The organism is Colwellia sp. Bg11-12, from assembly GCF_014076955.1.
In the GTDB taxonomy this organism is placed as follows: domain Bacteria; phylum Pseudomonadota; class Gammaproteobacteria; order Enterobacterales; family Alteromonadaceae; genus Colwellia_A.
On sequence record NZ_JACGUZ010000075.1, the window covers coordinates 1 to 115343 of the forward strand.

Below are 115343 nucleotides of genomic sequence, written 5' to 3' on the forward strand. Positions count from 1 at the left end.
ACTTACTTTTAAAACGTTAAGTTAACGACTTTGCCCTAAAGCGATGTAGATAACTTATCAAAACAGCTCTTTCGTGGTTCGTTTTAACTGAACCCCTTGGAACTGGAGCGCATTCTAGACATTTTTCGCTGGGCGTCAACCCTTTTTTGTCATATATTCGAAACAATCACTTTTTTGGTTAGTTAACGTACAATCATCGGTTGCGCTGCAGATTATTTGAGCAGCTAAAGTAAAGTTATCTCAAAAGTGCCTATATGTTCAAACAAGAATTGAGTGTTCTAAGCTATTTTTCTTTCGGATCTTTAAAGTCTTCATCTTTATCATCCCCGACGACATGTTCTAGTTTTAACTTATTAACAGAACGAATAGTAGTGAAAGGTCCGGAGCAAGCATAGAAACCAAAGATGATAAGTAGTACGTTCTCTGGGCTAGAAGCAACAATAACGAAGGCTAGTACGATCAATAGCACAACAAAGAAATTCACTTTCCCTTTCCAGTCAACATCTTTAAAGCTGTTATAACGAAAGTTACTTACCATCAACAACCCTGAAAGCATGGTAATAATACCAACAACAATGCCATAGTCTTGCCCGTTTATTTGATATTCTGCGCCAACCCAAACTAAACTCGCAATTACTGCAGCCGCTGCTGGGCTAGCTAACCCTTGAAAAAAGCGTGCATCGGCAATACCCACTTGTGTATTAAAACGCGCTAATCGAAGTGCTGCACAAGCAACAAAAACAAAAGCGGCTAACCAACCAAATTTCCCATAACTCGATAGTGCCCAGTTATATGCAACAAGCCCAGGTGCTATACCAAAAGATACCATATCAGCCATGCTGTCATATTCTGCACCAAAATCACTTTGTGTATTGGTCATTCTTGCAACACGCCCATCTAAGCCATCAAATATCATCGCAATGAATATTGCCACTGATGCACTAACAAAGTGGCCGTTCATTGATGAAACTATGGCATAAAATCCTGAAAACAGACCTGCTGTGGTTAATAGATTAGGTAGTAAGTAAATACCTTTAGAAGGAGTGCTAGTATTTGTTTTTTTATCATTCATTGTTGGTGCGCTTGTTTAAGAAGTTATTTAAAGTGATTTATTTAAATCTAACATAAATTTATATGATGGGTATATTAGAGAGTGATGGAACAATATTCTTTTGCTTATATTTGTAAAGTTTCAATTGTGTTGTTATATAAAGTATAAGGGACTTTTCTCTCAAAACTTATGGGTGACTCAATGAATTTTCGTATTATATCTTTTGGGCTTGTTATCTATGTTAGCTATTGTTCTGCGAGTGAGCTTGTGGTCTATCGCTGGCTTGACAAAAATAATGTCGTACACTTTAGTCAACATCAACCTATTAACGATGAATACACGCAGTTTCTAATTTCAAACCAATCAAAAGTCATTAGCCGTGCCGATGTTATGCCCCTTTTACCTGCCAATAAAGTTGGATTACCTAAGAGTGATAAAGAGAATATTCCATCTACAATAAATACATCTGAAAAATGTAAGGAGGCAAAAGAGAATCTGGCCATGTTGTTAGCGTTTAAAAAGTTGCAATATACGGATGAAAATGGTGTTAAACAGATATTAAATGAACAAGAAAAAAATCAGCAATTAGCAATAAACCAAAAGCGCACAGAGGTTTACTGTGCGCCAATAAAAAAAGAAGAGTAACCGCTTATTTTCAATGCCTAAAAACTAACTCTCCATTACTTACGTCTATATTTATTTCACCTTTATTTTTAAAGGATCCAGAAAGTATTTTCTGCGCTAAAGGATTTTCAATTTTCTGTCTGATCACTCTTTTTAAAGGCCGTGCACCAAATAATGGATCAAATCCAGCCAGAGAAATTAGCGCTAACGCTTCCTGTGTTATTGATAACTTAATATCTTGATCCGCTAAACGTTCTTGTAAACTATTAATTTGTATCGCCGCTATTTTTTCTATTTGTTGTGAAATTAAGGGATGGAAAACAACGGTTTCATCAATACGGTTAATGAACTCAGGTTTAAAGTGTAAACTCACCTCTGACATCACCTTTGTTTTCATTTCTTCATATTGACCATCATCTGCAAATGTTTGTATGTGATCGGAGCCAATATTAGAGGTCATAATGATAACCGTATTTTTAAAGTCAACGGTACGTCCTTGGCCATCAGTTAATCGTCCATCATCAAGCACTTGTAATAGAATATTAAAGACATCGCTGTGCGCTTTTTCAATTTCATCAAGGAGAATAACTGAATAGGGCTTGCGTCGAACAGCTTCTGTTAAATAGCCACCTTCTTCATATCCTACGTAACCTGGGGGAGCCCCCACTAAGCGAGAAACTGAATGTTTTTCCATAAATTCAGACATATCGACACGAATAAGAGCATCTTCACTGTCAAAAAGATAATGCGCTAAAGCTTTAGTTAATTCTGTTTTCCCAACACCGGTAGGACCTAAGAATAAAAATGAACCAATCGGCTGACTGGGATCTGCAAGCCCTGCTCTTGAACGCCTAATTGCATTTGACACACTAACAACCGCTTCAGTTTGTCCAATTACACGTTGATGTAAATTATCTTCCATTTGTAATAACTTATCGCACTCTTCTTCTAACATTTTTGAAACAGGAATACCCGTTGCTCTACTTAACACATCAGCAATTTCAACTTCTGTGACCTTATTTTTTAATAATGTCATTTCTTGCATTTCTGCTTGGCTTGCTAAATCGAGTTGTTTTTCTAACTCGGGTATTTTGCCATATTGTAATTCGGACATTTGGTTAAGATCGCCCACACGTCGCGCAGCCTCTAAATCAAGCCTTGCCTGTTCTAAATCAGCTTTTATAGCCTGTGTACCATGTAAAGCAGCCTTTTCTGTTTTCCAAATTTCGTCTAATTCGTCAAAGTTATTTTGGCAAACGCTGAGATCTAATGAAATCAACCCTAAACGTTTTTTAGAAGCATCATCTGAATCTTTTTCTAATGCTCGTTGCTCTAATTTTAGTTGAATGATACGACGTTCTAAGCGATCTAAGTCTTCTGGCTTAGAATCTATTTGCATGCGAATACTTGATGCAGCTTCATCGATAAGATCTATCGCTTTATCAGGTAATTGCCTATCACTTATATAACGATGTGACAAAGTAGCAGCAGCAACAATAGCAGGATCAGTAATATCAACACTATGATGGAGTTCGTAACGTTCTTTTAAACCACGCAATATAGCAATGGTGTCTTCAACACTGGGCTCTTCAATTAATATTTTTTGAAAACGACGCTCTAAAGCCGCATCTTTTTCAATGTACTTTCTATACTCATCTAGTGTTGTGGCACCTACACAATGTAAGTCGCCACGGGCGAGTGCTGGTTTTAACATATTTCCAGCATCCATTGCGCCATCAGATTTTCCTGCGCCAACCATTGTATGAAGCTCATCAATAAACAAAATGACTTGCCCTTCTTCTTTAGCTAGCTCGCTCAATACCGCCTTTAAGCGTTCTTCAAATTCACCACGGTATTTAGCGCCAGCGACTAGTGCCCCCATATCAAGTGACAATACTCGTTTTCCCTTTAAACCTTCAGGGACCTCATGATTAATAATCCGCTGTGCTAAGCCTTCGGCAATGGCAGTTTTACCCACCCCCGGTTGACCAATTAACACAGGATTGTTTTTTGTACGGCGCTGTAAAACTTGAATAGTACGGCGAATTTCATCATCTCGGCCAATAACAGGATCAAGCTTTCCTTGCTCTGCGAGTTCAGTTAGATTAATCGTATATTTATCGAGTGCTTGTCGAATATCTTCTGCATTGGGTTCATCAACCTTTTGCCCCCCGCGCACATGCAATATTGCATCTTGTACCCGTTGTTCACTGGCCCCTAATGATTTTAATATTTGCCCCAACTTTCCTTTGTCTTCGATGGCAGCAAGGATAAAAACGTCTGAAGAGATATATTTATCTCCCATTTTTTGGGCATATTTATCGCAGAGATTAAGTAAATTCCCCATGGCAGAAGAAAGTTGCACATCACCACCAGACCCTGAAACCTGAGCGAGCTTTTCGATAACCGTTTCTATTTGAGCGCGCAGTGATCTCACATCAATACCCGCACTTTTCAACAATGGGATAATGCTACTCGCGTTCTGATTTAATAGCGCGAGCATAATATGCACGGGTTCAATAAATTGATGATCCCGCCCTAATGCTATTGATTGGGCATCAGAAATAGCCACCTGAAATGCTTGAGTTAATCTATCTAAACGCATGGGACTCTCCTACTTAATAAATAAACATATTCTTTTATACCTTATAGATAAGGATAAAATTGAAATATTTCAAGGAAAGAAGTGAAAAGCTTTTGATTTGGAATAAGTTTTACTGACTTTATTATATGTTTACAGCTAATTTCGACAAATTATCGAAACCATTCTGCCCGTAATACTATCTCGTCGGTAAGAAAAATACTGTTGTTCGTCAGAGTAAGTGCAGTGATTTAAGTGATGAACCTTATTAATGCCAAGTACATTTAATTGAATTTTTGCGATCATCGCTAAGTTTGCTAAGTATTTATTGTTACCTTCAGTTTTTGTTGAAACAGATTGCTCAGCAGGAACAAAAGCCAATGAAAATTTTTCAGATTGACGTTCAAACACTATTTTTACTTCTTCACCTACCTCAAAAGCAGATTGACCAATACAAGGACCTAACCAAGCAATAACATTTTCATTCGCCGTTTTCATATTATCAAGAGTATGAGCAATAATATTTTTAGCTAAGGGTTTCCATCCGCCATGAATGGCCGCAATTTCATTACCGTCAATCGATGTTAGTAGTATGGGTAAACAATCTGCCGTCATCACGGCTAAAGCAATATTCTTTTGCCGAGTGATTGCTGCATCAGCCACTAAAGGCGTTATTGAATGAGACTCTATGGTAACAACTTTATTACCATGCACTTGTTCAAGCCATTGAATTTTGGTATTCGACGGTAAGTATGCGAGTAACGAAGCTCTATTTTTGTTGACATGCTCATGATCATCACCAACATGTTTGCCCAAATTAAATTGGTCGTATGCCGAAGAGTGTGAATGATTAAGGGATAACGTTTTTTGTTGAGGAGCGAGTCTTGTCGTAGTAAAAGCCAGTACATTTTGTACTGGCCACTCTACATTGTAGAGACTATTATAAATAGTCGTCTGTTGCGTTAAGTTTTGAATCCTCACGCAAAATATTTGTCAAATTCACCATATCGTCTGGAATAGGTGCATGCCAAGTCATTTCTTCACCGGTAATAGGGTGAAACAATGACAACATTGCCGCATGTAATGCTTGTCGTTTAAAACCACGAAGTACATCCCGCAAATCTTCTGTCGCATTCTTAGGTGGGCGTGGACGACCACCGTAATTAGGATCACCAATCAATGGGTGAGTAATATGCGCCATATGAACACGAATTTGGTGCGTACGACCTGTTTCAAGACGTAATCTTAAACGTGTGTGTAAACGGAATTTTTCCATTACACGATAATGCGTTACCGATGGACGACCAAAAGGACTAACAGCCATGTGAGTTCTTTTAGTTGAATGACGACCTATGGGTTCATCAACCACACCACCAGCGGTCATTAAACCATTAGCAATCGCTTCATACTCACGCGTGATTTCACGCTCTTGTATAGCATCAACTAAATTTGTTTGCGCAGCAATTGTTTTAGCAATAACCATCAAGCCCGTTGTGTCTTTATCAAGTCTGTGAACGATACCTGCGCGAGGTACAACATTAAGCTGTGGGCAATAATACAATAAAGCATTAAGCACGGTACCGTCAGGATTACCTGCTCCAGGGTGAACAACAAAACCAGCAGGTTTATTAATAACGATAATATCGTCATCTTCATAAACGATATTTAAAGGAAGGTTTTGTGGTTCAAATCGCACATCACCTTCAACTTCAGTTGATATTTTAACAACTTCCCCACCAAACATTTTCTCGCGAGGTATGATTAAAATAGCGCCGTTTAAAGTAACGTGACCTGCTAAGATCCATTCTTTTATGCGAGAACGAGAATATTCAGGGAACATCTCAGCTAATGTTTGGTCGAATCGTTTACCTAAACAAGTTTCAGGAACCGTATCTGTATGTTGAATTATTTCAGCCATTAAAATTTCTATTTAACTCTCTATAAATTTACTATGAATTAGCGCTGTGCAAGGCAAGTATGCTAGGTTAGAATGCCAGTGTTTATTTTACCTCTTTGCTAATTCAATTACATTAAGTAATTTGCAAAGGACGTATATTTATTTAACTAATACCTTTAACTAAAACAAAGTAGTGATACCGAAGTCTATGCAAAAATTGACAATAAAAATGATAATACTAGTGCTTTCATTAGGGCTAGCGGCGTGTTCGTCATCAGATAAAACCGATATTGAAAAGGTACCAGACAAGTCAGCGCAAGCATTATTCACTGATGCTAGAACTGCGCTTGATAGTGGCTTATACCAAAGAGCTATCCAAATTTTATCGGCAATTGACTCACGCTTTCCATTTGGACCTATTTCTCATCAGGTACAATTAGACTTAATTTACGCCTATTACAAGAGTGGTGACTCAGCTCAAGGCATTGCTTTAGCCGATCGATTCTTACGCTTAAATCCAGATCATGTAAACCTTGATTATGTTTATTACATGCGCGCATTAATCAATATCTCGACTGAAGATAATATGTTCCAAGAATTAGCCGGGATTGATCGCTCTGATAGAGACCCAACTGCGGCCCGTGAAGCCTTTAAAGATTTTAAAACAATTATTACTGACTTACCTCAAAGTAAATATGCCGCTGATTCACGCAAACGTATGATAGGTATAAAATCACGGTTAGCTAAATATGAATTGTCCGTCGCCCGTTTTTACATGAAACGTGATGCTTGGGCATCAGCAGCAAATCGTGGTAAATATATTGTTGAATACTTCTCACCAAGCCAACAAGTAGAACAAGCTCTAGAAATTATGATTGAGTGTTACGACAAGTTAGGTTTAATGGATTTAAAAACTAATGCTAAGCAAGTATTAGTCGCTAATTATCCAAATAATAAATTTTTGACTCGTTAAATTATGCTCAAAATAAAGCCCACTTAGTATAAAGACTAAGTGGGCTTTTTTTATGACTAATTTACCTAAAAAATTTATATAGCTGCTTCGTCTTCTTCGCCTGTACGAATGCGAATGACACGTTCAACATCAGTAATGAAAATTTTTCCATCACCAATTTTACCCGTTTGTGCAGTTTCAATAATTGCGTTAACACAGCGCTCTACTTGCTCTGTGGCAACAACAATTTCTAATTTTACTTTTGGCAAAAAATCTACCATGTACTCAGCACCACGATAGAGTTCGGTATGGCCTTTTTGTCGGCCAAAGCCTTTAACTTCTGAAACTGTCATGCCAGTTACCCCGATTTCACTCAGTGCTTCACGCACATCATCCATTTTAAAGGGTTTGATAATTGCTTCAATTTTTTTCATTTTTATTGTCCATTACCCGCAAAATATACTTTGAATTGTACACAATTATATGAATTAAACCCAAGCCCTATATTTATTCTACGCCATTTAAATTTTAGATCCCCCTGAAACTCCAAAATGCTAGTTTCCTTTATTTTGAAGTATCACGGGGATACGTTACAATGGGATTATTTCTCCTATCGAATAAATGGCAAAGGACATTCAATGGATCTGCAATTAATTATAAATGAAATGAAAGTTTTACCACAAATAGATGTCGATTTTGAAATAAAGCGCCGAATTGAATTTATAAAGAAGACACTTAAAACGTCAGGATTAAATAATTTGGTTTTAGGTATTAGTGGTGGTGTTGACTCTTCTACTTGCGGTCGTCTTGCTCAACTTGCCGTTTCAGAGCTCAATGCTGAAGAAAAAGTTTTAAATAAAAATTCAGCCATTGTTTATCAATTTATTGCTGTGCGACTACCTTACAGCATTCAAGCCGATGAAGACGATGCTCAGCTCGCTTTGAGCTTTATTCAACCGACACATTGCTTAACCACGAATATTGCTGATGCGGCAAATGGTATTCACACTGAAACTATTAACGCACTAGATCAAGCAAATATATTATCAGCCAATGAAGCAAAAATTGATTTTTCAAAAGGTAATGTAAAAGCCCGTAGCAGAATGGTCATGCAATATCATATAGCCGGTATTGTCGGTGCACTTGTTTTAGGTACAGATCATTCAGCAGAAAATATTACTGGATTTTTTACTAAATGGGGTGACGGTGCCTGTGATTTAGCTCCTTTATTTGGCCTATCAAAACGTCAAGTAAGATCATTGGCTGAAAAGTTAGGTGCTCCAGACTTGTTAATCAATAAAGCACCAACAGCTGATTTAGAAGACTTGGAACCGGGTAAAACAGACGAAGATGCTTTAGGGATGAGTTATGATGATTTAGATGACTTTCTTGAAGGAAAGCAGGTAACACCTGAAATACAGACACTTATTATGAATATTTATAAAAAAACACAACATAAGAGGTTAGCTATCCCAACAATCTACAGTTAATTAAATACACAAAACTTGTAAATCAAAAGTTAACAGCCATAATTAGTAGCACATTAATTTAGCCAACGGACGGCTTGCTACTATGTCATACAACACATTCAAAATCGTTGGTTTCACCCTCATTGAAACATTAATCACTCTCGCTATACTGATCTCTATCGCTACAGTAGCGCTGCCCAGCTTTGCAGATTTATTCATCAAAATACGAGTTAATAATGAAATTTCAGCTCTGCACCGGTTGCTCTTATTAACGAGGAATCATGCGGTTAATCAAGAACGTTTTGTTACGGTATGTCCATTAAATAAATCAGGACAGTGCTCTAACCAATGGCATGAAGAGCTAAGTGTATTTTATGATGACAATAAAAATAAAGCACTTGATCCCTCAAGCGCTGAAGTTATTATAAAAATAAAGTTAGCGATAAAGTCTGGCGATAAATTGCAATACGCCCAAGGAAGAACAGCATTAATTTATGCACCTAGCGGCCGGCTTGCGGTTTGGGGGGGAAATGGTACTTTTCGTTACTGCCCAAAGAATCATAGTAACAAGTCACGGGGAATTATTATTTCAGGTGCTGGTCGCTTTTATTTATCTACCGATCAAAATATGGACGGCACAGATGAAAATCGCAGTGGCAGAATGATTCATTGTAATTAATAAATTAAAATAAGTTACACCATTAAAACTCAATGTTCTGTAAATCCCAAAAAATCTAGTTTCTCATATCCACCTGAGCAACCTAGCGAAATATTAGCTTAAGTGATATAACTTAGTTATCTTGAAATATTCTCGACGCTGTTTTGAATATGATGTAATCAATAAGGCTGACTAAGTGCTCTCATTGATATAACAAGAAGTTAAGGCTGATATTATGAAGAGTTATTATTTGCAATCAAACAACACAAAGCATGGATTTACCTTAGTTGAGCTAATGGTCACTATTGCTATTGGGGCAACCTTAATGGCGATAGCGCTACCGAATTTCAACAGTTTCCTGGTTGAGACACGCGTCGACAATGAAATTTCTCACTTGCAACGTATGTTATTAACAGCGAGAAATACCGCCATAAATGCAGAACAAACGGTTACTCTATGTCCACTCAATGCGAGTAGCCGTTGCGATACTAATTGGCACAAGGAACTCAGCGTCTTTATTGATATTGATGGTGACAAAACTTATGAGCCAGCTAATGATGAAAGATTAATCACCGTAAAGGCTCAAATAAAGAACAATGATAAACTCCAATACGGCCAAGACAGCATTATATATACACCAACTGGCAGTATATTAGGAGGTGTTAGTGCAACCCCTTTTAGCTATTGTCCACAAGGTTATGCTGAAAAGTCACGCGGAATAACAGTGAGTTCATCTGGACGTTCTTATGTTACCTCTGATACAGATAACGACAATATAGATGAAGACCGTTCAGGTAATGAAATTAATTGTCTTTAGTTCAGCCACAGTTAACGCGCAGTATTTTCATCTAATTGTTTTGAAACAGCACTCGTGAAATCATCTTGAGATTTCACACATTCTTTTACCTTATGAATTTGCTGCTTTTTCTTTGAAATCCCTGTTGCCACTTTTTTACCCACTAGCCAATGAGTATATTTGGCAATGCCTTTAGCTTTAATAATGCCAAAATGAATAATGTCTGTCCCGCCCATTAATTCAACATGGCATTTAACCTTAACTTTTGATGCTTGTGCGCCTGTTTTTGCCATACTGTCGATACTTATAAAAAGTAAACTAGCTAAAAGTAAGCTTGGCGTGAGATAACGCTTAAATAATAGTTTCATCATATTACTCCCAGCAATTGGTTGATGTTGCAGCTTTCTTACCCGTATCAGTGATAGATAACATTAAACAAGATGAATCATTTGTTGCTTGCGTTCCTCTAGCCGATGCGGTCAATGTGTAAGTTACCCCTACAACTGAAGCATCTATACTATAAAACCCAGAATCCGTTATGTAAGGATCAGCAGGAACACCTAACTTTGTCATATCTGTTGTGTACTCTCTGTGATCAGTAAAATACTGTTCTTGCAAGCTTGCTAGTCTAAGTAACTCGCGTTGACCTTCACTACGGTTTGCTCTGGAAATATTGTCAATATAAGACGGATAAGCAACCGAAGCTATGATCCCAACCACCGCGACTGAGATCATGAGTTCAAGTAAAGTAAAACCTTTGACTATTGATATTTTTATCATTACTTCGACTCCGTCACATAAAGGTAAGTTCTTGAGGTTTCTAAGCTAATACCCAACGGTATAATTTTACCTGCTAATAGCTTTATTGTAGCAATCACCTCTCCTTCTTCAATCGGAGCACAATTTTCAGTGCATGGTACGGTAGGCTCTTGTGGATCTTTAGTAATAATAATTGATGGTGTATCTGGAATACCAGCAGCAATTTCCCAAGTCCTCCAATCATAAACAGTCGTACCTAACGCTAAATTAACCGCATATAAAATACCAGAACCATCACTTAATTCACAACTATCAGGGTCAGAAGATACGGCAGCGGGCGTAAAGGAGGTAAAATATACGACTCCATTTATAACAATAGCTGACGCCGTATTTTTTTCACCGTCACCGACGAAATCAATAAACCACCCTTTTTTGTTGCCTACTGCTATTTCCAGTGTCTGACGAGCAGCTGTAGTCAACGCCTGACCAAACGGATTATTTGTATAATTATAAAGATCCCCCGCTAATATAACTGAAGGTATTGCACGTTGAGGGTGTGTGGGTGAAGAAACGAATGAGGTAGTGATAATATTTGCATCTTTAATCATGAAAAATTTATCGTCAGTATCATTTGCCGCAGGTGTTGAACGGTCGCCACTTCCAATAAGTATCGCTTCGTAGGGTCTTTCCTGTTTTGTTACCACGGTTGAGCTAATACCATTAGCATCTACTGATGTAGTTTCTATCGTGTCTGAAATGTACGTTCTAGCAATTGAAGGTTCGCTAAAAAAACGGCGATCCGTCGCATGAGTTGTTCCACCAAACTCAGCTAATTTAAAGGCAGTCCACGGCGATGTTCCACTAAAGGGAGCATTGCCTGGCATATCAACCCGCCAAACATTTCCACCCGTATCGCCAAAATAAAGACGATCTGTTAAGCCATCAGAATCACTGTCTAAAATAGCAAGGCTAGAAGGCACACTATCAGTTATCTCAGTAAATTGAGTATTAGTCGCACTCGTTGCATCAGGGCTTAAACTCCATTTTAGTACGCCTGTTTCAGCATCGACCATATAAACAGCTCGACCTAAGGTATCATCTGCACCAACGGTTAAGTTATCTTTAGTTGTGTCATACCCGCCAGCAAAAAAGAGTACAGGTTTTGGTGTACCATTATCTATATTAAGCGCTGAAAACCCTATTTTAGGTTGCGACCATGATTGTCCTAAATGGCTAAATCCTGGAGAGCTTGCATCTATGTGCCACAATAACTTAGGAGTATCGGGATCACTAACATCCATCGCATAATATGAAGAGCCACCACGACGTAAACCAAAAAATATCCACGCTTTATCTCCACTTGCGCTATCAATAGACCCATCACCATTAACGTCCAGCAAGTATGAAACGGCTGGGCTGTCTATGCCGTATGATTTACCTGATGAAGTAAAGTTTTCACGTAAGCCTTTTATTTTTGAAAAAAATTCTTTAGGCATAAAAGCCCAGTTTTCATCAACTGTTGCTCCATTATCGTCAAACATATGTAAAACGCCTGCATTGGTACCAACAATAATTCGGATATCCTGATTTGTACTGACACCTCCATAGTTAACAACTAAAGGTTTAGAGTGTAATGGGTCACCAAAAACATCACCTCGAATATCAGTGATCAAACCATCGTTATCAGCATCATCAACATCAATTCCCTTCGCCCAATTAAGCATACTGTCAATTTCATTAACCGGGACATCCAACTCAACAGCGAGTGTGGCAGCATCACCGTAAGATGTTTCAGCATTCGTTCGGGTTAATGGCGCTAGAGCATCGTTCACCCCGAGGTCACTAATGATAACGCGACCTGATTTGGTGCGTAACATTTCAGCCACCCCGCCCTTTTTAACATCATTGCCATCAGGTGTAGTATCTGTTGTCCAAAAAGTTTTAGCGTCTTTTGAAATATTACCGTTATCATCAATCGCTGCAACGCCTACTCTGTCAACCTGCTTACCATTAGTCACTTTTAATTTTTTCAAATTACCTTGCCATCTTGCACCATGATCGGGAACAAACATTGCGTAATAAACAGAATCTAAGGTTTCGGTACGATCAAAGTTATTTGAGGCAACCGAAGGTGCGGTAAAACTGGTATTCACTTCTAAAATATTGGTTAATGCCGCCTGAAGTGAGGCGAGTAAAGCACTAGGATCTCTAGCGGGGTAATATTGCCCTCCACCTAAGCTTGCAGCCTCTCGTAATAACTCACCCGCATCATCAATAGCGTCTTGACCAAAACCGATAGTAAAAAGTGTTGCTGATTGTACATCGGGTAATGTGCTATGTAGATCATGAGTATGCATCCAACCGGCTAGCGCAGCTAAATAATTATCAGTGCCATTAACATCAAAAGGTAATCCAATGTCAGGCAAATTTCTAATATAACTGTCAGCGGCAAGATCTCGAGTTGGCTCCCCATCAGTAATAATGATCACATAAACCTCATTAGTACATGAATTATAAGGAGATTTATAGACACCTCTATCTTCTATTGCTGTATCTCTTGGCGGCGTATTGCCCCGATAATTACTTCCAGAATTTGAATCATTATCACCAAAGTCTACTGATTTGCCACTAAAGTATCGTGAGGCTTCGTAAAGAGATTCGCATAACGGTGTATTTGTTTCTGCATCAATGTCTAAATCAATAATATTTACTAATTCAGCGCGAGCTGCTGCAGTCATTTCTTGGATACCAAAAACAATTCTGCCACCGTCACGAACATATTCACCGGAATGATTATAATTGAAAACTTGTAAGCCAAAATCAACGGAAGGTGCTGATTCAATTAAATCAGTAACCGTATCTTGTGCTATTTCTAAACGGGTACGATTAACCTGGTCAAGTGACTCACTATTTGCCCAACGCAAATAGTTGTCGGTATAAAGCGTAACAACCTCACCCGACCAAATAACATTTGAATTATTGGCGTTTACCGTATAATAAACAGGACTTTGTTTAGACCCTTCACCATCGATGGGAAAGCCATCAGGTAAATCAACAACGGTACCGCCATTTGTTTCTATACCTGCATTATCTTCAGGGTTTGCAGGCACTAAATTAACATCATCTTCACAGTCAATTACATCAATATTAGCACCATTGTTATCGGGAATTTCTTGCCAGCTACCTGAATTTCCTTGAAAGGCATATTCACGAATGTGTCCAGTATAAAAGCCAACAGATGCCAAACGTTCACGGGCAGTTGCACAGCTATTTATTGCATCGAGAAAACGACGGCTTTCACTTGGACTGTCGGGGGTAATTGAAGAAGCGCCATCAATGCCACCTTTTGTGAAATAAATAAATCTATCAGATAACGAATTTAAACCTCCAACTGCGGGGTAAACTATATTAGGATCATATGGCTCATCGACTGACTCTAAACTATTCATGCTGCCAGAGTTATCAAAAATAATCAGTACTTGTGGTTTATTGCCAGTACGTTGCGCTGCATCACCAATATAAAGTTCAATATCTTCACTATAAGCAGTAAGTGATGTAAATATCAATGAGCCAAATAATAATAACTTTTTCATGATCAGTTCCCCACATTAAGTAGTTGTTGCGATACACCTGAATTAACTTCAATAGTGCTTTTATTGGTGCGACCATACAGTCGAGTAACCTGTACTTTAAGTACATTACACTTAAACACCTGTACAGAAGAAGCTGCTCGAGAGTGGGGGCAATCGGCTTCAATCTTATACGGATTAGCCAGCGTTATTTCTGCGCTGGTATTACTTGCACTTCTCACTGTTGGAGAGAGTGGAAACCTTGCAATTTCAGAAGCAAAAGCATTGGTCCCGCTTATTTGTGTTACTTCTTTATAAATAACTTCATCAATGGCACTTACCGCTTCCTGGGTAGCCACCACTTTTTCTTCACTTGCTCCTGACATTTTCATATCTATAGTGGTATTTTGCATTAATGCAGCAGCAACTGCGGTTAAAGCAATCAAAAAAACCAGTGAAACAATCAGTACAACACCACTTTGCTTAGAGTACTGCATATTTAAATCTCGATGATAGAGTGAATGATTCTGTTTCATTAATCTTATGGCCATGAGTCGACCCTCGCATTGTAAAGTGTAATGGTAGAACTAAATAATAAACGTCGGTAATTGTCACCTTTACCGTCCCCATCAATAAAATCAATATTGAGATCACCAAGCTGATAACTATTTAAATTTTCGTAATCTCGATCCGGTAAAATATTTCGTGCTAAGACAAAAATCTTAACCGCGAGTATCCGAACATCACTTTCATTATCCCAATAACTATTAGCCATATTATCAGCTGAAATAAAAGCATTCACTACACCATTATTAGTCGTATCGACACCATACATAAAACGAATATATTCGATGCCTTCGACCACCATATCAAGGTTCATCACTAACGCTTTATTTTGTAATCGGCCTTGAACTAAAACGGGAACGTTATTAGTGCCTTGGCTGTCTTCACGAATATAATAAATATGCTGTTGATACTCCCAAATTTGACCAAAATTCACACTGGGTACGGCAGCCCCACCGGCAAATATACCTGCGGTGTTTGAATTTGAAATAATATAATAATCATCACTAGAGATATCTGCTAAGGCTGTCGTCGATGAAACCGCTCGTTTGAGCTGCAACACATCAGAGCCTATTTTTGCATTGTTAATACAGCCCATTAACGTCGCATTATTGACTGTTTTGCCCCACAATGTTCTAAAATGACCAATAGCCGCAGGAAAACTGGCATTATTTACGCCTTCACCAATACAGTCACCCGCAACCGTCGTTGGTAATGGTGAACTTACCAAGCCACTTACATCAAGTGATCCCGATAAATCCCCCCAAAAACCTTGCCGTAATAAGTCATCACTCAGTAAGCTAATCGCATATCTGCCATTTTCTTGTAACTCTCCATAACTGGTCGTCTCAACAGTGGTCGTTTTCATACCAACAAAAATACTTAATATACCTAACAACAACATTAAACCTACCGCAAGCGATATAAATATTTCAATTAAACTAAAACCTCGTTGAGCATTAACCATCATCTTCTCTTATCTAAAATAAACTCAATACTTATTACCACTTCACACCAACTTACCGTTTACCGCCTTAATACACGAAGGCTTCAACGGTAACTTGTCGACGTTTATTATCACTTGTGCCGCAAGCGTTTGCTAATGTTGCCGCCGCTGAACTATTGTTATTGGCATCATAGCCGTCAGCCGTTTCTATTCTGCCTTGCCAGCTTATCACCACGGTGACTGCGTTTCTGTTATGATCAATACAGCCAAAAGCGCCCACTAATCCCCCTGAATTTTTACCTCCAGCGGTCACATCAGCCCCCATTAACTTTACTTCCCATTCATACAAGTCATTAGTCACCATTTGGGCACTCGTACACAAAGAGGCAGCTGAATTACACCTCACACCAGGTATTGCGTTTAAAGCAGCACCATAAACACCTTGATAGGTCTCTAAGACTAGAAAATCAGAGTCATTGCTACGCATTCGTTCAATAATATCTTGCGCTAACGCTGAGGCAACAGAACGTTGCATCGCATCGAAGCTACCTTTTTTAGCTGATGCCTGCATCGCTACGGCGCCAAAGATTCCTGTCACCAAAATCACCAAAGCGACTAAAACTTCAATAAGTGTCATCCCCTTATTCACTGAAAGGGGTTTTTTATTGGGGTAGCTGATCCTAAATAAGTTATTGCGCATAACATTCCTTAATACACTGCCAATCGTGGCTAACTAGACAGATAAATTGTGCTTTAAAATATAGAGTGAGAGGGAGAAAAATAAAAGAAAAAACACGGGCGAGTATACTTTTAAGTAATAAACGGTAAAAAAATAAAAATAAGATTTTACAGACAAAAATAAACGAAACTAAGCCTAGGGCGAAGAATTCGGTGGTAAACTTATATGTGTTAAAAATCACTAACGTGAACCGCATTAACCCATACCTTAAAATCTATTATTGAATAGCTAATTTACACAGCTACTATTCATGATAATAAGGTTAAGTAATGAATATTGTCATTAATGCACTTGAAATTTTACCGCTTGAAGAAGGATAAAATTATATTCAATCACTTAACCTAATATTTTAAGACTAGCGTAATTCTATGGGTACCGCAAATACAGTATTCTCTTCACGACCAGGATATTCGATAACCTCTTGACCACCAAAGTCTTTTAATGCATCAATAACTTGTTGGATAAGTATTGCAGGTGCTGAAGCCCCCGCAGTAACACCAATTTTTTTAATATTATCAAGCCACTGTGGTTGAATATCAGCAAAGGTATCGATCAAGTAAGAAGGTGTGCCCAACTTCTCAGAGAGTTCACGTAAACGATTAGAGTTAGAGCTATTCTTCGCCCCTACGACTAGAAGTAGATCAACTTCTGCAGAGATAGTACGCACAGCATCTTGACGATTTTGAGTCGCATAACAAATATCGTCTTTGCGTGGGCCCTTAATGAGCACAAACTTTTTTCTTAAGGCATCAATGACTTCAGAGGTATCATCAATTGATAATGTTGTTTGACTACAGTAATACAACTGAGATGGGTCTTTAACTTCAAGTGTTGCCACGTCAGCAACTGACTCAACTAAATAAATCCCACCTTGTTCACTTTCATACTGCCCCATAGTCCCTTCTACTTCAGGGTGTCCGGCGTGACCAATAAGAATACATTCAATATTTTTACGGCTCGTACGTGAAACTTCCATATGTACTTTAGTGACTAACGGACAAGTCGCGTCAAACACCTTCAGGCCACGATCTTTAGCTTGTTTACGTACAGCTTTAGAGACGCCATGAGCACTAAAAATAACGGTATTGTCATCAGGAACTTCAAAGAGTTCATCAACAAAGATTGCGCCTCGGTCTTTTAAGCCATCAACAACAAACTTGTTATGTACGACTTCATGGCGCACATAAATAGGTGCACCAAATAAGTCTAACGCTCTGTCTACAATACTAATTGCTCGGTCTACACCAGCACAAAAACCACGAGGGTTAGCTAAAATAATTTCCATGATTTTTTCCTGAAGGACTCAATACAAGTCCTAAGAGTTAACAACTATAAGACTTCAACAACGTCGATAACAAAAGTAACGGCTTGTCCAGCTAATGGATGATTGAAATCAATAGTTACGGATGTACCAACAATTTCTTTTACCATTCCTGGTAATTCTATATTCCCAGGTTGAGTAAACGTAATAATACTGCCCACTTCAGCAGGTACGTCACTACCAAATTTATCGGCGTCAACGTAATGGAAGTTGTCAGGGTTGGGCTCGCCAAAAGCATCTTTTGCTTCAAGGGTAAATTCTTTAGAATCTCCAGCAGCGAGTCCTAATAGTTGTGCTTCAAAAGCAGGTGAAATACTTGCATCGCCCATCACTATTTTAGCCGGTTTTTTATTAACTTTTGTACTGTCTGCAGCTGAGCCGTCAGATAGTTTCATGGTGATATGTGTGATAACTTGAGATTTTTCAGTAATTAACATAGTCATTATATTTCTCGTATACTCTTATCTATTAAGCGTTATTTGGTTTCAGATTTTTTTGCTGGTTCACCGTTCTTAAATGAATCAAAAATCATCACTGCTGCACCAATAAAAATAGCAGAATCAGCAATATTAAAAACGGGCCAATGGTTACCAGCAATATGAAAATCTAACATATCGATAACATAGCCAAATAATGCGCGGTCAATTAAATTACCCACTGCCCCACTTAGCATAAACGCTAAAGCAATACTCAATAATGGGTTTGATTTTGGCGTTTTAGCCAACCACACTAAAAATACCACACTAGCAACAGCAGCAATGATGGTAAAAAACCAACGTTGCCACCCGTCTTGATCCGCAAGAAAACTAAAAGCGGCTCCAGGGTTTTGAACATATCTTAAATCGAAAAAAGGTAAAATATTCATTGATTCGCCCAAGTCGAAAGCGTTAACAACTAAATACTTGGTTACTTGGTCAATGATCAAAAATAAAACAGTTAACCATAACCATTTAAAACCTGTTTCTGTAAAAAGTTTATTCATTTGCATATTTATGATTTTTCTATTTAATTTTTGATAGCGATAAAAAGATTATTGAAGCTTTTATTGGCATGTCAGTTGACAGCCTTTCCAGCAAAACTAATCAATAGAATATTGGCTTATTCAAAACTAGTTCATTCAAGAGTAAAGAGAAAGCACGGAGCCTAGTTCACTAGGTGAGTACTTTCGATGCAACTCTTGGATGAAATAGCAAAGAATACGCAAATATTTAGGCGAATTGGCGAATCTCGCCCTCACCCTCTACGTTAGTTATACAACGTCCGCAAAGTTCAGGATGCTTTTCATCTTGTCCTATGTCTTCAGTAACATGCCAGCAACGTTCACATTTAGTCCCCTCTGCTGGAGCAACAGTTAACCATAAACCTTCAATCTCAGTTGCTAAGACACCCTCTGGAGCGCTTTCAACCACTTCAACCGTCGCTTTAGAGGTGATCAGAACAAAACGAAGTTCTTCGCCTAACTGCTGTAATTTTTCAGCCAACTCAGCGGTAGTATATAAAGTAACTGACGCTTCAAGTCCTTTACCCACTTGCTTTTCTTTACGGGCATTCTCTAAGGCTTTGTTTACTTCAGTGCGCACCAGTAAAATTTCATTCCAGTAATCATTGTTTAATGCATTACTTGTTTCTGCTTTAGGCAAGCCATTAAACCAAACACCCGTAAAAACGAATTCATCACGTGTTTCACCAGATGGTGTCGGTAGCGCCTGCCAAATTTCTTGTGCAGTAAAAGATAAAATAGGTGCCATCCAACGAGTCATCGCTTCAGCAATTAAGTACATGGCTGTTTGACATGAACGACGAGCAGTACTGTCGTCTTTCGCGGTGTACTGGCGGTCTTTAATAATATCTAAATAGAATCCACCTAACTCGGTAGTACAGAAGTTCATCAGTTTATGAACAACTACATTGAATTCATATTCGTCATAAGCGCTAACAATTTCTTTTTGCAATTGTGCGGCTTTATCAATAGCCCAGCGATCAAGAGCAACCATATCGTCAAAAGCAACTGAATCTGTTTTTGGATCAAAACCATTAAGGTTTGATAATAAAAAGCGCGAAGTATTACGAATACGTCGGTAAGCATCAGCTTGGCGTTTAAAAATTTCGTCAGAGACGGTTATTTCTTGCGTATAGTTAACTGAAGCCACCCATAAACGTAAAATATCAGCCCCTAACTTACTGGTAATTTCTTTTGGAGTGATAACATTCCCTAAAGATTTAGACATTTTATGACCGTTAGTATCAACGGTAAAACCATGAGTCAGTACTTGTTTATAAGGTGCTTTACCATTCATCGCTACCGATGAAATCATTGACGACATAAACCAACCACGATGTTGATCTGAACCTTCAAGGTATAAATCTGCAACACCATCAAATTCTTCACGTGCATTAACAACAGAGTAATGTGTAGTACCTGAGTCAAACCATACATCTAAAGTATCAGGTACTTTGATATATTCTTTTGCGTCATCGCCAATAAGTTCAGCAGCGTCTAAATCAAACCACGCTTGAATGCCTTTTTCTTCAACACGTTTAGCAACTGTTTCAATTAACTCAATGCTACGTGGATGCAAAGCACCTGAATCTTGATGTATAAATAATGCCATTGGCACGCCCCACGTACGTTGGCGTGAAATACACCAATCAGGACGAGCTTCAACCATCAATTCAATACGGCGTTGCCCCCAATCAGGGATCCATTGGGTTTTTTCAATTTCGTTTAATGAATCTTGACGTAAGCCTTTTTTGTCCATGCTAATAAACCATTGTGGTGTAGCACGAAAAATTAATGGTGTTTTGTGGCGCCAGCAATGCGGGTAAGAATGCTCTATTGCATGGTGGTGTACTAAAGTGCCATGTTCTTTCAATGTTTCAACGACATTCACATTGGCTTTAAAAACATGTTGACCTGCAAATAATGGCGTATCTTCTAAATAAACACCATTCGCACCAACAGGATTTGCCACTTCAAGGTTGTATATTTTACCCACCACGAAATCTTCAACACCGTGACCAGGTGCTGTATGAACACAACCTGTACCAGAGTCGGTAGTAACGTGTTCACCTAAAATCATTGGCACAGTAAAATCATAAAAAGGATGTTTTAGTTGCACTAAGTCTAAATCGCTACCTTTACAAAAACCTAACGCATGGTATTTATCAATACCGAAACGGTCCATACAACTTGTGACTAAGTCAGACGCGATGATAAAACGTTCTTTACCTTGCTCGGTTTCACATTGTACTAGCGTATATTCAACATCAGCATTTACTGAAACCGCGCGGTTAGCCGGTAATGTCCAAGGTGTTGTTGTCCAGATAACAACTGAAACGTTGCCTTCACCTTGATGCCCCTCTGGATGATCAAACTTGTCAGCAACGCTTTGGTCAACAACAGTAAATTTCACATCAATCGCAGGAGACTGTTTATCTTTATACTCAACTTCAGCTTCGGCTAAAGAAGAACCACAATCTGTACACCAATGAACAGGTTTGAAACCTTGATGTAAATGACCATTTTCAGCAATTTTACCTAAAGCACGAATGATATTTGCTTCAGTGCCAAAATCCATAGTGAGATAAGGTTTTTCCCAATCAGCAAAGATACCTAAACGTTTGAAATCTTCACGCTGTCCAATAACTTGCTTGGCTGCATATTCACGACATTTTTCGCGAAAAACACTTGCTGAGACTTTATGCCCCGGTTTGCCAATTTTTTTCTCAACCATTAATTCAATCGGTAAACCATGACAATCCCAACCTGGAACGAATGGCGCATTGAAATCAGATAATGTTTTTGATTTAACAATAATATCTTTAAGAATTTTATTAACTGAGTGACCTAAATGAATATCACCATTTGCATACGGAGGACCGTCATGCAAAATAAATGACTTTTTACCTTTCTTAGCTTCACGAATTTGGCCATACAAGTCTTTCTCAGCCCACTCTTTTAGCATGTTTGGTTCACGGTTTGCCATGTTACCTTTCATCGCGAAAGAAGTAGCTGGCAAGTTTAGGGTTTGTTTATAATCACTCATTTAAATCATTATCCGTTGTTATATTCGCTAACTGGTGGTTAGCCTCTAATAAGTTAATAATAAAATCAACATCGGTTACATATTAATTTTATTATTAACTCACGTATCTGTTTATTTACAAGTTTTGAACAAAGGCCTTTGCCTGTTCGCTGTCTTGTGATATTTGCGTTGTTAATTCATCTAATGATGAAAATTTTATTTCATTTCTTAGTTTTTTCAGCATAACCACTTCAATGGTTTGACCGTATATATCTTTGTTAAAGTTAAAAATATGTACTTCCAATTGTTGTCTTATACCTGCAACCGTAGGCCTTGAACCTATGTTAGCCACACCATAAAAACAATCTTCAACCGTATTAACTTTTACAACAAACACACCTGAAATAGGCGAAACTCGTCTTTTTAATAGCACATTAGCTGTTGGAAATCCCAACTGCCGACCACGTTTATCGCCATGAAAAACACGACCTATAATGGAATAAGCACGACCCAGCATTTTTTCTACATCGGCTAACTCATTTTCTTCTAAGGCATTACGTATTTTGGTACTACTGATCCGACTGTCTTCAAGTTTAAAACTTGCGGTATCAGAAACAGTAAAATCAAATTTTTCACCTGCCTGTTTAAGTAAACTAAAATCACCAAGACGGTTCTCACCAAAACGAAAATCATCACCAATAATTAAATGTTTAATGCCTAATTGTTTTACTAATAATTGCTCTATAAATTCTGACGCGCTTTTACGGGCAAATTCTCGATGAAAGTTCACACAAATTAAGCGTTCTACACCCAGGTTTTTTAATAAAAAATATTTATCTCGCAAACGTGTCAATCTTGCAGGCGCCGTTTCAGGAGAAAATAATTCTTGTGGTTGTGGCTCAAAAATCATCACTGCAGGTGTACAGTTCAATGCTTTGGCTTTTTCAATTAAGGCTTTTATCACACGAGCATGCCCCAAATGAACACCATCAAAATTACCTATGGTTAACACACAGCCATGATCTTCAGCTTTAATATTGTGGATACCGCGTATTAACTGCATTTAATTAAAAAACCTAAATTTAACTTACATTGCTTTGCAAGTGTCGCCGTTGAAGAATAAAAACCGATAAATTATATATCACTCAAGCTTAAGAATCAGCACTTGAACGCAATTTCATCAATTTATTTTTACGTCTGCTTGAACTTTGAAATCTTTCACTCGTATTCCTAATGCAGCAATAGAAATAAAGTAACTGAGCATCCCCAAAGTAATACAAATAAGTAATTGTTGAATTTGCATAGCGGTACTCATGGCTAACCACCCTTTAAACGGTGGCGACAACCCATAAACCACTCCAGCCATTATGCCCGCGGAAAAAATAAGTCGAGCGAAAAACCACCAGGTGGTTTTCGACAGTACAAAAACATTGTTCTTTTTCAAGCCATGATAAAGCATCAACGCATTTAACGTTGCGGACATTGCCGTAGCTATCGCTAACCCTACATAACCAAAGAAAGGTGCCAGCATCAAATTGAAGACCATATTAGCAACCATTGCTTTAATACCTATTTTCACCGGCGTTTTTGTATCTTGTCGGGCATAATAGGCGGGCGCTAATATCTTAATAAACATAAAGCTTATTAATCCAGAAAGGTAAGCAAACAAGGCATAAGACACCTTTAATACCGTTTCTTCTAAAAACTCACCACGCATAAATAAAATCATAATAATAGGCTGAGCTAACACCATTAAGCCAGCAAGGGCAGGCCAACCAAATAGTGAAACAATCTTTAATCCCCAAGTAATCGTATCGCTAAACTCTTGGTTATTTTTCTTAGTATGAAGTTTTGCCAAACTTGGAAGAATAACTGTCGCAATACCAATACCAAATAATCCTAATGGAAATTCTAATAATCGGTCGGCATAATAAAGCCAACTGATAGACCCTGTCACTAAGATCGTCGCAATGACAGTATCAAGCAGTAAATTAATTTGTGTCACCGAGACACCGAATAAGGCAGGTACAATAAGCTTGCGTATTTTTGTTACGCCTGGCTCGTGCCATGCCCATTTGGGCTTAACAAAGACCCCTGCTTTAATCAAAAATGGAATTTGAAATAAAAACTGAGCTAAACCACCCAAAAACACACCCCAAGCTAATGCATAAGCCGGATTTTCAAAAAATGGTGATAGGTAGATTGCACAAGCAATAATACAAACATTAAGTAATACGGGAGTGAATGACGAAACAGCAAATTTGCCAAAGGTATTTAACACCGCGCCAGCAAGGGCAGTGAAACTAACAAACCATAAATAGGGAAAAGTAATTTTAAGTAAGGTGGATGCTAATTCAAACTGCTGTGCTTTAGGGCCGTCGTTAAGCCAGTCAACAAACCAGCCATAGCCAAACAATATAACAAAAAGTGGTGAAGCGACCATGCCAAATAGTGTCACTAAGGTGATTATGACCCCTAAAGTACCTGAAACTTGCCCAATGAGTTTTCGTGTTTCGCCTTCACTAACCCCTGTACCCGCTTGCTCATCTTTCGTATGATATTCACTCAGCACGGGGACAAAAGCTTGTGCAAATGCTCCTTCAGCAAACAATCGCCTGAAAAAACTGGGAATTTTGTTAGCAAAGAAAAAAACATCTGATGCTAAGCCCGCACCAATAATATTGGCGATAACAACATCTCGAACCAAACCGAGCACGCGGGAAACCAAAGTCATAAAACTCACTATCAGACCTGATTTTATTAACTTTTTACTCAACGAATAGCTCCAATAAATTGATGAAAACAGTAATTTTGCAAGATGTAATTTCTCATTAATATTATGCAGCTTTTTACTGGTTATAAACAAGTAAATGCAAAGAAGTTTTTAATCTATTTAAAATCCCGAAAATAACAGGTAAAATACCTGCATTATTTAGTAACCAATAATGATAATTATTATATAATGGTAAATTCATCGTTATTAAGTAAATTAAACCGGTAAAAGGTTTGACAATCGAGCTAAAAAAAGGCATATTTCCTCGCCTTAAATTTAGGCTATATATACAATCATATTTTAGGAGTTCACCTTGGCTAATTCAAAGCAGGCGAAGAAACGCGCGGTTCAATCAGAAAAACGCCGTCAACATAATGCAAGTCGTCGTTCGATGATGCGCACGTTATTTAAAAAAGTACTCGCTGCAATTGAAGCTGGTGACAAAGACACAGCATCTAAAGAATTTGCTGTTGCACAACCGATTTTAGATCGTTTTGCAAGCAAAGGTCTTATTCACAAAAATAAAGCCGCTCGTAGTAAGAGTCGTTTAAACGCTGCTATTAAAGCGCTTTAATTTTTGTTATTGAATTAAAAAACCAGCTTTTGCTGGTTTTTTTTTGCCTGTTTTTTACCTTCTTCTCATTCACCAATAAAACAACCTTGTTTTAGTCTTACTACGCTCCCTAACAGTAAGACCTTGCGCATCCTGCTATTTTTGGTAACCTCTTTGCGTTATATATAATAATTTCATCATGCATATACAAAAAAACGCGAGAGTAAAAATGAAACTAACAAAATTAGCTACGGGTCTTTTGCTCGCCACTAGTCTTTTAAGTGCTTGTAGTGAAAGTAATAATCAAAAAAATACCGCTCCCACTTTATTAGCTGAAGCAAAAAGTCGCTTAGACATTTATAAACCAGTCACGCTTACTGCTGATTTAAGCCATTTATCAGCAAACCAAAAAAAAATGATCGTATTACTTATTGAAGCTTCAGATATTATTGATGAACTTTTCTGGCAGCAAGCCTTTGGTGAAGACAAAGAAACCTTCCTTGCGAGTATTGAAGATGAGAAAGTACGTGAATTTGCTCGTATCAATTATGGTCCATGGGATAGATTAGACGGCGACAAACCTTTTTTAACTGGCGTAGAAGAAAAAGCACCTGGCGCAGAATTTTATCCAAGTGACTTAACTAAAGAAGAATTTGAGCAAGCCGATTTTACGGATAAAGATGGTCAGTATTCAGTGGTGCAGCGTAACAGTGACGGTCAGTTAACCTCTGTTGCATATTCTGAACTCTATAGCGACAGTATTAATCGCATTGCCGCTATTTTAGAGGAAGCATCAAGTTTTGCTGATGACAAAGAGTTTGCCAATTACTTAAATTTACGTGCCACTGCGATCCGACATGATGATTTCCAAGCTTCAGATTTTGCTTGGATGGACATGAAAAACAATCCAATCGATGTCGTTATTGGTCCTATTGAAACCTATGAAGATCAACTATACGGATACCGCACAGCTTTTGAATCTTATGTGTTAATTAAAGATTTAGCTTGGAGTAAAAAACTGGCTAAATACGCAGAGTATTTACCTGAATTACAAAAAGGTTTGCCTGTTAAGAAAGCATATAAGAAAGAAATTCCGGGCTCAGATGCAGACTTAAATGCCTACGACGTTATTTACTATGCAGGGCATTCGAATGCGGGTAGCAAAACAATTGCAATTAATCTTCCCAACGACGAAGTAGTGCAATTAGAGAAAGGCACGCGTCGTTTGCAACTAAAAAATGCTATGCAAGCTAAGTTCGATACCATCATGTTACCGATAGCCAGTACCCTTATTGTGCCTGAGCAGCGTAAAAATGTAACGTTTACCGCTTTTTTTGCAAACACCATGTTTCATGAAGTCGCTCACGGTTTAGGTATTAAAAATACCATTAATAATAAAGGTACGGTAAGAGAATCATTAAAGGAACTCGCCTCAGCATTAGAAGAAGGTAAAGCTGATATTCTTGGTCTTTATATGATCCGCCAGTTACTCACTAAAAACGCTATTGAAGAAGGCACTTTGCAAGATTATTACACAACCTTCTTAGCGGGTATTTTCCGTTCAGTACGCTTTGGCGCGTCGTCTGCTCATGGTAAAGCAAATATGGTACGCTTTAATTATTTCGCCGAACAAGAGGCATTTACCCGTAACGCAGAAGGTTTATATTCTGTCAATATAGATAAAATGACAGCAGCCATTGATTCGTTATCTGAATTAATTTTAACCTTACAAGGTAATGGCGATTATGACGGTGTTGCAGCACTTGTTGCAAAAAGTGGTGTTATAAAAGCTAATTTAACTGAAGACTTAGCCCGTATTGAAGCCGCTAATATTCCAGTTGATATTACGTTTAAGCAAGGTAAGCGAGTGCTAGGTTTATAGCACACTTAAGTTAATTGACGCCCTAAACTAACACCCTGTTAAGCCTATCTTTTGCGATAGGCTTTTTTTTGATAAAAATTGAAAAGTATTTCAACTTATAGCGGTCTAATAAGAACTCACTAAGATAACTCATCATTTAATACGAAAGGTTTATTCATGAAAACAGCTTTATCGATTTTTATTATACTGAGCAGCTTGTTTACTTTTAATGCTCAAGCAAATGACGACATCAGTGCCAAAGCCCCCAATTTTACTCTAGCAACTCAAGTGGGGAAAAGTATTTCTTTAGCTGACTATCAGGATAAACCAGTCATTTTACACTTTTGGGCGACATGGTGTCCCTATTGTAAAAAATTACAGCCAACTTTAGTGGCACTAAAAGAAAAATATGAAAACACGGGAATTGAGATTGTCGCCATTAGCTTTAATGAAGACGAAGGGGCTAAACCACAAGATTCAATAACTCAACGAGGTTATCAATTTATTACCGCTGTTGAAGGGGACAACGTTGCTGAGCTGTATAACGTAAAAGGCACACCAACAACATTTTTTATTAATAGAAGTGGTCAAATTGTTTTCAAATCAACCAGTTCAAATAGTACTGATCCACGTTTAGAATTAGCGATTAAAGAAATAATCAAAACAAAATAAGCAGAAAATAAAAAGTGGCGTCGCTTTACAAGTAAGCACTTACTTACACAAAAATCACTCACTGTCTCTGCTCGTTACCAACTTAGAGACAGTTGTTTTACCTCTTTCGCATCATGATGAGCAAAACCTAACGTTAAGCCAATTAAACGAATTCCCCTAGATTGGCTGCGTAAAAGCGCTTTAACGAGTAGTTGCTTAAATGTGCTTTCATCACACCCCTGGCTCTGCTGCTCTACCGTCGTTTGCGTAAAATCATTAAACTTAAGCTTTATGCCTTGTTTGCTTATCATCATGTGCTGATGCTTTTCTAACCGTAATAAAAGCTTCTGGTATAGAAGTTCAACGGCACTTTCACACTCTTTTTCACACGATAAGTCGTGGGCAAAAGTGGTTTCAATCGCTAACGATTTACGCACTCGGTCTGTTTCTAATCTACGGTGATCAATACCAAAGCTTCGCTGATATAGAGCGGGAGCAAACTTACCCACAATCGGTATTAATACCGCCACAGAGCTTGCACGAATATCCGCACATGAAGCAAAACCATAACCTAAAAGTTTTTGCGCGGTTTTAGGACCTATACCCGGAATTTTCTTTAAAGGTAAGTTTTCGACAAAACGACTGATGTCACTTGGTGTAACTACACATTGCCCATTAGGTTTATTTTCATCACTGGCAATTTTAGCAATAAACTTATTTGGCGCAACGCCTGCTGACGCAGTTAGCTGCAATTCATTAAAAATATCACGTCGTATTTGTTCAGCAATAAGTGTAGCACTGCCGTTAAACGCTTTATTATGAGTAACATCAAGAAAAGCTTCGTCGAGCGATAGAGGCTCAATCAACTGAGTATAACGTTGAAATATAGCTCTTATTTGCGCAGAAACTTCTTGATAAACAGACATTCTTCCTGAAACAATCACTAAATCTGGACACAGTTTCATTGCTTTTATTGCAGGCATTGCAGAACGTACGCCAAATTTTCTGGCTTGATAATTACAGGTGCACAATACGCTTCTTGGCCCATTTCCACCGACGGCAAGCGGTACATTACGCAACGTTTCATCGTCGCGCATCTCAACAGCAGCATAGAAGCAGTCCATATCTATATGTATTATTTTTCGGTTTTGAGTCATATTTTAATTATGCTAAATAGTGTTTATGAAAATGTGCTGCATTTTAAGTATTTACATCAATAGTGATGCACCGCTTAAAACCGTAAGACATTTTTATCAATAACCCATAGCGAAGCTGTACATAAAAACAGTATAACCTTTTGGTTTAATAATTCAATATAGAAATAATAGGTCGACACCTTTTAATTTCTCGTTAAATACGTTAATTTGTCGCATTATTTTTTTCCACAAATAGCCGGCATTACCTTTATGATAACGCGTCTTTTAAAAACTATTTTTACCCTGCTACTTTTATCACCTTGGATAGTTAATGCTCATAGCAATGAAGCCAATCAAGCAGAATTACAATTACTGGCAGATAATAAGTACCAACTAATAATGAGTATTGATCTTTTACATGTGATTAAGAGCCATCAAAACTCCTCGGCTGATGATGCTGAATTAGTGCATTATTTAAAGGGTTTATCTTTAATTGAAACGAAGCAGTTATTATCAAAAATAACATCAATAATAAACAAACAAAGCGCTTTTATTATTGATGAAAATAAATCGATTATTGCTCCATTTTCAGGATTAACTGTTGCTGAATTAAGGGATAGACTTCATCCTAATACGTCCAATAATCCTGTTAAGTTACTTTCACAAGGTGACTTACCTATTGCGGTAAACAATAAGATCGCACTCTCTTTCCCGCCACTATTAAGCGATATGTTGTTAACGGTGACCAGTCCCAAAAAGTCTTTAGTGTTATCAGGTAGCAACAGCCATTATTTTTCTATTGATGAAAACAAGACGGCTGTACGTGAGCTTTCAACAGCTGAAATGAAGTTACTGAACATTGTTGAGTATATCTATCAGGGCTTTGTCCACATTTTACCGCAAGGGCTTGATCATATTCTCTTTGTGTTAGCGTTGTTTTTATTAGCAACAAAAACATCAACTTTATTGTGGCAAGTAAGTGCCTTCACCCTTGCTCATACCATTACACTGGCGCTAGGTATTTTCGGCATCATTAACTTACCAAGTAGTATTGTAGAGCCGCTCATTGCTTTATCAATTGCTTATGTGGCTATCGAAAATATTTTTTATCATAAACTGACAAAATGGCGCTTACCGATTATTTTTGCTTTTGGTTTACTGCACGGCTTAGGCTTTGCTTCGGTATTAGTTACACTGGGTTTACCCGAAAGTGAGTATGTTAGCAGCTTAATATCATTCAATATCGGTGTAGAGTTAGGTCAAATAACGGTGATAATTTTAGCTTTATTGGCAACCCGATGGTGTGCTGATAAGCCTTGGTACCGAAAGTTCGTAGTTATTCCAGTAAGTGCACTTATTTCAGCTACAGCAATATACTGGGTTGTTGAACGGACCTTTTAACGAGAAAGGCAAGTAGTGTTCCCGATGTAGTCAAAGATAAATGTACTATAGGGAAAAACGACCTTAAGTCTGTTTAAAAAGACATAAGGCCGTTGGTGTTTTTAATATAATAGTTTGCACTACATCAATAAATAGTCAGCTAAAGTATCCTACTCAGGCTCATAATCTAAGTTAGCTGACAACCAACGCTCTGCTTGTGGCAGTGTCATGCCTTTGCGAGTAGCATAATTAATCACTTGGTCTTTGGCTACTTTAGCGACCGCAAAATATTTAGATTCTGGGTGAGCAAAGTACCAACCACTAACCGCGGCTCCTGGCCACATGGCAAAACTTGAGGTGAGCTCCATACCTATGTTTTCTTCAACATTAAGTAATTCCCACAATAAACCTTTTTCAGTATGCTCTGGGCAAGCCGGATAACCGGGGGCGGGTCTAATACCTTGATATTTTTCACGAATTAAATCGTCATTAGCAAGCGACTCTTGTGGCGCATATCCCCAGTATTCTTTGCGAATTTTTTCATGGAGATATTCAGCACTCGCTTCTGCTAACCGGTCGGCAACAGCTTTCACTAAAATACTATTGTAGTCATCATGTTGGGCGGCAAATTCTTTCACTAATTCATCACAACCATAACCAGCTGATACGGCGAATGCGCCAACGTAATCTTTGACGCCCGACGCTTTATCAGCAATATAATCAGCCAAACAACGGTTAAATTGCCCTGCTGGTTTTTTACTTTGTTGACGTAATTGATGTAATTTCATCAATTGCTTATCTCGGTTTTCATCTGCAAATAATATTAAATCATCTTGTTGACGATGAGCCGGGAACAGACCAAAAACCGCTTTTGCGGTTAACTTTTTACTGTTAATAATATCGTCTAATAAAGCATTGGCATCATTAAATAAATTAGTTGCTTCTTCGCCAACCACTTCGTGTCGTAAAATAAGTGGATATTTTCCTGATAACTGCCAAGTCATGAAAAATGGTGTCCAATCGATGTAATTTCGAATGACATTTAAATCAAGATCATCAAGTACCGTAACACCAAGTTTATTGGGTATTTTAGGGGTATAGTTTTCAAAACTTATCGGCGCAGCATTGGCGCGTGCATCTTCTAATGATATTAAGCTCGAACGTGGTCCTTTTTTATAATGACGCTCTCGCACCCGCGCATATTCATCATCTTGACGCGCTAAAAATGCCGCACGTTTCTCACTATCATCTGAAAGTAAGGTACTAACGACTGAAACTGAACGCGACGCATTAGGCACATATATAACCGGATGTTGATATTGTTGCTCGATTTTAACGGCAGTATGAGCTTTTGATGTTGTCGCGCCACCAATAAGTAACGGCAAGTCAAAATTAAGACGTTTCATTTCTTTAGCGACATGCACCATTTCATCAAGCGACGGTGTTATCAAACCTGATAATCCAATCACATCCACCTTTTCGGCTTTCGCCACACGCAAGATATCATCACAAGAAACCATGACACCTAAATCAATAATCTCGTAGTTGTTACATTGTAAAACAACACCGACTATATTTTTACCAATATCGTGGACATCACCTTTTACCGTTGCCAGTAATATTTTACCATTTGATTTTATTTCAGTTTTTTCAGCTTCAATAAATGGATTTAAATGAGCAACAGCTTGTTTCATCACTCGGGCTGATTTTACCACTTGTGGCAGAAACATTTCTCCCGCGCCGAATAAATCACCAACGGTATTCATACCATCCATTAATGGTCCTTCAATAACATCAAGAGGACGTTCAGCCACTAGCCTTGCTGCTTCAGTATCTTCGACAATAAATTCATTAATGCCTTTAACCAAAGAGTATTCTAAACGCTCTTTAATCGGTAGCTCACGCCAGGATAAATCAGCCTTATTGTTTTTGCTCCCCGCTTGCCCGCGATAAGACTCAGCCACATCAAGTAAGCGTTCTGTTGCATCGTCATCGCTATTTTGTATAACATCTTCAACAGCAAGGCGGAGATCGTCAGGAATATCTGAATAAATAGCTAACTGACCTGCATTTACAATGCCCATGTCCATACCATTTTTTATTGCGTGGTATAAAAACACCGCATGAATCGCTTCACGAACTGGGTTATTACCACGAAATGAAAATGATACGTTAGAAACACCGCCAGAAATCATCGCATGAGGCAGGTTTTCTTTTATATCGGCAACCGCTTCAATAAAATCTACCGCATAATTATTATGCTCTTCGATACCAGTTGCTACCGCAAAGATATTGGGATCAAAGATAATGTCTTCTGCAGGAAAGCCTATTTCATTGACTAAAATTTCATAAGCACGTTTACATATTTCATACTTACGTACCCGTGTGTCTGCTTGACCTTGTTCATCGAAGGCCATAACAATAACAGCCGCGCCATAACGGCGTAATAGTTCAGCTTGTTTACGGAAGTTTTCTTCGCCCTCTTTCAAGCTGATTGAGTTAACAACCCCTTTGCCCTGAATACACTTCAAGCCTTCTTCTAAAATATCCCATTTAGAAGAATCAAGCATAATAGGCACTTTCGCGATATCTGGCTCACCAGCAATTAAATTCAAATAACGGATCATCGCCGCTTTTGAATCAAGCATGCCTTCATCCATATTTATATCTATAATTTGCGCGCCATTGGCAACTTGTTGCAGGGCAACGGCGACGGCTTGTTCGTAATTTTCTTCGGTAATTAAGCGCTTAAAGACAGCAGAGCCAGTAACATTGGTACGTTCGCCAACGTTAACAAACAATGAACTTTCCTCTATGGTTAACGCTTCAAGCCCGGACAAACGACAAGCAATTTTCCTGGCGCTAATTTCCCTAGGTTTTACATTGGCAACCGCATCCGCCATACCTTTTATATGCGCTGGCGTTGTACCACAACAGCCACCAATAATGTTAAGGAATCCCGACTCAGCCCACTCATTGACATGAACATTCATATCTTCGACGCTGAAATCGTATTCACCAAAGGCATTAGGCAAGCCTGCATTAGGATGAGCTGAAACAGCAAAGTCTGATATTCGACTTAGTTCGGCCACATATTGTCTTAATTCAATGGGACCTAATGCACAGTTCAAACCAAATGAAATAGGTTTTGCGTGGCGCAATGAATTATAAAAAGCTTCGGTTGTTTGCCCAGACAATGTTCTGCCTGATGCATCAGTAATCGTGCCTGAGACCATTACAGGTAAACGTAATTGTAATTCATCAAAAACAGTTTCTACCGCAAAAACAGCGGCTTTAGCATTTAAGGTATCAAAGATAGTCTCAATAAGAATAATATCTGAGCCACCTTCAATAAGTGCTTTAGTTGATTCTATATAGGCATCTTTTAATTGATCAAAAGTCACATTACGATAAGCAGGATCGTTAACATCTGGTGAAATAGAACATGTTCTGTTGGTTGGCCCTAAAACACCGGCAACAAACCTAGGCTTATCAGGGTTTTTAGCGGTAAATTCATCCGCTGCTGCGCGTGCTATTTGTGCCGCAGCTAAATTTATTGCCGCACTGTACGACTGCATATCGTAATCTGCCATCGCAATCGTCGTGGCGTTAAAAGTATTCGTTTCAAGAATATCAGCACCCGCTTCAAGGTATTCATAATGAATTGCTTTAATTACCTCGGGTTGTGTAAGCACTAACATATCATTATTGCCTTTGACATCAAGATGCCAATCAGCAAATTGTTCACCACGATAATCTTGCTCTTCAAATTTATAGGCTTGGATCATTGTTCCCATAGCACCGTCTAAAATAAGAATTCTTTTTTGTATTTCTTGCTCAAGACGACTAAATGATGCTGATTTTTTCATGCTATTTCTCTACTTTTACTTACAAACTTTATGAATGGCTAAATATATTGGTCACTGTTTATATTTCTGTGTCTGGGTGTATTGCTTGAATATTTGTTGCGTCTAATTTGTACGGTGTGATCTGATAAACATAATAGTTTAACCAATTGGTAAATAATAAGCTGCCATGACTTCGCCATGAACTGTGTGGCACCTTTGTTATGTCATCATTAATATAGTAATTATTTGGCATAACTGCATCAATATCAGCCTTAAGGTCACGTTGAAATTCTTCATCTAGCGTAGTTGAATCATATTCTGGATGACCGGTTAAATAGACCTGTTGCTTATTTTTACTCGCGACGACATAAACGCCTGCTTGAGGAGATTCAGCAATAATTTTTAATTCAGGAATTGATAGGTAATCAGACTTATCTATATAACCGTATCGTGAGTGTGGGACATTAAAAAATTCTTCAAATCCGCGGGTAAGCTGTTCTTTTTGGTCAACAGGGCTATGCTGAAAAACACCTAATAATTTTTCTTTTCTTAGGTGTCGCTTCAAACCATAGTGATGATAAAGTGCGGCATGAGCGGCCCAACAAGAAAACATCGTTGAGGTGACATTTTTTTCAGCCCAATCAAATATTTCACATATTTTGTCCCAAAAGGTTACTTTCTCGTATTCCATTAAAGCCAGTGGTGCCCCCGTTATAATTAAACCATCGTATTGCGTATTTTTGATGTCATCAAAGAGACGGTAAAAATTATCTAAATGCTCTTTTGGCGTATGCTTGGATTCATTAGCGTTGATACGAACAAAATCGACGTTTATTTGTAAGGGTGTATTAGACAATACCCGTAGTATTTGAACTTCTGTTTCAATTTTATTAGGCATTAAATTGAGAATGGCGACTTTCATTGGGCGAATTTCTTGGCTTGCCGCCCTGCGCTCAGACATTACAAAGATATTTTCTTCACCTAAAATAGATAAAGCAGGTAATTGATCTGGAATTTTAATGGGCATAGCGTTTACCTAATCAAATAATGTCAAAAAAGCATGAAACACTTCGTTCTCTAATTTCACGTATTAACTTTTATATAAATATGAGTATTTTATGGTACGTGTATTTTTAGCTATGTCAACATCTAAACGTATAGACGTCTATAACGTTTTATTTTATAAAATAAGTAACTCATTGCTTTGGCATTAAAAGTAAGCACATTGTTAATGTTTAAGAACCTATCTGTATTTATTTATGGGTAACATCTTGAAGTGTTATTTTTTATTGGATTGCGGTAATATCGAAACTCTGAAGAAAACATGGCAGATTTTACCCTTGACTATAAAAGTACTATCCCCGGTAGAGCGACACAATAATGACGTCATTAAAACTTATGACAGTATCTTAAAAGATATACAAGATGAAGAAGCGCTTATTTTTATGAATCATGGCTTTGCTCCATGTGAAATTTTATTAGATGACACTGATCAAAAATGGAAACATCAAATATCGCTTTACAACAACATGTTAATTCAAGCATTTAAGCTTGGCTTAAGCGAAGATTTAACCGATAAATCGATCTTAGAAATAGGGAGTGGACGTGGCGGTGGCTTAGCTTTTGTTAAAAAATACTATAATCCAAAACAAGCAACAGGCGTCGATCTAAATAAAAATCAAGTAACTTTCTGTGCTAACACTCATAAAAAAGAAGGTCTGAACTATATAGAGGGCGACGCATGTGCCTTAGATATTGAAGACAACACCATTGATATTATCTTTAATGTAGAATCTTCGCATTGTTACTCAAACATCAATCAATTTTATCGCCAAGTTAGTGATAAACTTAAACCCGGAGGCTTCTTCCTCTATACAGATATATTTTTCCCAGATGAGAAGCTTTATGATGATTTCTTAGCTTTTGAACAGAACTTAATTCCAGGCATGGACATTTTGTATGCTAAAGATATGACCGAAAACGTCATTGATGCTTGTCGATTAGATAAAGTAGACTTTAAAACAACACTGCCTAAGACAATTGCTGCTTTAATGTCAGAAATTGCTGAAGTTAAATTAGATAAATACGAAAAAGGTCTCATTAAATATATTACGGTTGTGGCAATAAAGCGCTAGCGCTTCATTGTAAATGAATAGCGACTATTAATTGATTATAATGATCAAAGTTATATTCTTCAGATATAAAAAAGCCACCGCAAATGCGATGGCTTATTAGAATATTTTCTATTAATAGCAGCTTATTCGATAACTGCTTCTTCGTCTTCTTTAGCTGGTTTTTCACTTGCTCTTACGCTTTTAACTAACAGTAATTCACGTAAACGTTTATCAAGCTCTTTTGCCATTTCAGGTTTTTCTGCTAACGATTTAGAAGCGTTTGCTTTACCTTGGCCAATACGATCGCCATTGTAGCTATACCAAGAACCGGCTTTTTCAACCATATTATGCTGAACACCTAGGTCAATTAATTCACCTAAGCTGTTAATTCCTTCACCATATAAAATTTGAAATTCAGCTTGTTTAAATGGAGGTGCTATTTTATTTTTAACCACTTTTACACGTGTTTCATTACCAATAATTTCATCACCGGCCTTAACCGCGCCGATACGTCTGATATCTAAACGAACAGAAGCATAAAACTTAAGCGCATTACCACCTGTTGTTGTTTCTGGGCTACCAAACATCACACCAATTTTCATACGAATTTGGTTAATGAAAATGATCATGGTGTTAGATTTTTTCAAGTTACCTGTCAACTTACGCATTGCTTGTGAAAGCATACGGGCTTGTAGTCCCATATGAGAGTCACCCATGTCACCTTCAATTTCTGCTTTTGGTGTAAGCGCAGCAACAGAATCGACAACAATAACGTCTATAGCACCTGAGCGCGTTAGCATGTCACAAATTTCCAATGCTTGCTCACCCGTATCAGGTTGAGAAACAAGTAACTCATTAATATTAACACCTAGCTTTTCAGCATAAATAGGGTCAAGTGCATGCTCTGCATCAACGAATGCACACACTTTACCGTTACGCTGAGCTTCAGCAATAACTTCAAGTGTTAATGTTGTTTTACCACTTGATTCAGGACCATAAATTTCAACAACACGCCCTAGTGGTAAACCACCAGCACCTAATGCAACATCAAGCGCTAATGAACCTGTAGAAATGGTTTCAACATCCATTGTGTTGTTATCACCAAGCTTCATAATTGAGCCTTTACCAAATTGTCTTTCGATTTGGCTTAATGCTGCTGCTAATGCTTTTTCTTTATCATCTTTCATGTTTGTTCCGCCGATGTTGCTAAGATTTCGTTTTGATGGAGCAAGTATACTGTATGGTCGTACAGTATCAAGCTTTTTTACAATTATTTTCATTTTATTATTAAAAATAAAAAGATGTGACTTATATACTACTGATATAAGTGAATTTAATTAACAATAGTAACTTTTAACGTTACCTTGTAAAAAAGTTACTATTTGTAATTTTACAGGTAATGTACAGGATAAATCTTATAGGGTTCGGTAAAATTTTAGTTAAATAAATAGAGTCTAAATTTATGGGTTATGGCATAATTACCTTATTACTTTTTCATTAATCTTATGAGTTACCGCATAGAAATGACTACAGCAAACTTAGACCTTTCCTCACACACACCTATGATGCGCCAGTACTTAACAATTAAAGCCGAGTTTCCTCATATTTTAATTTTTTATCGCATGGGTGACTTTTACGAGTTGTTTTTTGATGATGCTAAAAAAGCATCTGACTTACTCGACATTTCATTAACCGCTCGTGGTAAAACAGGAGGCAATGCTATACCAATGGCAGGCGTTCCATACCATGCTGTTGAAAACTATTTAGCTAAGTTAGTACAGCTGGGAGAGTCTGTTGCGATTTGTGAACAAATTGGCGATCCAGCAACGAGCAAAGGTCCTGTTGAACGTAAAGTTGTTAGAGTTATCACTCCTGGCACAGTTAGCGACGAGGCTTTATTACTCGACAAGCACGACAATTTGATTGTTGCCGTCAGTGAAAGTAACAATAAGTCATCACAGCGGTTTGGACTGTCTTATCTTGATATGACCAGTGGCCGATTTGTACTCACCGAGCCAAGCACCATCGAGCAGTTACAAGCTGAATTACAGCGTTTATCTCCTGCAGAACTTCTCTACAGTGAATCGTTCTCAGCGCCAGAGTTACTAAAAGGCTATCAAGGATTAAGAAGAAGATCTGAATGGGAGTTTGATTTAGACACGGCCATTAATTTACTAAATACACAATTTGGCACTAAAGAACTTTCTGGCTTTGGTGTTGATGATAAATCATTAGGCTTAATGGCCGCTGGTTGCTTATTCCAATATGTAAAAGAATGTCAACGCAGTGCGCTTCCTCACATTCGAGCCATTATTTGTGAGTCTTCTGCTTCTGGTGTCATTTTAGATGCAGCAACTCGTCGTAACTTAGAACTCACTCAAAACTTACAAGGTGGCTTTGAAAATACCCTCGCATCGGTATTAGACAAGTCAGCGACACCAATGGGCTCTAGATTACTGAAACGTTGGTTACATTTTCCTTTACGTGATTTAAACATATTAACCGCACGTCAAAATGCAATTAGCGAACTATTGTCACAAGATTTAACGTCTGAATTATTTAGCCAACTTAAATCTTTTGGTGATATTGAGCGTATTGTTTCTCGCATTGCCTTACGCTCTGCGCGTCCAAGAGATTTTGCTCGTTTACGTAATGCTTTAAGTCAACTGCCTGAACTTCAGCAACATTTACAAGCTTGTCAGCAAGCACATATCACTGAGTTAGCGTCAAAAAGCTTTCCAATACCCAACTTACACGACTTATTGCAACATGCTTTAGTTGAAAACCCACCGGTTCTTATCCGTGATGGTGGCGTTATTGCCAAAGGCTATCATGAAGAACTTGATGTGTTACGTGACTTAAGTGATGGTGCAACTGAATTTCTTGCCCAACTCGAAGCGCGTGAAAAAGAACGCACGGGTATTAGTTCCTTAAAAGTAGGCTATAACAGGGTTCATGGGTTCTTTATTGAAATGAGTCGTACTGCCGCTAACGATGTACCTGATGACTATATTCGCCGACAAACCTTAAAAAATAACGAACGTTTTATCACCAATGAACTAAAACAACATGAAGAAAGAGTACTCAGTGCCCAAAGTAAATTTCTAGCATTGGAAAAACGTTTGTATGACGAACTGTTCGATTTAGTCTTACCCGATTTAGAAAAACTGCAGATGCTTGCACAAGCGATTGCAGAATTAGATGTCTTAAATACTTTTGCTGAACGTGCAGAGAGCTTAAATTACGTACAACCCAATTTAACAAAAAATAACGGTATTGAAATTAGCGCGGGTCGCCACCCTGTTGTCGAGTTAATGACAAGCGAACCCTTTATTGCCAATCCAGTAACGTTAAATAACGAACGTAAAATGCTGATAATTACTGGCCCTAACATGGGGGGTAAATCAACATATATGCGCCAAACGGCACTCATTGTTTTATTGGCTCATATTGGTTGTTATGTACCTGCAGATTCGGCAAGTATTAGTATGGTTGACCGTATATTTACCCGTATTGGTGCGTCTGACGACCTAGCGAGTGGTCGTTCAACCTTTATGGTTGAGATGACAGAAACCGCTAATATTTTGCATAATGCGACAGAAAAAAGTTTAGTGTTATTGGATGAAATAGGTCGAGGTACCAGCACTTATGATGGTTTATCTCTTGCTTGGGCGTGCGCTGAAATGCTTGCGATTAAAACCAAAGCTTTTACTTTGTTTGCCAGCCACTATTTTGAATTAACACTTTTAGCCGAGCAAATACCGACACTGGCTAATGTACATTTAGATGCGGTTGAACATGGTGATACTATTGTCTTTATGCATACGGTTCAAGAAGGTGCCGCAAGCAAAAGTTTTGGTTTACAAGTAGCACAATTAGCCGGTGTGCCTAAGCCTGTTATTCAACGAGCCAAACAACGCTTGGCTGAACTTGAAAAACAACAGGTACCTTCTATTATCAATATTGAACAGCAACCTTTTGAGCAACTTTCATTTATCGAAAATATTCACCCCGTACTTGAATCCTTATCATCAATTGATGTTAATGATTTAACCCCTAAACAGGCATTAGATTTATTGTTTGAGTTTAAGAGTAAAATTTAAATACTTATTCCCGGCATAAAAAAACCAGCAATTGCTGGTTTTTTTGTTTTATAGACTCAATCAATTCATTAAGCTTGGAACAAGGCTTCTATTGATAAATCTTGTTGGGTCAATATATCCCGCAAGCGCTTAAGCGCTTCAACCTGAATTTGGCGAACACGTTCACGTGTCAAACCAATTTCTACACCAACATCTTCTAATGTTGCTGCCTCATAGCCTAACAAACCAAAACGACGAGCAAGTACTTCACGTTGCTTAGAGTTCAGTTCATTTAGCCAATGAATAATGTTATTTTTAATATCAGAAGTTTGTAGGCTGCCTTCTGGACCGCCACTCTTATCATCAGGAATAACGTCTAATAATACTTTATCGTTTTCACCACCAAAAGGTGAATCAACCGACGTCATACGCTCATTCAAACGAAGCATTTTAGTAACACTAGCGACAGGGACATCAAGTTTTTCAGCAATATCTTCTGCAGTAGGTTCGTGGTCAAGTTTTTGGACTAATTCACGCGAAGTGCGTAAATAAATATTGAGTTCTTTTACGACATGGATAGGAAGACGGATAGTGCGTGTTTGATTCATAATGGCACGTTCAATCGTTTGACGTATCCACCATGTTGCATAAGTTGAAAAACGGAAACCACGTTCTGGGTCGAATTTTTCGACGGCGCGGATCAAGCCTAAATTACCTTCTTCAATTAAGTCGAGTAGTGGCAAACCACGATTGTTATAGCGACGGGAAATTTTAACAACTAAACGCAGGTTACTTTCAATCATGCGTTTTCTGGAGGGTTCGTCACCTTTAAGAGCAAGGCGAGAAAAATAGACTTCTTCTTCTGCGCTAAGTAGCGGAGAAAAACCAATTTCACTTAAATACAACTGAGTAGCATCTAAATTTGATGGGGCATCTTCTCTATCTTTAGATGATGCATTAGTTGACTCATTTTTATCTACAACAGTATTTACTAATTCTTTTTCTATACCCATGCTGTATCTCCCGATATGCTGCAAAGTCTACTACCATTGATTAAATATTCACGCGAACTCCAATTTATTATTGTTATTATTATTTGTTATTTCGACAGATACTTCATTGGGTTTACTGATTTTCCGCGAAAGCGAACTTCAAAATGAAGCATAATTCTTTCAGCGTCTGTATCACCCATTTTAGCGATAACTTGACCCGCTTTTACCAACTGCTGTTCTTTAACTAAGATACTCTCATTGTGAGCATAAGCACTAAGGTAATCATCATTATGTTTAACAATAATTAACCGTCCGTATCCTCGTAAAGCATCACCGGCATAAACGACTACGCCATTAGCTGTTGATTTAACCGAATCACCGCGTGTACCTGCGATATTTATTCCTTTATTACCTTGTTTTGCTGTGGAAAATCCTTCAATAATTTTTCCTTTAGCAGGCCACACCCAATTCCTTATTTTTTGAGAAAATGTTGTGCCATTTGCAGAGGGTTTATTGTTTACTTTTTGCCCTCTTACATTTTTACCATACGCCTGCTTTTTATTTGATGCAACAGGTTTTTTTACCCTTCTTGGTTTCTTATTTTTTTGCTTTTCAACGCGAGCTATATGATTACTGGCTTGAGCAGAATTTTTGACTAGAAATAATTTTTGTCCGGGAAATATTCTGTAAGGTGACGCTAGGTTATTAAACGTTGCCAAGCTGTTAATATCAACATTAGCGCGCCATGCAATAGAGTATAATGTTTCACCTTTTTTGACTATGTATTCACGTCCCTTCAAACTACTTTTAAGACGTTTGCTTAAAGGGATGGAGCCTTGAACATCTACAACAGGTGCTGGCTTATGGTTCGAAGAACAGCCCGCTAAGAATAAACTAAGCGCTAAAAAAGCGACATAGGTGAGCTTTTTATAGGGCAAAAAAACATAGTGTTCAATATGTAAAGTCAAAAAACATTCCTAATGTTGTCGATATTTATTTACCGCAATAAAAAATAAGCAACAATGATAAGTCCAACAATGATCCAACCCAGTAAGTCTACCCATTGTCTTATCTTTTGTTCCATTGCTGCACCGCCCCAACGTATGACGCCTGCAACCAAGAAAAATCTCATGCCACGACCAATCGCAGAAGCGATTAAAAAAGGTAAAAAGGCCATTTGTAAGAAACCGGCACTCACAGTAAATAATTTATAAGGGATCGGCGAGAAGCCCGCAATAAAAACCACCCAAACACCCCACTGCACAAACCATAACACGACCGCATCAAACGCCTCTTGTTTCCCCAAAGCGGTAATTGCCGGTTGTATCCAAGGTTCAAACATATAATAGCCGAGTAAGTAACCAACAGAGCCCCCCAAAATAGAAGCAACCGTCGTTAACGTTGCGTAGGACCATGCTTTATTAGGTTTAGCTAAAACCATTGGCGCAAGCAGCACGTCAGGAGGAATAGGAAAGAATATAGATTCAGCAAACGTTAATAGTGCCAGCATTCTTGGCGCAAATTTATGTTCAGCAAAACGAAGTGTCCATTCATACATTTTTGAAAAAATTTTCAATTAATCATACCTTTTGTACAATAATAAAGAGGATATAACCTTGCCTAGTTTTTTACGAAAGCGCAGTAAGGCTATGGATATCAGTCAGATTTCATCATTTAAAAACAGTTGAATTGTTGTCTACTTTACAGACAACAATTAAATTAACGCACCAGGAACAAGCGGCACAAATTTAACCATCTCAACTTGTTGTTCTTTATATTCGTCACCATAACGAGTAATGACTTTTAATATTTGTGTCTCTGATCCTACGGGAATAACTAAGCGTCCCCCTTCAGCTAATTGTTCTAATAATGCTTTAGGGACTTCTGTCGGTGCCGCAGTAACGATAATCGCTTGAAAAGGAGATTTACTACTCCAACCTTTCCAACCATCGCCATGCTTCATTGAAACGTTGTTTAAGTCTATTGACTGTAGGCGACGCTTTGCCTGCCACTGTAAAGATTTGATACGTTCTACCGAAAAAACTTTAGGCACCAACTGCGTAAGAATTGACGTTTGGTAACCTGACCCTGTACCTATTTCTAAAATACTTTCAGGCACACCGTCAGCTAATAATAATTCCGACATTTTCGCAACGATATAGGGCTGAGAAATAGTTTGCCCCTGTCCAATGGGCAGCGCAGTATTATCGTAAGCTTTATGTGCCAATATTTCTGGAACAAAAAGATGACGCGGTGATTGAGCAATGGCATGTAATACTCGCTGATCACGTATTCCTTCGGTATATAATTTCTGCGCCAATATTTCGCCACTACGACGTGATTTACCGATGAAACGGCTCCCTACCTTTACATTCATAACGTGCTCTTTTTATTTTTCTTATCTAAAATTAAAGTCGACTAAACGGTTAAGTCACCCACCCAACGAGTGATTGATTCCAAACTGCCATGCGCCGTCATGTCGACGGTTAATGGGGTTATTGACGCATAGCCATTAGCAACAGCATGAAAGTCAGTGCCTTCTCCACAATCTTGTTCTTGGCCTAAGCGGCCATACCAATAAATATCACGTTGCCATGGGTCTTGTGTTTTTTCCATCATCTCAGCTTTATGGCGATTACCCAAACGTGTTACTTTTATACCTTTTAATTCATCAAGAGGAATATCAGGCACATTAATATTGATAATTTGATCCGCCGCTAATGGATGTGATTGCAAACGCTGAATAAATTTTGCAGTGACTACCGCTGCCGTTTGGTAATGCTGCTCACTTTGTCCCACCAATGAAACAGCAATAGCCGGCATGCCCATATGACGTCCTTCCGTTGCTGCCGCTACCGTGCCTGAATATAAGGTATCATCACCTAAATTAGCGCCACAGTTGATACCTGCGACAACTAAATCTGGCGTAACAAGTTGGCTTATCCCCAGGTGAACTGAATCTGTGGGTGTGCCGTTAACTGAAATAAAGCCATTGTCTAAAGTCTGAATGCGCAACGGGTTCAATAATGTTAAAGAATTACTGGCGCCACTACAGTTTCTATCGGGTGCTACCACAGTTACATCAGCTATTTTCGCTAATTCGTCATGTAAAATTTTAATGCCTAAAGCATGCACGCCATCGTCGTTACTTAATAATATTTTCATCCGTTTAGTTTCCTACTCGTTCAGTCATATCTTGATAATTAATAAGTTCACGCAATATGGTTGTTGCATAACAACCCGAAGGGAGAAAAAAACTTAGCGTTATCGTATCATTTCCAGAGGTAATTTGACCTTCTGTTAATGATAATCTTATTCTGCGTCGCTCTTGTTTTAAGCCAAATTTGACTAAGCCCTGGCAAAAATCACTATATTCGTTAGCAATTTCTTGCTCTAATTGTTGCGATTCACCTTGCGACATTAATTCACCCGCCCCCCATAGGGCAGCCGTTAAATCGATATCTTTTTCTTGAAAGCGCTGCATGATGGTTTTGTCAATTGCTTCGGCTAAAAAAACCGATTGCGTACCACTCAACATAAAAACATCACCGATACTTAAAGATTCAAACTGATTATTTTCAATACGTTGGCTAATTGTTTGATTAAAGATCTCTGAACGAGCAGCAGATAAATACAAACCTCGTTTCTTTTTGTCTTTTACTTTCTTTCCTTGAAATAATTCTAAAGCCCTATCAAGGTTACCACCATTAATACCAAAGCGTTGTTCACCAAAATAGTTAGGCACGCCAAATTGGCTAACAGCAGCCCATCGTCGTAAGACGTCATCAATATTACTCACTTTTCGTAACACCAATTCAAAGCGATTACCTGATAAGGCCCCAATACGTAACTTTTTGTTATGGCGTTTTACCGAAAGCACTTCAACACCTTCAATGGCTAAATTACTTAGATCATAAACAGTCTTACCAGGAAGATGAATACCAAACCATTGCTCGGTAACGGCAAAGCGGTCTTTAAGACCAGCATAGGAGACAAGTCCTTCTTTTACTTTGAAATACTTAGCTAACTCCCGAGCGACAACGAGGGTATTAGCACCGGTTTTTCTAATATGAATAAAGAGATGTTCGCCTTCACCACAAGGCTCAAAGGGTAATCTTTCGAATACCTTAAAGTCTGACATTTCGCTACGTAACTGACCTGTTGACTGCGGTTGTGTATATAAATATTGTAATGACTTACTCATATTATTGATTTTTCTCTATTACGGCTGCAGAAGATTTTAGTAATAAGACAACAGCATGAACCGCTACGCCCTCTTTACGGCCTGCATATCCTAATTTTTCAGTGGTTGTTGCCTTAACATTCACTTGATCAAGTTCAGCGTGTAGGTCTTCGCTTAAGCAAGTACGCATCGCTAGTAGATGCGGTGCTATTTTAGGTGCTTGTGCAACAATGGTAATATCAGCATTACCCAGTTGATAGCCTTTTTCAATCATCAAGCTGACCACATGTTTTAATAAAATCCGACTAGAGATATTTTCATATTGGCCGTCAGTATCAGGAAAGTGATTACCAATGTCGGCTAAGCAAAGCGCGCCTAATATTGCGTCACATAACGCGTGGATAGCCACATCGCCATCAGAGTGAGCGATAAACCCCTGTGGATAATCTATTTCTACGCCCGCTAATATAAGGGGGCCTACACCACCAAATTTGTGTACATCAAAGCCGTGACCTATTCTCATGCATTTTCCTGTGATTTTTGTTTTTGTTGTTTTTGCTTAGCTAAGAAAAAAGCAGCGAGTGCGAGATCATCAGGATGCGTAATTTTGATATTTTCACTGCTTGCCCAAACCAACAGACTAGGTAAATTAGCGAATTCAATTGCTGATGATTCGTCAGTTATTTCAGCGTCTTGACTAAGACCATTAATGATCGCCTCTTTTAACGCCTTTACTTTAAACATTTGTGGTGTCAGCGCATGCCATAAATTTTCCCGAACAACCGTCTTTAATACTTGCTGTTTAGCTAAATCTCCACTGAATGAGCGTTTCATCGTATCGCGAACTGGCGAAGCTAGCAGACCACCGGTTTGTTTTTCTATACATGCTTTCATCAAGTTAGAAATATCGTCATGGCTGACACAAGGCCTAGCTGCATCATGCACTAACACCCAAGCGTAACGCTGAGTGTCAATAACCTTTAATCCGGCAAGTACCGAATCAACTCGCTCTTTACCGCCAATAACCGTTTGAATATTTTTGTTATTTACCAGAGACGTGCGCGGAAAGTACTCATCATTATCACTAAGAGCAATAATCACTTTGTTTACCAAAGGATGACTGAGTAATCGTTCAACGGTATGTTCTAATATGGTTTTATTATCAATGGTTAAATATTGCTTTGGGCAATTAGCCAACATACGCTTACCTGCGCCAGCAGCAGGAACAATGACAACGAATTGTTGAGGAAGCGCTATCGGCTTAGTTAACATAAAATTATTTTTCCGGATCTATTTGCATAGTATTTTTTTCTGAAGGAATTAAACGAAAAAATATTTCGCCTTCTTTTATCATGCCTAATTCATTTCGAGCACGCTCTTCAATAGCTTCAACGCCAGACTTTAAATCATCGGTATCGGCATAGAGTAATTTATTACGTTGTTTAAGTTTATCGTTATCAAGTATTTGACGTTGTACTTCATTCTCTAAGGCAAGATAATCAGGCACACTATTTTTACCGAACCAAAGCCGATGTTGTAATAACACAATAAAAATTAGTAGAAGTACGGTTATTGCACGCATAAAAACCTAAATTAAGCCTAAAATTGATCTATAGAAGTAGCAGTATGACGACCATTATAAATAGGTGTTTGCTGGTGTAAACATTATTAGCACATTTAACATTTTTTAAAATCAAATGGCTAAAGTTTGTTTGAAATTACGCCAATTGATTGCACATGATAACAACAATTCACGCAAACTAGGTGTCATTGGGTTGGATCTATGAGTATTTAGCCAACAATGACCACTACAAGCGGCTATCATTACTTTCTTATTAGGTTTGAGTAACTGCCCTGTCGTTTTATTTTGTGCTATTGCAGACAAATAAAACCAACCGTGTAGGTTTGTTCTAAAACGCTGCTGTTCAAGATCGATTCTATCAATGGAGTCTAAGAGTATTGTTGACTCTGTCGCAATAGGTACCACTAAACCATGATGTAAATTCGCAGAAACATACCACCTATTTACTGATTCACTGTCTTGACCGTTTAACGGCATTTGTACACTTTGTTTAGCTGACCAACTTGCATTTTGTACGTCAAGCTTAAGTGGCGTTTCTACCTGAAGCATAGAATGCGCTGTTCGCTTGATATAATGTGGCAAACTTTTAAGCCGTCCTTGAATTGATGGGGCTGACGAAAGCGCAAGTTCACTGAGTAAGCCAAGTTCCCTTTCGTACAATGCATTACAAAGCTCAGCAAAATCAGCTGATTGATAGTCTTCTTGCCATAATGAAGTTTGTTCATTCATGAATAATTGAGTGCTTTTTAATACGTTACTGGGTAGAATTCAACCTGAAGTTTAAGCATAACCTATTGTGTGAAAAAGATAAAATAAAGCTATATTCTTGTTTATGTTAGTAGGTAATAAAATTTCACTTTAATTAAAACTGACAATTCATGGATATTATATGTTTGAAAAAGTAGCAAGTACCCCCCCAGAAGTAGAAAAAGCGATCTCATTAGCACCAACAGACTTATTACGACAAGAAATAGATCAGGTGAGTTATATCTATAATATCATTGTTGATTTTTTTGCGAATTACACCTTTCAGTTAATTGGTGCTTTCATCATTTTTGCACTGGGCTATATCGTCGCAGGAAAAATTTCAAACGTTGTATTAAAACTTTGTACCAAGCATAAACTTGATATTACCTTAAGCCAGTTTTTAGCTAGCACCACTAAAATGCTTATTGTGATCATGATAACGGTTATCTCGCTGAGTAAATTAGGTATTAGTGTGACGCCATTTATTGCTGCCATTGGTGCCATTTCTTTAGGTGCGGGTTTAGCACTGCAAGGGTTATTAGCAAACTACGCGGCTGGCTTTAATATCATTATTATTCGCCCGTTCGTTGTTGGTGATACCATAACCGTTCAAGGTGTTACAGGTGTGGTACAAGAAGTTTTACTCGCTTACACCATTATTCATGACCAAGACGGTGTTTGTATTACTATTCCTAATAAGCATATTGTTGGCGAAATATTGCATAACTCAAAGCATGACTCATTACTTGAGTTAACGGTTGGCATTGCTTATAAAGAAGACCCTTTGCAAGTGATCGCCATTTTAGAAAAGATGATCGATGAATTAAACATTGTTGGTGAATCACGGTTACCTCAAATTGGTATTGACGAATTTGCTGACAGCTCTATTAATATTTCGATACGCTTATGGACACCCACCGCTAATTTTTATGACGCTAAATTTAAAGCATACAAAGCAATATACTTAGCCCTAAAAGAAAACAATATCGAGATCCCGTTCCCACAACGCGATGTTCATTTAATTTCTAAAGCGTAAAAATTGTAAAGGAAGTCCGACTTTCAACCACGAATTCAGAACATCGTCCTCTTTCACATCGACGTACAGGGATGTACTAATGCCGAGAAGGCATGGATGCCTAAGAACGGCCATGTAATCATGACATACCGTTGACGTGCATGGATGCACTAATGCCATGAAGGCATGGATGCCTAAGAATGGCCATCCTGAACATCGTCACTCTTTCACATCGACGTACAGGGATGTACTAATGCCAAGAAGGCATGGATGCCTAAGAACGGCCATGTGATCATGACATACCGTTCATCCTGAACATCGTCACTCTTTCACATCCATGTGATCATGACATACCGTTCATCCTGAACATAAAAAACCACTCAAATGAGTGGTTTTTTTATCGCTATATTTCATCGCTAAAATAACGAATGAACTTGCAGCTAGACAATTTAAGAACAAGGCGGATGCACGGAGCTAACGATAGTTAGTGAGTACATCCAACACAGTTATTAGATTATGTAGCAAAAAGATCGTCGTTATTGGCCTTTAACTTCTGAGAGGCCGTTGAATATAGCTTTATCACCTAAGTATTCTTCAATACGTAACAATTGGTTGTATTTAGAAACACGGTCGCTGCGACAAAGTGAACCAGTTTTAATTTGCCCTGCTGCAGTACCAACCGCTAAGTCAGCAATGGTTGCGTCTTCTGTTTCGCCGCTACGATGAGAAATTACCGCAGTAAAACCCGCGTCTTTCGCCATTTTAATTGCCGCTAACGTTTCTGTTAGTGTACCGATTTGGTTAAACTTAATTAAAATTGAGTTACCAATACCTTGCTCAATACCACGCGCTAAAATTTTAGTATTTGTCACGAACAAGTCATCACCAACGATTTGTATTTTATCGCCCAGTAACTTAGTTTGGTAAGCAAAACCATCCCAATCTGACTCATCTAAGCCATCTTCAATTGAAACGATTGGGTATTCTTCACAGAGTGTTGCTAAGAAATCAGAGAATTCGTTAGCGGTAAATTGCTTACCTTCGCCTTTAAGGTCGTAAATACCTTTCTCGCTATCGTAAAACTCTGAGGCAGCACAATCCATCGCTAATGTTATATCTTTACCTAATTCATAACCGGCAGCAGAAACCGCTTCTTTAATCACTGCTAGGGCATCAGCATTTGAGGCTAAATCGGGTGCGAAACCACCTTCATCACCCACAGCGGTATTGAGGCCTTTCGCTGATAATACTTTTTTCAAGGCATGAAATATTTCGGCGCCCATCCGTAATGCTTCACTAAAGTTTTTAGCGCTCACTGGTTGGATCATAAACTCTTGAATATCGACATTATTGTCTGCATGCTCACCGCCATTGATGATATTCATCATAGGTAAAGGTAATGAGTATTGACCCGGCGTGCCGTTTAAGTCAGCGATGTGTTCAAACAATTGCACTTTCTTTTCCATTGCAGCCGCTTTTGCATTCGCTAATGAAACAGCAAGAATGGCGTTAGCACCAAATTTTTCTTTATTTTCAGTACCATCTAGGTCGATCATAATTTGATCAATAGCCGCTTGATCTAAAGCACTTTGTCCAATCAATGCCGTTTGAATGTCATTGTTTATCGCCGCAACCGCTTTTAATACGCCTTTACCTAAATAACGAGACTTATCACCGTCACGTAACTCTAACGCTTCACGCGAACCTGTTGATGCGCCAGAAGGTGCAGCAGCACGTCCCCAAGCACCCGATGCTAAAAACACGTCAGCTTCAACGGTTGGGTTACCACGTGAGTCCATAATTTCACGCGCGATAATTTTACTGATATTCGACATTATAATTCCTTTGAATGGGGCTCACTACAGCGAATGAACCGCGATTAAGTTTTTAATAAATTTTAGTTTCAAATTTTAGGGATAAAACACTCTGCCATAAATAATTTTGCCAGAAAGCAAAACCGCAGCATAAGGCTACGGTTTTATTAATTTTCAGGTTTAATTTGATTGCTGTTTTTGATGCTCAAATGAAGCAGCAATAAAGCTTTCAAATAATGGGTGTCCATCACGCGGTGTTGAATTGAACTCCGGATGAAACTGCCCAGCAATAAACCAAGGATGATCAGGTATTTCAATCATCTCAACTAATGTTTTATCCGAAGATAATCCCGAGAACACTAAACCAGCTTTACTGATTTGGTCACGGTAGTTATTGTTTACCTCATAACGATGACGGTGTCTCTCATGAATTGTTTCACTGCCATATACGTTGCACGCCTTGGTACCTTTCACAAGGTGACACAATTGTGAGCCTAAACGCATAGTGCCGCCTAAGTCTGAGTCCTCATGACGATATTCAATTTGGCCTGCTTTATCTAACCATTCATTAATCAAACCAACCACTGGGTGTGGTGTTTCAGGGTCAAATTCAGTACTGTGCGCGCCAGTTAAGCCAGCCACATTTCGTGCATAATCAATAAGCGCTACTTGTAAACCTAAACAAATACCTAAATAAGGTACTTTGTTTTCACGAGCATATTTTGCCGCTAAAATTTTTCCTTCAACACCTCGAATACCAAAACCGCCTGGGACTAAAATCGCATCAACGGTTCCTAAGACATCAGTTCCTTTACTTTCAAGGTCTTGTGAGTCTATGTATTTAATGTTTACCGTAACCTGATTTTTCAAACCTGCATGTTTTAATGCTTCATTTACAGATTTATAAGCGTCAGGTAATTCAATATATTTACCGACCATACCAATAGTCACTTCACCAAAAGGATTCGCTTCTTGATAAAGTACTTTTTCCCACTCACTTAAATCAGCAGGAGGTACATCGAGACCAAAACGTTTAACGACTAGCTCATCAATTCCTTGCGCTTTAAGTAAAGCGGGAATTTTATAAATACTATCGACGTCGCGCATTGATAAAACGGCTTTTTCAGCAACATTGGTGAACAAAGATATTTTTGCTCGCTCGTTTGCTGGAACCGTACGCTCACTTCGACACACTAAAATGTCTGGCACAATACCAATCGAGCGAAGCTCTTTCACTGAGTGTTGAGTTGGTTTGGTTTTTATTTCGCCTGCTGTTGCAATATAAGGCACTAACGTTAAGTGCATAAACATTGCACGTTCACGTCCTAATTCGGTACCTAACTGACGAATAGCTTCTAAGAACGGTTGAGATTCAATATCACCCACCGTACCGCCAATTTCAACCATTGCTACATCGTAACCTTCAGCACCTTCAATAACTCGACGTTTAATATCGTTCGTTATATGAGGAATAACTTGAATGGTAGCACCTAAAAATTCGCCTTTACGCTCACGCGCTAGAATATCTTGATATATTCGACCAGTAGTGAAGTTATTGCGTTTAGTCATTTTGGTACGAATAAATCGTTCGTAATGCCCTAAATCTAAATCGGTTTCAGCGCCATCTTCAGTAACAAAAACTTCCCCATGTTGAATAGGGCTCATTGTGCCCGGATCAACGTTAATATAAGGGTCAAGTTTTAACATGGTTACTTTCAAGCCGCGCGCTTCAAGAATTGCGGCAAGCGATGCTGCTGCAATACCTTTACCAAGAGACGATACAACGCCGCCGGTTACAAAAATATATCTAGTTGTCATGTGATACCAAAAGTCAGAGTGAGCAGGAATTTTGTGTTTTTTGCTTAAGTTGTTTAGCTAGCTTATTTTGCGAATAAATTGCGAATAATAAGGTAAGTTTAGTCATGATTTTGAAAAACACACCAACCTAGCAGGACGGGAAAACATTATACTTAAAACTAGCTACCACGACAATATGATCAACAGATCAATTTCTCTTATTTTGACAAAAAATTTAATTGGAGTTTTTATTTTATCCATAAAAAGCTAACATATTGTTTTAATTCGCCCTAGGCATTGGATACCCTTTATGAATTCATCTCGTTTAACAGCCGTACATTCTGCGATTGACAAAATAAATAGTGAAGATCCCAACAAAACGCAGGTTAATGGGCTTTCTCAACCCAATGAGTTACTTTACGGTCAGTACATGACCGCTTGCCTAGAGCAGTATTTCCCCCAGTCGAATGAATTAGTAAAAATTGCGGTGCGTGCACAGCATATTAAACGTTGGGATTTAAAACGTAACGAGTTTGATGAAGGTAAAGCAGGGTATTATCAGTGGCGGATTGCGCAAGGAAAATTCCATGCACAGCTTACTAAGTCGTTAATGTTGGAAAATGGTTATGATGAAAATGAAGCTGAATTGACCGCTTGTATTTTAAGAAAAGAACAGCTTAAAACTAACGAGAATACCCAAACTTTAGAAGATGTGGCTTGCCTCGTATTTCTACAATATTACTTTGATGCTTTCGCCGCAAAATACACAGAAGCAAACAACGAAGCTAAAATTATTAGGATTGTACAAAAAACGTGGGGGAAAATGTCAGACCGTGGCCACGAAATAGCCCTTTCATTAACGTTACCTGATCACCTAGCAGCATTAGTGGGTAAAGCATTAGCTGAATAAGTATTTAAAGATAATAAAATATTTTTTATTTACATTTATTAAATAAAAAATAACGGCTGAAGTTTACCGCTAAGTTTGCTTATTTCCATCCGAAATAGGCAGTCGCCATAAAAAAAACAATGGCCCTGTCACCAAAGCGATGATCACAATCCGTAATATATTATTATCTAATAAATAGCACGACCAGCTAGACGCTAAGACAATAGAAGTTAACGCTATTATCTTAGCACTTCTTGGAAGACTGCGAGATGCTTGCCAATGGTAAATAAGTGGTCCAAAAATTTTATTTTCCAGTAACATTTTATACATTTTCGGCGAAGACTTAGCGAAACAAGCCGCCGAAACCAATAAAAAAGGCGTTGTAGGTAAAATAGGTAAAACAACACCTAATATAGCAAGAGCTACAAAAAATATGCCGACAATTTTTAGTAACATATAAACGCCTTAATGCACTAACGATCAAACAGTGATAACAAAGTTATCACTTTAATATTAACGTTCGGTGTTCCAACTGAATAAGTACGAACCTAATGCTAAGAAAATAGTACTCATTATTAATAGTGCCATTACGTGGTAACTTATATCGGCAAGCGTAGCCCCTTCTGTGATCACTTTTCTCGCGCCAGCCACTAAGTGAGTTAAAGGTAAAAAGTCAGCCAAGGCTTTCACCGCATTAGGTGCACCTTCTAAGCTGAACCATACGCCTGATAGCAACATCATTGGCCATGATGTTAAATTAAGTAAACCGCCAATAAGCTCTTCGCTTTTACTTCTGCTTGCAACAAGTAACCCTAACGAAATTAAGCTAACCGCGCCTAGAATAGCAATAATAAAGAGATCAAAATAACTGCCCAACATATAAAAATCAAAAAAGAAATTACAACCAATATACACAACGCTCGACATAAACATCACAATAAAGATACGTGAAACCAACTGTGCAGACACAAATTCAAAAGCTGAAAGTGGTGTCGCTTTTAAGCGTTTAAGTACAGCATTTTTACGATAACGTACAATGACATAGCCAACCCCAAATAAACAACTAAACATCATATTCATGCCTAAAATTCCAGGTAACACCCAATCAACATAACGGATTTTCTTACCATGGGTTTCTAAACGTTGAAAGTCACTATGTTGTCCTATAAATATTTTTTCAACAAGGTAACTATTGGGTGAACCTTGACTCACCCAGTAACTTTTTTCATTAAAATCAACTAAAAAATCAATAGCATGCTGTTCTAGCTTTCGTGTTGCTAACGCTTTATCCTGGTAATCAATAAAATCAATATAACGTGTTTCCATAAACGTTGATTGTACAGAACCAATGTTAACAACCCCTACTTTATAAACCGCTTTCCCATCGCCAGAAAAGACAAAAGACAAACCGGCTAGCATTAATATGGGGAAGAGCAAATTCCAACCTAAGGATGAACGATCACGAAAAAATTCAATATTACGGGCCTTTACTACCGCAAAAAAACGTTTTAAATTCATTAATATTACTCCCTTAACGAATGGCCAGTTAATTTTAGAAAAAGATCATCAAGGTTTGGAGACTTCACTTGTAATCCGTCTAGCGGAACTTGTGCAGCAATTAACAAACTGATGGTTTCTTCTACTTGTTGTGTGCTAATTTCGACACGGTCGTGTGCAATAATCCACTGATGCTTATCAATTAATACTTGAGGTACTTGCGCTTTAGGCAGGTAAATAAATACGTTTTGAAAATGTTTAGCAAGGAGTCTATTAGGTGTACCACTTTCAATAATTTTACCATTGTCCATAATAACCACGTCATCACAAAGTTGCTCTGCTTCATCCATGTAATGGGTGGTTAAAATAACCGTTTTATTTTGTGCTTTAATATTTTTAATTAACTGCCAAAAATTTCGTCGCGCTTGTGGATCAAGTCCTGTGGTTGGTTCATCAAGAAAAATTATTTCTGGGTCGTTAATTAACGCCAATGCTAATAATAACCGTTGACGCTGTCCACCCGACAATAGGCGATTATCTCTATCTAAAAAGTCTTTTAAACCACAAAGTTCGATCAATTGCTGATGAGGTAAGGTATGGTCATAAAACGCAGTGAATAAATTTAAGGTTTCTTGTACCGTTAAAAAATCTTGCAAGGCGGTACTCTGAAATTGAATACCAATTTGCTGACTTATATCTTTACTAATGGCTTTTCCTGAATACAGTACTTGCCCACTCGTGGCATTAATTATCCCTTCCATTATTTCAATCGTTGTCGTTTTACCCGCCCCATTTGGCCCTAAAAGACCAAAACAGTGCCCTTTAGTAATAGCAAAACTGATATCGTCAACGGCTTGAACACCTTTGTAGGTTTTCACTAAACGATTCACTTCAATAATATTATTTTTTGTATCGTTGAGTGAATTTTCAACTTCTGTCATAACTTTCCTATCAAGACCTGTTTCTTGGGCATTATTGTAATGCGATATTTATGAAGATTACATAATTAAACTAAATAAAACTCAAATGATAATAATTATCATTTGCATCATGTCTTTTTTTACATTAAATTAATTTCAAAGAAATCTCAATAAAAGGAGTTTTACCATGGGCGCACAACAATACTATATCAATAGAAAAAATATCCAAGACGGTTACGAGAGCTCAAAGAATGAAAAAGCACAAGTTGAATTACCCATCAAATTATTAGAGAGATTAATATTATCTGGCGCTTTAGCTGGTCATGAATGTAGGTGCTTAGACGATGCAGCACGTAAAACGTTATGGCAATCACTTTTACAGAGCAGCTTACAGGGAGAACAATCATTATGCCGCTAACTTACTCCGCCAATTCACATTCAAAAATTTTTCACTGTGCCATTGCCCATTCAAGCGAGCTTTGCCAAATTGAAGACTGGTTGAATCTATTAACAAAGACTTACGCTACGCACCCCAGTAACGGTTTAGCGAAAGTCATTACCTACTACTTAACGCGCATTATAAAGCATGACGACTTTACCGCTTTCGCTAGTCAACCTTGTCATTATTTTACCATGCTCAAGTTTTGGCGACAGCAAATAGCCTAAGTGTGTTGTTGTGAAATATAATCGACTAATGCGTTGTTAAGCATTTTTTTACCGGTTAGTTGATGATTTTTACACACCTCATTAAGTGTTTTTTTCTGTAAAACTCGTTCAATTAACAACAATATTTGTGGCTGATATTCTTTTTTACAATGAATAACACACCAATAATGTAGCGCTTTTACACAGTGACTAAATTGCCGCTTTTTTAAGATAAAGTCATTAATACTACCCACTTGATGAGCACTTAATTGCGGTAAACTTTTATCAGGACAGTGGTGTAATATTTGCCAAACAAGTTTAGGTGCCAGTCCTTTATATTCGTCAGTGAGCAAGTAATCGAATGAATGATAAAATTCATTGACAATTTTTCGTTCAAAAAACTGACCGCGTTCACTCATTGCAGAAAGCACTAAAGCAGAATGTTCACCACTGGCTTTATCTTGGGTAAAACCGATCCGAGCCACTTGGTAATCCGCATTTTGCCAAAACTTAAGCAAAGGAGCATTAGCGCCAAAACTTGCGCCAATAAAGTCAAAACGTTGCTTTTTAGCAAATTTTTCGAGCTGTTTAATAAAACACGTACCAAAACCGCACCCATGATATTGCGGATGAATAGCAATACGTAAAACGCGTAAATATTGATAATTAAAGCTTTCACTAAATCCACAATGTGTCAGTAATGACTGAGGAATAAATTGATTTTTTAATCGACGTTTATTCTCTGCAATGGCTTGAATGTCAAAGTCTTCATTGCAACCTTCTTCAAGGAGTACCGCAACCCCGACAATACGGTTATCGACAGTAGCGATAAAGAGATTTACCGCTTTATTATCAAGTAATAGCGTAATATCGTTTGGTGATGTTTGATAATGCGCCGTCACTAAAACAGCAAAAACCTGCTGTAATAAATCAGTATCTTCAATAAGCGACTCTGCCGATACTTGCTTAACACATAACTCGCTTTCCCTTGAGCGCTGCGCTGATGCCTGGGTTAACAATAAGGGATTCAAAGAAATATCCGCTAATGCAGGCAGCGTTGCTAACTTCGCATTGAGTAAGCAACTTTCGAAAACAAAGTTTTCTAACGGGTCTTCTTTACACCAACGAATAGGTTCATCAATATGAAATCTTCGCCACTGTGGTACCCGTTGTTGCAACGCCTGCTGAAATTTAACCGTAAAGCCACGCCCTGCTCCCTCATAACCATGTACGGTACTCGAAAAAACAACTCGTGAAAAACGAGACGTTAACGTTGTTAATAGCGGTACAGGAATGGCTGCAGCCTCATCAACGAGTAGTAACGAAATATTCAATGAATCGCTTGCTTGAATAAGTCGGTCAACCGCAATAAAGGTGATAGAACCAAAGGGGTGAGTTATTGATGTTTTACTAGCATTAACATAGTCAATTTTTGTGCCCCGTGCCGCAAATGAAAAAGCAATTTGGCGGTAAAAAACCGTTAAAGCGCGAATATGGGGAGCCGTGATGAAAATATCAATTTTCTCGCTACCAACAGCATTATTATTTTCAATTAACTGAACACAAGCAATAGCCAGTGCAGATGATTTACCCCGACCACGATCGGCTGTTAGCACTAAGGGCCGGTTTCTATGGCCCTGACTCACTTTCATAATATGTTCAACTGCAACTTGTTGTTCTTTTGTTTTACATTGATATAAAAAATCACCTGCCACAGAGGGTGGTACAGGTAATGCCTGTTTTAGCACAGGAAACGTTTGCTTAACGCTTTGCGAAAGAGTGATCAATTCATTGTTGTTGAGTAATTGTTGATAAAAGTATTTTAATGAAAGTAAATCAGTTTGTTCAATCGCTTGTGCTAACGGGGTTTCAAGCCACAAGAACATAACGCCCCCTGCGACCAAAGTGCCTGAAAGAGCTGCAAAAGCGTCTAAATTAATAGTATCAAGTGTTGAACTTTCATTACCTTCAACACAAGAGAATAATATCTTATTATTCTCGCTACCCAATTGCTGAGCATAATGTTTACTATCAATAGTCGCGGGTATTTCTTGATGATGACTAAAGACTAACCAAGCATCTTTAGGTGGGGTTTGTGCCGTTAATTGCAGTAATTGCTTTACCCAACAAGCATCACCGACAAGTAAAACCAATTGACGCTGAAAATTTGCTAATGCCTGACATTGACATTGTTCAAGCCATTCGGCGAAATTACGATTGGGCATAGTAGTCGCTAAATTATAGTAGGTCTGAAGATAAATCAGTTTATCAATGTGCTACCACAATGCAAAACTATTTATGCGTTAAGATTTATTGTTCTAACGCTATCGTAGTGAAATTAAGTAGATGATTAAGCAATTTTATTGAAATTTTCTCAGTTGTTGCCTATCTTCAAATTAATCCCTTAAATAAATATAATTAACCGTGAGAAAAACACGATAATGTCAGATGAATATAGAGCAAAAGACGAATCAGAGAACTACGACAAAGATCTCGCTACAGGGAAAAAAGCAGATAAAAACTCAAAAGTACGAAAACGTATTGATGATTTGTTAGAAAAAAAACGACTCCGAGAGGCATTAGACTTCTCTGATGATTGGGATATTTAATCCTATATAATTACTGATTAAAGTAAATTAAGCGCACAATCTCTTATTGTCAGATAAAACATTCATGCTACTATCTTAATACTCTTTATCCCTTACATCATTTTATTCTACCGTTATGACATTATTTGAAAAATTACGTTGTTTATTAACATTTGGTCAGGGGGTTGCCTTACCACTCCCCGAGTTTTCTTCACAAACAAATCCCATTGAGCTATTTGATCAATGGTTTAACGACGCAAAGAAATCAGGCATCTTATTACCTGAATCTATGTCGGTTAGTAGTGCGAATAAAAATGGCCAACCGAGCTCTCGTATGGTGTTATTAAAAGAGTTTGATGAAAGTGGTTTTATTTTTTACACCAATTACGCGAGCCGTAAAAGCCAAGATTTAACGGAAAATAATAAAATCGCCTTATTATTTCACTGGAATGTTCTACAGCGCCAAGTCCGTATAGAGGGTGTGGTAGAAAAAGTGACTCATGAACAATCAGAAAAGTACTTTCATAGTCGAGATCGAGGCAGCCAAATTGGCGCATGGGCGTCAAAGCAAAGCTCACCACTGGCGAGTAAAGAAGTATTAAAAGAGCGCGAAGCTTATTATACTGAAAAATTTGCCGATCAAGAAATACCGCTACCTGAATTTTGGGGTGGTTGGCGAATAAAACCTCACTACATCGAGTTTTGGCAAGGTCGCGCTAACCGTTTACATGACCGCATTTGCTTTGAGCAGGAGCAACCTACAGAAGAAACACAAGAAGACCCAAAAGTATTATGGCGTCAATTTAAATTAAATCCTTAATAATATTTTTTATGATTTTAAGACATTTAAATAAAATCTATCTGTAGTAATTTACTGACATGGACGGTCAATGAATTTATAGGATGCCTATTTTGAACAATATGACTGTGTTCAATAAAGTTGTTATTACCTTTATTTTACTGGCTTTATTTAGCTTAGAAACCTTAGCCAATAATAATAAAATTACCGTCGGTCTAGAACCCTTTCCTCCATTAGTAAACGAAGATGGCAGTGGTTTTGTGATTGATATGCTTAATGGGCTACAAGATAATTCAGCCCTAACGTTTAACTATCAAATAATGACCTATGCTCGTGCTAAAAGGGAATTAAAAAGGCGCCGTATTAACATCATAGGTTTAACACCTAAAGATAGTGAAACACAAAAATTTTACCAATTTGCACAAGAGCTTTCATGGCACTTTGACACCACCGTAGACCTTTACTCAACATCACCCAATCACTTCGACATTAACAATTTGCCCGAACGTAGTATTGGTACGCTAATTGGTAATGCTGATTTTTTTGCTGAATTAGCGCAAGTACCTAGAGAGAAATTCATTGAAGTGGGCAGTTTAACGCAATTAATTATGATGATGGCACGTGGAAGAATCAAAGTAATAATTTTTGAACGAGTCGCTATGATGTCGACGATAAAGTCATTACAAAACGATCTTCGCACTAAAATTCCAGCTGAAATCAATTCACCAGAAAGTCCACAGAAAATTTATTATAAGAAGTTTAAAATCATTGCAGCAAGTCTTGCTGTTGCAAAAAGTGAAACCGGAGATTTGCTAAAGAAACAACTCGATGAACTGTTATCTGAAAATACTAGCCAATATTTTAAAAAAATAGCGCCTTACGCAAAGTTACCTAACAGTGGTGTTATTGAATAATAACGTGTTATAAAAACGGGAAGCAAAGCTTCCCGTTAATCATAATATATAGCGGTAATAATAAAACTACTTTTATCCAACGAGCGCCAACAAAATACCTGCAGCAACCGCCGAGCCAAGCACACCAGCAACATTAGGTCCCATCGCGTGCATGAGTAAAAAGTTATGTGGATTAGCTTCTAACCCCACTTTATTGGCAACACGTGCCGCCATAGGTACCGCCGAAACTCCTGCTGCACCAATGAGTGGATTAATGGGTGTTGATGAAAGTTTATTCATCAATTTCGCCATTAACACCCCAGAAGCGGTGCCAATTGAGAATGCCACAGCACCTAAGCCTAAAATACCCAACGTTTCTATGTTTAAGAATGCTTCTGCACTTAACTTAGAGCCAACACCTAAACCTAAAAATATAGTGGTGATATTAATCAACTCGTTCTGCGCTGTAGAGCTTAATCGGTCAACCACACCACATTCACGCATCAAATTACCTAAACAGAACATACCCACTAAAGGTGTTGCTGACGGTAAAAAGAAAATAGTCATCAGTAAAACCCCTAATGGGAATACTATTTTTTCAATTTTAGTGACTGGGCGTAATTGCGCCATCTCAATTTTACGTTCATCTTCAGTGGTTAATGCCCTCATGATAGGTGGCTGAATAATAGGTACTAGTGCCATATAAGAATAAGCAGCAACGGCGATAGCACCTAATAACTCTGGCGCTAATTTCGAGGCTAAAAATATAGCAGTAGGACCATCGGCACCACCAATAATGGCAATGGCAGACGCATCTTTAAGGGTAAATTCAATACCGGGTATCGCGTTTAAAGCAATAGCCCCAAATAAAGTCGCAAAAATACCAAACTGTGCAGCAGCACCAAGTAATAAGGTTTTAGGGTTAGCGATTAATGCGCCAAAATCGGTCATAGCTCCGACCCCCATAAAGATAATCAACGGGAATATCCCTGTATCAATACCCGCATAGTAAATGAAGTGTAATAAACCACCCACTTCTGAAAATCCAGCTAATGGTATATTGGTTAATATCGCACCAAAGCCCATAGGTAATAACAATAACGGTTCAAAGTTACGTGCTATTGCCAAATAAAGAAGCAAACAGCCCACTATCATCATGATCACTTGACCCGACTCAAAGTTAGCTAAGCCCGTAGACAACCAAAGTTTATTTAATGAATCCATTATTATCTATCCTAAACTCAATAAAGCTTGACCAACAGTAACCGAATCACCTTCTTTAACATCCACTGAAGTGATAATACCTGAGTTAACAGCACGAATTTCAGTTTCCATTTTCATTGCTTCCATGATGATAACAACCTCACCGGCTGCAACCTCATCACCTTCATGTACAAGCACTTTAAAGATGTTACCGGCAAGTGGTGCATTTAACGCCTCTGAAGCTGATGATGACGGTTTAGTTGCTTGACCACTACTTGGCTGCGTAATTTGACTAATATCGCCACCTTGCGCTACAACAACGTCAAATACCTTACCATCAACACTTACCGCGTAACTTTCTGGCGCTGTTGAACTTTTAGCTGGGGCAGATGTTGCCACCGCGTCTTCAATAGTCGGTACAGGTTCAAAAGCATCTGGGTTATTTCTATTTTCTAAGAATTTCAGCCCTATTTGTGGAAAAAGTGCATACGTTAAAACGTCATCAATCACTTCGTCTGCTAAATCAATTTTCTTTTCTTTAGCCAGTGTTTCAAGTTCTGCAGTGAGGTTGTCAAGTTCAGGCTTAATTAAATCAGCAGGACGACACGTAATCGCTTCTCCACCGTCTAAAACACGCGCTTGTAATTCGGCATTTACTTTATCTGCCGTTGCGCCATATTCACCTTTTAACACACCCGCAGTTTCTTTGGTAATTGATTTGTAGCGCTCACCCGTTAAAACATTTAATACGGCTTGCGTACCCACAATTTGTGAGGTTGGCGTTACCAAAGGGATATAACCTAAATCTTTTCTTACTTTTGGAATCTCAATTAATACTTCATCGAGTTTGTCTGCAGCACCTTGTTCTCTTAACTGCATTTCCATATTTGTTAACATGCCACCTGGTACTTGTGCGAGTAAAATTCGAGCATCAATGCCTTTTAAGCTGCCTTCAAATTTAGCGTATTTTTTACGCACTTCACGAAAGTAAGCCGCAACTTCAGCAAGTTTAACCATGTCTAAACCGGTATCTCGTTTAGTCCCTTCAACAATCGAAACAATCGTTTCTGTTGGTGAATGTCCGTAAGTCATACTCATTGACGAAATAGAGGTATCGATAACATCTACATCAGCATCAATCGCTTTCATGTGAGTCGCAATACTTAAACCTGTAGTCGCATGGCAATGTAGAGCAATAGGCAAAGAAACGGTTTCTTTGAGGCGACCAATTAACTCTTCAGCATCGTAAGGTTTCAATAAGCCAGACATGTCTTTAATACATAAAGAATGCGCGCCCATATCTTCAATTTGCTTAGCCATTGTTAGCCAGCCTTCAAGTGTATGCACTGGGCTTTCGGTATAGCTTAATGTGCCTTGTGCGTGCGCACCCACTTTCACCGCTGATTTAATGGCGGTTTGTAAATTACGTACATCGTTCATTGCATCAAAAATACGGAACACGTCAATACCGTTAACATGAGCACGTTCAACAAACTTTTCGACCACATCATCAGCATAGTGGCGGTAGCCTAGAATATTCTGGCCACGAAATAACATTTGCTGTTTAGTTTTTGGCATCGCTTTTTTTAAGGCGCGCAAACGTTCCCAAGGATCTTCACCTAAATAGCGAATACAAGAATCAAAAGTCGCACCACCCCAAGACTCAATTGACCAAAAACCAATTTCATCAAGTTTTGGCGCAATGGGTAGCATGTCCTCAAGACGTAATCGAGTGGCGAGTAATGATTGATGACCATCTCTTAAAACAACTTCAGTGATACCTAATGGCTTTGTCATGAGTTTATTCCTATTTAGTTTTATCGGTGCTTGAAGGGTTATTATGTTGTTTGCGGTATTGCGTTACAGCAGAAGTAATTGCCGCCACCACATTGGGTGAAATACCATCAACATTTTGTTTTGTTTTTTGATTCGACCGTGTGGATCGTGTTTGGATAACAGCATCTGGAAATTTAATGGCTAAGCGTTTTAAAACCACATTAATAAAAACAATCGTCAAGCCTAAAAAGGCAAAAACGAAGACCATGCCAGCAAGCATTAATGTACCCGCTTCTATAAATAATTGGTTTAGGTGTTCCATGAAAGATCTCATTCAAAGAAAAAGTGTAATTAGAATAATCACTCCAATGCCTATAAAGCAAACTAATTATTGCTGTTTCAGAAAAATAATTTAGTGTCAATATAGATTAGAGTAAATATTCAGTATTTTTTCAGACATATCAACATAAAATGGTATATTTACTATATTGTATACAATTTAATTTTCTATTGACGCTGAGCTACCGAGTTAAAAGTCGTTATATTATACAATATACACATAGTTATTATTTATTCTTAATATGTGAATAATTATATAATGGCGGCTAATTTAATAAATAATCAACTGCTTTAGCATCTGTATTAGATAGCTATTTTGAACAAAGTAAACATAAGATACCACAGCCCAAAACCCTGAATACTACCCCATCATCCTGAACAACCAACGTTATCGTTAACACAACACCGTCATCCTGATCACGACAACGTCATATTGAAAACAACACCGTCATCCTGAACTTGTTTCAGGATCTGTACTTAGAACCAAAAAACAGATACTGAAATGAATTCAGCATGACGACAAGAGTACCAAACAGTACCAAACAGTCCCAAACAGTACCAAATACGACTGCGAAATTAGGAACACAACACCGTCATCCTGAACTTGTTTCAGGATCTGTACTTAGAACCAAAAAATAGATACTGAAATTAATTCAGCATGACGACAAGAGAAATGAATTCAGCATGACGAAACTAGTCCAAATAATTATAATTCGGTCTATTTATAATCATAAGTTTAGCTGTTTTATTGCCCGATTCCAGAAAATAAAGTGCTTAATTACTCTTCAATTTTCGGGCTAGTTTTGTTGCTTGTTTACACACTAAAGCATAAATAGAAAGTTGTGGATTAGTACCAATTGAAGTGGGAAAAACAGAGCCATCAAATACCCATAAATTATCTAAATAATGGTATTTGCAATCACTGTCGACTATGCATAATGCTGTGTTTTCACCCATAGCGAGTCCGCCCATAACGTGAGCACTTCCCACCAAATTATTACTCACTTGATGCTTGAGTTGATCAAAACCGACTTTAAAAGACTCAAAACTATCAAACCATTGGCCATGTTCGTGTGCTGGGCGTACTTTTTTTGCCCCCGCTGCAAACTGTATTTCAGCCATTGATAAGTAAGCGCGCTTTATGCCGTCAAATAAATAATCATTCATCTGATAATCTACAATCGGGCTACCGTCATCAGAAAGAGTAATACTTGCTCCTTCACTGTCCTCATCAAACCCGTCACGCAACAACGCTAACATAGCGTGAGTATTGTTAAGCTTAGCCATATCATCTACATGGTTTTTACCGTGTCCCATCAACATGATTGATGACATAGCTGGATGTAATGGCGGCACTTCTAATTTATAACTTAATGGCCCAGTAGCGCCATGTTGCCATTGAAAATGATCACTATAAATGCTTTGTGGCGCGCCATAAAAGGGAGATATTTCTTTATCAAATTGGGCAAAAGAAAAAACCGTTGGATGTAAAAAGGTTCTTTTACCAATACGGTTATTTGGATCAGGCGCATTAGAACGTAACATCAAGGCAGGGCCATTAATAGCGCCGCCCGCGAGAATAATATAAGGGGCTTTCGCTATAATTTTTTTCGTTGTTTTTTGCTTATTATCATCAAGGGCAATACATTCTACACCCGTTATTTTCTTATCGGTAATGAGTAAGCGTTCCACTCGGGCTTGATAGAGCAAGGTCGCTCCGTGTTCAAGCGCATCAGGAATCGTTGTCACTAACATCGACTGTTTAGCGTTAGTTGGGCAGCCCATACCGCAATAACCTAAATTCCAGCACCCCTTGACGTTACGTGGAATAACTTTCCATGGAATATTGAGTTTTTCACAACCCTCTTTTAATACCGCATTATTTTCATTAGCGCCGCCTTGCCATGGCGCTATGCTTAAGCGTTTTTCCATTTGTGCGAACCATGGCACCATATCACGGGTGCTACAGCCTTTTACCTGGAAGGTTTTCTGCCAGTAATCAAGCGTTAGTGGTGGTGTTCTAAAGCTAGAGGTCCAATTGACAACAGTTGTTCCACCGACACAGCGACCTTGTAAAATACCAATACCGCCATCTTTAGTGGCTCGTCCGGCACTTTCTTGATATAAGTCAGCGTACGCTTGTTGTTCATCCATTTTGAAATCACGAGTCGATTTTAATGGCCCCTCTTCTATCATCAAAACGTTTAAACCTGCTTGGGCTAATATTTCAGCGCTAGTACCACCACCAGCACCTGTACCAATGATTATAACGTCAGCAGTTATATGGTCTGTTTCAAGTTGATTAGCGTTTATAGTACGCTTAACGAGTGCTTTATTAGCAGCGTATGGATCGCTAATACCACGAATTTCGGAGACTATTTTCACGTTTTATTCCTGCGGTGGCACTATTTTAGGGGGGCCTGGATAACCCGCTTGTAAAAAATTTTCTGGTTGGATATACCAGCTCATCGTGATCAACTTACTTAAAGCCGCGTAACCGCTACGTTTCAATGAAAACATGCTTGTTTTCCAGCCTTGTAGAAAGCGCTCGAGTTGCTCAGTTGATGCTAAAGCCCAATCACTAATGGGTGCGCCAGCGAGGTAACGCAATGTAAAAGAGGATAATAAATCAAACAGTTGTCGTAATTGCTTTTGGGAATGCTCATCTAAAGCGGCAATTTGTTTGTCAATAGCGGTTAATAACCGATGATCGGCTTCTTTTTCTAATAAACCAGGGTAGTTAGCTTTTAACATGACCGGTGCAAGCACTAACAAGAGTTCAGCATCAGCCACGTTAAGAAAATCAAAATTGGGTAAGTCGTCCTCACTCAGTCTTGCTAGCGCAAAAGTAGATAAACTACTGCCAACGAACAAGATAGCACTGCCAAGCAAACTGACTTTAAAGAATTTCCTTCGACTTATATCCACAACGTCACCAAATTATAAAAGGTCACACCAACTGGTATTACCTGTTAATTATGATGAAAAGATAAAGGATAATAGCACCAAAGTCTAGAAGCTTATCTAGACTGACCTATTTTGATGCTTACGATTACCGACTATGCCAATGATACGGTCTGACCTATCATCACAGTTTCATTTGCCTCAACGACATGTACGTTGGTATTTGCCGCTTCTAAACAAACAAATTCATTTTCAGCCCCAACATGAAGATCTTTCATTTTGTTAGCCAGCTCAGCGCCAGGATTCCATAAAACCCATTGCTGACAATTGGTTGACGAAACTTTAATGGTTCTTTGCCATTGCTTATCTTCAATAGAGCAAACCTCATTGCTGTAATAAATACGGTCAACTTCCCCGCTGCAATTTTCTAAAGCAGCAAGCTGCTGTTCTTTACCAGTAACTTTATCATCAAAGGGAAAAGCCGATAATGGCGGAACCTTGATGTTTTCTGGCGCACTAACAGCAAAGTAACTGTGTAATGCCGCTGAGTACTCAAACGCCTTCGACGATAAGTTACTGATAAAGAGTCGTTGTTCAAATTGTTTAGAAAAAATTAACTGCTGTTTTAACTGATATTGATGAGGCCACAGCGGATGATCATTTAGACCAGACAAAAACATGGTCACAGTAACACTGTTTTTTTCAATGGTCACTTCATCAAGCTGCCAATTCCGCTGACGAGCAAAGCCATGATTCCCTGCGGTTTCACCACTGGGCGCCTGATATGGACCAAACCAGGGCCAGCATAAAGGAATGCCTCCACGAATGGCTGTTCCTTGCTCAAATATCGCATTTTCGCTTAACCAAAACACCGGTTGTTCGTTAACTGGCTGCCACTCCAGCACTTGTCCACCATATAAACTTATTTTAGCGGTACCAGTATCATGGGTTATTTCCAGCATGCTAATTTGCTCGGTAAGCGAGACTTGTTTAATTTGACCAAATTCATTTTCAGCAATAATAGATGTCATACAACCCCAAAGGTTTTCTATAAAGAAGTAAATGAATCATTATAGCGATAATACAAATAAGCGTCATCCTCAATACTACTCCGTCATCCTGAATACTACTCCGTCATCCTGAACTTGTTTCAGGATCTGTACTGACAACCACAAAACCAGATACTGAAATAAATTCAGCATGACGACACGGGAAATAAATTCAGTATGACGGTAAAAGTGCTAAACAACAAAGCGCAAAAAAAAAGCACTAAACGAATGTTCGTTTAATGCTTTTCGCTATCGAATAACAAACTGCCAATAAAAGTTACTTCGTGTAACCTCTGGGCATATCACTTTCAGTGGTATAGCGTTTACGCAATTTGTCTTGACGACTCTGCGTTGAGATTTCTTTACCGTCAATCCACATTTTATCGACTTTCGTACTAAGCTCGAAAGGGTCAGCACTCCATAATACCAAATCGGCTTTTTTACCAACGGCAATACGACCCGCATTAATATTAAAAGCATCGGCAACATTGGCAGTAACAGCGGCAAGTGCTTGGTCTTTAGTTAAACCGTTAGCAATTGCATTACCCGCTTCGAAACGCAGCTGATATAAGTTATGTGCGTCGTTTATGGCTAAAGCGACATTGATACCTGCTTGGGTTAATTTCGCCGTATTGTCTAACGATGAATGCAGCGAATCAAAACTACTCGGTAAATTATCTAAAGCGCCAAATATAACCGGTACTTTCGCTGCAGCTAATTGCTCAGTAATTAATATCGCATCAGCACCGCCAGCGATCACTAAATCAAGATTAAATTCAGCTTTTAATTTCAGTAATTCGAGTAAGTCTGTGGCGCGGTCAGCATAAGCTACAAGCGGTTTATCAGCGGTTAGTAAGGCATTGATAATTTTTTCATCACGCTTTAGTTCTTTCGGTTCTTTTTGCTTGTCGTCAGCCTTTTTGTCTTTTTTCGCTGTTTTAGCGTCTTCAGCAGCTTTGGTTAAGGCTTTTTTGGCGTCTTCAAGCGTATAACGTAGTTTTTGTAAGTTTAGAGCGCGTGAACCACTACTTTTCGCACCAAGATCTATGATGACGGCATTTTCTTTAAGGTAAACACTGTCAAATTCGCCTGAGAGGTCAGTTACAAAGGTTTGCCCTTTGAACATACTATCGCCACCGCTAGGCACTGAAACGTTACTGGTGATACCACCTTTGCGTGTATAAGGCACAACCGTTGAACGTGGGTTAAAAGCGATTGAAGCGTCAAAAGTAATGTCTGCTTTTTTATCACTAGCATCACGCGTTCTTGATACTGCACTAACCTCAACCAAACCTAATGAATTCATAGAACCAATTAAACCAGGTGTCAGTATTTTACCCATCGCATCGAAGGTAACATCAGCATCAATTTTTTCAGGATTAATCGCAATAATTTTTCCGTCATCAATAACAACCGTGGCATTTGTTAAAACGCCCTGTTCAGTAACCGTATGGATAGTGGCATTGGTTATTGCTAAACTTTCTGCGTTAGCATGGCTTATTGCCGCTAAAGCAAGTGCAACTAACGAGGCTTTAAATAGCTTAATTTTTTTCATGATTACTGCCCTCCCTTTTTAGGTAAAGCCGGAACTTCAGCTTGCCCTAACATAAAGTCACTTGTTGCTTGGTATTTATCATCAAAGCGGTCATACACTTTTGCACCATCAACAAATACTTGTTCAGCTTGTGCATAAACACTAAAAGGGCTTTGATTCCAAAGCACCACATCCGCATTTTTCCCAACTTCTAAACTACCCGTTTTATCGTCAATACCTAAAGATTTAGCCGCATTTAAAGTGATCCAACGAATAGCTTCTGCTGGTTTTAAGGCAAAACCATTTTCGTTAGCACGGTACATTACTTTACCTGCTTCTTGGTTTAAACGCTGAATAGTACTGTTTGAGTCTGAGTGAACAATCGCACAAGAGTTTTTAACCGCGTTAACAACCGCAACGTTTTCGTGGATCATATCGTAAGCTTCCATTTTAAAACCCCACCAATCAGGCCACATGGCTGCACAGTTTCCATTTTCAGCTAATAAGTCAGCAATTTTGTAACCTTCAATCGCATGATGAAAAGTTCCTGACTTGTAGCTAAACTCTTTACCTAGATCAATCATCATCGCCATTTCTTCAGCTTTGTAACAATGATTATGAATTAAAATTTCACCGTCGAGCACACCGCGCAGAGTATCAAGCTCTAGGTCACGTGCTGGCGCTAATGGGTTTTTCCCCGCTTCGTAGTCGCGGTCGTATTTTTCCCAGGCATGTTTATACTCAGTCGCTTCTGCCCAAGCCATGCGGTAACCTGCCATGTTACCCATACGAGTTGAGGGTAATATTTTACGGCTACCGTAAACACGCTTAGGGTTTTCACCACAAGCCATTTTTAAACCATAAGGCGCCTGTGGAAATTTCATGCCTTGCATCGTGTGGCTTGATACATTACGAAGCGTTACACCACGGCCACCAAATAAATTAGCAGAGCCAGGTAAAATTTGTAGTGTAGTAACACCGCCAGCACGGGCAGCATTAAAACCTGGATCTTGTGGCCAAATACTATGTTCAGACCAAACTTCAGAAGTATTGGGCGAGCTCATTTCATTACCGTCTGAGTGTGACTCAGCCGATGGGCTTGGATAAACCCCTAAGTGCGAATGCACATCAATAACACCAGGCGTAACCCATTTATCTGTTCCATCAATCTCGACAGCACCCGCAGCGGACAAATTTTTGCCAACTTGAGATATTTTTCCATCCGTCATTAACACATCAGCATTATCAAAACGCTCACCATTACCAATTAATACCGTAGTATTTTTGATTAATGTCGTTTGCTTAGGTAGAGGTTGATAAGTACTCGGATAAGGGTTTTTATTAATAGATACTTTTGGGTCTTGCTGCTCAGACTCTAAACAGCCAGATAACGCGAGTGATACGCTAAGCGCCAACAACGTAGGCGCGATGCTTTGCTTGATATGCATTTAATGCTTCCTGTGCGGATTATTATTTTGGGGTTTAATGAATAACAATAAAATGATTTGAACAATACAGCAAGTGAACCTTAGCCAATTACGTTCAATGGTTATACATTTACGGTGAATGGAAAGTAAGTAAGCTAAGTAGGTATTATTCGCGGGGCTGAATTATTCGTGAAAGGTAACATATTCTTTCTGGATTATAGAGTATTTTCAAGACTAAAGAGTCTGTTGAGAATGATAGTCTTAAAGTTCAAAGTCACCGAAATCAAGGTCAGTTGACGTATCTTGTTTGGCTTTTGATTGAGGGTCAAGTAATGAAGGCTGTAACACTTCAACGCTAGTTTCCATCACTTTGACTTTCGGTTTGGTATTTTTACGTTTTTTACGTTGCAAGCAGCGCTTAACAACTTTTTGCTTATTATCAGACGTTAAGCTTATCCAACTTTGGCGTTCTTCACGCGTACGATAGCAGCCAAGACAATTGCCTTTTTCATCAGACTGACACACACCCACACAAGGGCTGGGAACATCAAAAAACTCTAATTGCATAAAAACCTTCGGCCAAACTTAAAAAGCCTATACATAATGTATAGGCTTGTATCATATTAGTCTAATTTATCAGTAGCAATATGATAGTCAGGGTCTTCAATCACATTGATTTCAACTAAACTGCCCGCTTTAGTGAGCAACTTGGTACATTCACGACTTAAGTGTCTTAAATGCATGGTTTTACCACGCGACAAATAACGTTCAGCTAAAGTATCAATCGCTTCAATAGCAGAATGGTCAACAACGCGTGAATTTTTAAATTCAACGATAATGTCGCTACTTGCTTCATCCATATCAAACTGCTCTAAAAAGTTTGAAATAGAACCAAAAAATAATGGACCATTTACGTCATAAACAGTTGAGCCATGCTCGTTAGTTGAACGATGCACAGTAACGTGTTTTGCATGTTCCCAAGCAAACACTAACGCTGAGACAATAACACCCACAACAACAGCGATAGCAAGGTCAGAATAAACAGTAACACCCGAGACAAGAATAATAACAAAAGCATCCGCTTTAGGTACTTTGCCTAAAATTCGAAAGCTAGACCATTCAAAAGTGCCAATAACCACAATAAACATAACACCGACCAATGCCGCCAGCGGAATTTGTTCGATGAGACCTGAGGCAAACAAAATAAAGCCAAGTAATGCTAATGCCGCAGTAATACCTGATGCTCTACCTCGTCCACCCGAGTTCACGTTGATCATTGATTGACCAATCATTGCACAACCACCCATAGCGCCAAAAAAACCACAAGCGGTATTCGCTGCACCTTGTGCAATACATTCTTTATTGCCACGGCCACGAGTACCCGTTAATTCGTCAATAAGGGTTAAGGTTAATAATGATTCAATTAAACCAATCGCCGCTAGCACGATAGCAAAAGGAAAAATTATTTTTAACATTTCTAAATCAAAAGGAACACTTGGAATACTAAATGTGGGTAAACCACCCGCAATAGAAGCAACATCGCCCACTAATTTTGTATCAAGACCAACACCTAACACCAACAAGGTAACGACAACAATAGCCACTAATGTTGATGGTACCGCTTTTGTTAACTTAGGAAAAAAGTGAATAATTGCCATGGTTAAAATAATTAACCCTGCCATTGTATAAAGAGGTGTGCCTTGCAACCATTCTAATTCACCCGCTTCATTAGTGAATTTAAATTGCCCTAGCTGAGCAAGAAATATAACGATAGCTAAACCGTTAACAAAGCCGAGCATAACGGGGTGAGGCACTAAACGAATAAATTTACCCAACCTAAATATACCCGCGAGTATTTGTAACAAGCCGGTCAACACTACGGTCGCAAATAAGTATTCAACGCCATGAAGAGCAACTAAACTGACCATCACAACGGCCATTGCGCCAGTTGCACCAGAAATCATGCCCGGACGACCACCAAAAATAGAGGTAATTAAACCCACCATAAAAGCCGCATATAAACCGACTAATGGGTCGACACCGGCAACAAAAGCAAAAGCAACGGCTTCAGGCACTAGCGCTAAGGCGACGGTTAACCCTGAAAGAACATCATTCTTCAGGTTGGAAACTTTACTGGCATGTAATTCGAACATTGCACTCTCATTTTGTAAATAGTGGGGTGTAACCTAACGATGTCCTAATAATAGGAAAATTCAACGAGAAGCGTTAATTGACTTATTCGAGGGAATATCTAGGTAAAAGCGCGAGAATACTAATGATTTGCAGTTAAAAAGTCAATAACTAGCCAGTTTTCTGACTCGTTATTGACCTTATTTTAAGGCGACTTAATTGCTTGCGGTATTAAAACGTTTAATTAAGTTTTGGCTTGAAGCTGACAGCATTGACATTTCGCCACCTTTGATTGCTGACAAAATACTGTTGCCTAATTGTTTACCTAGTTCAACACCCCATTGGTCAAAAGAATTTACCTGCCAAATAACACCTTGGACAAAAATTTTATGCTCATAAAGTGCAAGCAATGCCCCTAAGTTTTCGGGGGTCATTTCTTCAAGTAATAACGTGTTACTGGGGGTATTACCTTTCATGGTTTTATGTGGCGCAAGTGTAGATATTTCGCTAGGTGTTAAGCCTGCTGCTTGAAGCTCTGTTTCAACCTCGGCTAAGGTTTTACCGCGCATTAACGCTTCACTTTGCGCAAAACAATTAGCCACTAAGACTTGATGATGCTCAGGTAAATTGCTCGCGCCTTTTAAACAGACAATAAAGTCGGTAGGAATAATATCATCGCTTTGATGCATTAATTGCATAAAAGCATGCTGACCATTCGTACCCTCTTGACCAAAAACAGTGGGGGCGGTTTGCCATGCTAACTTCTCACCGGTATTAGACACTGACTTACCATTACTTTCCATATCAGTTTGTTGTAAATAACCGGGTAAAGCTCGCAAAGAATGGTCGTACGGTAAAATAGCAAGGCTTGAATACTGCAAACCATTACGATTCCAAATACCAAGCAGTGCCATTAACACAGGCATATTCTGCTCAAAGGGAGCATTTTGAAAATGCTGGTCCATGTGATAAGCGCCCTGCTTAAGCTTATTAAAATTTTCATTGCCAATCACTAGAGCAAGCGGTAATCCAACAGCAGACCAGAGCGAAAATCGTCCTCCTACCCAATCCCACATTGGTAGAATGTTTTTTTCTAAAACACCAAACTCAGTCGCTTTAGCAATATTAGTACTAACCGCAAACCACTGCTTTTCAATAATGTCAGCATCAGAAGAATGCTTAAGCATCCAATTTTTAACCGCAAGCGCATTTAATAATGTTTCTTGGGTGGTAAAGGTTTTAGAAATAACAACAACCAAAGTGGTAGCAACATTCAGCTTAGCGAGTTTCTCTTCAACGGCAGCACCGTCAACATTGGCAATAACATGGGCATTCAAGCCAGTGGTATGAAAAGTATTTAATGCAGAAAGCGCTACTTTAATACCGTAATAAGAGCCACCAATACCAATAGCGATAATGTCAGTGAACTTTTCACCAGAAGCTGAAAGTAACGATCCCGAGCTAATATCATTAACGATGTCGGCCATGTGCTGCTCAGTTGCAATAACTTCGTCAGCTTGAGCACCTAATATAGCTTGTTTTTTTTCGTCAGGGGCACGAAGAACGGTATGAAGCACGGCGCGCTGCTCAGTGTTATTAATTATATCACCTGAGAACTGCGCGTTGATTTTTTCAGCTAAACTAGATTTTTCTGCTAATTCAAAAAGCTGATTAAGTTCTGTTGAGTTAATATTTTGTTTAGAAAAGTCGAGGTACAGACCCGCATTACCGGTTGAGTAATGCTCAGCACGGTTTTCATCAGTAGAGAATAATGAAATAATTGCCCGAGACTTAGCCGCTTTTGAAAGCGCTGATAAAGAAGATATATCCATATGTAGACTTTTCTTATAGTAAATTTAAAATAGGTGAAAGGTCGTTATCCGCTGCAATAACCATCATCCTGACACAAACACCGTCATGCGAGATAACATTCATCCTGATACCAAAGCCGTCATCCTGAACTTGTTTCAGGATCCGTACTTACAACAACAAAAACCAGATACTGAAATAAATTCAGCATGACGACAAAAGTACTAAACGATCACAGACTCTCTGATACCAACACCATCATCCTGTTGGATAACAGTCATTCTGAACTCTACTCCGTCATCCTGAACTTGTTACAGGATCCGTACTTACAACAACAAAAACCAGATACTGAAATAAATTCAGCATGACGACAAAACTAAAAAAGTACAAAAAATAGTTGTTATTTCATCAATTCAGTTAAATAAGCTCTGAAATCATCAGCCAATTCTGGATGACGTAAACCGTATTCAACATTCGCCTTCATGTAACCGAGTTTAGAACCACAGTCATGTGATTTACCTGTCATATGAAAAGCTTCAACCGTTTCTTTTTCCATTAGCATGGCAATAGCATCAGTTAGCTGAATTTCATCACCCGCACCAGGAGGCGTAAGTGTTAATAAATCCCAAATTTTCTCAGACAATACATAACGGCCTACTACCGCTAAGTTTGATGGCGCGTCTTCAATGGCTGGTTTCTCAACAATGGCGGTCATCGTTTTTGACTCGCCTGGCGCTAAATCGTGTCCGCCGCAGTCGACAACACCGTAACTACTGACTTTGTCCATAGGAACAGGTTCAACCATAATTTGACTATAACCGCCGACTTCATTATAACGTGTAAGCATTGCCGCTAGATTTTCAGTTTTTAAATCAGCACTCACTTCATCTAAAAGTACATCAGGCAGTACAACAACAAAAGGTTCATTGCCAATAATAGGACGAGCCTTCAATACAGCATGACCTAAGCCCTTCGCTTCACCTTGACGAACATGCAGTATGGTAACGTCTTTCGGGCAAATCGCTTGAATCTCTTCAAGCAACTGACGCTTTACACGATTCTCTAAAGTAGTTTCTAATTCGAAGGATTTATCAAAATGATTTTCAATGGCGTTTTTTGAAGAATGTGTAACCAAAACAATTTCTTTAATACCCGCAGCAACACATTCATTAACGATGTATTGGATCATCGGCTTGTCAACAATTGGCAGCATTTCTTTGGGAATAGCTTTAGTTGCTGGTAACATACGTGTACCAAGACCCGCTACTGGAATTACCGCTTTTGTTATTTTATTTGTCATTTTCGTCCTTAAAGTATTACTAATAACTTATTGTAAAGAGTCTTTAATTTGTTGTCACTACTATTAAATAAGAAAGTAATCCTCATCAAAAATAAAAAACGATTACTCTCATTATTAATATCAGGTTTTGCGGTGTTGAATCTAAATATCTACGAACAAAAAATATAATACAGCACTATTACTAAATTGAAATACAAGTTTGATACGAACACATATGCAATATTTTAAGCGCATCGAAATCGGTATAAACTTTTGAATAATACAAGTCTTATTAGTCTATATACAACATCATAAAAACAATAAAAAGGTTTGTTATCAAAAATAGGATGATGAATAAAAAGTAGTATACTCGAAGCCCTTGCTCGTATTGAGGGACCAATAATATTAGAACACCCTAAGAAAAATAACTTTAATTTAATCAAACAATAGGTTGTAACCTAACTTCTAAAGGTGTTTATAGCAGAAAGGGGTTATCAAAATAATTTAAATGGCATTTTGAATGTGATGTGTAACCCATATAAATTTTTTCTATAGGTTAAACAACTATTTAACTATATATTTGATAATAGGCTTATCTACGACAGAGGGCATTCTTTTTTATTTTTAAGTCAGTAAAATAAAAAAATTACATTATGTCTTAACAAATCGGCCTTTTGGAAAAATATAATTTTTAATATTAAATTTTACAATTAAAAATTTCATTAAAATAATTGGAACTAAAATAGCTAAAAGAAAACCTACTATTCGTGTTGTCAAATTTGCATCAAAAATTGGATCATATTTAAAGATGTATTCAAGCAACTTATAAAAAAACTGTAAAAACAGAGGATGTACTAAATATATTATCAGAGAATAACTGCCTATATTGCAAACAAGCTTATGAATAATAGAAGAAAATTTAAAAATCCATTCTGATAAATAAAAAATAGAAATAAAGCCAGTAATAGGACATAACAAAACCGCTATAAAGTCTAATGGATTTAAGACGGTTCCAAACCTATAAACAGAAATATTAATTGATACATTCTCAATATGCAAATAATAAGAACTGATCAAAAAACCTATTACTGAAAGCATGGCGACAATATTATTTCGTCTATGATTATATAAAAAGGATGACAAAATCCCCATAGGATAAATATACATTGAAATAATTAAACAAAATGGTATGTAACGATAATAATCTCCTAAAAATGATGTAGGAGTTAATAATACAATGACACAAACAAACAACACAAATACGTTATGCTTTACAGCCAAAAACCTTAATGCGGTCAGACTAAATAGGGCTGGTAAAAACCAATACAACTGAAATCCACTTGATTCTTTAATAAAATAGGGAGTTGACATAAAGATAGCAAGTACTAAATTATTTATAAAATCAAATAAAACTCCACCTTTCAAAATGAGAAAAAAAACACTACTCAATACTAAAAAAAATAGATAAGGTACTAAGTATCTGAAAGCTCTATCTACAATAAAGCTAAAGGAAGTAGATTTAATAGGGAATATAAATGGGAGAAGTAGAAAGGCATGCACATGAAATCGATAGAGAAATTGAAACAACCCTTCGACTTGACTTGTTATTTGATAATCATGCCCCAAAACAATCAATAATATAAAAAAACCTTTAACGAAATTAATATTATTCATTTATTATAATTCTCTTCCATAAGTACCAATATATTTAAGTTGTTTTTATTTTTGTCGCAGCTGATTTTACTGAAAATTCATTTTCTATAATTTTAATAGCATTGTTAACTAATATTTCTCTATTAATTGATTCTAATAATAGTTCCGCGGCTTCAAAAAGTTGTTCGTCATTACCATTTTCTAAAATATATCCTGCATTGTACACCTCAAATAAGTTAATGATATCATTGCCTTTATTCACACTTCCTAAAATAGGTTTTCTTTGTTGTATGTATGAAAGTATTTTTCCTGGAAAATTATGGTTGCTGTGTTTTTTACTCAGGCTGAACATCCCCACATCACATTCTGATAAAATGTTCAAATACTCTCTTTGAGTTACAGAAGGTAATACGAGTGTATTATCTAACTTTAAACGAAAAACCTCATTTTTAATAACATCGACTTCATCACCGTCACCTAGAAAAACAAAAAAAGCATTTTTGTTTTTTTGCATATTGGTGGCTAATCTTATTAAGTTAAGCATATCTTGTGCAGAGCCAATGTTCCCACCATAGAAAAAAATAGTTTTATCTTTCAGGTTATATTGATCTCTAAAAAAACCATTAGGTATTTCAGGTATTACATTTTCAGCCCAATTATATAAACACTCCGTTTTGAACTGATTGTGAAAACGAAAATCAAATAATTCTTTATTTTTATTTGATTGTAATCCAATAACTGAAGCTGCTTGATAATTTTTAATTTCAAAATAAGTAAAGAAACTATGTATTAAACTGTTCTTCTTTATATGTCCCTGTTCTACAGCCCAGCTAGGAAAAATATCCCTTAGAATTAAATAAGAATCACAATTCCAAAGGTTTTTTAGATAACTAACTATTGGTCCAAAAAAAATTGTTGGGGAGTAATAAACAATCAAATCATGATGGTTAGATTTAAAATAAGACCTTAATTTAAGCCAAGCATTTACTGATAAGAAAAGTTCATTAATTGCCCTTTTTATTTTATTAGGATGCTTTACTTCACCATTTTTAAACGAAACAACATTAACCCCATTAATTATTGTTTCGTTGCGTGATGATTGTATTTTTGAGTCTGGTACAAAAACAGTTACTACATGACCGCTCGCTAAATACTGATTAGCCAGTTCACTAAGCATCTTAGCGGCAACCTTAGTACTATTGGGTAAATAGTCATCGACAAATATAGCTATTTTCAAGCTTTTTTCCAAACAAATTTATTAACATAATCAGTGTAACTGGTGATCGTTCTTACCACTTTATCCGAAACATTTGGTGCAATGTAATCTTGTACAATGTTTATAGAGCGCTCTGAACCCGTTTTTTGATCTTCAAGAATTTCAATCGCCTGTAAAATACGGTTGATTTCCATACCGGTAAACATTACAGCACCTTCTTCAAAGCCTTCAGGTCTTTCATGAGCTTCACGGATATTTAATGCTGCAAAGTTCATAATCGACGATTCTTCGGTAATAGTTCCGCTATCACTTAACACCAATTTAGAATCACATTGTAATTTAACGTAGTCTGAGAAACCTAACGGTTTCATGAGTTTAACCAAAGGATCAAATTGCAAGTTCAAAGCATCAATTTTTTTTCTAGTTCTAGGGTGAGTTGAAACAATAATAGGTAGCTTATATTTGTCAGCTAAGGTATTTAGTACTTCTACGTACTTGTGGATATTACTATCTGAATCAACATTTTCTTCTCGATGAACACTTACAACAAAGTATTCACCTTGTTTTAAGTCTAATCGATTAACAACATCAGATGATTGAATTTTTTGTGAATAAAAAGAAAGTACCTCGTCCATAGGGCTACCTGTTTTAATTATAAATTCAGGTTTCAATCCCTCGTTTAAAAGGTATTCTCTAGCAATGTCTGTGTATGGCATATTGATATCTGAAATATGATCTACGATTTTTCTATTTATCTCTTCCGGCACGCGCATATCAAAACAACGATTACCCGCTTCCATATGAAAAATAGGGATCTTTCTACGCTTAGCAGAAACAGCTGAAAGTGCGCTATTGGTGTCGCCTAATATAAGCAATGCGTCTGGAACAACTTTAGCAAACATTTCATCTGACTTTGCAATAACCTGTGCCATCGTATCGGCAGCACTTTTTCCTGCGCACTCTAAAAATACGTCTGGAGCCCTGATGCCAAGATCATCAAAAAATATTTGATTTAATTCATAATCATAATTTTGCCCTGTATGAACTAATGTGTGCTCACAATATTTATCTAGTTTAGCGATAGTTCGAGATAAACGAATAATTTCTGGGCGAGTACCAACAATGGTTACTACTTTTAATTTTTGCATGTGTGTCCTTGATACCTTTTTTTATAATCACTATTCATCTCTGAAATTAATGTATCCCAGGCTGGTACTTGAAAATTTATTTTGTCACGTAAGCGTTGAGAATTTAATGAACGGTCAATAACAAGTTCTGTTGATTCTTTAATATCAATTTTTTTGTCGTATATTGAAGAAACTAATTTTAGCAATGAATACTTATCGATAGGATCAACACTGAGTTGATATAAGCCTGTAACATCAATATGGGGAAGAATATTTTCGGCAATAATTTTAGCGATAACACAAGTAGGTAAACCTGAAAATATTGCCTTAGAAAATCCTTTAGTGTTTCCATCTTGCGATAAAAACCAATCAATTAAACTAACATTTGAAGATAATTCATGACCAATAATAGACGTTCTCAGTGTTAAGTGTGGCGCGTAATCAACCTCACCTAAGCATTTACTTTTCCCATATAAGTCTTGAGCGTCTGGCATATCACTTTCTAAGTAATCACCTTTGTTACCTGTAAAAACACAATCTGTTGAAAAGTGTATAAGTTTGGCATCAAAGCGGTCACAGATAGCGGCAATCTGATGAGGTAAAAGTGAATTAATAGAAATAGCATCAACATGCTGTTTAGAAATGCCATGTTGCTTAATTAAACCAATACAATTAATTACTATATTAGGTTTTACATTTGCTATTGCAGTTTCTAGTGCTGATATATTACTTACGTCAACATTTGTAATTAATTTATTTAACTTTTCGGTGAAAAAAAACTCTTTACCTTTTATACTTCTAACTGTGCCATAAACATCTAACTCTCTATAGTCACTCAAATTACTGAATAAACTATAACCGAGCATGCCTGTTGCGCCGATAACTAAAACTTTCATTTAAACTCCCTCAGGTACAGATATATTACCTGATTCAATTTCACACATAAAATCAAGTTTGCGTAATAGTGCTTTCATTGCTTCAACATCTAAACGCACAGTATTATGGGAGTTGTAGTCTTCAACTAAAGAAAGATCTTGTTCGCCCTCTTCGAAATATTTTGAATAATTTAAATCCCGGTTATCTGCAGGAACTCTATAATAGTCACCTTGATCTTGTGCTACAAACATTTCTTCTCGGCTACATAAAGCTTCGAACAATTTTTCACCATGGCGAGTGCCAATTACATTAACCTTATGATTTGGCTTACCTATCATTTCAAGAATTGCCTGAGTTAATACTTCAATAGTCGCAGCTGGTGCCTTTTGCACAAAAATGTCACCATTTACTCCATGTTCAAAGGCATGTAAAACCAAATCTACTGCATCGTCTAAAGTCATCATAAAACGAGTCATTGACGGATCTGTAATTGTCAGCGGTGTGCCTTCAATTATTTGTCTAATAAATAATGGAATAACAGAACCACGTGAAGCCATTACATTACCGTAACGTGTGCCAGAAATAACTGTATTAGTCCCCTCTAGGTTACGGCTTTTTGCAACAATAACTTTTTCCATCATCGCTTTTGAAATACCCATTGCATTTATAGGGTAAACAGCTTTGTCTGTGCTTAAACATACTACACGGCTTACTCGGTGAGAAATCGCAGACTCTAAAACATTTTCAGTACCTAGCACATTTGTTTTAACAGCTTCTAAAGGATAAAACTCACAAGAAGGGACTTGCTTTAACGCTGCGGCATGAAAAACATAATCTACGCCACGCATCGCAGTGGAAATACTTTGTGGGTCTCGGACATCACCAATATAAAACTTTAACTTGTCATTATTGAATGCTTTACGCATGTCATCTTGTTTTTTTTCATCGCGAGAGAAAATACGAATTTCTTTAATATCACTAGATAAAAAACGTCTTAAAACGGCATTACCGAAAGAACCTGTTCCGCCAGTGATTAATAATACTTTATTTGTAAACATGTGAGTTCTCTTTAATCTATTTTCTGATTCAACAAGAATTTAAAAGTGTTGATTGTTGTTTTTTTCCAACTAAAGCTCTTGGCTCTTATCGACGATAACTTTGAATATTTATCTAAATTATTTTCTTTTTCTAAATAATTAACTGCTTTTTCTAAAGACCCGTCTTCATAAGGGTTAAAGTACACAACAGAATCTTGGCCAAACTCTGGCATAGGCATAATATCAGAAGAAATAACCGGACGCCCCGAAGCCAATTTTTCTAATAAAATATTAGGACAACATTCACACGATGAAGCAAAAATAAACCCCCTAGCATTTTGATATAAAGAAGGTAAATTATTATAATCTACAGCACCAATATAGTTAATATTATCTGCTTTTGACGAAGCAATTAAATCTACAACTTCTTCACCGTAATTATTATATTTGGGACCAACTAAAACAAGAGGTATCTCATTCCCTTTTGAGTTCATCTCAACCCAACTCTCCACAACTTCTTTTTGTGCTTTATATACATCTAGAATCGAAACATATAAATAATACTCTTTTCGCACCAGGTTAAATTGCAAGTATTCAGTACTGTCTTGAGTTTTTAAAAAATCTTCATTTATTCCGTGATAAATAATTTGCGCTTTCTTTTCAATCTCAGGAAGATATTTACACACTTCTGTCAAGGAGTATTGAGAAATAAAAATTACTTTATCGGCCATTTTATAAGATAACAAAAAAACATGCTTCAGTAACCACAGCTTGAATCGAACATATGAAAACAATGGAAAACGACTTCGCTCCCTTTCGTCAAATGGCAACATATTTCGAAGAGCGGTATAGCTTTTACAAGCTTTAGGAGTTAGCGTAACCATTATTCCACCAGGGGAAAAATAACTATTAATTTTCTTAACTTTTAATAGAAAAGGTAGATACATGCATTCCCATAAAACTCTAAAAATTATATTTTTAGAGGCAAAACTAGATTCTAAAATAGTAATATTGTTAGATTTATACTTATCAAAAATATGGGTATTCTTTTTATTGGTAATAATGATCAATTCGCAATCAAAATTTAACAAAATAAATTCATTCAACAGATTTATCAAGTATGTTTGACCGCCCCCACGAAGCGCACTTAACGCATTTATTACTATTTTCATTTTACTTATCATTTTCATATGTTGTGTCTAAAATATTATCTAATGTTAAACCCCAAGTGTTTTCCCAACTGTACTTAACAGTTGCATTACAAATAGCATTTGTTGATAAATTCAAGGCAAGCTCTTTATTCTGTAATAGCTCTAAAATTTTTTCAGCTAAATCGAACTCGTCATTAGGTTTAAAAAGCAAACCATTATCTTCATTAACTATTTCACTATTACACTTGTAGTCTGGTACAACAATTGCTGCTCCATTGGCCATATATTCTAGTATTTTTATAGGACTAATTATTGTGGTTGAACCTGGTAAAACCGCGATATCAACAGCTGAGAGTATATTTGGAACCTCTTCCTTTTTCACTGGCGGTTCAAAAAATATAAAGTCATCTTTAAGTGAGTTTTCCTCAGCAAAAGTTTTACATTTAGTATAATCAAGACCATCCCCAACCATTAAAAAAGTTACGGGTAAGTTTAAATTTTTGTCTCGTATTATTTTGGCAGCCTTTACTAACAAAAGCGCATTATGATAAAAAGCATAACTACCTAAATAACCAACAACTGTAGATGATAAAGGAATATTAGCTTTTGTCCGGTAAGTTTTTCCCTCTATTTCATTGCGCTTGAAAACTTTAGAATCAGCTGCGTTATGCGCAACAAAAATTTTCTCTGGTGCATATCCCATATTCGACAACATATCTTTCAAAACATAAGATTCGACAACGATTTTGTCTGCTTTTTTGCACTTGTAATCTTCGAAATATAAAGCTAATGGTTTGAGAAGCGAATACTTATAGTTAATAAGGTTATCTTTCCATTCTAATACATATGGTAAATTGTACTTTTTAGCATACAGTAACCCTGCAAAATGTAAGCGTGAAGATCTTTCCCAGACAAGGCTAAAATTTTCAGCATGATATTTTTTCGAAAGAAATATATATGATTTTATATTATGAATTATATCTTTAATTTCTGAATATGTATGAACTAGAGGCTCTAATATTTTATAATTATTATAAGATTTTTTATGGATATTCGCATTACCATACTGAACAGATTTATTAACATTAGGATTAATTAAATCTCCACCAAAAAAGGTAGTTAATTCGTATTTTTTTGACCATAGAGCAATGATTGATGATATTTTTCTACCTGGGTTCCAAGAATATGCACTTCTCGGGCTAATGATATAAATTACTTTTTTTCTAGCCACAATGACTCCATAGTAGATAATGTTCGGCTCAAATTAAAGTCACTTTTAAGGATTACACTTAATGCGTCGCATTCGCCTGTTTTTTGACAATTTTTATAGAATTCTATAGTTGTAGATGCCCAGGATATTTCTGACGAGCTGAGATCACATATTTTTACAATATTTTTATTAACTATCGCCTCAGTTGGAACCATATTTGAACATATCACAGGTAAGCCTGCAGCCTGAGCTTCAACAACAACAAGCCCTAATCCTTCAAATAATGATGGAAATATAAATACATCCATAATATCCAGCATTAGCTGAGGAACATCACTTCTCAAGCCAAGAAAAACAAAATGCTTATCTAAATTATAATTATCAACTTCCTCCCTAATTTCTCTTTCTAACTTTCCATCTCCCACTAAAACAAACTTTGCATTAGGTAACTCTTTTATAATTTCATTGGCAATTTTTACTATGAAAGTGTGGTTTTTCTGCAAGTCGAATCTACCAACATGGCCTATAATAATATCGTCATCTGACAAGCCAAATTGATTTTTATTCAGTTTGTTTTTTTTCTCAGGCAAATACTTCTGTAGTTCTATACCTAATGAAATTTGTTGATATTCATTTGAGCCAAATAATATATCACCACATTCTTTAGACACGGACAATAATTTAGATGAGCATTTAATAGCTAAATTATTACTTATTTTTAAAAATTGCCTTTTCAACTTGGAGAACAACCCCCATTTACGATTAACGTTATTATGACAATGATACAACCTAACAGTTAAGCCAATATTTTTGGCTGCATATAAAGCAGGAAAGGCATTTTCAACATTATGGCAATGAATTGCTGAATATGAGTGTATTTTTAATAATGTTTTCGTTCTAAAGTATATATCAACAGGGTTATTTAATTTTCCACCGTAAATAATACTACCACCAAGCTTTGTAATTTCAGCATCAAAGAAAGAGTCAGTTTTAACATTGACTAAGAAATCAAATTGGAGTCTATCTCTATCTATATTCCGATAGAGTGACATGAGCCAAGATTCAATACCTCCTGTATTCATTGCATAAACCACGTGTAAGACTCTTTGAGGTGTACTACCCATTTAAAACACTCTGGACATAAGACTCTATTTCGGATTTTTGCTTCTCATAAGTTAAACCTAAGCTTCTATTGTAAGCATTCGTTTGCAATTTACTATAAAGTTCAGAATCATTCATTAATCTCTTAATAGCGACCGTAATACTATCTACATCCCTAGGTTGGACCAAAATCCCGCAATCATTTTCAACTTGAGATGCAACATCGCCAATATCAGTTGCAATAACAGGACAAGATAACGCCATAGCCTCATGAGTTACACGGGGCAAGGTTTCTGCAGCAACTGAAGGTAATACAAATACATTAGCTTGCTTAAAGTGCTCGAATAAAAATGGACCATGAGGAATACGTCCATGAAATATGACTTTATCTTCTAACTTGTTTTGTTGTACAAAGTCCTTTAATGTAGCTTCAGACTGTCCAGACCCAACAATATTAAGCCTTACATCTTCACCTTGCTCAACAAGAAGTTTAAAAGCCTCAAACAAATAAAGCATACCTTTACGTAATTGAATATCACCAACAAAAAGAATATCAAAAGGCTTACTCGATTTAGTTATTTTATCTGGAGATACATAATCACTTTCATTTAGCAGGTGATTTGTCGTAGCTAACGTAGGCTTACTTTTGTCCAAAATATACTTTTGCATCTTTGTGCCAATAGTAATAACAAACAAGCTATTACTAAGCATATTAGTTACGACTTTTTTAGCTGAATTAGCTCGAACACCTCGAGTTAATCTTCGGACAAGGCTATTTTTATCTTCATTTCGAATAGATTGTGGCCAATCTCCGTGGACTTCTGTAAACATCAGTTTATTAAAGTTCTTAATAGTTTCCCAAGCCCAAGAAGACTCATAGCTTGGCATTCTAAAATAGTATAAATCTATTTCGTTAACAGTCGCTTTTATCTTTTTCTGTACAGCAGCTTTTCTTTTGAGTGAAAATTCAGCAGCATTACACGTTTCTTCGCATTTTATTTCGCTCGGTACCTTCACCCAACCAGCTGGCATTTCATCTAAATAAACTCTAGGCTTAAACAGTGTGATATCGCCCAAGAAAAAATACATTTCTAATGACTTATATTCAGGGGGTTGTAAATAACAATCTCCGTTCGCATCTTGATAAAAGGGGGTTGCGTTTACTATCCCTACTTTTTTAATCATTTTATAAACCTTTTAATTACAACAAATTGAAAAACACATATTCTTTGGTAATTATTTATTTAATAAGTCATTCTTGAAAACTTCCCACCATTTAATTCTATTTCAGTATTGCATAGATAAGTTGATGGATTTTTAATTATATCAGCAACAAAAGAAGCAACTTCAATACTTTCTAAAAAACGTTTCTTAGGGTGCTGCTTCTTATACCTAGCTATAGTATCAACATCAGCTCTGTCAGTCGTCATTTTACCGTCACTAATTGTAGAAGGAGAGATTAATAACAATTGTTGTTCTGGAGATATTAACTGCCTTTCCTTTGTGTAAGCTCTTAACATTGACTTAGCAAGAAAATATGAGGTATCAAAACTCCCCTTTTTACCTGACTCTGAACCAATAATAAATATCCGAGCTTTACTATTATTACTAAGAATATATTCACAACTTTTAATTACAAATAGAGCATTAATACAAAGTGATTTATATATGTCTTTGTCTTCTTGATCTAATAAACGTTTACTTTGTATAAACCCTAAGTTAAATATATAAGTATCGTAATTTACTTTATTTAAGGTTGCTATGCTTGAACTTGACAGATCTTCTGCATTGAAGTATATATTGGTAGAAGTACGACCAAAGGTAGTTATTTTAAACTCTGAAAGCTGCTTAATGAGCTCTATTGATAGTTTCGAACTTGCGCCGAAAATGGCAATATTCATACACTTAATCTCATTTTCTCTATTATATGGTTAATCTCTTGCTCTGCAATATGTAGAGTATCTATTTTTCCAGAAAAAACACTAATCAAGTTCTCTTCTTCTTTAACAATGCAACCTCTAAAATCAGAGCCGCTAACTAATTTGGTTTTCAGGCTATAAACGGGCTCTACAAATTCAAAGTCATTTAAAAAATTTGGGTAATAATAAAGAATTTCTTTTTCAAATTTCTCTTTTTTATCTTTTATAAAAGACGCTTCTTTAGCCTCAACAAAACAACTATGAATTTCGTATTTATTAAAAACCTGTTTTATTGGAGTATGTTTAACCGATGTAACTGTATAATTACTTTTTTCGTAAGGATATATTGAAAAAAACTCACCGTCCATCAACGTAAAAGAAAAATTTAAACCCGACTTTTTCTTATAATAGAAATATATACAAGGCTCATAATAATAGTTAATGTCAGGTATCTTTCTAGCAGTACCCCACGTGCAATCAATGACTAAGTCATAATTAGTTTTGTACTCTTTAAGCACTTGTTCATTAGATAAATCAACTTCAGTTCGGTAAACAATATGATTTTGTAATATATCGCCAAAATATTTACTTGCTTTGAAGTTTTCAATTAACATTTCATTAGTAGAAACCATGCCTTGAACATGGGTAAACTTTGGAATTTCATTACTTTCCTCTACTATATTATACTCGAGGCCAGTTGCAGACATAATTTGTTTAAACGTTTCAAAATCAAGATTACTTTTCGTGCTTGCTACACCATATATATTATTGGGAACTTCTTTAATTAAATTCCCATAATGTTGGGTAAACCATTCAAAGCCTTCTAAAGATTGCTTTCTAGTTTCAAAATCGCGAGGATAATGAAAGCCTTGATGTAATCTATTTTGATTATACCGAGAAGCACCCGATATCGCTCTATCGCTTCGTTCAAAAACTGTTATCTCAAAACCTTTTTGTAATAAGGAGAGTGCAGTATGACAACCATACCAACCCGCTCCAATTATCGCTATTTTCATTTTAAATCACCTAATTTTATAATCATTTTATTGAAAGAATCGGATATAGTTTTCATAAAAATAATCAAACATATACAGTTTATAAGTCGCATATATTACAAATACAACACCAACATACTTCGCTCTAGTTTTTAATGAGAAAACTATCAACGGTATAAGTAACAATTCATAAACATTTATAATCCTATATACAAAGTTTGTATCACCTAAGAAAGAGCCTGCAACTAGTAGTAATAGCAATACCTTGAAGGTTGAAATAAACCATTCGTTTTTAGTTTGCTTATATACAGAATACAAAAAGAAAATCATTACAATATTCATTTTACCGATGACATAGATATAATTCATTACACCGGAACCAGTAGATTTACTCATGTAAAAAACAATTTTCTTACCTATTATGAAATCAGATAAAAGCAGACCAATAAAACCAAATAGAAATTTTGTCAATATTGGGGATAAAGCTAGACCGCATAAAAAGAGAATAAATAAAGTTTCTACTTTTATTTTTCTATAGAGTAAAAATAAAGGCGTATAAATAAAAAAAGAAGAGTGTGATAAACAACCACCTACATACATGGTAACTTTTTTATAACTGCTATGATTCCCCATCGCGAACATAGATATTAACAATAAAAAAAATGATACTGATAGGCTTGCCCTAATTACATTTGATGATAACTCCCAAAAAATAGGAGATGTGAGAAAAAGAAAAAATCCCAAGGGCATTAAAACCCCTAATGGCCTTATAAAATACAGATACGATGAGCATAAAAAAAAAGAAATTATAAAAAAGATAATACTGTTGTCTAATTTAAAAAATATTACCGTTCTAGCGATCATCCCTAACATTAATTCATTCCCAGGGATTTCTATTACTACGTTTTCACAACCTTTTAATCTCCCTTCTTTTAAGCAATTAAAGTAATTATTATAAACTGCCGTGTCATTCTGGATCATATCACCATAATTAGTTGTTCTTTCTGAAATCAACAAAGATATAAATACTGAAAAAAGAACTAACACTAACATCATTAGATTAAAAGACTTCTTATCTCGAAGAGTAATGATAAACCCAACAAGAACCAAGCCAAAAAGTAATATTACATTCACAGTAAACATAGTATTTACTTACCAACTTTTACTAACGAAAGCATAATGGAGATAAAGCCGTTATTAAATTTAAAAGATAATAACAAGTAAAAAAATACAGTTATAAGTGTAAAAATAAAGTCTTTGACTAAGCCTGCAGTAAAAATCAAATCTGTTAAAAAATAAGCGATAGTGACTGAAACAACACTTATAATTAATGGTTTAATTATTTGCATAAAATAGTCAGTAAAACTTGCCTCTGATAACCGGTTTACCAAAAAATACCAGTTGGGAATACTTAAAAGTACCTGTAATGCAACTAACGCTATTGCAACGCCAAAAACCCCTTGAAAGGAACCTAAATATATAGAAATGGGGATTATAAAAAACAGACCTAAGTTCCAATAAAAACTTAAGTCTGCCCTTCCTTTTGCCAAGACAAGAGTACCTACAGGATTTCCTGTTGATCTGACTAAAAAGTACAGTGAAAGTACTTGTAATATTATTACTGAATCCGCCCATTTCTCACCAACAAGATTGAAAACAATAGTTTCAGCCAATACGAAAAGTAGTAGATATATTGGAAAATTAAATGAGCATAAATAGTTTATTCCTCGTAAATAAATAGCTCTTAATTTACTTGTATCATCCTGTACCTTTGCCATAACAGGAAAAGCTACCCTGTTAATAATCGGGTTAATTATTTGGGCCGGTTTAATTGCTAAATTTTTTGCTAAATTATAAATACCAAGCGATTCTGTACCTAATAACTTACCTATTAATAAAGTATCGAATTGAGAGTTAAAATAGTTAATGCTTCTTTCACCAATTTGAAAAAGACCAAAAGTGATAAAGCTTTTAATGTCTTGATAGTTGAAAATAAAACTTGGTTTATGAACCTTAAGGCCCGTTACCAAAAAGACGACATTTGCGATTAACGCATTAGTTAAAGTGCCGTAAACAAGCGCGTAAACACCAAATCCTTTTAGAGCACAAGCTAATGCAACAATCAAAGCAGATATTGCTGAAAAAATTTCAATTTTTGCTAGGTAATCAAACCGAAGTTCTTTTTGGTAGAGGATCCTATACTGGTTACCAATAGCCGTAATGAAAAAAGATAAGGAAAGTAGCTTAAGCAAACTCTCTATCTCAGCTTCTCCATAAAATAGAGCGACATAAGGAGCTAAAAAATAAATAAAACCAAATAATATTAGGCCCGCAAAGACATTTAGCCAATATAAACTGGATAATTGACTATGAGTGATATCTTGCTTATGGACAATCGCACTAGAAATCCCCATATCCATAAACAACGCACTAAAGCCAATAACTACAGACGTAATAGCCATCAAGCCAAAGTCAGAAGGCTCTAATATTCTTGCTAACACTATAATTTGAATAAACTGAATGAGAGCTATACTAACTGACGATAACCCAGTCCATTTCACACCCGTTAAGGCTTTAGTTTTTAGAGACATTTATGAATAAAATGCCTTGATTGAGTCAATAACTCGTTTTAAGTCTTGCTTAGCAAGTCCAAAGTAAAGTGGTAACCTAAGTAAACATTCACTTTCTTTCGTTGTGAAGTTATCCTCTCCATGGAATCTAGAAAATTGATGACCAGCTTCAGAACTATGTAGTGGTATATAATGAAAGACTGACATTATTTGATTGTCGTTTAAATGAGAAATCAAAGCCTCTCTCTCAACGTTTCCTTTCGTCTTAATATAAAACATGTGTGCATTATGAGCACAACTGTCAGGCACAAATGGTAAAGTTATATGATTATCAACTTCCAATACTTTTAACTGCTGATAATAGCTTTCCCACGATGCTAACCTGTCATCGTTAATCTTGGTTGCATTTTCAAGTTGTCCAAATAAATATGCCGCTTGCAGTTCTGATGGCAAATAGCTGCTACCTATATCAACCCAAGAGTATTTATCGACCATACCTCTAAAAAAAAGACTCCTATTAGTTCCCTTCTCCCGAATAATTTCAGCTCTTTTAAGGAACTTATCATCATTTATGATTAATAAACCACCTTCTCCACCACTAGTATAGTTTTTGGTTTCATGGAAGCTAAAAGCACCAAGATGACCAATTGTGCCAAGCGGTTTGTTTTTATACGTAGACATCATACCTTGTGCTGCATCTTCTATAACATACAGGTCATGTCGTGATGCTATTTCCATAATTACATCCATTTCACATGCTACACCAGCATAATGAACAGGCACAATAGCCTTAGTTTGTTTGGTAATAGCAACTTCAATCTGTTTTTCGTCGATATTCATTGTGTCAGGCCTAACATCAACGAAGACGATTTTTGCACCTCGAAGTACGAAGGCGTTTGCTGTGCTCACAAAAGTATAGCTCGGCATAATAACTTCATCACCCGGCTGAATATCAATTAAAATTGCAGCCATCTCTAACGCCTGAGTGCAATTAGGTGTTAATAACGTTTTTTTACAACTTAATTGTTCAAGAAACCATTGATGACATTTTTTTGTGAATTCACCATCACCGCACAATTTTCTATTTTGCATAGCAGCGATTACATAAGCGTCTTCGTTGCCAAGATAAGGTGCTATATTAAAATTAATCACTTAAAATTTCCTTTTGAAATTTCTTTTCTAGATCTAGAAGATTTTTTTTTCTTTCTTTAATTCGTTTCGCTGGTGTGCCAACATATATGCCCCATGAAGATGTATTTTTATCAAACAACGTCATAGCTCCGCCTGAAGAGCCCTCCGCAAGGTTCACCCCAGGTAAAACGACTGAATTAGCACCTAAGATCACATGCTTTTGCAGAGTAACTTTAGCAATATATTCATTTTTGTATTTTTGAGGAATTAAAGAGTTCGTCATTGTCTCTCCACTATAGTCATCAGACTGGGCAAATACTTTAACGCCATATGCTAAGGTACAAAAATCAGCGATAAAAACCCCACTCTGTCCACCTGCAATTAAACACATAGGAGTAATATGTACATACTTTCCAATATCTATGGAACCGGAAATAACACAAAAATCATCAATCCTTGAAAAACTGTCTATAGATATTTTATCTGCATCATATATGCTCGCTTTATCACTGATTTTAACGTTATCACCGAGATACTTAAATCCCATTTTAATTAATTTAGCTCTTGTTAAGTAGGCCATATTATCCTTCGAATATTACTTTTAATTGTTGGATCAATTTTGCTTCACAAAAGTAGTCTTCTATTTTTTTTATATTGTGAGTTGCATCTTTAATAGATATTGATTCCAACTTTATATTTTGTATATCAAAAACTTTTACTCTCAAACTATTAAATAAATCAAATGGGGTTATATCATTACGCATATATAGCTTTTTACCTAAGCCCAATAAGCTAATGATGTTGCCCATTGCTTGCTGACGATTATGCGCAAATATGGCTATATCAACTTTAGCTAATATTTTCATATACTCGTCTAGAGTTATAAAATTAGTTAGAGGAATAAAACGCGAACTAAACATTGACTTTCCTACAGTTTTCACTTGCTCAATATAACTTTTATTACCATAGGATAATGGACAAATAATAGAGAAACTCTGATCTTCCAGTTTCGAGAGTGTTTCAAATACGCTTTGATGATTATTAGTAGGATCACCTGAGTTACCGACTAAAATAAATTTATTATCCGTGTGCACATTAGGTAAAGTAAGTTCTTTATACAAGTTGCTAGGGTACATAATACATTCAAAATATGCTGTTTTAGCGTTATAGAGTTCTTGTGCTACTTTGTAATCACCTGGTAAATAGGTAACATACCCTGCAAAGCGACCTTTGATATATTTATCGATAGCGAAGTGTATATTTTGCTTCAGAGTTTTAGCTTGTTTCATTAAAGGTTGATATAAATCGCCCCCCCACATTACCCAGTAAGATTTAGCTAATAATTTAGGTTTTAAAAATAAATACTTATTAAAATTACCTGTAAAAGCACCATGAACAATAATTTTGTCTGCTTTAATTAAATATGGAGTTACTTTTTTCCATAGTAAGAAAAAATTTCTTGTTAAATTTAAATCTTGTTCAAACTCAATTACATTAGCCAATTTAGGTAGTGGAAACTCGTTCGCTTTATAATTAGAAATATTAATAAACAAATGATCCTGGGTATCGAAGTTAGCGTTTATTAACTCGATGAATGAGTTAATAAACTTTTCATTGTTAATAATATGTACTATTTTACTTGGCACTAACTAATTCCATTAAGTACTGCCCATATGTGTTTTTCATTAATTTTTTTGCGAGTTTTTTTATTTCTTCCGCTGTTAGCCAGCCCTGGTTATAAGCAATTTCTTCTAAACATGCTACTTTTAACCCTTGACGACGTTCAATGGTTTGCACAAAGTGACTAGCTTCTAACAAACTCTCATGAGTTCCTGTATCAAGCCAAGCAAACCCTCTCCCTAGTAGCTCTACTTTTAGGTCGCCTCGATCCAAATAAGCATTATTAACACAGGTGATTTCTAATTCACCTCGCGCTGAAGGCTTAATTGATTTTGCTATTTCTACTACATTATTATCATAGAAATACAACCCTGTAACTGCATAATTTGACTTAGGTTGCGTAGGCTTCTCTTCAAGTGAAACAGCCTTCATATCCGCATCAAACTCAACGACTCCAAAACGTTCAGGGTCTTTAACTTGATAACCAAATACGGTGGCACCATTTTTATTTTTTGCAGCTGTGAGCAATTTTGGTGTAAAACCTTGCCCGTAAAAAACATTATCTCCAAGTACTAAACAAACGCTATCCTTTCCAATAAACTGTTCACCTATGAGAAAGGCTTGTGCTAAACCATCAGGAGAAGGTTGCACTTCATAAGATATATTGACACCAAACTGTGAACCATCAGCTAATAATCGTTTGTATCCACCAATATCCTCTGGTGTAGAAATAATTAATATGTCCCGGATTCCTGCAAGCATTAAAACTGATATTGGATAAAAAATCATCGGTTTGTCATATATTGGTAAAAGCTGCTTAGAAACGCCTTGTGTTATTGGGTACAAACGAGTGCCAGAACCACCAGCTAAAACAATCCCCTTCATTATAATTTATCTCCTAAACGCTCTAAAGCATACGAACCATCTAATACATGGCTCCACCAATTATTATTATTTAAATACCATTCAACTGTTTTTCTAATGCCTGATTCAAAGGTTTCTTGCGGCTTCCAGTCTAATTCACGCTCTATTTTCGAAGCATCTATTGCATAGCGAACATCGTGCCCTGGTCTGTCTTTCACGTAAGTGATTAAATCTTCATATTTGGTTGGTCTAGATTCTGAATCAAGTTCGGAATGACGAGCAATGAACTCAGCATTTAAATTGCTTGGAACAAGCTCTTCAAGTAATTTACAAATAGTTTTCACTACATCAATATTGGCTTTTTCATTATGGCCTCCAATATTGTAGGTTTCACCTATTTTACCTACCGTAGCAACTAAATATAAGGCTCGCGCATGATCTTCCACATAAAGCCAGTCACGAATTTGTTGTCCATTTCCATAAACTGGTAAAGGCTTACCTTCTAAGGCATTTAATATCATTAATGGAATTAGTTTTTCTGGAAAATGGTATGGTCCGTAATTATTTGAGCAATTTGTAATAACAGTAGGAAAACCATAAGTTCTTAACCATGCTCTAACTAAATGGTCACTTGATGCTTTTGATGCTGAATAAGGGCTACTCGGTGCATAGGCAGTTTTTTCTGTAAATAAGTCTGTGGGACCATCTAAATCACCATATACTTCATCTGTTGAAATATGGTGAAATTTAAAAGTTGCTTTTTTAGATTCAGATAATATATTCCAATAAGCCCTACTCGCTTCTAAAAGCGTATAAGTGCCAATAATATTGGTTTCAATAAAGGCAGCGGGCCCGTCTATTGAACGGTCTACATGACTTTCAGCAGCTAAATGCATTATTACATCTGGCTGATATTTTCCAAAGATTTCATCTAAGGCTTCACGGTTACAAATATCGACCTGTTCAAAACTATAGCGAGAATTATTAGATACTGAGCTTAATGATTCCAAATTCCCTGCATAGGTCAATTTATCAACATTAATAACGCTGTCTTCAGTGTTTTCGATTATGTGGCGAATAACTGCAGAGCCAATAAAACCTGCGCCACCTGTAACGAGTATTCTCATTATTTCCAAATACCTTTGGTATCAACAATAATCTTATTATTTAATAAGCTTATATTTAACTGTTTAAATTCTTTATGGTCAACTAACATCACTAAAATATCAGCATCCGAAATAGCAGCCTCAGCTTGTGCAAGTGCTAAGGTGTTCTTTAAGCTATAAGGTAAATCAGCTATATTAGGCTCCACCGCTAATGTATTACCCGCATTCATGGTTGCGATAGCCTGAGCAATATTAAGCGCTGGGCTTTCTCTTAAGTCATCAATATCAGGTTTAAAGGCTAAACCAAAACAAGCAATAGTAACATCTTTTGCTGTTTTGTTAGGGTTAGCTATAAGGTATTCCGCTATAGCTAATTTCACTTTATTCACAACCCATAACGGTTTAGAGTCATTTACTTTACGTGCTGTGTGAATGAGTTGAGCTTGGTCTGGTGTTTTGGCAACAATAAACCACGGATCTACCGCGATACAATGCCCTCCAACTCCAGGGCCAGGTTGCAAAATATTGATACGAGGATGTCTGTTGGCTAAAGATATTAGCTCCCATACGTCAATATCTAGTTTGTCACAAATAATAGACAACTCATTTGCAAATGCAATCTGTACATCTCGGCAGCTATTTTCTGTTAGCTTTGCCATTTCTGCAGTACGGGCATTTGTTACAACACAGTCCCCTTGAACAAACGTTTTATAAAGCTCAGTTGCAAGCTCAGAGCATTTATTGGTTAAACCACCGATGACACGATCATTTTCAACTAACTCTCTAACCACATGTCCAGGCAATACACGTTCTGGGCAATGGGCAATGCGTATGTCGGAATCTTCATTATGAGTTTTAGGAAAAGTTAAATCTGTTCTACATTCGGCTAACCAATCTGCCATTTTTTCTGTTGCACCAACTGGAGAAGTAGATTCAAGAATAACTACATCACCCTTTTTAAGTACTGGGGCTATAGCTTTTGCGGCTGCTTGAATATACTTCAAATCTGGTTGAGGAATATCACCTTCATTTTCAGTGGGCAAAAAAGGTGTTGGTACGGCAATTAAAAAGGCATCTGCAGCTTCAGGCGTCAAAACCGCTTTAAGCTTTCCGTCAGTGACAGCTTTATGAACCATAGCGTCTAAATCTGGCTCGACAATGTGAATTTCTCCACGGTTAATGGTATCAACCGCATGTTGATTAACATCAACGCCGATTACATTTTTACCATATGCAGCGAACATTGCTGCTGTTGGTAAGCCTATATAACCAAGACCTATTACTGAGATTGTTTCAAATGACATTAATTTTGACTCTTTCTGTTTTATCCCTGTAAATTTTAATATTTACAAGTTTATTCAATTAGTTATCTAGATCCTGAAACAAGTTCAGGATGACAAGCAGGTTCCGAACAAGTTTCGGATGACGACTTACACTTGATTGTGATTTGCAAGAACATCTAAAATTCTCTCACAAGTTTTACCATCACCATATGGATTGTGGGCAAAACTCATTGCTTTATATGCTAATGCATCGTCCATTAATTCATTAATCGCTGATGTCATCACTTCTACATCTGTGCCCACTAATTTCACTGTTCCTGCTTCAACAGCTTCAGGGCGCTCAGTTGTATCTCGCATTACTAATACAGGCTTGCCTAATGAAGGTGCTTCTTCTTGAATGCCGCCCGAATCAGTTAAAATGATGTGTGCGCGGGTCATCAGGTAAATGAAGGGTAAATATTGTTGAGGCTCAATAAGATAAATATTATCGATCCCGTTTAATATACGATTTACTGGCTCACGAACATTGGGGTTTAAATGCATCGGATATAAAATTTGTGCATTGGGGTATCGTTTAGCTGTTATCGCTAATGCTTCACAAATACGCTCAAAACCACTACCAAAACTTTCACGTCGATGGCCGGTGACTAAAATTAATTTTTTATTAATAGTTGCTGATGGCTCTTCAAGCATAGGGAAAGAAGCAGCAAGTGTTGAATTTAGATTAACATCGCTATCAATTTTTTCTTTGATCATCAATAAGGCGTCGATGACTGTATTACCGGTAACAACAATATTTTCTTGCGCATAATTTTCATTGAGTAAATTTTGCTGCGAAGTTGCTGTCGGGGCAAAGTGATATTTAGTTAATGTGCCCGTTAGCTTTCTATTGCCCTCTTCTGGCCAAGGAGAATATACATTACCGGTTCTAAGTCCAGCTTCTACATGCCCTACAGCAATTTGCTCGTAGTAAGCAGCTAAACTTGCCGCGAAAGTTGTTGCTGTATCACCATGCACCAACACAACATCGGGTTTGAACTCTTGTAGTACTGGCTTTAACTCTAATAAAATACGAGCAGTAACGTCATTGAGTGTTTGGCCTGCTTTCATTAAGTTAAGATCGTAATCTGGCGTTATTTCAAACAACTCTAACACTTGGTCGAGCATTTCACGATGTTGCGCAGTAACGCACACTTTCGCTTCAAAGCGATCATCTGCTGCTAATGCATGTACGAGTGGAGCCATTTTTATGGCTTCAGGACGTGTACCGAATACGGTTAAAATACGTTTTTTTGTCATTATTACTACATCTAGATTAATTAATGAGCCTCAATTAGCTCTTTTTATATTGGTTGTTATCAACACTGAAGCTCAGGTATATTAGATTTTGAGACAAGTATTGTTACGATTGAAAATGCTACTTAGAATAATACGATATCACTCACTAGCAAAGTAGAGATTTAAACATTCGATATAATGACAGTAAATAATCCCCAATAGGATACCCTATTACAATTTTTCAAATTTAGTTATTTTACGAATAACAAGTACATAACAAGCAAAGATAAAAATAAAGGCTATCAGCATAATAACATCAGGTATATAAAAATACTCCCCCGCCAAGCCAATTACTGACATGCCTATCGCAAATATAGAGATAATAACTAAGGTTTGGCGTGAATTAAAACCAACTCGCTGAAGTATATGATGAAGGTGGTCTCTATCAGGTTTAAATGGTGATTTACCATTTTTATAACGCCGTACAACTATTGCTAGCATATCCATTAATGGTACTGCGCAGATCCACAGCGCGGTTACAGGCCTAAATGAGGCGTTTTCATTTTGAGTACCCATAGTAAGCAACCAAATAACACTCAAGCCAATAAACATGCTGCCTGCGTCACCCATAAAGATTTTCTTTGATTTATTGACTAAAGCCAAATTAAAAATTAAGTACGGGATGGTTGCCGTAGCAAGAATTAATGGGTAACTTATATAGTCAGTTTGTCCACTCATAATGAATAGAATAGCGATAGCAGTAAAAGTGTTAATGCTTAAGCTACCGATCAAACCATCAATTCCGTCAACCATATTAAAAGCATTGATAACAACTATAATACCGACATAGGTAAATATAATACCTATGGGGCCTAGTGTTACATCACCTAAACCAAACAAGTTACCTAAGTTTGAAATATAACCACCCACACCATAAATCATTAAACTAGCGACAATAAGCTGTCCAATAATTCTTATACGTACTTTCAAGTCAAATTTGTCGTCTACCGCGCCAATAAATACCATCATAGCTGATGCTATAAGATACATACGAAGTTCTAAAGTATTCGGCAGCCATAAAAGGCTAGCCATGAGTACCGCTATAAAGATTGAAATCCCGCCAATCAGCGGAATATGTCCGGCATGTAATTTTCGTTCGCTGGGTTTGTCAACTAAGCCAACTTCTATTGCTACTGGTTTAAAAAACTTAATTGCGATAAAGGCAAAGCAAAACGCGGTAAGTGCAGAGATAAATACTTCCATTATAATTTCCTATTAGCTTCCGCTAAATTTTCTTCCTTAGGTTTAGTCGACTTCCCACTATTAGTAAAGTGTCTGATTAATACGATAAGTATCGACAATATACCCCCCAGCATTGTACCTAATACTACAATTAATGCACGCTTAGGCTTAGCTTTGGTATCTGGCACTTGAGCAGGATCAATCGTTTTTAACACATATTCTGCTGAAACCTTAGTTAGCATCATATTTTTTGTTTGCTCTTCAATCAATTGATAAAAAACAGTTTCCATGGCGCTAACCTCGGTATTTCCTAACTGTTTGGTTAAGTATTCAATTGATGCTTGTGCTTCTTGTTCGTCTTGCTCACGCATAAAGTTGTTAACATCGCTAACTAACCAAATTAGCCATTGCTTTGCAATTTCAGGTGAATAAAACTCAATATCAATAGTCACTAATGATGTTGTTTTATCTTGTGAAATCGTTAATAAGCTTAAAAGTCGTTGATAAGCTTCCCATTGAGATGGTTCAGAAGATTTAGAGGCTGAAGCTTTACTGAGCCATTTTTTATTTATATTATCATAAAGTTCTTTATTAATAACGAGAGAGTCTGTTGCTCTATCCCAATTTTCACTTGCCATAAGCGGTACGAGCAATTCATGTTTAATAATAAAGGTTTCAAGAAATGCACGTGTTTTTATAATTTCAAGGGCCAAAGCCGTTTTATCAGTTCCTCCGCCACCTAAGCTAATACCTGCAAGGCTAGCTAAGCCACCGAACTGCCCGGCAAGTGCACCCATTCCACCGGCAGAATCTGATGAGGCTGGCGATAATAAAATTGATGCTTTATAAATATCAGGTTTTGATAAGGCAAAAGCAACAGAAGAAGCTCCGAAGATAATGGAAATAACGATGATAATATATTTCCCTGACCATATAGCGCGCCATAATTCTACTAAGTCAATTTCATCGTCTGAGTTATTTTTTTCGGTAAGTTGTTTAGACATTTGCTGAGAAAGCAAAAGCGCTTCTGGAGAAAAGGGTGTAGTGGATTGCTGAGTACTATTATGATTCGATTGATTCTGATTTGGCACTTGCAGATTTTCCATACTTAACTATTTGAATAACAATAGGACACTTCCCTATTAAAGCATACGAATTATACTGTATTAAATTAAGTCATGTAAAGGTCAACACACACATACTTGTAATAAAGTTGTTACTTTACTGTTTTTTTTTTGTTTTTAGCAACTAAAAATTCATTACTGATTAATTAATATTCATTTCAGATAATTAACTATTTGTACAATTTTGTCGTTTAACTTAACGATTATAAAATGATGGGTTGTTTTCTTTTTATATATTAATGCTTTTAAGTTCCTACACTCAGGTCATACCCCCAAATAAAGCTAATCACGTTAATTGATGGAGGCAAATATAGGGTAATGTATTCAAAGTAAGATTTAACTGGGCCGCTTAACTTTTGCTTATATGTTTAAATAAATTTTTTCGCTAGTTTTGAAATTTCAGGCCAGTCATTGTTGATAAGAAATTGTTTCTCTTTTTTACTCCATTGCCTAATTTCGTTTGCTATTTCTCTGGCTTCTTCTTCGGTTTTAAATTTCTGCTGGTGTACAAGTTTAGCGGGTAAGCTAATGTCATTGTCTGATAACAGCTTGTTATATTTGTCGTATTTAGCCAATACGATAGCAAGTTCATCGCAACATCCTGTGTAATAACGGCCGTCTACTGTCTGTAATATATAAACATAGATTTGAGTATTCATATAACAAGCTCCTTTTGTTAACATAAACTTTACATTTATTCAGTGTAGTATAGCTTTAACACTTTGCCTGTTATTTATGGTGAGTTTATTTTAGTGTGTTGTTTAGGCGCGTTGCCGCTTGTCGTCATGCTGAATTTATTTCAGTATCTGCGCTTTGGTTTTAGTACAGATCCTGAAACAAGTTCAGGATGACGGTAGTGGGGTCTCAGGTTGTCAGTGCTTGTGCCTGAATAACGAGACTTAAACGTAGAATTACGTAGTTCTTTGTCGTCATGCTGAATTCATTTCAGTATCTGGAGTTTTGGTTTTAGTACAGATCCTGAAACGAGTTCAGGATGACGGGTACACAATCAGGATGACTGGTACACTGCCACTATGGGGAGGTTTTGTTCGTATTGGCAGAACTGGTTTATGCTTGGGATTTAATTCAACAATGTAAAGTCCGATAAAATCGGACTTTACTTATCTATTTTGTCATAAAATTAATATACCAAGGCATCGCTTTATCAATACCTTGTTGAATTTTAAACTCTGGTTCAAAACCTAATAAATTTTTAGCTTTAGAAATATCCGCTTGAGAATGTAAAACATCCCCTGCTCTGAAATCTTGATAAATTGCTGATTTATCATAATTTACGCCATTTGCTTTTAATGCGACTTTTAAGCTATCGAATAAAGTATTCAAGCTTGTTCTATCGCCTAAAGCTACATTATAAACTTGGTTCTTACCGGCATCATCTGCTGTTGCAGCTAATATATTTGCTTGTACCGCATTTTCAACAAAACAAAAATCACGGCTCGTTTCACCATCACCGTTGATATATAAGTCTTGGTTGTCGATCATCGCGGCTGTCCATTTTGGGATCACTGCTGCGTACGCCCCATCGGGGTCTTGGCGTTTGCCGAATACATTAAAATAACGTAAACCTGTTGCATTCAAACCATAGGTCTTGTTGAACACGTCAGCATATAGCTCGTTTACATACTTTGTTACTGCGTAGGGTGATAATGGCTTGCCTATATTTTCTTCTACTTTAGGTAATGCAGGATGATCACCGTAAGTGGAGCTTGAAGCGGCATAAACAAACGTACTTACTTGCTCTTCTTTTGCTGCGGTTAACATATTAACAAAACCGGTAATATTAGCAGAGTTAGTTAATATCGGATCTGCAATAGAGCGAGGTACTGAACCTAAAGCTGCTTGATGAAGTATGTAATCAACACCAGAAACTGCTTTTTGACAGTCATCAAAATTACGAATATCGCCTTTAATAAAGGTAAAATTTGCCCATTGCTCTGCTGAAGCCTGAGACTGAACTTCGTCTAAGTTATGCTGGTGGCCAGTTGCAAAGTTATCTAAACCCACGACTGTTTGACCAAGCTTTAATAATGTTTCAAGAATGTTTGAACCAATAAAACCGGCAACGCCAGTAACAAGCCATTTTTTGGGTGTTTGTTCGAGTTGAATTTTAACTTCGCTAAAACGAGACATTAGTTTCCTTTATTTATTTGTTTTGAGATCCTGAAAAAACTTCAGGATCATTATATCTATTTACATGAGGGGATATTTACTTAAAAGATAACTAACGCTACAAACGCATATCCACACTATCTTTGGGTAGTAAATATTTCAAATCATAAAGGACATGGTTCTTCTTACCCAACTTGCGAATATTTTCAGCTCCCAGCTTTTTAAACTGGTCATGAGATACCGCTAAAATTATTGCGTCATAAGTATCTGCTTTCGGTGTTTGGTTTAGCGACAAGCCATATTCATGTTCTGCAGCTTCACTTGAACACCAAGGGTCGGTAATATCGACATTTATATTATATTCTTTTAGCTCGCTAACAATATCAACAATTTTAGTATTACGTAAATCAGGGCAGTTTTCTTTAAAAGTTAAGCCCATTACTAATACATTGGCTCCCTCAACTTGAATACGATTTTTCAGCATTTTTTTAACCAGTTGAGAAACCACATAGGCACCCATACCATCGTTTAAGCGACGGCCAGCTAAAATCATTTCAGGGTGATAACCCACCGATTGTGCTTTATGGGTTAAATAATAAGGGTCAACACCAATACAATGACCACCGACTAGCCCCGGACGGAAGGGTAAAAAGTTCCATTTTGTACCTGCAGCTTCTAGTACTTCTAATGTGTCGATACCTAGTTTGTTAAAAATGATTGATAATTCATTAATCAATGCAATATTGACATCGCGCTGGGTGTTTTCAATCACTTTAGCCGCTTCTGCCACTTTTATTGAACTGGCTTTGTGCGTGCCAGCAATAATAATAGAGCGGTAGAGTTGGTCAACAAATTCAGCTATTTCAGGTGTTGAACCTGAAGTTACTTTTAAAATATTAATAACCCGATGTTCTTTATCGCCTGGGTTAATACGTTCCGGTGAGTAACCCGCAAAAAAATCGGTATTGAACGTTAATCCTGAAAACTGTTCTACAACAGGAATACACGACTCTTCTGTAGCGCCGGGGTAAACCGTCGATTCATAAATAACAATATCGCCTTTATTAATTACTTTACCCAGCATTTCGCTGGCTTTAATTAATGGGGTTAAATCAGGTTGTTTATGTTCATCTATAGGTGTTGGAACCGTAACGATGTATACATTGCACGTTTTTAAATCATCGACGGTGCATGAGTAAGATAACGCTTTAGTTTCGGCAAGCTCTTCATCACTCACTTCTAGTGTACGATCTGTACCACTTTGTAGTTCTTTAATTCTTGGCATATTAATATCGAAACCTAAGGTTGGATATTTTTTACCAAACTCTACCGCTAAAGGTAAGCCTACATAACCTAAACCAATTATCGCTAATTTTACTTCACTTAAATCGTTGATCATCTTTATTCATTCCATTTTGAATTTTTATAAAAAGAGTTTAAATTCCACTAATCGCAGCGACTGCTACTGCGGTGTTGTACATAATGGTGGTTGCCGTTGTCCAAAGCGTTAAGCTATTCATGTACTCAGAATCGAGTGGCACTACAATAGAGTCTCCTGGTTTTAGCGCTGAGTCGCTAGTACCCGCAAACCAATTACTTTCTTGGAGCATTCTGATACTGCCGTTTGACGAAATAATGTAAATTCTTTCATCGTCGGCACGTTTTTTCAAGCCACCGCTTTGTGCAATATATTGTTCAACGCTTCGTGATGAGTCAAACATATGAGAACTATTAACTTGTACCTGTCCCATAACATTAACAGAGTCTTTCATTGTTGGAATGTAGAGAATATCGCCCCCTTCAACAGCAACATCATAATCATTACTCGCAATAACCCGTGGTAAGTTGATGACCAAACGCCCAACGGGCTCTACTTTAGTTAAATCAGCAAGTAGCGATTGTATTTCAGTATAAGAGGTAACCGCACTATTGCTTGACAATGACTTCGTTGCCATTTCTATACGTAAGTCTGCACTCACTTTGATTAAGTTTTGTTTCTCTAGTTGTTTTAATTTCACCCTTGAAAATACTGAGCCATTGGGATCAGCGAACGATGTTAAACCACCCGCTTTTTTAATAACACTAGACAGTTTATCACCACGGCGAACGGTATATTTACCCGGAAAAAGTACTTCACCTCGTAACTCGATAACGTGGTTTTCACTCCAAGCAGGAATGCGATGTACATTTAAACGGTCTTTACTTTTTAGTATAATGTTGTCTTCATCGACTTGTTGAAGTGCGTTAGCAAGTTGAATGTTTTTTGATATCTTTACAGCACTAATGCCATCCATTTCGTTACGCGTTAATTCAGCTCGTGACAAGTACGCTGATTCTTTAACGCCGCCAGCCGCTATAATTAAGTCATTAACCCGTGAATATTTCCCGAGTGGATAAACACCTGGGAATTTAACTTCTCCGTCAACTTCAACCAACTGAATAGGTTCGCCAGAGCCTGCTTGTTGGCGTAGTTTATTAACGATGGGCACCAATAAACGTTGACGAGAAAACAAGGCCATTTCACGAACATTGACAATGTCTTTTGTTACACCACCACTAATTTCGTTAATAGATTGTTGAACCTCTTCATCAGCACTGTTCGCCACAAGGCTTTCTTTACCATATTTATTCCAAAACTTTTTCCGCTTATCACTTTTAATGACTAAATTTCTTTCTTTCGCCAAGAGTTCTTCTTGTGTATAAGCAAGTTCATCTAATAAAAATTGCTCATCTGATAAGGTGATCGCACTTGAAAAAACAATGATTTTATCATTGGTATTTAGTTGAATATTATTTATAGAGTTGTTATCAGCAAAAACCTCGGCTAAGTTAAACTGCAATATTTCAATATTACGCGCGCTATCTATCTCTCTTACAATAATACCGTAATTTAGGTCGGCATAAGGCAGTAAGTGCGAGTCGGCATTACTGATAACATCAGACAATTGCAGCTGTTTATGCCACTGATATTTCCCTGGTCTGGCTACCGCGCCAATGAGGGTAATTGATTGAGCATACATGTCTGAGCTTTTCAAAATGCGAATATAGTCACCAGGCTCAACGGCTTTTGCACTCTCATTTTCATTTGATAGGTCGATATTGATGATGCTTCGCAAGTTGCTGCTGTTATATCTTTCTACAGTCGCTGAGTTAGGGTAGGCAGAAGGCAATAAGCCACCAGCCATGGCAATAACAGAATCAAAACTATCCTTTTCAGCTAATTCATAAATAGCAGGACGACGAACTTCACCAAATATCGATGCACTTGCTCCTTGAGCAGGAATTAAAACAACATCGCCTGATTGTAATAAAATATCACTTGATGAATCACCGTCAATCAGTAGTTCATATAGATCTACTTTTTGAATAAGTTTACCACCACGCTTAACTTCGATGTTCCTTAATGAACCAATATCACTTATACCACCCGCGGCAAAAATGGCATGAGTTACTGAAGACAAAGAACTGAGCGTATATGGCCCTGGTTTATAAGCAGCGCCCATGACTAAAACACGCATTGAACGCAGTTCTGTAAGACTGACAACAACATCAACGCCAATAATTTTTTGTTTAACTTTATTAACAACGAATTTTTTTAGCTCTGAAAAAGTGAGACCTGCCACTTTTATTGGTCCAAAAGTAGGAAAAACCAACTCTCCTTCACGACTTACCGTTAAGTTCATTTCGCGGTTTTCTTTACCAAACACTTGTACAGAGACTGAATCCCCTGTGCCTAAAATATAACCTTCAGGAATAGCGATATCCATTACCGGCGAAAATGTTGAAGGAGCATTCGCAAAAACGTCTAAACCGAAACGGGGAAGCTTTTTGAACAGATTATCTGCATTCTTTTGCTCATCTGATTCGTCTTCATTTTGATTGTTCGTATTATCGCCGTTTAAAGTGCGTGGAATGATTGGCGTATTTACCGGTCCTTGTTGAGTGCTTTGTCCGGCTAATTGTGCTTCGATGGCACTTAAGTCAACCCCCATACTTTTAGCTAACGCTTGTTGCTGAGATTTAGGTAGCTTTTTAAATTGTTCTATTTGTTGAGCAGACACCTCCTGTGCATATGAATTCAAAGAAAGCGTAAAAAGTAGAGAGGCTGCTATAACATAGCGAATAATATTCATCATTGGCGCAATAAATTTCCTATAAATTCAAGATAAAAAGTTAGCTAAAAATTCTAAAACGTAAAGTAAGTACATAAAATAAGTAAAATACAACAAATCAATATATTGACTTAAATAAGCTGCAAAAATTAACCTTCGGAGTTTATCAGCAACGACCTATTGAATAAAGTAACTTTTTTACCCTGTAAAAAGTAAACGCATTCTGTATTATCTTGTCTATTAATGGGTTATTTTGTTTGCCACACGTAAACAATGGTAACTAAAACATTACATCTGCTTAATCAAATCTCGGTGTCAAACTATTGCCTTTCATAGCAAGCACAGGTATAACACACGCTGACTTTCGCAAATAAATTTGACAATAATTACAGCGCAAAGAACTTATTTCAATATTTTAAAATGTTTTTAGCGAATTAAAATAATAATATTTAACTGTAATTTACACTTATCTTAGAGGAATTTTTTATGAGCAAACCTGATTCAGGTTCTTTTTTTGGCCATCCGGCAGGGTTACAAACGCTTTTCATCACAGAAATGTGGGAGCGCATGAGTTATTACGGTATGCGTATGCTACTTGTATTATTTATGACCGCAACCTTACAAGAAGGAGGCTTAGGTTTAACCGTCGCTTCTGCAGCTGCTATATATGGTTTATATACCGGTAGTGTTTATTTTATGGGCTTACCGGGTGGCTGGATTGCTGACCGTTTAATAGGCGGACAAAAAGCAGTATGGTATGGCGCGATAATCATTATGATTGGCCATATCATTCTCGCTATTCCTAATGACACCACCTTTTTTATTGGTTTAATCGTCGTAATTTTAGGTACCGGTTTATTAAAACCGAATATTGGCGCTATGGTTGGTCAATTATACTCAGATAAAGATGTTCGTCGTGACAGTGGCTATGCCCTTTATTATATGGGTATTAATTTAGGTTCTGTTATTGGTTATGCTGTTTGTGGTTACTTAATGGAAAATGTTGGCTGGCACTGGGCGTTTGGCGCAGCAGCCATCGGTATGGCGTTAGGTTTAATTCAATACAAAATGACTACCCCGAAACTTAACGGTGTAGGTGAAGAGCCTGTATATCCGTTATCAGCTAAAGCACAAAGAACAAGCTGGACGGTTATTGGCGTCGTTTTAGCGGTTATTGCTCTGGTAACTGTTGCTGTATTTCAGGGCGTATTAACCATTAAACCTGTTACTGTTGCCCAGTATGTTGCCGTAGCATTTTCTCTGATATTTGTTATTTATTACGCGGTTATTTATTTTGGTAGCTCAATTACACCTAATGAGAAGAAAAAGCTTTGGGCGTTATTACTTATTTGTGTTGCCTCAGCTTGTTTTTGGTCTGGCTTTGAACAAGCAGGTTCTTCACTCAACTTATTTGCACGTGATTATACTGACCGTATAGTGGGATCATTTGAAATACCTACGGGGTGGTTCCAAATGACCAACTCGTTTTTTATCGTTTTACTCTCACCTTTTTTTGCCGCTCTATGGATTAACTTAGGTAAAAGATTGGTCAGCCCTTCTTACGGTATAAAATGTGCTTTTGGTTTAATTATTATGGCCAGTGGTTTTATCGTGATGTTTTTTGCTGCGCAGTATGCGGCATCAGGCATGAAAGTAGCGCCTTATTGGTTAGTCGCAACTTACTTCTTGCACACCGTTGGTGAGCTTTGCTTGAGCCCTGTGGCATTAAGTGCCGTAAGTAAATTATCTCCGAAGCGTTTCGCTGGACAAATGATGGGTGTTTTTGTATTAACCTATTCAATCGGTAATATTATTTCTGGTTTGTTAGCGGGTAACTATGATCCAAATAACGTCGCGCAAATTCCTTCTCTTTACATTCAAGTAAGCTTATTCAGTATTGGTATTGGTATCATTATTTTACTGGTTGGTTTCAAATCTAGATTTTGGGAAAACTTACCTGATGATTCAGAAGAAGCAATCGCGGCTAATAAAGCGAATGGTTCAACGGCAAGTACTAACGCCTAATTAACGCTTAGTAATTGTTAACTAGACTCTGAAAAGCCAACTTTATTGTTGGCTTTTTTATAGCTAATTTTTGCTTACACACGTTTATTAAAAGATAAGCTATTCATACTTTTAGGTGAATTAAATATCATGGAAAAAAGAGACACTATTCGTCAAGAAGTTCGGCATAGACGCAGCGAAATTAATGCGCTACATCAACATGAACAATCACTTTTATTATGTAAAAAATTGATTAATCAACAAGTCTTGAAGAATATAAAAAAAATAGCAATTTATTTAGCTAATGACGGAGAGCTGAACACACAACCCTTTATTAACTGGTGCTGGGAAAATAACATCGCTGTTTATTTGCCCGTAATACACCCCTTTAGTAAAGGGAATTTACTCTTTTTACACTATACAGAAACGTCTGCTCTTATTAAAAATAAATATGGTATTTTAGAACCTAAACTTGATGTGCGACATATAATAACTGTCGCGAACCTGGATATAATATTTACGCCATTAGTCGCCTTTGACCGATACGGCAATAGACTGGGCATGGGCGGAGGCTTTTATGACCGAACCCTTGCTACTTGGTATGCTCAATATAAGCAAAACCAACAGACTAAACCTTTACCTATTGGCTTAGCGCATGACTGTCAAAAAGTTGAAAAAATACCCTGTGAAATTTGGGATATTCCCCTACTTAAAATTATCACCCCTACAACCAGCTATCACTTCGACATTTAATCATCTGCTGATATACTTCTGATTAATGAGTCTCCAACTATTTAGGATAAACATGACACAAGATGAAATGAAAAAAGCGGCTGCATTTAAAGCACTCGAATTTATTAAAAACGATACCATTGTTGGCGTAGGCACAGGGTCTACTGTTAATCACTTTATTGACGCGCTAGCAACAATCAAAGACAACATTGAAGGCGCAGTTTCTAGCTCAGAAGTGTCGACTCAAAAATTAAAAGCCCATGGTATCGAAGTGTTTGAATTGAACGATGTGGGTAGCATTGATGTTTATGTTGATGGCGCTGATGAAATCACTCAATATCTGTCGATGATAAAAGGTGGTGGTGCTGCACTAACCCGAGAGAAAATTGTCGCTGCCGTAGCAAAAACATTTATCTGTATTGCCGATGAAAGTAAGCAAGTAAACATGCTAGGGAAGTTTCCACTACCGGTAGAAGTGATTCCTATGGCACGTAGCTATGTAGCGCGCGAGCTTGTTAAGTTAGGTGGTGACCCGGTTTACCGTCAGGGCGTAATTACCGATAACGGTTGTGTGATTCTCGATGTGCATAACTTAGAGATAATTGATCCTAAAAAGCTTGAAAACGATATTAATGCCATTGTAGGTGTTGTTACTAATGGTTTGTTTGCCCTTCGCGGTGCCGATGTTTTAATTTTAGGCACTAAAGATGGCGCAAAACTCATAAAATAAATCTTTAGAGTTTATACACTATATGCTAGTTTAGAAATCTAGCCATCTAAATGCTTTATAGATGGTTAAGGCAATGTACCTATATAGTCCTACATGAGATATTAGACAAATGAGCAATAATTCATTAGCAAAAGAAAAAATTAAAATTTTATTACTTGAAGGCGTTCACCCTAGCGCTATTGAAGAGTTAAAAATGAAAGGCTACAGCAATATTGAATGTATAAGTACATCGCTCGCTGAAGAAGATTTAATCAAAAAAATTGCTAATGTCCACTTTATTGGTATTCGCTCACGCACTCAGTTAACAGATCATGTTTTAAGCCATGCCAAGAAACTTGCCGCTATTGGTTGTTTCTGTATTGGTACTAACCAAGTTGACATTAAAGCGGCTCAAAAGCGCGGTATTCCGGTATTTAATGCACCTTTTTCAAATACCCGCTCTGTTGCTGAATTAGTTTTGGGTGAAACCTTACTATTATTACGTGGCATTCCTGAAAAGAGTGCTAAAGCACATCGTGGTGTCTGGCATAAATCTGCGGCAGGCTCTGTAGAAGCTCGCGGGAAAACGTTAGGTATTATAGGCTACGGCCATATTGGTACACAGTTAGGTATTTTAGCTGAAACGTTAGGTATGCGTGTTCGCTTTTATGATGTCGAAACTAAACTTACCTTAGGTAATGCGAGTCAAGCACCGAGTTTAAAAGCTTTATTACAAGAAGCTGATGTGGTTAGTTTGCACGTGCCTGAAACGGTTCAAACTCAAAACATGATGGCAGCAAAAGAATTTTCAATCATGAAAGATGGTGTTATTTTTATTAATGCTTCTCGTGGCACCGTCGTTGATATTGATGCTCTGGCACAAGCGCTAAAAAGTAAAAAAGTTGCGGGCGCTGCTATTGACGTTTTTCCTGTTGAACCCAAAGGTAATGATGAAGAATTTATTTCACCCTTACGCGAATTTGACAATGTTATTTTAACACCGCACATTGGTGGTAGTACTAAGGAAGCTCAGTCAAATATTGGCTTAGAAGTAGCCAGTAAACTGGCTAAGTATTCTGACAACGGTTCAACACTTTCAGCGGTTAACTTCCCTGAAGTTTCTTTACCAGAGCATACAGGTACGAGTCGTTTATTACATATTCATCGTAACCAACCGGGTGTGTTAACCCAGATTAACCAAGCCTTTGCAAAACACAATATTAATATTGCTGCACAGTACTTGCAAACAGATGATCAAATTGGTTATGTGGTTATTGATATCGAAGCGCAAGATAGTGTGCTTGCATTACGTGAATTAAAGCAGATTGATGGCACAATTCGCGCACGTATTCTTCATTAGTATGCTGATAATATAATATAAAAAATAGCAACGAGACTTAATCAGTCTCGTTTTTTTATTGTCACATTAACGATCCATCATTTGACCGCATAACAAAACCTATTACAGCCCCGATAATACCCAAATGAACGAAATTGTTGTCATACTGAATTCAAAAACCTCAGATCTTTTGTAATTATCCATTCTCGTCACGCTGAATTTATTCCAGTATCATTCCCGTCATGCTGAATTTATTTCAGTATCTGCTCTTTGAGTTGTTAAGGACGAGATCCTGAAACAAGTTCAGGATGACGGAGTTTGGCTTCATACTGATTGCGTTTTAATTCATTCTGATGGAGCTTGAGTTCATACTGATGGGGTTTGGATTCATGCTGAATTTATTTCAGTATCATTCTCGTCATGCTGAATTTATTTCAGTATCTGCTCTTTAAGTTGTTAAGGACGAGATCCTGAAACAAGTTCAGGATGACGGAGTTTGGCTTCATACTGACGGAGCTTTAGTTCATGCTAATGGAGCTTGAGTTCATGCTGAATTTATTTCAGTATCATTCTCGTCATGCTGAATTTATTTCAGTATCTGCTCTTCTCGTTGTTAAGAAAGAGATCCTGAAACAAGTTCAGGATGACGGAGTTTGGCTTCATACTGACGACGTTTTAGTTCATTCTGATGGAGCTTGAGTTCATACTGACGACGTTTTAATTCATTCTGATGGAGCTTGGGTTGATACTAATGGGTTGATTTCATGCTCATTGACATTATCCCTTTAGCTCAATTTAATGAAACAACAACACCTTGTGGGTTGTCGAGTAACTGACCTATTTTTGTTAGCATTTCCTCATCACCGCCAACAAATTGCTTAATAGCATCTGTCATCGTTAACTTAACTTCTGCACCACCGTCAGGGGTTAACGGGCTATGAAGTTCTATTTTTTGTCCATCTTGTTCATAAGACATTTTAATTGGCTGCTCTAATATACGAATAGGGGTGCCAACAGCAATGTTGTTATATAACCATTCAATATCATTGTCATACATGCGAATACAGCCAGAACTTGCACGCATACCAATGCCAAAACGTTTATTGGTACCGTGAAGTAAATACTCACTGGTGCCAATACGTAGTGCATATTTACCGAACGGGTTATTGGGCCCTGCCGGAACTTCTTTGACCATTTCTTTACCATGCTCTGCAAAGTAACGAGCGCGCATTTCTTGTGTTGGTCGCCAAGTAGGGTCTTTACGTTTTTCACCAATAGTACTGGTTAAATGGGGTGTTTCGAGACCTTCCCGGCCAATACCAACAGGAAATACATAGACTAACTTTTCTCCCTTAGGGTAATAATACAAACGCAGTTCAGCAAGATTGATCACAATACCTTCACGCTTACCAAAGGGTAAAAGCATCTGTTTTGGAATGACGATGTCACTGCCTGGTTCAAGTAAAAAAGGATCAACATTAGGGTTAGCGGCGAGTAACGCGAAAAAGCCAACATTATAGTTTTCAGCTAACGCTTGAAAGTAATCGCCCTTTATTGCTTTGTGAACCACTTGCTCTCCAATCAACCGGGAATCAGAAGAAGGCAGATTATAAACACTCCCCCAACTTACAAACGTTATAAAACTACTTAACAACACACCGAATTTAACAACCCACTTCATGAAATTATGACCCTACTTATTATTTTCAACAACATGTTATAAAAATCTATACAACACTTACGATATTACAATAAAACGATTACGACTCATCTAGCCAATAAGACTTCATTGTCAGTGCTATTTTTCTAGAGCTGTCTAACGCTATTAACAACCCTTCTACTTTACTTCCTTGCCATGAAACGAGTTTTTTGGGTTTCTCATCTAACGTTTGTAGCTGCTGGTGAATAATCCACAAGGTTTGTAATTCACTGATCCCTTGTTGAATATCCAACCAAGGTGTTCGATATTGCTTACGTTCTTCTTCATCGAACAATAAACCAAACCAAGTTCCCGTTAATAAACTGCGATTCAATAACTTTGCTTGCGACAAGTATTCTTCACTAGAGAGTGACTCTTTGTTTATGCTATTGGCAAATAAGACTGACATACTTTTTGTTAAGCTTTGCTGCGCGAAAGTTAATAACGCGTCATTAAGTTCAGATGGCTCAGTTAAAAGCATTGCCAGCAAATTAGCTTGCAATGTATTAAAACGCTTACCATGAAGTAGCTCAATGACATTATCACTGGTAGGAAGACGGCGTTTCTCAATTCTTAATTGTTCTACTAATTGCTCACTATAATTTAGCTTACGTCGATAGTTACCCGTTTTATTCGTGAGTTCTTGTAAATTAACCGCATTATCAACCCACGAAAGTAAATGAACAAAATAACTTAATTCATCACGAATTTTTACTGAGCCTTCAGGAAGGTAGTCGGCAAAAAGCCAAAAGCCGTGGCGAATTAACGCTAAGGTTTCGGTGACTTTTTCTAACTCTACTAAACTTGGCGCTGTTATATAATGTTCAATATGGTCATGTAAGTGCACCAAACAATGATTAATGCCTGTAGAGAATGCATTTAAAATAGATAAGCTACGGTCAATGGGCAAAGCATCAGTGACGGGCTTTTCATAGTTTGCCTTAGTGTTTTTCCATAAACGATATCCCCGCGCTGCCTTGCTTTGGCTACTGGGTCTTACTGATATGACTGAAAATAGGAGTTTTGCAAGAAAGAGTAGATCTGATGTTGTGCCACTTACTAGCTCTAATTCAAGCTCACAAATTTTTTCACTTCTGCCATCACTACTAATATCACCTTGATCAAAGGCCACTTCTATCACCGAACCTGATGATAAAGTGACTAACCAAATAATACGGGTAAAGTCAGTTGAAAAAAGCGGTATCAACGATTCTTGCAGTTGTGCTACTTTTTGTTTAGGCGACCAAATATTAGCAGGAAATAAAGCCAGTTCAGGGAAATTATGACTGATGTTAACATTATACTCGGGTCGTTGATGCAAGCCTGCAATCACCACACCCGCAGTTTTTATGGTTTGCTCTAATTGACCATCACAGCCTCTAATTCTAAGTCCCATATCATGATGGCGAAAATCTAAATTAGCCGTATCGTAGTAACAATTTGATAATTGCTTTGTTACACAGTTAAATGAAAGCTGCTGCTCGCTAAATAGCTGGGTAATATTTTTTGGGGTATTATCACTCGTTACAAAATACTTGAGCTCAATTTCGGTAACCATATTCTTCCAATAAGTTTTTCGTCATGTCAACATCCAGAGTTTACAACAGCAACATATGAAAACAAGTAGCTAACATTGCTTTGATCCAAAAATATCGATAATAAAACCTTTTTTACCAAAAAAACCTTAATGTTCGTAAACTTAACTTGCTATCAATCCTCCAAAGCCCTAGTATTTTGCTATTAATAATTCTCTAAACGTTAATGGTAGTTTCATGAAAATAATAAAAGCTTTATTGGTTGGCTTAGCCCTTAGTTTATCTTTCTCCCTTCTTGCAGAAGACGCCCCCTCCAACCTTGATTCTGGATATATTTCAGACGACTTATTTATTTATATGCATTCAGGCGCAGGTAATAATTATCGCATTTTAGGCAGTATAAATTCAGGTACGGAAGTA

The 115343-nt window shown here is 37.3% G+C and carries 100 protein-coding genes (1 of these 100 running past the window's edge); 23 read left to right on the plus strand and 77 right to left on the minus strand.

The genetic code is table 11. The features are described from left to right. Positions 1-283: 283 nt before the first annotated feature. On the minus strand, positions 284-1072 hold the full coding sequence (gene pssA / locus H4J39_RS13230; protein WP_182228887.1) for a CDP-diacylglycerol--serine O-phosphatidyltransferase: 789 nt from the start codon (positions 1070-1072) through the stop codon (positions 284-286). A gap of 180 nt (positions 1073-1252) precedes the next feature. Between pssA and H4J39_RS13235 the strand changes: the two genes are divergently transcribed. After that, positions 1253-1696 (plus strand): DUF4124 domain-containing protein, encoded by a 444-nt coding sequence (locus tag H4J39_RS13235; RefSeq protein ID WP_182228888.1) that lies wholly within the window; start codon positions 1253-1255, stop codon positions 1694-1696. 10 nt (positions 1697-1706) lie between these two features. Here the strand turns inward: H4J39_RS13235 and clpB are convergent, their stop codons facing one another. The 3 genes from clpB to rluD all read right to left on the minus strand — a co-directional run bounded on the left by clpB (position 1707) and on the right by rluD (position 6174). Next, on the minus strand, positions 1707-4280 hold the full coding sequence (gene clpB, locus H4J39_RS13240) for an ATP-dependent chaperone ClpB (RefSeq protein ID WP_182228889.1): 2574 nt from the start codon (positions 4278-4280) through the stop codon (positions 1707-1709). Between the two features lie 135 nt (positions 4281-4415). Beyond that, a complete protein-coding gene (gene pgeF, locus H4J39_RS13245) occupies positions 4416-5237 on the minus strand; it encodes a peptidoglycan editing factor PgeF (protein ID WP_310649755.1) in 822 nt (273 codons plus the stop codon). Beyond that, complete coding sequence (rluD, locus tag H4J39_RS13250) at positions 5197-6174, minus strand: 23S rRNA pseudouridine(1911/1915/1917) synthase RluD (protein WP_182181603.1); 978 nt, start codon at positions 6172-6174, stop codon at positions 5197-5199. Before rluD ends, pgeF begins: the two co-directional genes overlap by 41 nt. A 187-nt stretch (positions 6175-6361) precedes the next feature. Here rluD and H4J39_RS13255 point away from each other — a divergent pair, with 187 nt between their 5' ends. Next, a complete protein-coding gene (locus H4J39_RS13255; protein WP_182228890.1) occupies positions 6362-7126 on the plus strand; it encodes an outer membrane protein assembly factor BamD in 765 nt (254 codons plus the stop codon). Positions 7127-7200: 74 nt separating this feature from the next. On the opposite strand, the gene glnB is transcribed toward H4J39_RS13255, so the two are convergent. Beyond that, complete coding sequence (gene glnB / locus H4J39_RS13260) at positions 7201-7539, minus strand: nitrogen regulatory protein P-II (RefSeq protein ID WP_182181605.1); 339 nt, start codon at positions 7537-7539, stop codon at positions 7201-7203. A 204-nt stretch (positions 7540-7743) separates the two neighbouring features. On the opposite strand from glnB, the gene nadE reads away from it, so the two are divergent. The 3 genes from nadE to H4J39_RS13275 all read left to right on the plus strand — a co-directional run bounded on the left by nadE (position 7744) and on the right by H4J39_RS13275 (position 10049). Next, positions 7744-8595, plus strand: a complete 852-nt coding sequence (gene nadE, locus H4J39_RS13265; protein WP_182228891.1) for an ammonia-dependent NAD(+) synthetase — start codon at positions 7744-7746, stop codon at positions 8593-8595. 82 nt (positions 8596-8677) lie between these two features. Continuing rightward, complete coding sequence (locus H4J39_RS13270) at positions 8678-9253, plus strand: GspH/FimT family pseudopilin (protein WP_182228892.1); 576 nt, start codon at positions 8678-8680, stop codon at positions 9251-9253. Between the two features lie 214 nt (positions 9254-9467). Continuing rightward, positions 9468-10049: a GspH/FimT family pseudopilin gene (locus tag H4J39_RS13275; RefSeq protein ID WP_182228893.1), complete on the plus strand. Its 582-nt coding sequence runs from the start codon at positions 9468-9470 to the stop codon at positions 10047-10049. A gap of 11 nt (positions 10050-10060) precedes the next feature. Here H4J39_RS13275 and H4J39_RS13280 read toward each other — a convergent pair whose 3' ends face one another. From H4J39_RS13280 to murJ, 12 genes are all read right to left on the minus strand, one after another. Then, entirely contained in the window at positions 10061-10399 is a 339-nt protein-coding gene (locus H4J39_RS13280) for a TapY2 family type IVa secretion system protein (protein ID WP_182228894.1), read from the minus strand. 1 nt (position 10400) lies between these two features. After that, on the minus strand, positions 10401-10808 hold the full coding sequence (locus H4J39_RS13285) for a type IV pilin protein (RefSeq protein WP_220462199.1): 408 nt from the start codon (positions 10806-10808) through the stop codon (positions 10401-10403). Beyond that, a complete protein-coding gene (locus H4J39_RS13290; protein ID WP_182228895.1) occupies positions 10808-14380 on the minus strand; it encodes a pilus assembly protein in 3573 nt (1190 codons plus the stop codon). Before H4J39_RS13290 ends, H4J39_RS13285 begins: the two co-directional genes overlap by 1 nt. Positions 14381-14382: 2 nt before the next feature. Beyond that, positions 14383-14907, minus strand: coding sequence for a PilX N-terminal domain-containing pilus assembly protein (locus H4J39_RS13295; protein ID WP_182228896.1), 525 nt, complete (start codon positions 14905-14907; stop codon positions 14383-14385). Then, entirely contained in the window at positions 14898-15887 is a 990-nt protein-coding gene (locus H4J39_RS13300) for a PilW family protein (RefSeq protein WP_182228897.1), read from the minus strand. Before H4J39_RS13300 ends, H4J39_RS13295 begins: the two co-directional genes overlap by 10 nt. A gap of 67 nt (positions 15888-15954) precedes the next feature. Next, positions 15955-16566 carry a type IV pilus modification protein PilV gene (gene pilV, locus H4J39_RS13305; RefSeq protein WP_182228898.1) on the minus strand — a complete coding sequence of 204 codons (612 nt, stop codon included), beginning with the start codon at positions 16564-16566 and terminating at the stop codon, positions 15955-15957. Between the two features lie 394 nt (positions 16567-16960). Continuing rightward, complete coding sequence (ispH, locus tag H4J39_RS13310) at positions 16961-17890, minus strand: 4-hydroxy-3-methylbut-2-enyl diphosphate reductase (RefSeq protein WP_182228899.1); 930 nt, start codon at positions 17888-17890, stop codon at positions 16961-16963. 44 nt (positions 17891-17934) lie between these two features. Beyond that, positions 17935-18369 carry an FKBP-type peptidyl-prolyl cis-trans isomerase gene (gene fkpB / locus H4J39_RS13315; protein ID WP_220462200.1) on the minus strand — a complete coding sequence of 145 codons (435 nt, stop codon included), beginning with the start codon at positions 18367-18369 and terminating at the stop codon, positions 17935-17937. Between the two features lie 32 nt (positions 18370-18401). Next, complete coding sequence (lspA, locus tag H4J39_RS13320) at positions 18402-18914, minus strand: signal peptidase II (protein WP_404842694.1); 513 nt, start codon at positions 18912-18914, stop codon at positions 18402-18404. Between the two features lie 220 nt (positions 18915-19134). Further along, positions 19135-21972, minus strand: coding sequence for an isoleucine--tRNA ligase (gene ileS / locus H4J39_RS13325; protein WP_182228900.1), 2838 nt, complete (start codon positions 21970-21972; stop codon positions 19135-19137). A gap of 115 nt (positions 21973-22087) precedes the next feature. Next, entirely contained in the window at positions 22088-23014 is a 927-nt protein-coding gene (ribF, locus tag H4J39_RS13330; RefSeq protein ID WP_182228901.1) for a bifunctional riboflavin kinase/FAD synthetase, read from the minus strand. A 117-nt stretch (positions 23015-23131) separates the two neighbouring features. Then, on the minus strand, positions 23132-24727 hold the full coding sequence (gene murJ / locus H4J39_RS13335) for a murein biosynthesis integral membrane protein MurJ (RefSeq protein ID WP_182228902.1): 1596 nt from the start codon (positions 24725-24727) through the stop codon (positions 23132-23134). A 310-nt stretch (positions 24728-25037) separates the two neighbouring features. On the opposite strand from murJ, the gene rpsT reads away from it, so the two are divergent. From rpsT to H4J39_RS13350, 3 genes are all read left to right on the plus strand, one after another. After that, complete coding sequence (rpsT, locus tag H4J39_RS13340) at positions 25038-25298, plus strand: 30S ribosomal protein S20 (RefSeq protein WP_182181619.1); 261 nt, start codon at positions 25038-25040, stop codon at positions 25296-25298. Positions 25299-25506: 208 nt separating this feature from the next. Then, positions 25507-27159, plus strand: coding sequence for a dipeptidyl-peptidase 3 family protein (locus tag H4J39_RS13345; RefSeq protein WP_182228903.1), 1653 nt, complete (start codon positions 25507-25509; stop codon positions 27157-27159). A gap of 156 nt (positions 27160-27315) precedes the next feature. Then, positions 27316-27810: a peroxiredoxin gene (locus H4J39_RS13350; protein ID WP_182228904.1), complete on the plus strand. Its 495-nt coding sequence runs from the start codon at positions 27316-27318 to the stop codon at positions 27808-27810. A 74-nt stretch (positions 27811-27884) separates the two neighbouring features. On the opposite strand, the gene dinB is transcribed toward H4J39_RS13350, so the two are convergent. Continuing rightward, positions 27885-28946, minus strand: a complete 1062-nt coding sequence (gene dinB / locus H4J39_RS13355) for a DNA polymerase IV (RefSeq protein WP_182228905.1) — start codon at positions 28944-28946, stop codon at positions 27885-27887. 249 nt (positions 28947-29195) lie between these two features. Between dinB and H4J39_RS13360 the strand changes: the two genes are divergently transcribed. Then, on the plus strand, positions 29196-30326 hold the full coding sequence (locus H4J39_RS13360; protein WP_220462201.1) for a HupE/UreJ family protein: 1131 nt from the start codon (positions 29196-29198) through the stop codon (positions 30324-30326). Between the two features lie 149 nt (positions 30327-30475). On the opposite strand, the gene metH is transcribed toward H4J39_RS13360, so the two are convergent. After that, a complete protein-coding gene (gene metH / locus H4J39_RS13365) occupies positions 30476-34174 on the minus strand; it encodes a methionine synthase (RefSeq protein WP_182228906.1) in 3699 nt (1232 codons plus the stop codon). 58 nt (positions 34175-34232) lie between these two features. Further along, complete coding sequence (metA, locus tag H4J39_RS13370) at positions 34233-35180, minus strand: homoserine O-succinyltransferase (RefSeq protein ID WP_182228907.1); 948 nt, start codon at positions 35178-35180, stop codon at positions 34233-34235. A 313-nt stretch (positions 35181-35493) separates the two neighbouring features. On the opposite strand from metA, the gene H4J39_RS13375 reads away from it, so the two are divergent. Then, entirely contained in the window at positions 35494-36288 is a 795-nt protein-coding gene (locus H4J39_RS13375) for a class I SAM-dependent methyltransferase (RefSeq protein ID WP_182228908.1), read from the plus strand. Positions 36289-36410: 122 nt separating this feature from the next. On the opposite strand, the gene recA is transcribed toward H4J39_RS13375, so the two are convergent. Continuing rightward, the gene (recA, locus tag H4J39_RS13380; protein WP_182228909.1) at positions 36411-37454 is read right to left on the minus strand and encodes a recombinase RecA; all 1044 of its coding nucleotides are present in this window, start codon (positions 37452-37454) and stop codon (positions 36411-36413) included. A 336-nt stretch (positions 37455-37790) separates the two neighbouring features. On the opposite strand from recA, the gene mutS reads away from it, so the two are divergent. Further along, complete coding sequence (mutS, locus tag H4J39_RS13385; protein ID WP_182228910.1) at positions 37791-40370, plus strand: DNA mismatch repair protein MutS; 2580 nt, start codon at positions 37791-37793, stop codon at positions 40368-40370. A 68-nt stretch (positions 40371-40438) separates the two neighbouring features. On the opposite strand, the gene rpoS is transcribed toward mutS, so the two are convergent. The 10 genes from rpoS to H4J39_RS13435 all read right to left on the minus strand — a co-directional run bounded on the left by rpoS (position 40439) and on the right by H4J39_RS13435 (position 47835). Next, positions 40439-41362 carry an RNA polymerase sigma factor RpoS gene (gene rpoS, locus H4J39_RS13390; protein ID WP_182228911.1) on the minus strand — a complete coding sequence of 308 codons (924 nt, stop codon included), beginning with the start codon at positions 41360-41362 and terminating at the stop codon, positions 40439-40441. 86 nt (positions 41363-41448) lie between these two features. After that, positions 41449-42309, minus strand: a complete 861-nt coding sequence (locus H4J39_RS13395; protein WP_259368840.1) for a peptidoglycan DD-metalloendopeptidase family protein — start codon at positions 42307-42309, stop codon at positions 41449-41451. Between the two features lie 29 nt (positions 42310-42338). After that, positions 42339-42917: a YqaA family protein gene (locus tag H4J39_RS13400; RefSeq protein WP_182181656.1), complete on the minus strand. Its 579-nt coding sequence runs from the start codon at positions 42915-42917 to the stop codon at positions 42339-42341. Between the two features lie 138 nt (positions 42918-43055). Next, positions 43056-43691, minus strand: a complete 636-nt coding sequence (locus H4J39_RS13405) for a protein-L-isoaspartate(D-aspartate) O-methyltransferase (RefSeq protein WP_182228988.1) — start codon at positions 43689-43691, stop codon at positions 43056-43058. 68 nt (positions 43692-43759) lie between these two features. Then, entirely contained in the window at positions 43760-44506 is a 747-nt protein-coding gene (gene surE / locus H4J39_RS13410) for a 5'/3'-nucleotidase SurE (RefSeq protein ID WP_182228912.1), read from the minus strand. A 4-nt stretch (positions 44507-44510) separates the two neighbouring features. Further along, entirely contained in the window at positions 44511-45545 is a 1035-nt protein-coding gene (gene truD / locus H4J39_RS13415) for a tRNA pseudouridine(13) synthase TruD (protein ID WP_182228913.1), read from the minus strand. 1 nt (position 45546) lies between these two features. Continuing rightward, positions 45547-46047 (minus strand): 2-C-methyl-D-erythritol 2,4-cyclodiphosphate synthase, encoded by a 501-nt coding sequence (gene ispF, locus H4J39_RS13420; RefSeq protein WP_182228914.1) that lies wholly within the window; start codon positions 46045-46047, stop codon positions 45547-45549. Then, positions 46044-46796, minus strand: a complete 753-nt coding sequence (gene ispD / locus H4J39_RS13425) for a 2-C-methyl-D-erythritol 4-phosphate cytidylyltransferase (RefSeq protein WP_182228915.1) — start codon at positions 46794-46796, stop codon at positions 46044-46046. Before ispD ends, ispF begins: the two co-directional genes overlap by 4 nt. A gap of 4 nt (positions 46797-46800) precedes the next feature. Further along, entirely contained in the window at positions 46801-47106 is a 306-nt protein-coding gene (ftsB, locus tag H4J39_RS13430) for a cell division protein FtsB (RefSeq protein WP_182228916.1), read from the minus strand. Positions 47107-47217: 111 nt separating this feature from the next. After that, positions 47218-47835, minus strand: a complete 618-nt coding sequence (locus tag H4J39_RS13435; protein ID WP_182228917.1) for a hypothetical protein — start codon at positions 47833-47835, stop codon at positions 47218-47220. A 160-nt stretch (positions 47836-47995) separates the two neighbouring features. On the opposite strand from H4J39_RS13435, the gene H4J39_RS13440 reads away from it, so the two are divergent. Further along, the gene (locus tag H4J39_RS13440; RefSeq protein WP_182228918.1) at positions 47996-48889 is read left to right on the plus strand and encodes a mechanosensitive ion channel family protein; all 894 of its coding nucleotides are present in this window, start codon (positions 47996-47998) and stop codon (positions 48887-48889) included. A 515-nt stretch (positions 48890-49404) separates the two neighbouring features. Here the strand turns inward: H4J39_RS13440 and eno are convergent. Continuing rightward, positions 49405-50703: a phosphopyruvate hydratase gene (eno, locus tag H4J39_RS13445; protein WP_182228919.1), complete on the minus strand. Its 1299-nt coding sequence runs from the start codon at positions 50701-50703 to the stop codon at positions 49405-49407. 159 nt (positions 50704-50862) lie between these two features. Beyond that, the gene (locus H4J39_RS13450; RefSeq protein WP_182228920.1) at positions 50863-52500 is read right to left on the minus strand and encodes a CTP synthase; all 1638 of its coding nucleotides are present in this window, start codon (positions 52498-52500) and stop codon (positions 50863-50865) included. Between the two features lie 289 nt (positions 52501-52789). Between H4J39_RS13450 and H4J39_RS13455 the strand changes: the two genes are divergently transcribed. Further along, positions 52790-53389: a DUF4202 domain-containing protein gene (locus H4J39_RS13455; protein WP_182228921.1), complete on the plus strand. Its 600-nt coding sequence runs from the start codon at positions 52790-52792 to the stop codon at positions 53387-53389. Between the two features lie 69 nt (positions 53390-53458). Here the strand turns inward: H4J39_RS13455 and H4J39_RS13460 are convergent, their stop codons facing one another. From H4J39_RS13460 to H4J39_RS13470, 3 genes are read right to left on the minus strand one after another with little or no spacing between them, the layout of a single operon-like run. Continuing rightward, positions 53459-53824: a YbaN family protein gene (locus tag H4J39_RS13460; RefSeq protein ID WP_182228922.1), complete on the minus strand. Its 366-nt coding sequence runs from the start codon at positions 53822-53824 to the stop codon at positions 53459-53461. Positions 53825-53881: 57 nt separating this feature from the next. Beyond that, positions 53882-54886: an ABC transporter permease gene (locus tag H4J39_RS13465; RefSeq protein ID WP_182228923.1), complete on the minus strand. Its 1005-nt coding sequence runs from the start codon at positions 54884-54886 to the stop codon at positions 53882-53884. A 5-nt stretch (positions 54887-54891) separates the two neighbouring features. Then, entirely contained in the window at positions 54892-55806 is a 915-nt protein-coding gene (locus H4J39_RS13470; protein WP_182228924.1) for an ABC transporter ATP-binding protein, read from the minus strand. A gap of 166 nt (positions 55807-55972) precedes the next feature. Between H4J39_RS13470 and H4J39_RS13475 the strand changes: the two genes are divergently transcribed. Together H4J39_RS13475 and H4J39_RS13480 are read left to right on the plus strand one after the other, a co-directional pair. After that, entirely contained in the window at positions 55973-56203 is a 231-nt protein-coding gene (locus H4J39_RS13475) for a hypothetical protein (protein ID WP_182228925.1), read from the plus strand. Next, positions 56194-56451, plus strand: a complete 258-nt coding sequence (locus H4J39_RS13480; RefSeq protein ID WP_182228926.1) for a hypothetical protein — start codon at positions 56194-56196, stop codon at positions 56449-56451. Before H4J39_RS13475 ends, H4J39_RS13480 begins: the two co-directional genes overlap by 10 nt. On the opposite strand, the gene H4J39_RS13485 is transcribed toward H4J39_RS13480, so the two are convergent. Continuing rightward, entirely contained in the window at positions 56448-58655 is a 2208-nt protein-coding gene (locus tag H4J39_RS13485; RefSeq protein ID WP_182228927.1) for a GNAT family N-acetyltransferase, read from the minus strand. The genes H4J39_RS13480 and H4J39_RS13485 overlap by 4 nt on opposite strands. 216 nt (positions 58656-58871) lie before the next feature. On the opposite strand from H4J39_RS13485, the gene H4J39_RS13490 reads away from it, so the two are divergent. The 3 genes from H4J39_RS13490 to H4J39_RS13500 all read left to right on the plus strand — a co-directional run bounded on the left by H4J39_RS13490 (position 58872) and on the right by H4J39_RS13500 (position 60731). Then, a complete protein-coding gene (locus H4J39_RS13490; protein WP_182228928.1) occupies positions 58872-59039 on the plus strand; it encodes a PA3496 family putative envelope integrity protein in 168 nt (55 codons plus the stop codon). Between the two features lie 115 nt (positions 59040-59154). Further along, positions 59155-59838 carry a pyridoxamine 5'-phosphate oxidase gene (pdxH, locus tag H4J39_RS13495; RefSeq protein ID WP_182228929.1) on the plus strand — a complete coding sequence of 228 codons (684 nt, stop codon included), beginning with the start codon at positions 59155-59157 and terminating at the stop codon, positions 59836-59838. A gap of 92 nt (positions 59839-59930) precedes the next feature. Beyond that, positions 59931-60731, plus strand: coding sequence for a transporter substrate-binding domain-containing protein (locus H4J39_RS13500; protein WP_182228930.1), 801 nt, complete (start codon positions 59931-59933; stop codon positions 60729-60731). Positions 60732-60803: 72 nt separating this feature from the next. Here the strand turns inward: H4J39_RS13500 and H4J39_RS13505 are convergent, their stop codons facing one another. From H4J39_RS13505 to H4J39_RS13690, 38 genes are all read right to left on the minus strand, one after another. Next, positions 60804-61934 carry a sodium ion-translocating decarboxylase subunit beta gene (locus tag H4J39_RS13505; RefSeq protein ID WP_182228931.1) on the minus strand — a complete coding sequence of 377 codons (1131 nt, stop codon included), beginning with the start codon at positions 61932-61934 and terminating at the stop codon, positions 60804-60806. A 6-nt stretch (positions 61935-61940) separates the two neighbouring features. Then, the gene (gene oadA, locus H4J39_RS13510; RefSeq protein WP_182228932.1) at positions 61941-63710 is read right to left on the minus strand and encodes a sodium-extruding oxaloacetate decarboxylase subunit alpha; all 1770 of its coding nucleotides are present in this window, start codon (positions 63708-63710) and stop codon (positions 61941-61943) included. 10 nt (positions 63711-63720) lie between these two features. After that, positions 63721-64011: an OadG family protein gene (locus H4J39_RS13515; RefSeq protein WP_182228933.1), complete on the minus strand. Its 291-nt coding sequence runs from the start codon at positions 64009-64011 to the stop codon at positions 63721-63723. A gap of 791 nt (positions 64012-64802) precedes the next feature. Continuing rightward, positions 64803-66413, minus strand: a complete 1611-nt coding sequence (locus H4J39_RS13520; protein WP_310649756.1) for a GMC family oxidoreductase — start codon at positions 66411-66413, stop codon at positions 64803-64805. 3 nt (positions 66414-66416) lie between these two features. Further along, positions 66417-66956 (minus strand): hypothetical protein, encoded by a 540-nt coding sequence (locus H4J39_RS13525; protein ID WP_182228934.1) that lies wholly within the window; start codon positions 66954-66956, stop codon positions 66417-66419. A 131-nt stretch (positions 66957-67087) separates the two neighbouring features. Next, positions 67088-67963: a D-hexose-6-phosphate mutarotase gene (locus H4J39_RS13530; RefSeq protein WP_182228935.1), complete on the minus strand. Its 876-nt coding sequence runs from the start codon at positions 67961-67963 to the stop codon at positions 67088-67090. Positions 67964-68258: 295 nt separating this feature from the next. Beyond that, positions 68259-69527: an amidohydrolase family protein gene (locus H4J39_RS13535; protein WP_182228990.1), complete on the minus strand. Its 1269-nt coding sequence runs from the start codon at positions 69525-69527 to the stop codon at positions 68259-68261. An 11-nt stretch (positions 69528-69538) separates the two neighbouring features. Further along, entirely contained in the window at positions 69539-70963 is a 1425-nt protein-coding gene (locus H4J39_RS13540) for an amidohydrolase (protein WP_182228936.1), read from the minus strand. A 240-nt stretch (positions 70964-71203) separates the two neighbouring features. After that, the gene (locus H4J39_RS13545; protein WP_182228937.1) at positions 71204-71509 is read right to left on the minus strand and encodes a DUF1289 domain-containing protein; all 306 of its coding nucleotides are present in this window, start codon (positions 71507-71509) and stop codon (positions 71204-71206) included. 56 nt (positions 71510-71565) lie between these two features. After that, positions 71566-73095, minus strand: a complete 1530-nt coding sequence (locus H4J39_RS13550) for a SulP family inorganic anion transporter (protein ID WP_182228938.1) — start codon at positions 73093-73095, stop codon at positions 71566-71568. Between the two features lie 192 nt (positions 73096-73287). Beyond that, positions 73288-74904, minus strand: a complete 1617-nt coding sequence (gene pgi, locus H4J39_RS13555; RefSeq protein ID WP_182228939.1) for a glucose-6-phosphate isomerase — start codon at positions 74902-74904, stop codon at positions 73288-73290. Between the two features lie 377 nt (positions 74905-75281). Then, entirely contained in the window at positions 75282-76181 is a 900-nt protein-coding gene (gene galU, locus H4J39_RS13560) for a UTP--glucose-1-phosphate uridylyltransferase GalU (RefSeq protein WP_182228940.1), read from the minus strand. Positions 76182-76811: 630 nt separating this feature from the next. After that, a complete protein-coding gene (locus tag H4J39_RS13565) occupies positions 76812-77834 on the minus strand; it encodes an acyltransferase family protein (protein WP_182228941.1) in 1023 nt (340 codons plus the stop codon). Between the two features lie 34 nt (positions 77835-77868). After that, complete coding sequence (locus H4J39_RS13570) at positions 77869-79050, minus strand: glycosyltransferase family 4 protein (protein WP_182228942.1); 1182 nt, start codon at positions 79048-79050, stop codon at positions 77869-77871. Beyond that, complete coding sequence (gene wecB, locus H4J39_RS13575) at positions 79047-80177, minus strand: non-hydrolyzing UDP-N-acetylglucosamine 2-epimerase (RefSeq protein ID WP_182228943.1); 1131 nt, start codon at positions 80175-80177, stop codon at positions 79047-79049. Before wecB (H4J39_RS13575) ends, H4J39_RS13570 begins: the two co-directional genes overlap by 4 nt. Further along, positions 80165-81052 carry an SDR family oxidoreductase gene (locus H4J39_RS13580; protein WP_182228944.1) on the minus strand — a complete coding sequence of 296 codons (888 nt, stop codon included), beginning with the start codon at positions 81050-81052 and terminating at the stop codon, positions 80165-80167. Before H4J39_RS13580 ends, wecB (H4J39_RS13575) begins: the two co-directional genes overlap by 13 nt. Next, entirely contained in the window at positions 81053-82090 is a 1038-nt protein-coding gene (locus H4J39_RS13585) for a nucleoside-diphosphate sugar epimerase/dehydratase (RefSeq protein WP_182228945.1), read from the minus strand. A gap of 11 nt (positions 82091-82101) precedes the next feature. Beyond that, entirely contained in the window at positions 82102-83241 is a 1140-nt protein-coding gene (locus tag H4J39_RS13590) for a glycosyltransferase family 1 protein (RefSeq protein WP_182228946.1), read from the minus strand. A 1-nt stretch (position 83242) separates the two neighbouring features. After that, the gene (locus H4J39_RS13595) at positions 83243-84451 is read right to left on the minus strand and encodes a glycosyltransferase family 4 protein (RefSeq protein ID WP_182228947.1); all 1209 of its coding nucleotides are present in this window, start codon (positions 84449-84451) and stop codon (positions 83243-83245) included. After that, a complete protein-coding gene (locus H4J39_RS13600; RefSeq protein ID WP_182228948.1) occupies positions 84433-85554 on the minus strand; it encodes a glycosyltransferase in 1122 nt (373 codons plus the stop codon). The genes H4J39_RS13595 and H4J39_RS13600 overlap by 19 nt, the downstream gene beginning before the upstream one ends. Next, the gene (locus H4J39_RS13605) at positions 85547-86716 is read right to left on the minus strand and encodes a glycosyltransferase family 4 protein (protein WP_182228949.1); all 1170 of its coding nucleotides are present in this window, start codon (positions 86714-86716) and stop codon (positions 85547-85549) included. Before H4J39_RS13605 ends, H4J39_RS13600 begins: the two co-directional genes overlap by 8 nt. A 59-nt stretch (positions 86717-86775) precedes the next feature. Continuing rightward, positions 86776-87432: an SDR family NAD(P)-dependent oxidoreductase gene (locus tag H4J39_RS13610; protein ID WP_182228950.1), complete on the minus strand. Its 657-nt coding sequence runs from the start codon at positions 87430-87432 to the stop codon at positions 86776-86778. Beyond that, the gene (locus H4J39_RS13615; RefSeq protein WP_182228951.1) at positions 87429-88466 is read right to left on the minus strand and encodes an FAD-dependent oxidoreductase; all 1038 of its coding nucleotides are present in this window, start codon (positions 88464-88466) and stop codon (positions 87429-87431) included. Before H4J39_RS13615 ends, H4J39_RS13610 begins: the two co-directional genes overlap by 4 nt. 27 nt (positions 88467-88493) lie before the next feature. Further along, complete coding sequence (locus H4J39_RS13620; RefSeq protein WP_182228952.1) at positions 88494-89588, minus strand: EpsG family protein; 1095 nt, start codon at positions 89586-89588, stop codon at positions 88494-88496. Between the two features lie 5 nt (positions 89589-89593). Beyond that, positions 89594-91036 carry an MOP flippase family protein gene (locus H4J39_RS13625; protein ID WP_182228953.1) on the minus strand — a complete coding sequence of 481 codons (1443 nt, stop codon included), beginning with the start codon at positions 91034-91036 and terminating at the stop codon, positions 89594-89596. Next, the gene (gene rffA, locus H4J39_RS13630) at positions 91037-92167 is read right to left on the minus strand and encodes a dTDP-4-amino-4,6-dideoxygalactose transaminase (protein ID WP_182228954.1); all 1131 of its coding nucleotides are present in this window, start codon (positions 92165-92167) and stop codon (positions 91037-91039) included. Further along, a complete protein-coding gene (locus tag H4J39_RS13635) occupies positions 92160-92726 on the minus strand; it encodes an acyltransferase (protein ID WP_182228955.1) in 567 nt (188 codons plus the stop codon). The genes rffA and H4J39_RS13635 overlap by 8 nt, the downstream gene beginning before the upstream one ends. 1 nt (position 92727) lies before the next feature. Then, positions 92728-93792, minus strand: coding sequence for a TDP-N-acetylfucosamine:lipid II N-acetylfucosaminyltransferase (locus tag H4J39_RS13640; RefSeq protein ID WP_182228956.1), 1065 nt, complete (start codon positions 93790-93792; stop codon positions 92728-92730). Next, entirely contained in the window at positions 93782-94651 is an 870-nt protein-coding gene (gene rfbA / locus H4J39_RS13645) for a glucose-1-phosphate thymidylyltransferase RfbA (protein ID WP_182228957.1), read from the minus strand. The genes H4J39_RS13640 and rfbA overlap by 11 nt, the downstream gene beginning before the upstream one ends. After that, positions 94651-95757 (minus strand): dTDP-glucose 4,6-dehydratase, encoded by a 1107-nt coding sequence (gene rfbB, locus H4J39_RS13650; RefSeq protein ID WP_182228958.1) that lies wholly within the window; start codon positions 95755-95757, stop codon positions 94651-94653. Before rfbB ends, rfbA begins: the two co-directional genes overlap by 1 nt. Continuing rightward, positions 95757-97040, minus strand: coding sequence for a UDP-N-acetyl-D-mannosamine dehydrogenase (gene wecC, locus H4J39_RS13655; RefSeq protein ID WP_182228959.1), 1284 nt, complete (start codon positions 97038-97040; stop codon positions 95757-95759). The genes rfbB and wecC overlap by 1 nt, the downstream gene beginning before the upstream one ends. Positions 97041-97166: 126 nt before the next feature. Further along, on the minus strand, positions 97167-98318 hold the full coding sequence (wecB, locus tag H4J39_RS13660) for a non-hydrolyzing UDP-N-acetylglucosamine 2-epimerase (RefSeq protein ID WP_182228960.1): 1152 nt from the start codon (positions 98316-98318) through the stop codon (positions 97167-97169). Positions 98319-98528: 210 nt separating this feature from the next. Further along, entirely contained in the window at positions 98529-99560 is a 1032-nt protein-coding gene (gene wecA / locus H4J39_RS13665; protein WP_182228961.1) for a UDP-N-acetylglucosamine--undecaprenyl-phosphate N-acetylglucosaminephosphotransferase, read from the minus strand. Beyond that, complete coding sequence (locus H4J39_RS13670) at positions 99560-100645, minus strand: GNVR domain-containing protein (RefSeq protein ID WP_259368841.1); 1086 nt, start codon at positions 100643-100645, stop codon at positions 99560-99562. Before H4J39_RS13670 ends, wecA begins: the two co-directional genes overlap by 1 nt. A 386-nt stretch (positions 100646-101031) precedes the next feature. After that, a complete protein-coding gene (locus tag H4J39_RS13675; RefSeq protein ID WP_182228962.1) occupies positions 101032-101322 on the minus strand; it encodes a hypothetical protein in 291 nt (96 codons plus the stop codon). A 466-nt stretch (positions 101323-101788) separates the two neighbouring features. Beyond that, entirely contained in the window at positions 101789-102814 is a 1026-nt protein-coding gene (locus tag H4J39_RS13680; protein WP_182228963.1) for an NAD-dependent epimerase/dehydratase family protein, read from the minus strand. 97 nt (positions 102815-102911) lie between these two features. Continuing rightward, a complete protein-coding gene (gene tviB / locus H4J39_RS13685) occupies positions 102912-104192 on the minus strand; it encodes a Vi polysaccharide biosynthesis UDP-N-acetylglucosamine C-6 dehydrogenase TviB (protein WP_220462204.1) in 1281 nt (426 codons plus the stop codon). A 37-nt stretch (positions 104193-104229) separates the two neighbouring features. Beyond that, positions 104230-106929, minus strand: coding sequence for an SLBB domain-containing protein (locus tag H4J39_RS13690; RefSeq protein WP_182228964.1), 2700 nt, complete (start codon positions 106927-106929; stop codon positions 104230-104232). Positions 106930-107391: 462 nt separating this feature from the next. On the opposite strand from H4J39_RS13690, the gene H4J39_RS13695 reads away from it, so the two are divergent. The 4 genes from H4J39_RS13695 to serA all read left to right on the plus strand — a co-directional run bounded on the left by H4J39_RS13695 (position 107392) and on the right by serA (position 111710). After that, complete coding sequence (locus H4J39_RS13695) at positions 107392-108930, plus strand: peptide MFS transporter (protein ID WP_182228965.1); 1539 nt, start codon at positions 107392-107394, stop codon at positions 108928-108930. 129 nt (positions 108931-109059) lie between these two features. Beyond that, positions 109060-109662: a 5-formyltetrahydrofolate cyclo-ligase gene (locus H4J39_RS13700; protein ID WP_182228966.1), complete on the plus strand. Its 603-nt coding sequence runs from the start codon at positions 109060-109062 to the stop codon at positions 109660-109662. Positions 109663-109714: 52 nt separating this feature from the next. Then, entirely contained in the window at positions 109715-110371 is a 657-nt protein-coding gene (gene rpiA, locus H4J39_RS13705) for a ribose-5-phosphate isomerase RpiA (RefSeq protein ID WP_182228967.1), read from the plus strand. Positions 110372-110480: 109 nt separating this feature from the next. Next, positions 110481-111710, plus strand: coding sequence for a phosphoglycerate dehydrogenase (gene serA, locus H4J39_RS13710; protein ID WP_182228968.1), 1230 nt, complete (start codon positions 110481-110483; stop codon positions 111708-111710). Positions 111711-112479: 769 nt separating this feature from the next. Here the strand turns inward: serA and H4J39_RS13715 are convergent. Both H4J39_RS13715 and H4J39_RS13720 read right to left on the minus strand, forming a co-directional pair. Continuing rightward, positions 112480-113370 (minus strand): L,D-transpeptidase family protein, encoded by an 891-nt coding sequence (locus H4J39_RS13715; RefSeq protein WP_182228969.1) that lies wholly within the window; start codon positions 113368-113370, stop codon positions 112480-112482. Between the two features lie 79 nt (positions 113371-113449). Then, positions 113450-114946, minus strand: coding sequence for a CYTH domain-containing protein (locus H4J39_RS13720; protein WP_182228970.1), 1497 nt, complete (start codon positions 114944-114946; stop codon positions 113450-113452). A gap of 214 nt (positions 114947-115160) precedes the next feature. Between H4J39_RS13720 and H4J39_RS13725 the strand changes: the two genes are divergently transcribed. Next, positions 115161-115343 carry the beginning of a TIGR04211 family SH3 domain-containing protein gene (locus tag H4J39_RS13725; protein ID WP_182228971.1) on the plus strand. 417 nt of this gene lie beyond the right edge of the window, so the window shows 183 of its 600 coding nt (coding positions 1-183); its start codon is at positions 115161-115163; its stop codon lies beyond the right edge, outside the window.

Bases quoted from the DNA above. Each gene is read 5' to 3' on its own strand.
- truD (WP_182228913.1), bottom strand. From the start codon at position 45,545: ATGAGTAAGTCATTACAATATTTATATACACAACCGCAGTCAACAGGT.
- glnB (WP_182181605.1), bottom strand. From the start codon at position 7,539: ATGAAAAAAATTGAAGCAATTATCAAACCCTTTAAAATGGATGATGTG.
- tviB (WP_220462204.1), bottom strand. From the start codon at position 104,192: ATGATCAACGATTTAAGTGAAGTAAAATTAGCGATAATTGGTTTAGGT.
- H4J39_RS13270 (WP_182228892.1), top strand. From the start codon at position 8,678: ATGTCATACAACACATTCAAAATCGTTGGTTTCACCCTCATTGAAACA.
- H4J39_RS13610 (WP_182228950.1), bottom strand. From the start codon at position 87,432: ATGAATATTGCCATTTTCGGCGCAAGTTCGAAACTATCAATAGAGCTC.
- H4J39_RS13540 (WP_182228936.1), bottom strand. From the start codon at position 70,963: ATGCATATCAAGCAAAGCATCGCGCCTACGTTGTTGGCGCTTAGCGTA.
- ispH (WP_182228899.1), bottom strand. From the start codon at position 17,890: ATGGAAATTATTTTAGCTAACCCTCGTGGTTTTTGTGCTGGTGTAGAC.
- fkpB (WP_220462200.1), bottom strand. From the start codon at position 18,369: ATGACTATGTTAATTACTGAAAAATCTCAAGTTATCACACATATCACC.
- clpB (WP_182228889.1), bottom strand. From the start codon at position 4,280: ATGCGTTTAGATAGATTAACTCAAGCATTTCAGGTGGCTATTTCTGAT.
- H4J39_RS13360 (WP_220462201.1), top strand. From the start codon at position 29,196: ATGATAACGCGTCTTTTAAAAACTATTTTTACCCTGCTACTTTTATCA.
- rpiA (WP_182228967.1), top strand. From the start codon at position 109,715: ATGACACAAGATGAAATGAAAAAAGCGGCTGCATTTAAAGCACTCGAA.
- rfbA (WP_182228957.1), bottom strand. From the start codon at position 94,651: ATGAAGGGGATTGTTTTAGCTGGTGGTTCTGGCACTCGTTTGTACCCA.
- H4J39_RS13285 (WP_220462199.1), bottom strand. From the start codon at position 10,808: ATGATAAAAATATCAATAGTCAAAGGTTTTACTTTACTTGAACTCATG.
- H4J39_RS13440 (WP_182228918.1), top strand. From the start codon at position 47,996: ATGTTTGAAAAAGTAGCAAGTACCCCCCCAGAAGTAGAAAAAGCGATC.
- recA (WP_182228909.1), bottom strand. From the start codon at position 37,454: ATGAAAGATGATAAAGAAAAAGCATTAGCAGCAGCATTAAGCCAAATC.
- H4J39_RS13470 (WP_182228924.1), bottom strand. From the start codon at position 55,806: ATGACAGAAGTTGAAAATTCACTCAACGATACAAAAAATAATATTATT.
- rfbB (WP_182228958.1), bottom strand. From the start codon at position 95,757: ATGAGAATACTCGTTACAGGTGGCGCAGGTTTTATTGGCTCTGCAGTT.
- H4J39_RS13545 (WP_182228937.1), bottom strand. From the start codon at position 71,509: ATGCAATTAGAGTTTTTTGATGTTCCCAGCCCTTGTGTGGGTGTGTGT.
- ileS (WP_182228900.1), bottom strand. From the start codon at position 21,972: ATGAGTGATTATAAACAAACCCTAAACTTGCCAGCTACTTCTTTCGCG.
- H4J39_RS13680 (WP_182228963.1), bottom strand. From the start codon at position 102,814: ATGTCTCGTTTTAGCGAAGTTAAAATTCAACTCGAACAAACACCCAAA.
- H4J39_RS13485 (WP_182228927.1), bottom strand. From the start codon at position 58,655: ATGCCCAATCGTAATTTCGCCGAATGGCTTGAACAATGTCAATGTCAG.
- wecC (WP_182228959.1), bottom strand. From the start codon at position 97,040: ATGTCATTTGAAACAATCTCAGTAATAGGTCTTGGTTATATAGGCTTA.
- H4J39_RS13460 (WP_182228922.1), bottom strand. From the start codon at position 53,824: ATGTTACTAAAAATTGTCGGCATATTTTTTGTAGCTCTTGCTATATTA.
- wecA (WP_182228961.1), bottom strand. From the start codon at position 99,560: ATGGAAGTATTTATCTCTGCACTTACCGCGTTTTGCTTTGCCTTTATC.
- pssA (WP_182228887.1), bottom strand. From the start codon at position 1,072: ATGAATGATAAAAAAACAAATACTAGCACTCCTTCTAAAGGTATTTAC.
- ftsB (WP_182228916.1), bottom strand. From the start codon at position 47,106: ATGCGTGCAATAACCGTACTTCTACTAATTTTTATTGTGTTATTACAA.
- H4J39_RS13490 (WP_182228928.1), top strand. From the start codon at position 58,872: ATGTCAGATGAATATAGAGCAAAAGACGAATCAGAGAACTACGACAAA.
- H4J39_RS13255 (WP_182228890.1), top strand. From the start codon at position 6,362: ATGCAAAAATTGACAATAAAAATGATAATACTAGTGCTTTCATTAGGG.
- H4J39_RS13590 (WP_182228946.1), bottom strand. From the start codon at position 83,241: ATGAAAATAGTAATAAATGCGTTAAGTGCGCTTCGTGGGGGCGGTCAA.
- galU (WP_182228940.1), bottom strand. From the start codon at position 76,181: ATGACAAATAAAATAACAAAAGCGGTAATTCCAGTAGCGGGTCTTGGT.
- H4J39_RS13670 (WP_259368841.1), bottom strand. From the start codon at position 100,645: ATGGAAAATCTGCAAGTGCCAAATCAGAATCAATCGAATCATAATAGT.
- H4J39_RS13565 (WP_182228941.1), bottom strand. From the start codon at position 77,834: ATGAATAATATTAATTTCGTTAAAGGTTTTTTTATATTATTGATTGTT.
- wecB (WP_182228960.1), bottom strand. From the start codon at position 98,318: ATGACAAAAAAACGTATTTTAACCGTATTCGGTACACGTCCTGAAGCC.
- H4J39_RS13720 (WP_182228970.1), bottom strand. From the start codon at position 114,946: ATGGTTACCGAAATTGAGCTCAAGTATTTTGTAACGAGTGATAATACC.
- H4J39_RS13580 (WP_182228944.1), bottom strand. From the start codon at position 81,052: ATGAAAGTTTTAGTTATCGGCGCAACAGGCATGCTCGGTTATAGTTTA.
- oadA (WP_182228932.1), bottom strand. From the start codon at position 63,710: ATGACAAAGCCATTAGGTATCACTGAAGTTGTTTTAAGAGATGGTCAT.
- surE (WP_182228912.1), bottom strand. From the start codon at position 44,506: ATGAAAATATTATTAAGTAACGACGATGGCGTGCATGCTTTAGGCATT.
- H4J39_RS13480 (WP_182228926.1), top strand. From the start codon at position 56,194: ATGCCGCTAACTTACTCCGCCAATTCACATTCAAAAATTTTTCACTGT.
- H4J39_RS13690 (WP_182228964.1), bottom strand. From the start codon at position 106,929: ATGATGAATATTATTCGCTATGTTATAGCAGCCTCTCTACTTTTTACG.
- H4J39_RS13695 (WP_182228965.1), top strand. From the start codon at position 107,392: ATGAGCAAACCTGATTCAGGTTCTTTTTTTGGCCATCCGGCAGGGTTA.
- H4J39_RS13625 (WP_182228953.1), bottom strand. From the start codon at position 91,036: ATGTCTCTAAAAACTAAAGCCTTAACGGGTGTGAAATGGACTGGGTTA.
- H4J39_RS13455 (WP_182228921.1), top strand. From the start codon at position 52,790: ATGAATTCATCTCGTTTAACAGCCGTACATTCTGCGATTGACAAAATA.
- H4J39_RS13450 (WP_182228920.1), bottom strand. From the start codon at position 52,500: ATGACAACTAGATATATTTTTGTAACCGGCGGCGTTGTATCGTCTCTT.
- metA (WP_182228907.1), bottom strand. From the start codon at position 35,180: ATGCCCATTAAAATTCCAGATCAATTACCTGCTTTATCTATTTTAGGT.
- rpoS (WP_182228911.1), bottom strand. From the start codon at position 41,362: ATGGGTATAGAAAAAGAATTAGTAAATACTGTTGTAGATAAAAATGAG.
- H4J39_RS13280 (WP_182228894.1), bottom strand. From the start codon at position 10,399: ATGATGAAACTATTATTTAAGCGTTATCTCACGCCAAGCTTACTTTTA.
- ispF (WP_182228914.1), bottom strand. From the start codon at position 46,047: ATGAGAATAGGTCACGGCTTTGATGTACACAAATTTGGTGGTGTAGGC.
- H4J39_RS13300 (WP_182228897.1), bottom strand. From the start codon at position 15,887: ATGGTTAATGCTCAACGAGGTTTTAGTTTAATTGAAATATTTATATCG.
- H4J39_RS13675 (WP_182228962.1), bottom strand. From the start codon at position 101,322: ATGAATACTCAAATCTATGTTTATATATTACAGACAGTAGACGGCCGT.
- H4J39_RS13475 (WP_182228925.1), top strand. From the start codon at position 55,973: ATGGGCGCACAACAATACTATATCAATAGAAAAAATATCCAAGACGGT.
- H4J39_RS13585 (WP_182228945.1), bottom strand. From the start codon at position 82,090: ATGTTTACAAATAAAGTATTATTAATCACTGGCGGAACAGGTTCTTTC.
- H4J39_RS13275 (WP_182228893.1), top strand. From the start codon at position 9,468: ATGAAGAGTTATTATTTGCAATCAAACAACACAAAGCATGGATTTACC.
- H4J39_RS13515 (WP_182228933.1), bottom strand. From the start codon at position 64,011: ATGGAACACCTAAACCAATTATTTATAGAAGCGGGTACATTAATGCTT.
- H4J39_RS13295 (WP_182228896.1), bottom strand. From the start codon at position 14,907: ATGGCCATAAGATTAATGAAACAGAATCATTCACTCTATCATCGAGAT.
- mutS (WP_182228910.1), top strand. From the start codon at position 37,791: ATGACTACAGCAAACTTAGACCTTTCCTCACACACACCTATGATGCGC.
- H4J39_RS13235 (WP_182228888.1), top strand. From the start codon at position 1,253: ATGAATTTTCGTATTATATCTTTTGGGCTTGTTATCTATGTTAGCTAT.
- ribF (WP_182228901.1), bottom strand. From the start codon at position 23,014: ATGCAGTTAATACGCGGTATCCACAATATTAAAGCTGAAGATCATGGC.
- ispD (WP_182228915.1), bottom strand. From the start codon at position 46,796: ATGTTAACTAAGCCGATAGCGCTTCCTCAACAATTCGTTGTCATTGTT.
- H4J39_RS13550 (WP_182228938.1), bottom strand. From the start codon at position 73,095: ATGTTCGAATTACATGCCAGTAAAGTTTCCAACCTGAAGAATGATGTT.
- H4J39_RS13290 (WP_182228895.1), bottom strand. From the start codon at position 14,380: ATGAAAAAGTTATTATTATTTGGCTCATTGATATTTACATCACTTACT.
- eno (WP_182228919.1), bottom strand. From the start codon at position 50,703: ATGTCGAATATCAGTAAAATTATCGCGCGTGAAATTATGGACTCACGT.
- metH (WP_182228906.1), bottom strand. From the start codon at position 34,174: ATGAAAAAATCAGCATCATTTAGTCGTCTTGAGCAAGAAATACAAAAA.
- H4J39_RS13615 (WP_182228951.1), bottom strand. From the start codon at position 88,466: ATGAAAATAGCGATAATTGGAGCGGGTTGGTATGGTTGTCATACTGCA.
- H4J39_RS13700 (WP_182228966.1), top strand. From the start codon at position 109,060: ATGGAAAAAAGAGACACTATTCGTCAAGAAGTTCGGCATAGACGCAGC.
- H4J39_RS13605 (WP_182228949.1), bottom strand. From the start codon at position 86,716: ATGATTAAAAAAGTAGGGATAGTAAACGCAACCCCCTTTTATCAAGAT.
- H4J39_RS13600 (WP_182228948.1), bottom strand. From the start codon at position 85,554: ATGGGTAGTACACCTCAAAGAGTCTTACACGTGGTTTATGCAATGAAT.
- lspA (WP_404842694.1), bottom strand. From the start codon at position 18,914: ATGCAAATGAATAAACTTTTTACAGAAACAGGTTTTAAATGGTTATGG.
- H4J39_RS13635 (WP_182228955.1), bottom strand. From the start codon at position 92,726: ATGGCCTACTTAACAAGAGCTAAATTAATTAAAATGGGATTTAAGTAT.
- pilV (WP_182228898.1), bottom strand. From the start codon at position 16,566: ATGCGCAATAACTTATTTAGGATCAGCTACCCCAATAAAAAACCCCTT.
- H4J39_RS13435 (WP_182228917.1), bottom strand. From the start codon at position 47,835: ATGAATGAACAAACTTCATTATGGCAAGAAGACTATCAATCAGCTGAT.
- nadE (WP_182228891.1), top strand. From the start codon at position 7,744: ATGGATCTGCAATTAATTATAAATGAAATGAAAGTTTTACCACAAATA.
- dinB (WP_182228905.1), bottom strand. From the start codon at position 28,946: ATGACTCAAAACCGAAAAATAATACATATAGATATGGACTGCTTCTAT.
- H4J39_RS13715 (WP_182228969.1), bottom strand. From the start codon at position 113,370: ATGAAGTGGGTTGTTAAATTCGGTGTGTTGTTAAGTAGTTTTATAACG.
- H4J39_RS13345 (WP_182228903.1), top strand. From the start codon at position 25,507: ATGAAACTAACAAAATTAGCTACGGGTCTTTTGCTCGCCACTAGTCTT.
- H4J39_RS13530 (WP_182228935.1), bottom strand. From the start codon at position 67,963: ATGACATCTATTATTGCTGAAAATGAATTTGGTCAAATTAAACAAGTC.
- H4J39_RS13350 (WP_182228904.1), top strand. From the start codon at position 27,316: ATGAAAACAGCTTTATCGATTTTTATTATACTGAGCAGCTTGTTTACT.
- H4J39_RS13505 (WP_182228931.1), bottom strand. From the start codon at position 61,934: ATGGATTCATTAAATAAACTTTGGTTGTCTACGGGCTTAGCTAACTTT.
- pgi (WP_182228939.1), bottom strand. From the start codon at position 74,904: ATGGATATATCTTCTTTATCAGCGCTTTCAAAAGCGGCTAAGTCTCGG.
- rluD (WP_182181603.1), bottom strand. From the start codon at position 6,174: ATGGCTGAAATAATTCAACATACAGATACGGTTCCTGAAACTTGTTTA.
- wecB (WP_182228943.1), bottom strand. From the start codon at position 80,177: ATGCAAAAATTAAAAGTAGTAACCATTGTTGGTACTCGCCCAGAAATT.
- H4J39_RS13620 (WP_182228952.1), bottom strand. From the start codon at position 89,588: ATGTTTACTGTGAATGTAATATTACTTTTTGGCTTGGTTCTTGTTGGG.
- H4J39_RS13465 (WP_182228923.1), bottom strand. From the start codon at position 54,886: ATGAATTTAAAACGTTTTTTTGCGGTAGTAAAGGCCCGTAATATTGAA.
- serA (WP_182228968.1), top strand. From the start codon at position 110,481: ATGAGCAATAATTCATTAGCAAAAGAAAAAATTAAAATTTTATTACTT.
- pdxH (WP_182228929.1), top strand. From the start codon at position 59,155: ATGACATTATTTGAAAAATTACGTTGTTTATTAACATTTGGTCAGGGG.